At 67.8% G+C, this 115,343-nt stretch carries 107 protein-coding genes and 4 pseudogenes (2 of these 111 cut by a window edge); 67 read left to right on the plus strand and 44 right to left on the minus strand.

What is annotated here, in order from left to right; translation table 11 throughout:
- A protein-coding gene (gene coaA / locus FND50_RS11605; protein WP_144285867.1) for a type I pantothenate kinase crosses the window boundary here: on the minus strand, nt 1-819 show its 5' portion. The gene continues 114 nt to the left of window position 1, outside the view; 819 of the gene's 933 nt are visible here — the first part of the coding sequence; its start codon is at nt 817-819; the stop codon falls past the left edge of the window.
- 169 nt (nt 820-988) lie between these two features.
- Between coaA and FND50_RS11610 the strand changes: the two genes are divergently transcribed.
- From FND50_RS11610 to FND50_RS11620, 3 genes are all read left to right on the plus strand, one after another.
- A complete protein-coding gene (locus tag FND50_RS11610; protein ID WP_144285868.1) occupies nt 989-2,209 on the plus strand; it encodes a DUF885 domain-containing protein in 1,221 nt (406 codons plus the stop codon).
- Between the two features lie 66 nt (nt 2,210-2,275).
- A complete protein-coding gene (gene glyA, locus FND50_RS11615) occupies nt 2,276-3,571 on the plus strand; it encodes a serine hydroxymethyltransferase (RefSeq protein ID WP_005253714.1) in 1,296 nt (431 codons plus the stop codon).
- A gap of 308 nt (nt 3,572-3,879) precedes the next feature.
- Nucleotides 3,880-5,247, plus strand: coding sequence for a PhoH family protein (locus tag FND50_RS11620; protein WP_144285869.1), 1,368 nt, complete (start codon nt 3,880-3,882; stop codon nt 5,245-5,247).
- Between the two features lie 74 nt (nt 5,248-5,321).
- Here FND50_RS11620 and FND50_RS11625 read toward each other — a convergent pair whose 3' ends face one another.
- Together FND50_RS11625 and FND50_RS11630 are read right to left on the minus strand one after the other, a co-directional pair.
- On the minus strand, nt 5,322-5,753 hold the full coding sequence (locus FND50_RS11625; RefSeq protein ID WP_144285870.1) for a limonene-1,2-epoxide hydrolase family protein: 432 nt from the start codon (nt 5,751-5,753) through the stop codon (nt 5,322-5,324).
- A 26-nt stretch (nt 5,754-5,779) separates the two neighbouring features.
- A complete protein-coding gene (locus FND50_RS11630) occupies nt 5,780-7,390 on the minus strand; it encodes a serine hydrolase (RefSeq protein ID WP_144285871.1) in 1,611 nt (536 codons plus the stop codon).
- 156 nt (nt 7,391-7,546) lie between these two features.
- On the opposite strand from FND50_RS11630, the gene FND50_RS11635 reads away from it, so the two are divergent.
- Nucleotides 7,547-8,404 (plus strand): acyl-ACP desaturase, encoded by an 858-nt coding sequence (locus FND50_RS11635; protein WP_144285872.1) that lies wholly within the window; start codon nt 7,547-7,549, stop codon nt 8,402-8,404.
- 59 nt (nt 8,405-8,463) lie between these two features.
- On the opposite strand, the gene FND50_RS11640 is transcribed toward FND50_RS11635, so the two are convergent.
- Together FND50_RS11640 and glpX are read right to left on the minus strand one after the other, a co-directional pair.
- The gene (locus FND50_RS11640) at nt 8,464-9,867 is read right to left on the minus strand and encodes a class II fumarate hydratase (RefSeq protein ID WP_005238997.1); all 1,404 of its coding nucleotides are present in this window, start codon (nt 9,865-9,867) and stop codon (nt 8,464-8,466) included.
- A gap of 99 nt (nt 9,868-9,966) precedes the next feature.
- Nucleotides 9,967-11,007: a class II fructose-bisphosphatase gene (gene glpX / locus FND50_RS11645; protein WP_039952719.1), complete on the minus strand. Its 1,041-nt coding sequence runs from the start codon at nt 11,005-11,007 to the stop codon at nt 9,967-9,969.
- Nucleotides 11,008-11,196: 189 nt separating this feature from the next.
- On the opposite strand from glpX, the gene FND50_RS11650 reads away from it, so the two are divergent.
- A complete protein-coding gene (locus FND50_RS11650; protein WP_039952749.1) occupies nt 11,197-11,766 on the plus strand; it encodes a DUF4245 domain-containing protein in 570 nt (189 codons plus the stop codon).
- 14 nt (nt 11,767-11,780) lie between these two features.
- Here the strand turns inward: FND50_RS11650 and FND50_RS11655 are convergent, their stop codons facing one another.
- Genes FND50_RS11655 through FND50_RS11665 form a run of 3 tightly spaced genes read right to left on the minus strand, consistent with a single transcriptional unit; the run spans nt 11,781 to nt 13,906 of the window.
- Complete coding sequence (locus FND50_RS11655) at nt 11,781-12,017, minus strand: exodeoxyribonuclease VII small subunit (protein ID WP_054248320.1); 237 nt, start codon at nt 12,015-12,017, stop codon at nt 11,781-11,783.
- A 3-nt stretch (nt 12,018-12,020) separates the two neighbouring features.
- The gene (xseA, locus tag FND50_RS11660) at nt 12,021-13,277 is read right to left on the minus strand and encodes an exodeoxyribonuclease VII large subunit (RefSeq protein ID WP_144285873.1); all 1,257 of its coding nucleotides are present in this window, start codon (nt 13,275-13,277) and stop codon (nt 12,021-12,023) included.
- Complete coding sequence (locus FND50_RS11665) at nt 13,274-13,906, minus strand: lipid droplet-associated protein (protein WP_186301270.1); 633 nt, start codon at nt 13,904-13,906, stop codon at nt 13,274-13,276. The genes xseA and FND50_RS11665 overlap by 4 nt, the downstream gene beginning before the upstream one ends.
- A 142-nt stretch (nt 13,907-14,048) precedes the next feature.
- Between FND50_RS11665 and FND50_RS11670 the strand changes: the two genes are divergently transcribed.
- Complete coding sequence (locus FND50_RS11670) at nt 14,049-15,059, plus strand: 4-hydroxy-3-methylbut-2-enyl diphosphate reductase (protein WP_144285875.1); 1,011 nt, start codon at nt 14,049-14,051, stop codon at nt 15,057-15,059.
- 28 nt (nt 15,060-15,087) lie between these two features.
- Here the strand turns inward: FND50_RS11670 and FND50_RS11675 are convergent, their stop codons facing one another.
- The 5 genes and pseudogenes from FND50_RS11675 to FND50_RS11690 form a co-directional block, all read right to left on the minus strand.
- Nucleotides 15,088-15,930, minus strand: coding sequence for a DUF6542 domain-containing protein (locus FND50_RS11675; protein ID WP_186301271.1), 843 nt, complete (start codon nt 15,928-15,930; stop codon nt 15,088-15,090).
- 23 nt (nt 15,931-15,953) lie between these two features.
- Nucleotides 15,954-16,704, minus strand: a pseudogene (locus FND50_RS11680) (DNA recombination protein RmuC); the annotation flags it as partial.
- Nucleotides 16,705-16,706: 2 nt separating this feature from the next.
- A complete protein-coding gene (locus FND50_RS36730) occupies nt 16,707-17,000 on the minus strand; it encodes a zinc ribbon domain-containing protein (RefSeq protein WP_313905312.1) in 294 nt (97 codons plus the stop codon).
- A gap of 12 nt (nt 17,001-17,012) precedes the next feature.
- Nucleotides 17,013-18,230, minus strand: coding sequence for an IS607 family element RNA-guided endonuclease TnpB (tnpB, locus tag FND50_RS11685; RefSeq protein WP_260850967.1), 1,218 nt, complete (start codon nt 18,228-18,230; stop codon nt 17,013-17,015).
- 110 nt (nt 18,231-18,340) lie between these two features.
- Nucleotides 18,341-18,607, minus strand: a pseudogene (locus FND50_RS11690) (DNA recombination protein RmuC); the annotation flags it as partial.
- Nucleotides 18,608-18,777: 170 nt separating this feature from the next.
- On the opposite strand from FND50_RS11690, the gene FND50_RS11695 reads away from it, so the two are divergent.
- Together FND50_RS11695 and FND50_RS11700 are read left to right on the plus strand one after the other, a co-directional pair.
- A complete protein-coding gene (locus FND50_RS11695) occupies nt 18,778-19,962 on the plus strand; it encodes an exonuclease SbcCD subunit D (protein ID WP_144285876.1) in 1,185 nt (394 codons plus the stop codon).
- Nucleotides 19,959-22,940, plus strand: a complete 2,982-nt coding sequence (locus FND50_RS11700) for an AAA family ATPase (RefSeq protein ID WP_144285877.1) — start codon at nt 19,959-19,961, stop codon at nt 22,938-22,940. Before FND50_RS11695 ends, FND50_RS11700 begins: the two co-directional genes overlap by 4 nt.
- A 7-nt stretch (nt 22,941-22,947) precedes the next feature.
- On the opposite strand, the gene FND50_RS11705 is transcribed toward FND50_RS11700, so the two are convergent.
- The 4 genes from FND50_RS11705 to FND50_RS11720 all read right to left on the minus strand — a co-directional run bounded on the left by FND50_RS11705 (nt 22,948) and on the right by FND50_RS11720 (nt 28,428).
- Nucleotides 22,948-24,159 (minus strand): AI-2E family transporter, encoded by a 1,212-nt coding sequence (locus FND50_RS11705; RefSeq protein ID WP_144285878.1) that lies wholly within the window; start codon nt 24,157-24,159, stop codon nt 22,948-22,950.
- A gap of 77 nt (nt 24,160-24,236) precedes the next feature.
- Entirely contained in the window at nt 24,237-24,428 is a 192-nt protein-coding gene (locus FND50_RS11710) for a YbdD/YjiX family protein (RefSeq protein ID WP_037202947.1), read from the minus strand.
- The gene (locus FND50_RS11715; RefSeq protein ID WP_144285879.1) at nt 24,421-26,724 is read right to left on the minus strand and encodes a carbon starvation CstA family protein; all 2,304 of its coding nucleotides are present in this window, start codon (nt 26,722-26,724) and stop codon (nt 24,421-24,423) included. Before FND50_RS11715 ends, FND50_RS11710 begins: the two co-directional genes overlap by 8 nt.
- Before the next feature lie 126 nt (nt 26,725-26,850).
- Entirely contained in the window at nt 26,851-28,428 is a 1,578-nt protein-coding gene (locus FND50_RS11720; RefSeq protein WP_144285880.1) for an FMN-binding glutamate synthase family protein, read from the minus strand.
- Nucleotides 28,429-28,547: 119 nt separating this feature from the next.
- On the opposite strand from FND50_RS11720, the gene FND50_RS11725 reads away from it, so the two are divergent.
- Nucleotides 28,548-28,958, plus strand: coding sequence for a CD225/dispanin family protein (locus FND50_RS11725; RefSeq protein WP_144285881.1), 411 nt, complete (start codon nt 28,548-28,550; stop codon nt 28,956-28,958).
- 47 nt (nt 28,959-29,005) lie between these two features.
- Nucleotides 29,006-30,085 carry a redox-regulated ATPase YchF gene (gene ychF, locus FND50_RS11730; protein WP_144285882.1) on the plus strand — a complete coding sequence of 360 codons (1,080 nt, stop codon included), beginning with the start codon at nt 29,006-29,008 and terminating at the stop codon, nt 30,083-30,085.
- Here ychF and FND50_RS11735 read toward each other — a convergent pair.
- On the minus strand, nt 30,075-31,475 hold the full coding sequence (locus FND50_RS11735; RefSeq protein ID WP_144285883.1) for an MFS transporter: 1,401 nt from the start codon (nt 31,473-31,475) through the stop codon (nt 30,075-30,077). The two genes, ychF and FND50_RS11735, sit on opposite strands and share 11 nt — an antisense overlap.
- A gap of 55 nt (nt 31,476-31,530) precedes the next feature.
- Between FND50_RS11735 and FND50_RS11740 the strand changes: the two genes are divergently transcribed.
- Nucleotides 31,531-32,067, plus strand: a complete 537-nt coding sequence (locus FND50_RS11740; protein WP_144285884.1) for a helix-turn-helix domain-containing protein — start codon at nt 31,531-31,533, stop codon at nt 32,065-32,067.
- 12 nt (nt 32,068-32,079) lie between these two features.
- Here FND50_RS11740 and FND50_RS11745 read toward each other — a convergent pair whose 3' ends face one another.
- The 3 genes from FND50_RS11745 to FND50_RS11755 form a co-directional block, all read right to left on the minus strand.
- A complete protein-coding gene (locus tag FND50_RS11745; protein ID WP_144285885.1) occupies nt 32,080-32,949 on the minus strand; it encodes a cutinase family protein in 870 nt (289 codons plus the stop codon).
- A 68-nt stretch (nt 32,950-33,017) separates the two neighbouring features.
- Complete coding sequence (locus FND50_RS11750) at nt 33,018-33,422, minus strand: DUF1304 domain-containing protein (RefSeq protein WP_144285886.1); 405 nt, start codon at nt 33,420-33,422, stop codon at nt 33,018-33,020.
- Nucleotides 33,419-33,886 (minus strand): hypothetical protein, encoded by a 468-nt coding sequence (locus tag FND50_RS11755; protein WP_144285887.1) that lies wholly within the window; start codon nt 33,884-33,886, stop codon nt 33,419-33,421. Before FND50_RS11755 ends, FND50_RS11750 begins: the two co-directional genes overlap by 4 nt.
- Before the next feature lie 86 nt (nt 33,887-33,972).
- Here FND50_RS11755 and FND50_RS11760 point away from each other — a divergent pair, with 86 nt between their 5' ends.
- Nucleotides 33,973-35,016: a helix-turn-helix transcriptional regulator gene (locus tag FND50_RS11760; RefSeq protein ID WP_186301272.1), complete on the plus strand. Its 1,044-nt coding sequence runs from the start codon at nt 33,973-33,975 to the stop codon at nt 35,014-35,016.
- 7 nt (nt 35,017-35,023) lie between these two features.
- On the opposite strand, the gene FND50_RS11765 is transcribed toward FND50_RS11760, so the two are convergent.
- Together FND50_RS11765 and FND50_RS11770 are read right to left on the minus strand one after the other, a co-directional pair.
- Complete coding sequence (locus FND50_RS11765; RefSeq protein WP_260850968.1) at nt 35,024-35,422, minus strand: hypothetical protein; 399 nt, start codon at nt 35,420-35,422, stop codon at nt 35,024-35,026.
- A gap of 88 nt (nt 35,423-35,510) precedes the next feature.
- Entirely contained in the window at nt 35,511-37,538 is a 2,028-nt protein-coding gene (locus FND50_RS11770) for an elongation factor G (protein ID WP_144285889.1), read from the minus strand.
- A 138-nt stretch (nt 37,539-37,676) separates the two neighbouring features.
- On the opposite strand from FND50_RS11770, the gene FND50_RS11775 reads away from it, so the two are divergent.
- Nucleotides 37,677-38,144 carry an SRPBCC family protein gene (locus FND50_RS11775; RefSeq protein ID WP_144285890.1) on the plus strand — a complete coding sequence of 156 codons (468 nt, stop codon included), beginning with the start codon at nt 37,677-37,679 and terminating at the stop codon, nt 38,142-38,144.
- On the opposite strand, the gene FND50_RS11780 is transcribed toward FND50_RS11775, so the two are convergent.
- Nucleotides 38,141-39,796, minus strand: a complete 1,656-nt coding sequence (locus FND50_RS11780; protein ID WP_144285891.1) for an alkaline phosphatase D family protein — start codon at nt 39,794-39,796, stop codon at nt 38,141-38,143. The two genes, FND50_RS11775 and FND50_RS11780, sit on opposite strands and share 4 nt — an antisense overlap.
- Before the next feature lie 124 nt (nt 39,797-39,920).
- On the opposite strand from FND50_RS11780, the gene FND50_RS11785 reads away from it, so the two are divergent.
- The 5 genes from FND50_RS11785 (at nt 39,921) to FND50_RS11805 (ending at nt 44,173) form a co-directional block, all read left to right on the plus strand.
- Entirely contained in the window at nt 39,921-40,133 is a 213-nt protein-coding gene (locus FND50_RS11785; protein WP_144285892.1) for a DUF4287 domain-containing protein, read from the plus strand.
- A gap of 210 nt (nt 40,134-40,343) precedes the next feature.
- Nucleotides 40,344-42,212, plus strand: coding sequence for a molecular chaperone HtpG (gene htpG / locus FND50_RS11790; RefSeq protein WP_397494169.1), 1,869 nt, complete (start codon nt 40,344-40,346; stop codon nt 42,210-42,212).
- Between the two features lie 6 nt (nt 42,213-42,218).
- The gene (locus FND50_RS11795) at nt 42,219-43,208 is read left to right on the plus strand and encodes an SDR family NAD(P)-dependent oxidoreductase (protein WP_144285894.1); all 990 of its coding nucleotides are present in this window, start codon (nt 42,219-42,221) and stop codon (nt 43,206-43,208) included.
- A gap of 19 nt (nt 43,209-43,227) precedes the next feature.
- Nucleotides 43,228-43,797 carry a mismatch-specific DNA-glycosylase gene (locus FND50_RS11800; protein WP_144285895.1) on the plus strand — a complete coding sequence of 190 codons (570 nt, stop codon included), beginning with the start codon at nt 43,228-43,230 and terminating at the stop codon, nt 43,795-43,797.
- Nucleotides 43,798-43,822: 25 nt separating this feature from the next.
- Nucleotides 43,823-44,173, plus strand: coding sequence for a hypothetical protein (locus tag FND50_RS11805; protein ID WP_007300231.1), 351 nt, complete (start codon nt 43,823-43,825; stop codon nt 44,171-44,173).
- A gap of 13 nt (nt 44,174-44,186) precedes the next feature.
- Here the strand turns inward: FND50_RS11805 and FND50_RS11810 are convergent, their stop codons facing one another.
- Nucleotides 44,187-45,581 carry an acyl-CoA dehydrogenase family protein gene (locus FND50_RS11810; RefSeq protein ID WP_144285896.1) on the minus strand — a complete coding sequence of 465 codons (1,395 nt, stop codon included), beginning with the start codon at nt 45,579-45,581 and terminating at the stop codon, nt 44,187-44,189.
- Nucleotides 45,582-45,712: 131 nt separating this feature from the next.
- Here FND50_RS11810 and FND50_RS11815 point away from each other — a divergent pair, with 131 nt between their 5' ends.
- Nucleotides 45,713-46,522, plus strand: a complete 810-nt coding sequence (locus tag FND50_RS11815) for a methyltransferase domain-containing protein (RefSeq protein WP_144285897.1) — start codon at nt 45,713-45,715, stop codon at nt 46,520-46,522.
- A gap of 52 nt (nt 46,523-46,574) precedes the next feature.
- The gene (locus FND50_RS11820; protein WP_144285898.1) at nt 46,575-47,243 is read left to right on the plus strand and encodes a L,D-transpeptidase; all 669 of its coding nucleotides are present in this window, start codon (nt 46,575-46,577) and stop codon (nt 47,241-47,243) included.
- A gap of 60 nt (nt 47,244-47,303) precedes the next feature.
- Here the strand turns inward: FND50_RS11820 and FND50_RS11825 are convergent, their stop codons facing one another.
- Entirely contained in the window at nt 47,304-49,001 is a 1,698-nt protein-coding gene (locus tag FND50_RS11825) for a fumarate hydratase (protein ID WP_054246711.1), read from the minus strand.
- 177 nt (nt 49,002-49,178) lie between these two features.
- On the opposite strand from FND50_RS11825, the gene FND50_RS11830 reads away from it, so the two are divergent.
- Nucleotides 49,179-49,949 carry a CPBP family intramembrane glutamic endopeptidase gene (locus tag FND50_RS11830; protein WP_144285899.1) on the plus strand — a complete coding sequence of 257 codons (771 nt, stop codon included), beginning with the start codon at nt 49,179-49,181 and terminating at the stop codon, nt 49,947-49,949.
- Between the two features lie 10 nt (nt 49,950-49,959).
- Here FND50_RS11830 and FND50_RS11835 read toward each other — a convergent pair whose 3' ends face one another.
- Entirely contained in the window at nt 49,960-51,204 is a 1,245-nt protein-coding gene (locus tag FND50_RS11835; RefSeq protein ID WP_144285900.1) for a triacylglycerol lipase, read from the minus strand.
- A gap of 325 nt (nt 51,205-51,529) precedes the next feature.
- A complete protein-coding gene (locus FND50_RS36070; RefSeq protein ID WP_009479155.1) occupies nt 51,530-51,667 on the minus strand; it encodes a hypothetical protein in 138 nt (45 codons plus the stop codon).
- 304 nt (nt 51,668-51,971) lie between these two features.
- Between FND50_RS36070 and FND50_RS11840 the strand changes: the two genes are divergently transcribed.
- Nucleotides 51,972-52,493, plus strand: coding sequence for an OmpA family protein (locus tag FND50_RS11840; protein ID WP_005567011.1), 522 nt, complete (start codon nt 51,972-51,974; stop codon nt 52,491-52,493).
- Between the two features lie 9 nt (nt 52,494-52,502).
- Here the strand turns inward: FND50_RS11840 and FND50_RS11845 are convergent, their stop codons facing one another.
- On the minus strand, nt 52,503-53,633 hold the full coding sequence (locus tag FND50_RS11845) for an NADH:flavin oxidoreductase (protein ID WP_144285901.1): 1,131 nt from the start codon (nt 53,631-53,633) through the stop codon (nt 52,503-52,505).
- A 138-nt stretch (nt 53,634-53,771) separates the two neighbouring features.
- Between FND50_RS11845 and FND50_RS11850 the strand changes: the two genes are divergently transcribed.
- The 20 genes from FND50_RS11850 to FND50_RS11945 all read left to right on the plus strand — a co-directional run bounded on the left by FND50_RS11850 (nt 53,772) and on the right by FND50_RS11945 (nt 77,094).
- On the plus strand, nt 53,772-55,403 hold the full coding sequence (locus FND50_RS11850) for an amidohydrolase (protein WP_144285902.1): 1,632 nt from the start codon (nt 53,772-53,774) through the stop codon (nt 55,401-55,403).
- Nucleotides 55,400-56,803, plus strand: a complete 1,404-nt coding sequence (locus tag FND50_RS11855; protein ID WP_144285903.1) for a chloride channel protein — start codon at nt 55,400-55,402, stop codon at nt 56,801-56,803. The genes FND50_RS11850 and FND50_RS11855 overlap by 4 nt, the downstream gene beginning before the upstream one ends.
- A 42-nt stretch (nt 56,804-56,845) precedes the next feature.
- Nucleotides 56,846-57,745 carry a restriction endonuclease gene (locus tag FND50_RS11860; RefSeq protein ID WP_005253670.1) on the plus strand — a complete coding sequence of 300 codons (900 nt, stop codon included), beginning with the start codon at nt 56,846-56,848 and terminating at the stop codon, nt 57,743-57,745.
- 165 nt (nt 57,746-57,910) lie between these two features.
- On the plus strand, nt 57,911-59,119 hold the full coding sequence (locus tag FND50_RS11865) for a serine hydrolase domain-containing protein (protein WP_144285904.1): 1,209 nt from the start codon (nt 57,911-57,913) through the stop codon (nt 59,117-59,119).
- 105 nt (nt 59,120-59,224) lie between these two features.
- Nucleotides 59,225-59,647: a response regulator transcription factor gene (locus FND50_RS11870; RefSeq protein WP_037202955.1), complete on the plus strand. Its 423-nt coding sequence runs from the start codon at nt 59,225-59,227 to the stop codon at nt 59,645-59,647.
- A gap of 217 nt (nt 59,648-59,864) precedes the next feature.
- A complete protein-coding gene (locus FND50_RS11875) occupies nt 59,865-60,224 on the plus strand; it encodes an NADH-quinone oxidoreductase subunit A (RefSeq protein ID WP_005239104.1) in 360 nt (119 codons plus the stop codon).
- 49 nt (nt 60,225-60,273) lie between these two features.
- The gene (locus FND50_RS11880; protein ID WP_005239105.1) at nt 60,274-60,828 is read left to right on the plus strand and encodes an NADH-quinone oxidoreductase subunit B family protein; all 555 of its coding nucleotides are present in this window, start codon (nt 60,274-60,276) and stop codon (nt 60,826-60,828) included.
- A gap of 205 nt (nt 60,829-61,033) precedes the next feature.
- A complete protein-coding gene (locus FND50_RS11885; RefSeq protein WP_144285905.1) occupies nt 61,034-61,771 on the plus strand; it encodes an NADH-quinone oxidoreductase subunit C in 738 nt (245 codons plus the stop codon).
- Nucleotides 61,771-63,087, plus strand: coding sequence for an NADH dehydrogenase (quinone) subunit D (gene nuoD, locus FND50_RS11890; protein WP_005239107.1), 1,317 nt, complete (start codon nt 61,771-61,773; stop codon nt 63,085-63,087). The genes FND50_RS11885 and nuoD overlap by 1 nt, the downstream gene beginning before the upstream one ends.
- Nucleotides 63,088-63,154: 67 nt before the next feature.
- Nucleotides 63,155-64,114, plus strand: coding sequence for an NADH-quinone oxidoreductase subunit NuoE (nuoE, locus tag FND50_RS11895; protein WP_144285906.1), 960 nt, complete (start codon nt 63,155-63,157; stop codon nt 64,112-64,114).
- A gap of 1 nt (nt 64,115) precedes the next feature.
- Nucleotides 64,116-65,414, plus strand: a complete 1,299-nt coding sequence (gene nuoF / locus FND50_RS11900) for an NADH-quinone oxidoreductase subunit NuoF (RefSeq protein ID WP_007300243.1) — start codon at nt 64,116-64,118, stop codon at nt 65,412-65,414.
- Between the two features lie 154 nt (nt 65,415-65,568).
- Nucleotides 65,569-67,968, plus strand: coding sequence for an NADH-quinone oxidoreductase subunit G (locus FND50_RS11905; RefSeq protein ID WP_260850969.1), 2,400 nt, complete (start codon nt 65,569-65,571; stop codon nt 67,966-67,968).
- Nucleotides 67,965-69,317 carry an NADH-quinone oxidoreductase subunit NuoH gene (gene nuoH, locus FND50_RS11910; RefSeq protein ID WP_144285907.1) on the plus strand — a complete coding sequence of 451 codons (1,353 nt, stop codon included), beginning with the start codon at nt 67,965-67,967 and terminating at the stop codon, nt 69,315-69,317. Before FND50_RS11905 ends, nuoH begins: the two co-directional genes overlap by 4 nt.
- Entirely contained in the window at nt 69,310-69,876 is a 567-nt protein-coding gene (gene nuoI, locus FND50_RS11915) for an NADH-quinone oxidoreductase subunit NuoI (protein ID WP_007300246.1), read from the plus strand. The genes nuoH and nuoI overlap by 8 nt, the downstream gene beginning before the upstream one ends.
- A 31-nt stretch (nt 69,877-69,907) precedes the next feature.
- Nucleotides 69,908-70,717, plus strand: coding sequence for an NADH-quinone oxidoreductase subunit J (locus tag FND50_RS11920; protein WP_166680703.1), 810 nt, complete (start codon nt 69,908-69,910; stop codon nt 70,715-70,717).
- On the plus strand, nt 70,714-71,013 hold the full coding sequence (gene nuoK, locus FND50_RS11925; protein ID WP_005239116.1) for an NADH-quinone oxidoreductase subunit NuoK: 300 nt from the start codon (nt 70,714-70,716) through the stop codon (nt 71,011-71,013). Before FND50_RS11920 ends, nuoK begins: the two co-directional genes overlap by 4 nt.
- 72 nt (nt 71,014-71,085) lie before the next feature.
- Nucleotides 71,086-73,008: an NADH-quinone oxidoreductase subunit L gene (gene nuoL / locus FND50_RS11930; RefSeq protein WP_144285908.1), complete on the plus strand. Its 1,923-nt coding sequence runs from the start codon at nt 71,086-71,088 to the stop codon at nt 73,006-73,008.
- Nucleotides 73,005-74,576 (plus strand): NADH-quinone oxidoreductase subunit M, encoded by a 1,572-nt coding sequence (locus FND50_RS11935; protein WP_186301273.1) that lies wholly within the window; start codon nt 73,005-73,007, stop codon nt 74,574-74,576. Before nuoL ends, FND50_RS11935 begins: the two co-directional genes overlap by 4 nt.
- Nucleotides 74,573-76,195 (plus strand): NADH-quinone oxidoreductase subunit NuoN, encoded by a 1,623-nt coding sequence (gene nuoN / locus FND50_RS11940; protein WP_144285910.1) that lies wholly within the window; start codon nt 74,573-74,575, stop codon nt 76,193-76,195. The genes FND50_RS11935 and nuoN overlap by 4 nt, the downstream gene beginning before the upstream one ends.
- A 164-nt stretch (nt 76,196-76,359) precedes the next feature.
- Nucleotides 76,360-77,094 carry a DUF1906 domain-containing protein gene (locus tag FND50_RS11945; protein ID WP_144285911.1) on the plus strand — a complete coding sequence of 245 codons (735 nt, stop codon included), beginning with the start codon at nt 76,360-76,362 and terminating at the stop codon, nt 77,092-77,094.
- 5 nt (nt 77,095-77,099) lie between these two features.
- Here FND50_RS11945 and FND50_RS11950 read toward each other — a convergent pair whose 3' ends face one another.
- Nucleotides 77,100-77,603: a nuclear transport factor 2 family protein gene (locus FND50_RS11950; RefSeq protein ID WP_144285912.1), complete on the minus strand. Its 504-nt coding sequence runs from the start codon at nt 77,601-77,603 to the stop codon at nt 77,100-77,102.
- 323 nt (nt 77,604-77,926) lie between these two features.
- Here FND50_RS11950 and FND50_RS11955 point away from each other — a divergent pair, with 323 nt between their 5' ends.
- Nucleotides 77,927-78,397 (plus strand): MarR family winged helix-turn-helix transcriptional regulator, encoded by a 471-nt coding sequence (locus tag FND50_RS11955; RefSeq protein ID WP_005253654.1) that lies wholly within the window; start codon nt 77,927-77,929, stop codon nt 78,395-78,397.
- 10 nt (nt 78,398-78,407) lie between these two features.
- On the opposite strand, the gene FND50_RS11960 is transcribed toward FND50_RS11955, so the two are convergent.
- Together FND50_RS11960 and FND50_RS11965 are read right to left on the minus strand one after the other, a co-directional pair.
- A complete protein-coding gene (locus tag FND50_RS11960) occupies nt 78,408-78,758 on the minus strand; it encodes a hypothetical protein (RefSeq protein WP_005566831.1) in 351 nt (116 codons plus the stop codon).
- A gap of 108 nt (nt 78,759-78,866) precedes the next feature.
- The gene (locus FND50_RS11965) at nt 78,867-79,649 is read right to left on the minus strand and encodes a hypothetical protein (protein WP_183102194.1); all 783 of its coding nucleotides are present in this window, start codon (nt 79,647-79,649) and stop codon (nt 78,867-78,869) included.
- Nucleotides 79,650-79,967: 318 nt separating this feature from the next.
- Here FND50_RS11965 and FND50_RS11970 point away from each other — a divergent pair, with 318 nt between their 5' ends.
- Entirely contained in the window at nt 79,968-81,299 is a 1,332-nt protein-coding gene (locus tag FND50_RS11970) for a mannosyltransferase (RefSeq protein WP_144285913.1), read from the plus strand.
- Here the strand turns inward: FND50_RS11970 and FND50_RS11975 are convergent.
- The gene (locus FND50_RS11975) at nt 81,247-81,531 is read right to left on the minus strand and encodes a 4a-hydroxytetrahydrobiopterin dehydratase (RefSeq protein WP_005239148.1); all 285 of its coding nucleotides are present in this window, start codon (nt 81,529-81,531) and stop codon (nt 81,247-81,249) included. The two genes, FND50_RS11970 and FND50_RS11975, sit on opposite strands and share 53 nt — an antisense overlap.
- Before the next feature lie 58 nt (nt 81,532-81,589).
- Between FND50_RS11975 and FND50_RS11980 the strand changes: the two genes are divergently transcribed.
- Complete coding sequence (locus FND50_RS11980) at nt 81,590-81,970, plus strand: (deoxy)nucleoside triphosphate pyrophosphohydrolase (RefSeq protein WP_005566834.1); 381 nt, start codon at nt 81,590-81,592, stop codon at nt 81,968-81,970.
- Between the two features lie 2 nt (nt 81,971-81,972).
- Here FND50_RS11980 and FND50_RS36075 read toward each other — a convergent pair whose 3' ends face one another.
- Entirely contained in the window at nt 81,973-82,140 is a 168-nt protein-coding gene (locus FND50_RS36075; RefSeq protein WP_162130660.1) for a hypothetical protein, read from the minus strand.
- 343 nt (nt 82,141-82,483) lie between these two features.
- On the opposite strand from FND50_RS36075, the gene typA reads away from it, so the two are divergent.
- From typA to FND50_RS12005, 6 genes are all read left to right on the plus strand, one after another.
- On the plus strand, nt 82,484-84,391 hold the full coding sequence (gene typA, locus FND50_RS11985) for a translational GTPase TypA (protein ID WP_005239154.1): 1,908 nt from the start codon (nt 82,484-82,486) through the stop codon (nt 84,389-84,391).
- A gap of 122 nt (nt 84,392-84,513) precedes the next feature.
- On the plus strand, nt 84,514-86,334 hold the full coding sequence (locus tag FND50_RS11990) for an ABC transporter family substrate-binding protein (RefSeq protein ID WP_313905313.1): 1,821 nt from the start codon (nt 84,514-84,516) through the stop codon (nt 86,332-86,334).
- Nucleotides 86,331-87,209, plus strand: coding sequence for an N-acetyl-1-D-myo-inositol-2-amino-2-deoxy-alpha-D-glucopyranoside deacetylase (mshB, locus tag FND50_RS11995; RefSeq protein WP_007300257.1), 879 nt, complete (start codon nt 86,331-86,333; stop codon nt 87,207-87,209). Before FND50_RS11990 ends, mshB begins: the two co-directional genes overlap by 4 nt.
- Nucleotides 87,210-87,308: 99 nt before the next feature.
- Nucleotides 87,309-87,467 carry a hypothetical protein gene (locus tag FND50_RS36080; protein ID WP_005239161.1) on the plus strand — a complete coding sequence of 53 codons (159 nt, stop codon included), beginning with the start codon at nt 87,309-87,311 and terminating at the stop codon, nt 87,465-87,467.
- A gap of 14 nt (nt 87,468-87,481) precedes the next feature.
- Nucleotides 87,482-87,910 (plus strand): hypothetical protein, encoded by a 429-nt coding sequence (locus FND50_RS12000; RefSeq protein ID WP_005253646.1) that lies wholly within the window; start codon nt 87,482-87,484, stop codon nt 87,908-87,910.
- A 30-nt stretch (nt 87,911-87,940) separates the two neighbouring features.
- Complete coding sequence (locus tag FND50_RS12005; protein WP_144285915.1) at nt 87,941-89,458, plus strand: catalase; 1,518 nt, start codon at nt 87,941-87,943, stop codon at nt 89,456-89,458.
- On the opposite strand, the gene FND50_RS12010 is transcribed toward FND50_RS12005, so the two are convergent.
- Nucleotides 89,455-89,832, minus strand: coding sequence for a VOC family protein (locus tag FND50_RS12010; RefSeq protein WP_005253644.1), 378 nt, complete (start codon nt 89,830-89,832; stop codon nt 89,455-89,457). The two genes, FND50_RS12005 and FND50_RS12010, sit on opposite strands and share 4 nt — an antisense overlap.
- Before the next feature lie 39 nt (nt 89,833-89,871).
- Between FND50_RS12010 and FND50_RS12015 the strand changes: the two genes are divergently transcribed.
- Complete coding sequence (locus FND50_RS12015) at nt 89,872-90,714, plus strand: uroporphyrinogen-III synthase (protein WP_144285916.1); 843 nt, start codon at nt 89,872-89,874, stop codon at nt 90,712-90,714.
- A 56-nt stretch (nt 90,715-90,770) separates the two neighbouring features.
- Here the strand turns inward: FND50_RS12015 and FND50_RS12020 are convergent, their stop codons facing one another.
- Genes FND50_RS12020 through FND50_RS12030 form a run of 3 tightly spaced genes read right to left on the minus strand, consistent with a single transcriptional unit; the run spans nt 90,771 to nt 93,507 of the window.
- Complete coding sequence (locus FND50_RS12020) at nt 90,771-91,484, minus strand: uracil-DNA glycosylase (RefSeq protein WP_144285917.1); 714 nt, start codon at nt 91,482-91,484, stop codon at nt 90,771-90,773.
- Nucleotides 91,469-93,010 (minus strand): PH domain-containing protein, encoded by a 1,542-nt coding sequence (locus tag FND50_RS12025; RefSeq protein ID WP_144285918.1) that lies wholly within the window; start codon nt 93,008-93,010, stop codon nt 91,469-91,471. The genes FND50_RS12020 and FND50_RS12025 overlap by 16 nt, the downstream gene beginning before the upstream one ends.
- A complete protein-coding gene (locus FND50_RS12030) occupies nt 93,007-93,507 on the minus strand; it encodes a PH domain-containing protein (RefSeq protein WP_005566846.1) in 501 nt (166 codons plus the stop codon). The genes FND50_RS12025 and FND50_RS12030 overlap by 4 nt, the downstream gene beginning before the upstream one ends.
- 84 nt (nt 93,508-93,591) lie before the next feature.
- On the opposite strand from FND50_RS12030, the gene FND50_RS12035 reads away from it, so the two are divergent.
- From FND50_RS12035 to FND50_RS12070, 8 genes are all read left to right on the plus strand, one after another.
- Nucleotides 93,592-93,777 (plus strand): hypothetical protein, encoded by a 186-nt coding sequence (locus tag FND50_RS12035; protein ID WP_005566848.1) that lies wholly within the window; start codon nt 93,592-93,594, stop codon nt 93,775-93,777.
- 45 nt (nt 93,778-93,822) lie between these two features.
- The gene (locus FND50_RS12040; RefSeq protein WP_144285919.1) at nt 93,823-96,450 is read left to right on the plus strand and encodes a bifunctional FO biosynthesis protein CofGH; all 2,628 of its coding nucleotides are present in this window, start codon (nt 93,823-93,825) and stop codon (nt 96,448-96,450) included.
- Nucleotides 96,447-97,214 (plus strand): hypothetical protein, encoded by a 768-nt coding sequence (locus FND50_RS12045; RefSeq protein WP_144285920.1) that lies wholly within the window; start codon nt 96,447-96,449, stop codon nt 97,212-97,214. The genes FND50_RS12040 and FND50_RS12045 overlap by 4 nt, the downstream gene beginning before the upstream one ends.
- Before the next feature lie 108 nt (nt 97,215-97,322).
- Nucleotides 97,323-97,646 (plus strand): ferredoxin, encoded by a 324-nt coding sequence (gene fdxA, locus FND50_RS12050; protein ID WP_005263360.1) that lies wholly within the window; start codon nt 97,323-97,325, stop codon nt 97,644-97,646.
- A gap of 2 nt (nt 97,647-97,648) precedes the next feature.
- Nucleotides 97,649-98,749 carry a succinyldiaminopimelate transaminase gene (gene dapC / locus FND50_RS12055; protein ID WP_144285921.1) on the plus strand — a complete coding sequence of 367 codons (1,101 nt, stop codon included), beginning with the start codon at nt 97,649-97,651 and terminating at the stop codon, nt 98,747-98,749.
- A gap of 45 nt (nt 98,750-98,794) precedes the next feature.
- On the plus strand, nt 98,795-99,688 hold the full coding sequence (locus FND50_RS12060; protein WP_144285922.1) for a hypothetical protein: 894 nt from the start codon (nt 98,795-98,797) through the stop codon (nt 99,686-99,688).
- Between the two features lie 1,170 nt (nt 99,689-100,858).
- Entirely contained in the window at nt 100,859-101,482 is a 624-nt protein-coding gene (locus FND50_RS12065) for a hypothetical protein (RefSeq protein WP_144289036.1), read from the plus strand.
- A 104-nt stretch (nt 101,483-101,586) separates the two neighbouring features.
- A complete protein-coding gene (locus tag FND50_RS12070) occupies nt 101,587-102,033 on the plus strand; it encodes a hypothetical protein (RefSeq protein WP_260850970.1) in 447 nt (148 codons plus the stop codon).
- A gap of 627 nt (nt 102,034-102,660) precedes the next feature.
- Here the strand turns inward: FND50_RS12070 and FND50_RS36085 are convergent.
- From FND50_RS36085 to FND50_RS12090, 5 genes and pseudogenes are all read right to left on the minus strand, one after another.
- On the minus strand, nt 102,661-102,822 hold the full coding sequence (locus tag FND50_RS36085; protein WP_167120753.1) for a hypothetical protein: 162 nt from the start codon (nt 102,820-102,822) through the stop codon (nt 102,661-102,663).
- Nucleotides 102,823-102,859: 37 nt separating this feature from the next.
- A complete protein-coding gene (locus tag FND50_RS12075; RefSeq protein WP_240961044.1) occupies nt 102,860-103,114 on the minus strand; it encodes a WhiB family transcriptional regulator in 255 nt (84 codons plus the stop codon).
- Nucleotides 103,115-103,257: 143 nt separating this feature from the next.
- A pseudogene (locus FND50_RS12080) lies at nt 103,258-104,366 on the minus strand (alcohol dehydrogenase catalytic domain-containing protein).
- Nucleotides 104,367-104,491: 125 nt separating this feature from the next.
- Entirely contained in the window at nt 104,492-105,112 is a 621-nt protein-coding gene (locus tag FND50_RS12085; protein WP_144285924.1) for a cysteine hydrolase family protein, read from the minus strand.
- 29 nt (nt 105,113-105,141) lie between these two features.
- Complete coding sequence (locus tag FND50_RS12090; protein WP_144285925.1) at nt 105,142-106,215, minus strand: LLM class flavin-dependent oxidoreductase; 1,074 nt, start codon at nt 106,213-106,215, stop codon at nt 105,142-105,144.
- 364 nt (nt 106,216-106,579) lie between these two features.
- On the opposite strand from FND50_RS12090, the gene FND50_RS12095 reads away from it, so the two are divergent.
- The 7 genes and pseudogenes from FND50_RS12095 to FND50_RS12130 all read left to right on the plus strand — a co-directional run bounded on the left by FND50_RS12095 (nt 106,580) and on the right by FND50_RS12130 (nt 114,156).
- Nucleotides 106,580-107,305, plus strand: a complete 726-nt coding sequence (locus FND50_RS12095; RefSeq protein ID WP_144285926.1) for a GntR family transcriptional regulator — start codon at nt 106,580-106,582, stop codon at nt 107,303-107,305.
- A 408-nt stretch (nt 107,306-107,713) separates the two neighbouring features.
- Nucleotides 107,714-108,505, plus strand: a complete 792-nt coding sequence (locus FND50_RS12105; protein WP_144285928.1) for an IS5 family transposase — start codon at nt 107,714-107,716, stop codon at nt 108,503-108,505.
- Between the two features lie 170 nt (nt 108,506-108,675).
- The gene (locus FND50_RS12110) at nt 108,676-110,022 is read left to right on the plus strand and encodes an MFS transporter (protein WP_186301326.1); all 1,347 of its coding nucleotides are present in this window, start codon (nt 108,676-108,678) and stop codon (nt 110,020-110,022) included.
- Nucleotides 110,023-110,026: 4 nt separating this feature from the next.
- The gene (locus FND50_RS12115) at nt 110,027-111,937 is read left to right on the plus strand and encodes an FAD-dependent monooxygenase (RefSeq protein ID WP_144285930.1); all 1,911 of its coding nucleotides are present in this window, start codon (nt 110,027-110,029) and stop codon (nt 111,935-111,937) included.
- Nucleotides 111,934-112,803, plus strand: coding sequence for an alpha/beta fold hydrolase (locus tag FND50_RS12120; RefSeq protein ID WP_144285931.1), 870 nt, complete (start codon nt 111,934-111,936; stop codon nt 112,801-112,803). Before FND50_RS12115 ends, FND50_RS12120 begins: the two co-directional genes overlap by 4 nt.
- A 119-nt stretch (nt 112,804-112,922) precedes the next feature.
- Nucleotides 112,923-113,867, plus strand: a pseudogene (locus FND50_RS12125) (3-carboxyethylcatechol 2,3-dioxygenase).
- 43 nt (nt 113,868-113,910) lie between these two features.
- Nucleotides 113,911-114,156, plus strand: a complete 246-nt coding sequence (locus FND50_RS12130) for a hypothetical protein (RefSeq protein ID WP_260850971.1) — start codon at nt 113,911-113,913, stop codon at nt 114,154-114,156.
- Between the two features lie 331 nt (nt 114,157-114,487).
- Here the strand turns inward: FND50_RS12130 and FND50_RS12140 are convergent, their stop codons facing one another.
- Nucleotides 114,488-115,343: the 3' portion of a helix-turn-helix transcriptional regulator gene (locus tag FND50_RS12140; protein ID WP_144285933.1), read on the minus strand. It continues 269 nt past the right edge of the window; 856 of the gene's 1,125 nt are visible here — the last part of the coding sequence; its start codon lies off the right edge, out of view — the gene reads right to left on this strand; it ends in the stop codon at nt 114,488-114,490.

Genomic DNA, 115,343 nt, shown 5'->3' on the forward strand with positions numbered 1-115,343 from the left:
GTTGTGCCAGATCTCCTGGGCGGCAGCCGTCGCGTCCCGGTCGGACAGTCCGGCGTAGTGGTGGAAGTGTGCGTCGGGGTCGGAGAACGACGTCTTCCGCAGCGCGAGAAAACGCTGGATGTACCAGTTCTCGATGTCCTCGATGCGGGCGTCGACGTAGATCGAGAAGTCGAACAGGTCCGACACCATCAGCCGGGGACCGGTCTGCAGCACGTTGAGACCCTCGATGATGAGGATGTCCGGCTGCCGGATCAGGTGGTACTGGCCCGGGATGATGTCGTACGAGATGTGTGAATACACCGGCGCGGCCACTTCTTCGGCCCCCGACTTCACCTCGGTGACGAACCGCAGCAGCTTGCGGCGGTCGTAACTTTCGGGAAAGCCCTTGCGGTGCATGATCCCGCGGCGGTTCAGCTCGGCCGTCTCATACAGGAAGCCGTCCGTCGTCACCAGGTCGACGCGCGGGTGGTGCTCCCACCGCGCGAGGAGGGCCTGGAGGACACGGGCGGTGGTGGACTTGCCGACCGCCACGCTGCCGGCGACGCCGATCACGAACGGCACCTGCTGGTCGGGGTGCTTCTCGCCGAGGAACGTCGCGGTCGCGGCGAACAGTCGCTGACGTGCCGCGACCTGCAGGTGGATGAGACGCGACAGCGGCAGGTACACCTCCGCGACCTCTTCGAGGTCGATCTGCTCGCCGAGGCCCCGCAGTCCGTACAGCTCTTCCTCGGTCAGGACGAGTGGCGTCGACTTACGCAGTGTGCGCCACTGCTTCCGGTCGAATTCGACGTACGGACTGGACTCGCTCGTCCGCGCCATCAGTTCCGCTCACACTCGGGTACACGGGGGAGTGAGCGGTCCATGCCCAGAATCTCTGCCGTCGTCGTTGCGCTGGCGAGTAGCGGTTGCATAGTCGGATTGTGCTTGGTGCCACAGGCTGCGCTGTCGGCGGGTCGGGCAGACGCGTGTGCGACTAAGGTCGGACGGCATGGAATCCGTTTCGTACGTACGCGAATACTTGCTGCTCGGGCTGGGTTTCGACCGGCTGGAGGAAGGATTCGTCGACGCGTATACCGGCGATCCCGCGCTGCGCAGGCAGGTGGAGAACGCGCCGAAGCCCGATCCGCGCGTTCTCGCGCGCACGGCGGCGAACCTCCGCGCGGAATTGCCGTCGGCGGGACTGTCCGAGGAGCGGACCCGGTTCCTCGACGTCCACCTCCGCGCCCTCGAATGCTCGGGGCGCAAGTTCGCGGGCGACGACGTCGGCTTCGTCGACGAGGTCGAGGCGTACTTCGACGTCCGGATCGAACGCGGCGACGAGGAGCAGTACCGGGAGGCGCACCGGAGGATGGACGCCGTGCTGCCCGGAACGGGGCCGCTCGCCGAACGCATCCAGGCCCACCGCGCGAAGGACGAGATCCCCGCGGACCGGTTGCAGGAATGCGTCGACGCCTTCTCGAGCGCTCTGCGCGATCTCGTGCGCGGGCATTACGCACTGCCCGACTCGGAGGTCGTCGAGTACGAGGTGGTGGGCGACAAGCCGTGGTCGGGGTTCAACTACTACCTCGGCGACTACCGTTCCCGGGTCGCGATCAACTCCGACCTCAAGCAGCACATGTCGAACCTGCCGCGGCTGATCGCGCACGAGTCGTACCCCGGCCACCACACCGAGCACTGCCGCAAGGAAGCCGGACTGGTCGGCGCTGGACAGCTCGAGCAGACGTTGTTCGTCGTCAACACCCCGCAGTGCCTGATGGCCGAGGGGCTCGCGGACCTCGCGCTCGAATCGATCGTCGGGTCGGACTGGGGGCTGTGGGCGCAGGAAATCTACGCCGACCTGGGCCTGCGATTCGACGGTGAGCAGGCGCAACGTCTGTCCGGGGCGTCCGGGCAGCTGCTCGGTGTGCGGCAGGATGCGGCGATGATGCTGCACGACGAGGGCCGCAGCCACGACGACGTCGCGGCGTTCCTGCAGCGGTGGAGCCTGTCGACTCCCGAGCGGGCCCGGCAGTCGCTGCGGTTCCTGTCGTCGCCGTTGTGGCGGGCGTACACCAGCACCTACGTGGAGGGGTACCGACTGCTCGGTGGCTGGCTGGGCGAGGTGCCGGTCGGCGCGGAGCGGTCGGAGCGGTTCCGCCGGCTGCTCGACGAGCCGCTCGTGCCCAGCGTCCTGCGCGCCGGTGAGGGGTACCTCACCGCGGGCGGTTAGGAAGTCCTCACGAGTACTTCGTAGACTGGGAGCATTCGTTTCCGCATCCAGCTTGGAGATCCCTCGATGACCGCTGTGCCCGGTACCGACGTCAACACGGCCCCCCTCGCCGAACTCGACCCCGAAGTCGCCCAGGCCATGGCAGGTGAGCTGGCCCGTCAGCGCGACACGCTGGAGATGATCGCCTCGGAGAACTTCGTTCCGCGCGCGGTCCTCCAGGCTCAGGGCAGCGTCCTCACCAACAAGTACGCCGAGGGATACCCGGGACGCCGCTACTACGGCGGCTGCGAGCACGTCGACGTCATCGAGGATCTCGCCCGCACCCGCGCCAAGGAACTGTTCGGCGCCGACTTCGCGAACGTTCAGCCGCACTCCGGCGCACAGGCCAACGCGGCGGTCCTGATGGCCCTGATGAACCCGGGTGAGAAGCTCCTCGGCCTCGACCTGGCGCACGGCGGCCACCTCACGCACGGCATGAAGCTGAACTTCTCCGGCAAGCTGTACGACGTCGAGTCGTACGGGGTCAGCAAGGAGGACCACCGCATCGACATGGACGAGGTCCGCAAGATCGCGGTCGCCGCGCAGCCGAAGGTCATCGTCGCCGGTTGGTCCGCGTACCCGCGCCACGAGGACTTCGCCGCGTTCCGGTCGATCGCCGACGAGGTCGGCGCGTACCTGTGGGTCGACATGGCGCACTTCGCGGGCCTGGTCGCTGCCGGGCTGCACCCGTCGCCCGTGCCGTACGCCGACGTCGTGTCCAGCACGGTCCACAAGACGCTCGGCGGGCCGCGCTCCGGCCTGATCCTCGCCAAGCAGGAGTGGGCGAAGAAGCTCAACTCCGCCGTCTTCCCCGGCCAGCAGGGCGGGCCGCTGATGCACGCCATCGCCGCCAAGGCCGTCTCCCTGAAGATCGCGGGCACCGAGGAGTTCAAGGACCGTCAGCAGCGCACCCTGACCGGTGCGAAGATCCTCGCCGAGCGTCTGACCGGCGCCGATGTCGTCGACAAGGGGGTCAGCGTCCTCACCGGCGGCACCGACGTGCACCTCGTGCTCGTCGACCTGCGCAACTCGCAGCTCGACGGCCAGCAGGGTGAGGACCTTCTCCACGAGGTCGGCATCACCGTCAACCGCAACGCGGTGCCGTTCGACCCGCGCCCGCCGATGGTCACGTCCGGCCTCCGGATCGGCACGGCGGCGCTCGCGTCGCGTGGATTCGGGGACGAGCAGTTCACCGAGGTCGCCGACATCATCGGCACCGCACTCGCCGGATCGTCCGACGTCGAGACGCTGAAGTCCCGCGTGTCGAAGCTCGCCGCCGACTTCCCGCTGTACGAGGGTCTCGAGGACTGGCGCCTGATCTAGGCGGCTCCGCCGCCCGTGCGTGGCCTGCGAGTGCAGGGACTTGTTAACCACGCACGGGCGCCGCGGGCGCCTCCACGTAACGCGATGTTCACCGACACGCCCGCCGCTCGCACGGCCGTCCGGCGTGTTTGGCAGTACCGTCGGGGGTAACAGGCAGCGGGGAAGTTGCTTGTACGGGAGGTCCTGATCGTGGCTGACACACTCAGTGCGAGGGGGCCGGCGCCCGGCCCTCGTGTGGTGACACACCAGGGACGGACCGGTCCAGCGAACCGAGTTTGCGTGGGTGCCACGCAGACCTAGGAGCCAACGTGACTGCTTCACGCTCCGTCTCAGCCCGCGTCGGACGTTCGTCCGCCGCCCCCAGGAAATCGTCGGATTCTGCAGTTCGTACGTTCGTACTCGATACCTCCGTACTGCTGTCCGACCCCTGGGCCGTCACCAGGTTCGCCGAGCACCGTGTGGTGCTTCCCCTCGTCGTGATCAGCGAGCTCGAAGGGAAGCGGCACCACCACGAGTTGGGATGGTTCGCAAGAGAATCGCTGCGCATGCTCGACGACCTCCGTCTGGAATACGGTCGTCTCGACCAGCCGGTGCCGATCGGCACCGAGGGTGGCACCTTGCAGGTCGAGCTGAACCACACCGACCCGTCGGTTCTTCCGGTCGGATTCCGCACGGACAGCAACGATTCGAGGATCCTGGCCTGCGCACTGAACCTCGAGGCCGAGGGCGGTGACGTCGTCCTGGTCAGCAAGGACATCCCGCTGCGAGTGAAGGCCGGTGCGGTGGGTCTTCCCGCCGACGAGTACCACGCCCACGACGTCGTCCCGTCTGGTTGGACGGGTATGACCGAACTGGACGTGGCGTCCTCGTCGATCGACGAACTGTTCTCCGAGGGTGTCGTCGATCTGGAGGAGGCCCGGGAGCTTCCGTGCCACACGGGTATTCGGCTGCTGGGCGGTTCGTCGAGCGCACTGGGCCGTGTGAACGCCGACAAGCAGGTGCAGCTGGTGCGGGGGGAGCGTGAGGCATTCGGTCTGCACGGACGTTCGGCCGAGCAGCGGATCGCCCTGGACATCCTGCTGGACGACAGTGTGGGCATCGTGTCGCTGGGCGGCAAGGCGGGCACCGGCAAGTCGGCGCTTGCGTTGACGGCGGGGCTGGAGGCGGTGCTCGAGCGCCGCACCCAGCGGAAAGTCGTTGTCTTCCGGCCGCTCTACGCGGTGGGCGGGCAGGAGCTCGGCTACCTGCCGGGTAGTGAGAGCGAGAAGATGGGCCCGTGGGCCCAGGCGGTCTTCGACACACTCGACGGCCTCGCCAGCACCGAGGTGATGGACGAGGTGATCAGCCGCGGCATGCTGGAAGTGTTGCCACTCACGCATATTCGCGGACGGTCACTGCACGATTCGTTCGTGATCGTGGACGAGGCGCAGTCGCTGGAACGCAATGTGCTGCTCACGGTGCTTTCCCGGCTCGGCACCGGCTCCCGGGTGATCCTGACTCACGACGTCGCTCAGCGCGACAACCTGAGGGTCGGACGTCACGACGGGGTGGCCGCGGTGATCGAGAAGCTCAAGGGGCATCCGCTGTTCGCGCACATCACGTTGACGCGCAGTGAGCGTTCGCCGATCGCGGCGCTCGTGACGGAGATGCTGGAGGAGTTCGGGCCGACGCCGTAGGCGCCTGCCGCGCAGCGTGATCCGCCCGATGGCACCACGGTCCGACCGGACCGAGGTGGCATCGGGCGGAAATGTCAGAAGGCGCGCAAAATACCTTTGAGCGTGCCCCACAGAAAGTCCCGGCTGCTGAAGTAGTCGCGCCAGACGGCGATCTTGCCGTCCTTCATCTCGAACGTGCCGCACACCCAGAACTCGCTGCGCAGCCGCTTGTAGATCAGGACGTCGGTGCGTTCGGTCAGCACGGCCGTCCCGTCGCCGGCGATGTGGTGCAGGCGTACATCGAATCCGACACCGGGGCGGCTCATTCCGCGCAGTATCCGCATGACGGAGCCGAGGCCGCGGATCTTGGGCAGGGACACGTTGTGCCACACGATGTCCTGGTGCAGATACTGTTGCGCGGCGTCCGGGTCGCCGGCGACGAGCGCGTTCAGGAAGGCCCGGACCACCTGGACGTCTGCCGTGTCCGTTCGAGTGGTTCCCGTCGGTTCGTGCGAGTTCGTGCTCATGGTCTTCTTCCCGTCGAAGTGTCGGCTCAGCGGACGAATGTCCCCCGGCCTTCCGTGTCGTAGTACTCGAGTGTGACGTTGTTGCCGGCGAACGTGGCCTTCGAGATGGTTCCGGGTGGGGCGTTCTCACCGCTGGGTATGAAGGTGAAGGTCTCGCCGTCCCAGTGGGTGAGTGGGAAGGTCTGCCCGGCGGGCCCGAGTTGGAGCGACAACGCGCCGTTGCTCTCCGTGACGACGGCGGGACCCCAATACGGGTTGCCGTAGGTGCCCGCGTAGGTGGGGAGCGGCTGCGGTGGTGCCGGGTTCGCGGGGGCCGTCTGGCCGACGAGACTGCCCTCGGGCTCGTCCATCGGCGCGATGGCCTGCCGGTACAACGACCTCCAGTCCTCGCGGATCTCCCCGAACTGGACGAGGTCGGCGAACTCGGCGGTGAGGGACTCGGGAATGCCGATGGGCGACCCGTTGGTCAGCGCGACGATGGCGACGTCGGCGGATGGTATCGCGACGAAGTTCGTCGCCACCCCGAGCTGGAATCCACCGGAGTGGCTGAGGGAGACCCGCCCTGCCGGGGTGGTCGAGACGTTGAACCCATAACCGTAGGACCCCGGACGGCTGTCCATCGACCGTGGTGGGCTGGACACCATCTGAGGACTGACCGCGGGGAGCAGTGATTCGGGGGACACGATCTCCTTGCCCTCGAACGTGCCGTCGGCCAACAGCATCGCCAGCCATTTGCCCATGTCGTTGACGGACGAGCTCACCCCGCCCGCGGGGGACTGGGCGTCGGGATTGCGTACCGCATCGGCGACGTACTTGCCGTCGACGAGTTGGTGCGCGACGGCGCGGTCGTCGCGGGCCTGATAGTCAGCGAATCGCGAACTCGTGGAGGACATTCCCAGCGGCTGGTAGATCGTCTGCTCGGAGAGCGTCGCCCAATCCGTCCCGGACGCCGCCGCGACGGCCTCCGCCGCCGCGGTGAGGCCGAAGTTGGTGTACTCGTAGGTGATCCGGAACGGGTTCAACGGCTCGAGCCGGAGTTTGTCGAGCACCTGCTGCTGGTTGAAACCCAGGTCCTCGAGCAGATCGCCGGCGTGATCGGGCAACCCCGACCGGTGCGAGTACAGATCGCCCACCGTGACGTGCTCGGTGACCCACGGGTCGGCGAGGGCGAAACCGGGTGACTTGGACACCACGGGAGTGTCCCAGCCGATGACGCCGGCATCGACCTGATGGGCAACCACCGTGGACCCCACCGGTTTCGACATCGACGCCAGCTGGAACACGGTGTCGGCGTCCACCTTCTGATCGGTGCCCGCCTCGCGCACCCCGAATCCCTTCGCGTAGACGGTCTGCCCACCGTGGACGACGGCGACCGCCATACCCGGAAGACCGGAACTGTCCATCAACTCGTTCGCCAGTTCGTCGAGACGGCCCACGGCGTCGTCGATCTGACCGTCCGGGATGTCGACACCCGCGACCGTCCCCGGGTTCGGCGGCCGGGAGGACTCCGAGGTGGGGTTCGCGCCGGACGTGGCGGCGGACCCGGAGTCGTCCGGGTCGGAGCCGCAACCCGTCACGAGTGACCCGCCGAGTGCGAGAGCTGACAGAAGTATCGTCAGGTTCCGATGTCTGCGCATGGGTGATCCTCTGTTCGGTGCAGGGGCACTCGTAAACTGCCAGCCTAACGACCGCAAGCCGATGACCAGGCTGTTTTCGCCACAACGCCGGCGTTGTTCCCGTCGAATTCACCGGTGGTCGACCCGGCGCCCGGACGCGGACGCTACGGTGTGCGGATGCCGATTGAAAAGAATGACTCGCAGCTGCTCAGTGAGCTGGCCCCGGTGGTGGACGAAAACCTCACACGTCACATCGCCGAGGCGGACGGCTGGCAGCCGCACGATCTGGTCCCGTGGGACCAGGGCAAGAACTTCGCGTTCATGGGTGGGACGGATTGGTCGGCAGATCAGTCGACGCTGAGCGACGTCGAGGCGCTCGCACTGACCGTGGGTGTGCTGGTGGCGGACAATGTGCCCGCGTACCACCGGGAGATCGCCAAGCACCTCGCCCAGGTGGGCCCGTGGTGGCGCTGGGTGGGCCGCTGGACAGCGGAGGAGAACCGGCACTCCATCGTCCTTCGGAACTACCTGATGGTGACGCGCGCCGTCGACCCCGTCGCCCTCGAGCGCGCCCGGATGGACGAGATGGTCCGCGGCTACGCGATGCCGCCGATGCATCTGCTCGAGATGCTCGCCAACTCCGCGTTCGAGGAGAAGGCCGCGGCGGTGCGTCATCACAACACGGCGGCACTCGGCGAGGACCCGCTGGTGGCCGTGATCGCCGAGCGGCTGGCCGCGGACGACGAACTGCAGTCGCTGTTCTACCGAAACATCGTCGAGGCCGCGTTCGAGCTGGTACCCGATCAGACGATGCGCGCGATCGCGTCGCGGATCGCCGCATTCGACGTGCCGAGCGTGGCACTGCCCGGTGGAACCGACAGCACCGCCGTGCTCGCCGAGGCCGGTATCTACGACCCCGCACAGCAGGGGGAGAAGGTGTTCGCTCCGCTGCTCCGCTCGTGGCACATCGCCGACCGCACCGATCTCGGCTCGGAGGGCGAGAAGGCCCGCGACGAGCTGTCCGCGCTGCTGTAGGACTTCTGCGCGAGAGGGCCCGCACTCGATCGAGTGCGGGCCCCTCTCCGTCGGAAGGGTCAGTCCTTCACCTTCGCCATCGCCAGCACGTCGAGACGCTTGTCGAGTTCTTCCTCGCTCAGCTTGTCGCCGATCAGACCACGGTCGACGACGGTCTCGCGGATGGTCTTCTTCTCCTTCAGCGCCTGCTTGGCGACAGCCGCGGCCTCCTCGTACCCGATCGCGGAATTCAGTGGCGTCACGATGGACGGCGACGACTCCGCGAGGGTCTTGAGGTGTTCGGTGTTCGCGACGAGCCCCACGACACACCGGTCGGCGAACAGTCGCGTGACGTTGGCCAGCAACGTCAACGACTCGAGCAGGTTCCGCGCCATCATCGGGATGTAGACGTTGAGCTCGAACGCGCCGGCGGCACCGCCCCAGGCGACCGCGGCATCGTTGCCGACCACCTGGGCAGCGACCTGGGTGGCAGCCTCCGGGAGCACCGGATTGACCTTGCCGGGCATGATCGAACTGCCGGGCTGCAGGTCGGGGAGACGGATCTCGCCGAGACCGGTGAGCGGTCCCGATCCCATCCAGCGGATGTCGTTGGCGATCTTGGTCAGGGACACCGCGATGGTGCGCAGCGCGCCGGACGCCTCCACCAGGCCGTCACGCGCCGCCTGCGCCTCGAAACTGTTCTTCGCCGGTGTGAGGGCGTCGACGCCCGTCGCCTTCACCAGTTCGGCGACGACCTTCGGGCCGAATCCGTCGGGGGCATTGAGTCCCGTTCCGACCGCGGTGCCGCCGATGGGCAGCTCACCGAGCCGGGGAAGGCAGGCCACGACCCGCTCCATCCCCGCCTCCATCTGGCGGGCGTAACCGCCGAACTCCTGGCCGAGGGTCACCGGGACGGCGTCCATGAGGTGGGTGCGGCCCGACTTCACGACGTGCTTCCACTCGGTGGACTTGTCGAGCAGGGCCAGGCGCAGGTGGTCGAGGGCGGGGAGGAGGTCCTTCACCGCGGACTCGGTGGCCGCGACATGCGTCGCGGTGGGAAACGTGTCGTTGGACGACTGCGACATGTTGACATCGTCGTTGGGGTGGACGACCACACCGTTCGCCGCGGCGATCGACGCGATCACCTCGTTGGCGTTCATGTTGGAACTGGTGCCCGAGCCCGTCTGGAAGACGTCGATGGGGAACTGATCGTCGTGCTTGCCCTCGGCGATCTCGCCCGCCGCGGCGATAATGGCGTCCGCCTTCTCGGCGTCGAGGAGGCCGAGGTCCTTGTTGACCTGCGCGCAGGCTGCTTTCAGCAGACCCATTGCACGTATCTGGGTGCGCTCGAGACCTCGACCGCTGATCGGGAAGTTCTCGACGGCGCGCTGAGTTTGCGCGCGCCACAGGGCATCCACAGGCACCCGCACCTCGCCCATGGTGTCGTGTTCGATCCGGTACTGCTGCTCGTTGCTCTCGGTCATGCGTCAAACATGCCACTTCTGAGCGCGTCGTGGGGGCGCTCCCCGTGCGCCTTTCCGGTAGCTCTGGCTACCGGAAAGGCGCACGGGCAGCGGAGCTGCCTAGAACGTCGGCGGAATGGCGCCGTCCTCGCCCGTGAAGTCCACGGACGAGTACTCGCGCAGCTTCTCGAGACGGTGGTACGCATCGATCATGCGGACGGTCCCCGACTTCGACCGCATCACGATCGACTGGGTCGAGGCGCCGCCGCCGTAGTAGCGGACACCGCGGAGCAGGTCGCCGTCCGTGACACCGGTGGCGCAGAAGAAGACGTTCTCACCGGACACGAGATCTTCGGTGGTGAGCACACGGTCCAGGTCGTGGCCTGCGTCGATGGCCTTCTGGCGCTCGGCGTCGTCGGTCGGGGCCAGCCGGCCCTGCAGCGAACCACCCATACAGCGCATGGCGGCGGCGGCGATGATGCCCTCGGGCGTTCCACCGGTGCCGATCAGGATATCGGTGCCCGACTCCGGACGCGCGGCGGCGATCGCACCCGCGACGTCGCCGTCGGAGATGAGACGGATCCGGGCGCCGGTGTCCCGGACCTCCTGGATCAGCCTGGCGTGCCGCGGACGGTCGAGGATGCAGACCGTCACGTCGGAGGGGGACGCCTTGCGGACCTTCGCGACGCGCTTGATGTTCTCGGCGACGGGCGCTGTGATGTCGATGACATCGGCGGCGTCGGGGCCGACGGCGATCTTCTCCATGTAGAACACGGCAGACGGGTCGAACATCGCGCCGCGCTCGGCGACCGCGAGCACGGCGATCGCGTTGGGCATGCCCTTCGCCATCAGGGTGGTTCCGTCGACCGGGTCGACGGCGAAGTCGCAGTCGGGTCCGTCGCCGTTGCCGACCTCTTCACCGTTGAACAGCATCGGGGCTTCGTCCTTCTCGCCCTCGCCGATGACGACGACGCCGCGCATCGAGACCGAGCTCACGAGCTGGCGCATGGCGTCGACGGCGGCTCCGTCGCCGCCCTCCTTGTCGCCACGGCCGACCCAGCGACCGGCAGCCATCGCACCAGCCTCGGTGACTCGGACCAATTCCAGAGCAAGATTTCGGTCCGGGGCCTCGCGGCGACTCGAAGTGGTGCTAGCCGTCATGGGCAGTGCCTCCTGGTGCAGTCACGGTCGACGTTGTACGTCGACGCTGTGTCGGTGGCCGTCGGCCGCCGAGTGTCGAGTGGATCTCGCTGCTGATTCTCCCAGAAAGAAGTGTGACGTGCGCTGCTGGGGCGCGAATCGGGGGACCGAGAATCGTTGTTCCGGGACCGACCCTGGATACTGGTGGGCGTGGCATCTGATAAACCCCGCATCCTGCACAACAACCGCGACATGGTGTGGTCGCTCGTACCCCTTGTCCTGTTCTGCGTACTGATCGCGGGTATCGCCAGCCAGTGCACGTTCAGCCCGGGCGGGCCCACCAGTGGTCCGATTCCCAGCTTCGACGTCGATGCGGCGCTGAAGTACGACGCGCAGGACCTTCCGTTCCCGGTGCGTAAGCCGGAGACACCGGAGGGCTGGACGCCCAACTCGGGCAGCCGCAGCATCGTCAGCGGCGACGGCGGCGGCGATTCGAGCACCGTCGGCTTCATCACCGAGGCAGGCCGCTACATCCAGCTGACGCAGAGCAATGCCGTCGAGACGGTGCTCGTGCCGTTCGTCGCGGGTGGTCCGCGTACGGCGACGGGAACCGAGGACGTCGCAGGTCACAGCTGGATCGTGTACGGCGGGGAGGGCGTCGAGCCGATCTGGGTCTCCGACTTCGGCGACGTCCGGCTCCTCGTGACGGGCAGTGCGTCACCCGAGGCGTTCGAGCAACTCACCACCGCCGCGGCCGACGCCCCGGTCCTCGCCGCCTGACGACCGGGGGCGTGTCAGCCCTCGTCGTCGGCGTGGGCGAGCGCCGTCTCGACGCGCTTGCGGGCCCCGGCGAGGTGCTCCTCGCAGCGTTTGGCCAGGGCCTCGCCCCGCTCCCACAGCGCGAGTGACGCGTCGAGGTCGAGGCCGCCCTGTTCGAGCACCTTGACCACGTCGACGAGTTCGTCGCGCGCCGCCTCGTAGCCGAGCTCCGCGATGTCGGTGTCGGTGTCGTTTCCGGTGGGCTTGCTCATGTCCTACTTGTCCTTTCCCATCACCGCGGCACGGACTGCGCCGTCGGCGACTCGAACGCGAATCTGGGTGCCCGGCGGGGCGTCGTCGACCGAACGCAGGACCTCGGGATCGCCGTCGGGCACAATCCGCTGGACCACGGAGTAGCCGCGGGCAAGGGTCGCAGCGGGGCCGAGGGTCGTCAGCCGTGCCCGCAGGTGCTCGATCGTGGTGCTCTCCGCGGCGATCGCCCGGCTGATGTCGCGTCGCCCGGCCTCCCGCAGTCGCTCGACCTCGTCCGACCGGTGGTCGAGTGCGCGCAGCGGATCGGCGAGCACCGGCCGGCTCCGCAGCTGGGAGATCAGGTGGGACTCGCGCTGCACCCAGTTGCGGAGAGCAGCCGCGCTCCGCGACCGCAGTTCGCCGACCAGCGCCTGCTCGGCTACGGCATCCGGTACGACCCGCTTGGCAGCGTCCGTCGGTGTCGCGGCCCGCAGGTCGGCGACGTGATCGCTGAGCGGACTGTCCGGCTCGTGGCCGATGGCGCTGACCACCGGAGTTCGGCAGGCGACGATCGCACGGCACAGCGTCTCGTCGGAGAACGGCAGCAGATCCTCCACGCTGCCGCCGCCGCGCGCGAGGATGATGACGTCGACGTGCGGGTCGGCGTCCAGTTCCTTCAACGCGTCGAGGATCTGCGGAACGGCGGTCGGGCCCTGCACCGGGGTGTTGCGCACCTCGAAGCGCACGGCGGGCCAGCGGCGCTGCGCCACGCTGAGGACGTCGTGCTCGGCGGCGCTGGCGCGGCCGGTGATCAGCCCGATGGTGCCCGGCAGGAACGGCAGCGGACGCTTCAGTCGAGGGTCGAACAGACCCTCCGCTGCCAGCAGCGCGCGCAGCCGCTCGATCCGGGCGAGGAGTTCACCGATCCCGATCGCGCGGATCTCCGTCACCCGCAGCGAGACCGACCCGCGGCCGGTGTAGAACGACAACTTGCCGAACATCACCACCCGGCTGCCCTCGGTGAGCGGGACAGGGGAGTTCTGCAACAGCTGCGGGGAGCAGGTCACCGACAACGACATGTCGACGGACGGATCCCGCAGCACCAGAAACGCGGTCCGGGTTCCCGGACGCGCGTTGATCTGGGTGATCTGTCCCTCGACCCAGACACTCCCGAGCCGGTCGATCCACTGTGCGACCTTGGCCGACACGGTGCGGACCGGCCACGGCTGCTCGGCGGTACTCGGTCCGGTACTGGCTGCGCGGGGCTGTGCGGAGGTCACTTGGCCTTGGCGGAGGTGATGCGGTTGGTCAGCATGGTCTGGAACGGTGCGCGTGCCAGGGTCGCGTTCTCGTAGTCCAGCAGCGTCGTGAGGTCCTCGACGGACAGGCTGCGCAGGCGCGCCCGCAGCTGGGCGAGCGTCAGCGTGCCGTAGTCGAGTACGACGGCGATCTCGGGTTCGGCCACCGTCGGGGCGGAGGTCGCGGCCTTCTTGCTCACCGGCTTCACGGAGGCGGCGCCGTTGGTGGCGGCGGGAGCAGCCTTCGGGGTCGAGACCTTCTCGGGGGTGCTCTCGTCTTGCGGACTCAGCGAGTACAGGGCGAACCGGCCCGGTCCGGCCGACCGCTCGTCGCTCGCGCCGTCGACGGCGGGATCCGGATCGGTGTCCTCGTCGAAGACGGCCCAGGCCGGCTGCTCGTCGTCGTGGGTCCAGTTGATCAGTGCGAAAGCCTGGTCGCCCTTGATGGCCAGCGCCGTCATGGACTGCTGAACACGCATCGTGGTCTGCAGCACCTGACTGACCGCGGTCATGGGCAGGGTCGCCGCGGTGGTCGGCAGTTTCCTGGCCTCTTCGACGGCCGTCACGGCGATTCCAGCGGCGACACGCGCCACGAACGGGGGACGAATCATTCCCACAGCCTGCCTGACAACGGCACGTTTGGGTAGCCGACGTGCCCACAGCGTCGACGACTTCGGTGCGACGATGCGCACACTACCCCGCCGAGGCCCCGCGAAAGTGTCGTCCGTACGGGGCGACCCGTAGTCTGGAGCCATGTCTTCGGCTGTTCCACTCAATGTGGGTATCACACGTTCTGCAGATTCGGGAGCGTCGCGCGCCGACGGCGAGAAGCGCGTACTGCTCGCGGAACCCCGCGGCTATTGCGCCGGCGTGGACCGCGCCGTCGAGACGGTGGAGAAGGCGCTCGAGAAGCACGGCGCCCCGATCTACGTGCGCAAGGAGATCGTCCACAACCGGCACGTCGTCGAGACGCTCACCGATCAGGGTGTCGTCTTCGTCGACGAGACCGACGAGGTTCCGGAGGGTGCGCTGCTGGTGTTCTCCGCCCACGGCGTGTCTCCCGCGGTCCACGAATCGGCCGCGGCGCGCAACCTGCGCACCATCGACGCCACCTGCCCGCTGGTCACGAAGGTCCACCAGGAAGCCAAGCGCTTCGCCCGGGACGACTTCGACATCCTCCTGATCGGCCACGAGGGCCACGAGGAAGTGGAGGGCACCGCCGGCGAGGCACCCGATCACGTGCAGTTGGTCGACGGACCCGACTCCGTCGACGCCGTGACGGTCCGCGACGAATCGAAGGTCATATGGTTGTCGCAGACCACGTTGAGCGTCGACGAGACGATGCAGACGGTCGCCCGGCTGCGGGAGCGTTTCCCGAATCTGCAGGACCCGCCGAGCGACGACATCTGCTACGCCACCCAGAACCGTCAGGTCGCCGTCAAGGCGATGGCACCCGAATGCGACCTCGTCATCGTCGTCGGTTCCCGCAACTCCTCGAACTCGGTTCGTCTCGTCGAGGTGGCACTGGGTGCGGGCGCGAAGGCGTCGTACCTGGTGGACTACGCACGCGAAGTGGATCCGGCCTGGCTCGACGGTGTCCGGACGGTCGGGGTCACCTCGGGTGCGTCCGTGCCGGAGATCCTGGTGCGCGGTGTGATCGATCTGCTCGACGAGCACGGATTCCACGACGTCCAGCCGGTCACGACGGCCAACGAGACGCTGGTCTTCGCACTGCCGCGCGAGCTGCGGGCCGCGCGGACCTGATCGGTTCGCTACGCGCCCCGTCCCTGCTCTAGCGGGGCTGCTCCGTCTCGAACGGCGGCTCGTACCGGTCGCGGTAGCGCACCTGGGGAATGGGGTGGGCCGGCACGTCGGAGTTGGGCCGGGGTCGCGGCGTCGTCCGCTGCGGGACCGAACGCGGCGCCTGAGTGGTGCGCGGAGGCGCCGACCGGGGTGCCTGCGCTGCCCGGTCGACCATCGGCGGTGGGGGCGCGGTGCGTCCGGCTGACGAGGACGAGCGGCGAGGCGGTGGGGTGGCCGCCCGTCGCGCCGATCGGGGGTGCTCCCGTGCCGCGTCCTTGGCACGCGCCCGACGCGGCGGCGGAGACTGTTCCGACTCCTCGGCGGCGCGCCGAGGGCGGGCGGCGCGTGGCGCCCGCTGCGCGCGTCGCCGCTCGGACGTGCGAGCGGGACCGGTCTTGCGTTGCTGCAGCAGGAAGAGGCGGAGTCCACCGATCAGCAGGGTCACCACCGTGGCCGCGAGCATCACCGGAAAGCGGTTGACCAGCGGATACGCGACGTTGATCGCCAGGTCTTTCAGTGCGGTGCTGTTCTCGTCCGCGATGAGACTCTGCCCGAGTGGCACCGCGACGAACAGGATCAGCGGCGGCTGGACGATCGCGGTGAACAGCGCTCGGTTGCCGGCAGCCGCCACGGCGAGGACACAGCCGAGGAAATAGAACGTGGAGAACGCAGCCGTGAGTTCGGTTCCGCGAGCCGCATCGACAGCGAATCCGACAAAGGTGACTCCGACGGCCAGGAGAATGACACCCCACCAGGGGAGACCGGGGACCGTAGGGACAATCGACCGCCTGTCGAGCGGCACCCCAGAGCGAGCACGTTGGGTTGCAGACACACAACGACAGTAGCGGCAACTTGTTAACTAGCCTCGTTGGCGTGACCGGTAGAGCCTGAGAGATCGTCGAGATTTGTGCGTCGCGGCCACGAATCGACGGCGCTGACCTCGGTGACGTCGCCGTCGAACACGTCGAGGTCGTGAAGCTTGCGGGCGGTGACTGTGACCCGGGACTCCATCGACGCGACGGTGAGATTGAACGAGTCGACGGCCTTGCCGAGTTGGGAGCCGAGACGGTCGAGGTGCGCGCCGACCGTCCCCAGCCGCGAATACAGCTCCCGGCCGAGCTGGCGGATCTTCGCGGCGTCCTGAGACAGCGCCTCCTGGCGCCAGGTGTGCGCGATGGTCCGCAGCAATGCGATGAGGGTGGTGGGGGTGGCGAGGATCACGTTCCGTGAGAACGCGTGCTCGAGCAGCCCGGAGTCGGCGGTCAGCGCCGCGTCCAGGAAGGGATCACCGGGCACGAACAGCACCACGAACTCCGGCGTCGGGTCGAACGACTCCCAGTACGTCTTATCGGCCAACTGATCGACGTGCGTGCGCAGCTGCCGGGCGTGCCGGGTGAGGTGCTGTTCGCGGGCGGCCGGGTCTTCCGTCTGCGCGGCGTCCAGGTACGCCGCGAACGGGACCTTCGAGTCGACCACGATCTGCTTGCCGCCCGCGAGGTACACCAGCAGGTCGGGACGGACACCGTCCTTCGACACCTGGGTGTCGAAGTCGCAGTGCCGGACCATCCCGGCCAGTTCGACCACCCCGCTCGAGCTGGATTTCGCCGTTCACGCTGAGTGTTGTTTAGTGCACTCGGCATCAGTGTCCGGGTTACCCCGGTCACGTTCACCACCAGGTGGTGTTCCCGCAGCGATACCGTCAGCCCGCCGAGCGGCGGGTCTTATGGTTGGTTTCTGTCGGGCGTCTTTTACGTCTCGTCCGCAACTCGCCGAAGACGCACCACCGTCAACAATTGCTGCGAGGGCAGCGAGGTTGAGGGCGGCGTTGTGATCACGATCAGCGCGGAATCCGCACGCATCGCAGGTGAACACCCGAACCTTCAGGGGCAGTTTGGCTTTCACTACCTGACAGTTCTAGCAGGTCTTACTCGACGGATACCAACGATCCGCCACGTGCAGTCCGGTGCCGGTCCGCTCGGTCTTGTACATTAGTTGTCGCCGGATCTCGGCGAGCCCCGCATCCTGCAGAGCCCGATTCAGCCCGCGTTTGTAGACGCCACCGGAGCGGGTCATGCCCGCGACATTGAGGTCTTCGACGACGACGGTGTCGAAGTCCCGCACCAACCGGGTGGTGAGTTTGTGCAGGTGATCGCGGCGTGCGGCGGCGATGCGGGTGTGCAGCGCCCGGATCTGTTCCTGTGTGCGCCGCCAACGCCGGGACGGTTGTTGACCGGTGCGGCGATCCGGGCCGACCCGCCGCGATGCGCGGCGGCCCAGACGACGAAGTTGTTTTGCCTGCTTACCTGCGTGCTTCGGGTTCTCGATCATCTCCCCGGTCGAGAGGACCGCGAGGTGCTTCACCCCGACATCGATTCCAACCACCGAACGGCCCACACCGCCATCGCCGACCGTGGCGGCACCGGTGGGTGGGAGTGCCCTGGCGGGGAGCGTGGCCTCGACGGAGAACGACACCTGCCACCGGCCCCGACGAAACGAGAGGGTCGCCGACCGAATCCGAGCCGACCCGGCGATCGTCTTGCGGGCCAGTTTGCGGGTGGATTCACACGTCCGGATCGCCCCGATCCGAGGCAACTGCACATGACGGCGGTCGCCGCCGTCGGTGACCAACCCGAAACTGCCGGTGGTGAATCGGCAGGAGGGCACCGCTCGTTTGCTTTTGAAGCGGGGGAACCCCATCGAGCCTTTCCGTTTCCCGGACCGGGCATCGGACCAGTTCGATAGGGCTACAGCGCAGTTCGCGATTCCGGAACTGTACGCCTCTTTCGAGTTTTCCGGCCACCACGGCTGCCCGGTCTCAGCGTTGACGGCGATGGCGTTTTTGACGGTGTTCCAGTCTTTGCGCAGGCTGTACGCGGACCACGACACCAGCGGCGTCAACTCCGAGTCCGGGATCTCATACGACCGCTCCGCAGCGCGTTGGTCGAGGTTCGCTTTCACCCGCGACAGTGCCCAGTTGTAGGCGAAACGCTGCGCCCCGCAATGCGACCACAACGCCTCGACCTGCCCCGGGGTGGGATCGAGAACATACACGAACGCCCGGATCACCAACCGAGACGGATCCGGTGCATCGACGTCAGCAGTCAGATCAGCAACTACAGCAGCGGCCGTCATGGGCGTTCCGCCGCGGCGGACACAGCAGCGGCGGCACGGCGACGGGCACTGCGCTGCCCGTACAGGCGGGTACACCGCGACGCCATGACCACCTCGTCGTTGTTCAACGCCTGTTCCGCCAGGGCGCCGACGGCCTCACGCAGCGGCCCGACCAGTCGCGAGATCTGCTCGCCGATCGCACCCGAGTGGCGGCGGGCGGAATCCTCGCTGACCGCGCCGAGCGACTGCCGCAGCAGGGCCTCGTTCTCGCGCAGCGCGGCGAGCTGTGCCCCCGCTCGCGCCGCCCGATCACCGCTCCGCGCCGCGTGCAGCAGCCACCCGAGGGCGGTGCCCGCGGCCAGCGCCAGGAGCATTCCGAGTGCAGCGAGTGCATTCATGTGGCTCATGGTGCACCGGCCCACCGACATGTGGGGCACCGACCCAGCGACATGTGGGGCACCGCCCCCCGCGACATGTGGGCCCCGCCCCAGCGACACGTCGAATCGCTCGGACGCCACGCGGCCGAGGTGTTCGAGGTTGTCGGCACGGTGCTCTACGGTCTCGGGACATGAGGATCCTGCACACTTCGGACTGGCACATCGGACGCACGTTCCACGGGGTGGACCTGCTCACCGACCAGACCCGTGTGCTCGACGCGATCGCCGCCCTCGTCGCCGAGCACGGCGTGGACGTCGTCGTCGTTCCCGGAGACGTGTACGACCGGTCGATCCCCAGCGCGGACGCCGTCACCGTGTGCAACCGCGGCTTCGAAGCGATCCGGGACGCCGGCGCGGTCATCGTCGCCACGTCCGGCAACCACGACTCCGCGGCGCGGCTCGGGGCGGGTGCCGCGTTCTCCCGCGCGGGCGGGCTGCACCTCATGACGACGGTCGCCGGGATCGGCTCGCCCGTCGTGCTCGAGGACGCGCACGGTCCCGTCGCGTTCTACGGCATTCCCTATCTCGAGCCCGAGATCACCCGCGCGCAACTGGACGTGCCGACCGCGCGGTCGCACGCCGAGATCCTCGACGCCGCGATGGACCGTGTCCGCATCGACCTCGACAGGCGGAACGACACCACACCGCTCACCAGGTCGGTGGTGCTGGCCCACGCGTTCGTCGTGGGAGCGGAGGCCACCGGGTCGGAGAGGTCCATCTCCGTCGGCGGCGTCGAGACGGTGTCGGCTTCGGCCTTCGGCGGGGTCGACTACGTCGCGCTCGGTCACCTCCACTCGCCGCAGACCCTCGCGGAGAACATCCGGTACTCGGGTTCGCCGCTGCCGTACTCCTTCGGCGAGCGCACCCACAGCAAGGCGGTCTACCTCGTGGATCTCGACGCCGACGGGCTGCGGAACGTCGAGCGGGTCGACCTGCCGGTGGTCCGCGGTCTCCGGCAACTGACCGGGACGGTGCAGGAGTTGCTCGAGGACGACACGTACCGCGACGCCGAGGACTGCTACGTGTCGGCGGTGCTCACCGACCCGGAACGCCCGGTCGACGCCATGCGCTCGCTCCAGGCCCGATTCCCGTTCGCCGTTCACCTCGAGTGGCAACGTCCCGAGGGTGGCGACGATCTGCGCTACCGCGACAAGGTGCACGGGCGCAGCGATCTGCAGATCACGCGCAGCTTCCTCACCGACGTGCGAAGCGAACCGTCGACCGGCGAGATCCGGCTGGTGGAAGCCGCACTCGGCTTCGCCGACCGGGCCGGCGAAGACACCGCCGAGGTCGTCGCGCTGGAACAGACGGCATGAGGCTGCATCGACTCGAGGTCGAAGCCTTCGGGCCGTTCGCAGGATTCGTGGAAGTCGACTTCGATCGGCTCGGCGCGGACGGGCTCTTCCTGCTGCACGGTCATACCGGCGCCGGTAAGACGACAGTCCTCGACGCGGTGGCGTTCGCGCTGTACGGCACGGTGCCCGGGGCGCGGAAGGACGGCAAGCGCCTCCTGTCCGACCACGCGCCCGCCGGTTCCGTTCCCACGGTGACGCTCGAGGCGACGATCGCGGGCCGGCATCTGCGTCTCGTCCGCAGCCCCGAGTTCGAGCGTCCCAAGCGCCGTGGGTCGGGGACCATCAAGGAGAACGCGAAGGCAACGCTCACCTGGCTCGACGGCCGCGGGGAGAACCTGTCACGAATCCCCGACATCGCCGACGAGGTCGGTCGGCTGATGGGTATGAGCGCCGACCAGTTCTTCCAGGTGGTCCTCCTGCCGCAGGGGGAGTTCGCGAAGTTCCTGCGCGCCGACAACGAGGAACGCGGTCAGCTCCTGGAGAGGCTGTTCGACACCACCCGATTCGGGACGGTGGAGGAGTGGTTCCTCGACCGCAGGCGCACCAGCGCCCACGACCTGGACGAGCATCAACGGGCCATCGACGTGCTGCTGGCACGGGTCGCGACGGCCGCGGGCATCGAGGGAGGCGCAGATGCCGATCCGGTGACCTGGGCCCACAAGCTCGAGGACGAGGCCCGCGAGACCCGGGACCTGGCTGCGGACGACCTGCAGAACGCCAAGAGCCGGGCGAAGAGGGCCCGCGACGCGCTCACGGAGGCGCGCCGCGTCCTCGAACTCCAGAACCGCAGGCGGCGAGCCGAGGCGGAACTCGAGGCTCACGCAGCGGGGGCGGCCCGGCGGGCGGTCCTGGTCGCCGAATTGGCGGATGCGCGCCGGGCCGAACCGGTCGCGACCGTCGCGCGCGAGGCCGACGCCGCCCGGGCCAAGGCTGCGGCTGCCGCGCGGAACGTCGAGGCGATCACGGACGGATTGCGCTCGACGGCGGGCGGCGCCGATCTCGTGGCGGAGTTGTCCTGGCCTCCGACCGCTGACGAACGGGAGCACATCCGGTCGAGTATCCGGGCCTGGCGTGACGAGATCGTGCGCCTCGACGGGGCACTCGCCGAATCCGTCGCCGCCGACCGGCTCGCTGGCGAAGTGGAGCGACTGCACGCCCGGCAGGTCGAACTCGCCGAGGCCGGTGACGCGCTGACCCGGGAGCGGGAACAATTGCCGCTCGCTCTGCGGGAAGCGGAGAAGGCGCTCGACTCGGCGCAGAAGGCCCGCGCCGCACTGCCGGCCCTCGTCGATGCCCGGGACCGGGCAGCAGACGCTGCCTCGGCGGCAGCGGATCTCCGTACCCGCCGCACCGAGCGCGATCGGCTCGAGCGCGGCGTGCTCGATGCCCGACGGAAGCATCAGGACGCGCGGGAACACTGGCTCGACCTGCTGCAACGTCGGATCGCGGGCATGGCAGCCGAACTGGCGGGCACGCTCGAAGACGGTGTCCCGTGCCAGGTGTGCGGTTCACCCGAGCACCCGCAGCCTGCCGAACCGTCCGAGCTGTCGGTCACGAAGGCCGACGAGGACAAGGCCCTCGCCGCGGAGCAGAAAGCCGCGGCGGCGCTGACGACCGCGACCGAGAAATTGGGCGCGGTGGAGCGCGCGATCGACGTGCTCGTTCAGCGCGGCGGCGACGGTGACGCGGACGAACTCGCGCAGGCACTCACGGTCGCGGACACGGCGGTGGGGGAGGCCTTCGCGCTCGGCGACGAGGTCGAGCGCCGGTCCGCATCGCTCACCGAACTGCGGGACCACGAGAGTCACCTGCAGGAACGGTCACGGGACGTGGGCGTCGACGCCGCCACCGTGGCCGAGAGGATCACTGCGAGTACGACGCAGCTCGGGGAGATCCGGGCCCGGGTGAGCGAGGCGGCAGGTGACGACCCGAGCGTGGCGGCTCGTCGAGCACGACTCGACGCCCTCGCCGAGTCCGCATCCGAGCTGCTCGACGCGCGGGACGCCGGTGCCGGAGCCGAGTCGGCGGCCCGTGAACTCGCGGCGAAGGCCGAAACACTCGCCGGGGACGCCGGTTTCGACGGCACTGCCGACGCCCTGGCCGCGGTCCGGACGCCCGCCCGCCAGAGTGAGATCGAGGCCGTGCTCACGGCGGCGCGGGACGCCGAGGTCGGGGCGCGCAGCGTGCTCGACGACCCGGAGGTCGTTGCCGTCGCCGAGGCGGAGCCCGTGGAATTGGCGTCCGTCCAGCACGCGCACGACGCGGCCGCGGAGGTCGTGAACGTCGCCGTCGCGGCGGCGTCCGACGCCGAGCGTCGACTGCTCGATCTGGAACGGTTCGTCGGTCAGCTCGACAAGGCCGCCGAGGCGATCGCGCCGATGCAGGCCGCGCACGAGGAGCTGGCCGCGCTCGCCGAGGTGATCGCGGGCCGTGGCCAGAACGCCAGGAAGATGTCGCTGCGGTCGTACGTGCTGGCGGCCCGGCTGGAAGAGGTGGCGGTCTCGGCGTCCGCGCGGCTCGGCCGGATGTCGGCGGGACGTTACGAGTTCGTCCACAGCGACGAGGCCGGTCCGCGAGGCCGCCGCGGTGGTCTGGGTCTGGACATCCGCGACGACTACACCGGGGTGGTGCGGTCGGCCAAGACCCTGTCCGGCGGTGAGTCGTTCCTGGCGTCGCTGTCGCTGGCGCTCGGTCTCGCCGATGTGGTCGCCGCGGAGTCGGGAGGCGTCGTCCTCGACACGATGTTCATCGACGAGGGATTCGGCACCCTCGACGCGGACACCCTCGACTCGGTGATGGGCGTGCTCGACGAGCTTCGTGACGGCGGCCGGGTGGTCGGGATCGTCAGTCACGTCGACGAGATGCGTCAGCGAATCCCGAGCCGGCTGCACGTGATTCGCGGACGCACCGGCTCCACCGTGGAGGTGGTCGCCGGCTGACCGCCGGTCAGTCCGCCTTCGGCGCGACGGCGGCCTGATCGACGGTGACGCCCTCCCGTTCGGCGTCGTCGAGGTCTTCGTCCACGGCGACGGCGTCGGCGATGTTGCTCTCGGCGCTGTGCTCGTCGATCTGCTCACCGATGTAGCGCACCACCACGGCGGCGACAGCGGCAGCGGGCACCGCGAGGAAGGCGCCGACGATCCCGAACACGGAGCCACCTGCGGTGACGGCGAGCAGAACCACCACGGCGTGCAGTTTCATGCTCTTGCTCTGGAGAACCGGCTGCAGCACGTTGCCCTCGATCTGCTGCACCACGATGATGATGATCAGCACGATCACCGCGGTGGTGAGACCGTTGGCTACCAACGCGACGAGCACGGCGAGAGCGCCGGCGACGAATGCACCGACGATCGGGATGAAGCCACCGATGAACGTCAGGATCGCGAGGACCGGTGCGAGTGGCACACCGAGAATCAGCAGTCCGGCGCCGATGAAGACGGCGTCGATGAGGCTGACCAAGGCCTGCGTGCGGATGAACCCGCCGAGCGTGTCCCACATGCGGCCCAGCACCACTTCGAGGTGACGGCCCGCGCGGCCGCCGCCGACGGAGTGCAGCCACGGGATGAACCGGGGACCGTCCTTGATGAAGAAGAACGACAGCACCAGCACGAGGCCCAGTGTGAGCAGCAGGGAGCTGGCGGTGCTGACGCCGGTGAACACGCCGGACGCGATGACCGTCCCACTTTCCTGCACCTTCACGATGATGGTGTGGATGCCCTGGTCGATCTGATCGTCCTGGAGGTTGATCGGCGGACCCTTCAACCAGTCCTGCACCTGGTTGATGCCCTGGGTGGCCTTGTTGGCCAGCTCGGGTGCCTGGTTGACGACGGACGGCACGATGCCCGCGATGATTCCGGCCACGACGGCGATGAACACGATGAGAGATGTCGCGGCGGCCGCCGCAGGGGGGATACGTCGTCGCGTCATCGCCCGGGTCGGCGGCCACAACACCGTGCACACCACGACGGCCAGGAGCACGGGGAGGACGATCACCCACAGCTTTTCGATGATCCACCCGAACAACAACGCACCCAGCGAGATGGCCACGAGGACCAGTGACCACTTGGCCAGCCACATCGCACCCACCCCGATGAGATGCCCGCGGTCCGGTTTCGTGACCGTGCTCCCGGACGGTGCCGGGGCTTCCTTCTCCGTCACAGATGGTCCTCCCTGCCGTGTCTGCTCAGTTGATCAGTACTGACAGTACTGGGGGACGCCGGGACGGCCCGGTGTGGTCAGCAGCAGCGGGCACCCGGGTTCGCGTCGGCGTCCGCATAGCGCGCCTTCCAGTACTCGCGCTCGGTCGGCACCTCGGCGTCCGGATGGTTCCGGCGGAGGTGTTCGACGTACCTGCTGTAGTCGTGGTCGCCCATCAGTGACCCCGTCCACCACCAGGCGGTCCGGACGGCCCGCACGACCCTATTCATCATGGTGATGTGCCCTGTCCGTGTGGGTGTGCGCAGCACCGGGTGCGCGCACCGCTCCCGACGCGATGAGTTCGTTCCATTCCTTGTCGAGTTCCTTCTCGGCGGCTGTGGGGACGAACCCGGCAGGCGCGAAGATCTTCGACGGCTGCTCGGGTGACTCGGTGGTCGGCAGTCCACCCGCCCGGAACGCCTTGATGCACACGAGCACTCCGGCCACCACGACGACGAGGACGAGGCCGGCGAACACGATCGACAGGGTCCCCTGGATGAACGTGTTGCGGATGACGGCGTCGATGGCCTCGGGGGTCTTGGCGGAACCGAAGCTGGTCTTGCCGGCTTCCTTCGCTTCCTTGAACGCGGCGTGCTGGGACCAGTAGCCGACGGCGGTGTTGCCGGAGAAGATCTTCTGCCAGGACGCCGTCATGGTCACGATCAGGTCCCAGACGAGGGGAACGCCGGGAATCCATGCCCACTTGAACAGGCCCCTCTTCATGACGATGGCGAGGACCACGGTCAGCGCGATCGCAGCGAGCAACTGGTTCGCGATGCCGAAGAGCGGGAACAGGGTGTTGATTCCGCCGAGCGGGTCGGTGACGCCCATCAGCAGGATTGCGCCCCACAGGCCGACGACGGCCAGCGAGCACACCCAGGCTCCGACGCGCCACGACGGATCCTTGAACTTGCGGGCGGGTCCGCCGAAGTTGCCGAGCGAGTCGGACAGCATGAACCGGGCGACACGGGTGCCTGCGTCGACGGTGGTGAGGATGAACAACGCCTCGAACATGATCGCGAAGTGATACCAGAACGACTTGAGGGCGGCGCCGCCGAGGAACTGGCTGAGCACTTCCGACATGCCGAACGCGAGCGTCGGGGCACCGCCGGTGCGCGAGATGATCGACTCCTCGCCCACGTTCTCCGCGGCCTGCGCGAGCGTGTCGGGGCTGATGTTCGGGCTGGACAGTCCGAGGCCGTTCACATACGCGGCGGCCGTCTCGGGGGTCCCGCCGGTGAGGGTGGCCGGCGCGTTGAGCGCGAAGTACAGGTGCTGGTCGATGATGCACGCGGTGACGAGCGCCATGATCGCGACGAACGACTCGGTGAGCATGCCCCCGTATCCGATCAGCCGCATCTGCTTTTCCTTCGCCAGCAGCTTGGGTGTGGTGCCGGAGGAGATGAGGGCGTGGAAGCCGGACAGCGCGCCGCACGCGATCGTGATGAACAGGAACGGGAACAGCGAGCCCGCGAACGCGGGGCCGTTGCCCTGGATGGCGAACGTCGTGACGTCGGGCATCTTGATGGTGGGCTGCGCGACCAGGATGCCGATGGCCAGCAGGATGATCGTGCCGATCTTCATGAACGTCGACAGGTAGTCGCGCGGGGCCAGCAGCAGCCAGACGGGCAGGACGGATGCGGCGAAACCGTAGGCGATCATCAGCCAGGCGATGGTCACCTTGGAAAGCGTGAACCAGTCGGCGCCCCAGCCGGTGTCGGCGACCCAGCCGCCGGACACGATGGCGAGGAGCAACAGCACGACGCCGATCAGCGACACCTCCGCGACCTTGCCCGGGCGCAGGTACCGCAGGTAGACGCCCATGAACAGGGCGATCGGGATGGTCATGGCAATGGAGAAGACGCCCCACGGGCTTTCCGCGAGCGCGTTGACGACGACGAGGGCGAGCACCGCGATGAGGATGATCATGATGACGAAGACGCCGATCATGGCGGCGACACCGCCGACGAGGCCGAGTTCGTCGCGGGCCATCTGACCGAGGCTGCGTCCGCGGCGTTTCGTCGAGATCCACAGGACGAGGAAGTCCTGGACGGCCCCGGCGAAGACGACGCCGATGATGATCCACAGCGTGCCGGGCAGGTAGCCCATCTGCGCGGCGAGGACGGGACCGACGAGGGGGCCTGCGCCGGCGATAGCGGCGAAGTGGTGCCCGAACAGCACCCGCCGGTCCGTCGGCATGTAGTCCTTGCCGTTCTCCAGGATCTCGGCGGGCGTGGCCCGGTCGTCACGGGGTTGGACGAGTTTGCGCTCGATCAGCCGCGCGTAGAAGCGGTAAGCGATGAGATAGGTGCAGACGGCGGCCACCACGAACCAGACGGCGTTGATGTTCTCGCCGCGGATGAACGCGATCATCACCCAGGCGATGCCGCCGAGAAGGCCGAGGACGGCGAACGTGATCCGCGCCGCCGGTGAGATGGGGGTGCGGTCCACGACGCCGACCGCTGGTAGATCCGGATCCGTATTCAGGTACTCGATCTCGGATTCGGGTGCGGCTCTCAGGGCCATCGCGAACTCCTTCCCAGCGCCCCCGTCGTCATTGTGTGCCAGGGGTGACGCCGTCGACAGATGCCACATCTCTTGTGGCCCCCGTCACCCTATTGCGCCGACGTTCGGTTCGACGAAAAAACGACGTCAGAAGCGAGACGAATCGGCGTCGATCCAGTCGGTGAGCCAATCCGGCGGCGGATCCTCGAGCAGTTCGCCGGGCATCAGCCATTCGTACAGTTCCGCGTAGGTGCGGGTGGTGACTCCGTCGATCCGCCGGTTGAGGATCGCCGGTGTCAGTTGGTCGAAGCTGTCGAGACCCATCGATGCCACCATCTGCTGGGCGCCCGCCACCGTCGACTTCTGGAACCGGAACACCCTGGCCGCCTTGTCGGGGACGTCGAGTGCGCGGCTCCGCGCCGGGTCCTGGGTCGTCACCCCGACGGGGCAGCGGTTGGTGTGGCACATCTGCGCCTGGATGCACCCGACGGCGAACATCATCGCGCGGGCGGCCAGGGTGAAGTCGGCGCCCTGGATGATCCGTTTGACGATGTCGGATGCGCTGGCGACCTTCCCGGATGCGCCGATCTTGATGCGGTTCCGCAGTCCGGCGCCGGTGAGCGCGTTGTGCACGAGCATCAGCCCCTCGGTGAGGGGCATGCCCATGTTGTCCTCGAATTCCACCGGACCCGCACCGGTTCCGCCCTCGGAACCGTCGACGACGACGAAGTCCGGGGTGACGTCCCGTTCGAGCATCGCCTTGCAGATGCCGAGGAACTCGGTGCGCGATCCGACGCACAATTTGAACCCGACGGGTTTGCCGCCGGACAGCCTGCGCAGGGTGACGATGAAATCGATCAGCTCGTTCGGGGTGGAGAACGCGGTGTGCGCGGGCGGGGAGATCACCGTCTGTCCGACCGGCACCCTGCGCGTCTCGGCGATCTCCCGCGACACCTTCGCCCCGGGCAGCACACCGCCGAGCCCGGGTTTCGCGCCCTGCGACAGCTTGATCGAAATCGCTTTCACCTGCTCGAGTGCCGCGTGTTCGGCGAACTTGCCGGGGTCGAAGTGGCCGTCGTCCGTCCGGCAGCCGAAGTAACCGGACGCGATCTCCCAGATCAGATCGCCGCCGTGCTTGCGGTGGTACGGGCTGATCGCGCCCTCTCCGGTGTCGTGCGCGAACCCGCCGCGCGCGGCCCCGGCGTTGAGGGCTTCGATGGCGTTCGCGGAGAGCGAGCCGAAGCTCATCGCCGACACGTTGAGAAGCGCGATGTCGTAGGGCCGTTCGCAGTGGGGGCCGCCGATGCGCACGGTCGGCGGCTCGGGTGGCGCCATCCGGGCGCGCAGCGAATGGGCCATGAACTCGTAGCCGACGGCGTGCACGTCCCGCTCGGTGCCGAACGGCTCCTCGGCGAGGGTCCCCTTGGCCCGCTCGTAGACGAGGTCGCGGGTCTCGCGGTCGAAGGGCGTTCCATCCGTGGACGATTCGACGAAGTACTGCTGGATCTCGGGGCGGATCTTCTCGAGCAGGAACCGTACGTGCCCGAGCACCGGGTAGTTCCGCAGAATGCTGTGCCGCCGTTGCAGCAGATCCCATGTCCCGACGGCTGCGAGCGCGAGAAGGACGACCGCGGCGAACCACCACCCGGTGGCAACGCCGAGGGCCAGGGCGAGAGCACCCAGTCCGAGGATCCATAACGCGAGGACGATCAACCAGCGGGCCACTCGCTGAGACTAGAACCTCACGTGAGTGCCGACGCGTACTCCGGCGCACTTTCCCACTCACGGGGGAGACAGGTGGGATAGTGGACGCACGAGGTCAGCTGCCACGACAGGGGGATGTCATGACGGAGTCATCGAGCAATCCGGAGGTGTCGAGCAATCCGGTGCCGCCGAAGCCCGGCGACACGGGTGCGTACGGCTACCAGTACCCGACGCAACAGCAGCCGCCGCAGTCGCAGCCGTACCCGGGCCAGTACGGCCCGCCGCCGCTGCCGCCCTCGAACGCCGGCTGGGCGGTGGCCGCCGTCCTCTTCTTCTGGCCGCTCGCGTTCGCCGCGTTCAACCACGTCCACGACGTGTACCCGAAGTGGGCGATGGGCGACTACCAGGGCGCCCAGTACGCGTCCGACCGCGCCAAGGCACTCGGCAAGATCGCCCTGTGGATCTGGGTGGCGCTGATCGTCGTCTTCGTCATCGGGTACGCCATCCTGATCATCGCCCTCGTCGCGAACAGCAATACTTCGAGCTGGTGAGGCCGATGGTCGTTGATACGGCCCCGACGCCGTAGAATCCAACGACCGTGAGCCTTACCCTCGGAATCGTCGGACTGCCCAACGTCGGCAAGTCCACCTTGTTCAACGCGCTGACCAACAACGACGTGCTGGCCGCGAACTACCCGTTCGCGACCATCGAACCCAACGTCGGCCTGGTCGAACTGCCCGATCCACGGCTGTCCGAGCTCGCCCGGATCTTCGGTTCCGAGCGCATCCTGCCCGCCACGGTGTCGTTCGTCGACATCGCCGGCATCGTCAAGGGCGCCTCCGAGGGCGCCGGCCTCGGCAACAAGTTCCTCGCCAACATCCGCGAGGCCGACGCGATCTGCCAGGTGGTTCGCGTCTTCAACGACGATGACGTCGTGCACGTCGACGGCCGCGTCGACCCCGCGTCCGACATCGAGGTGATCGAGACCGAGCTCGTCATCGCCGACATGCAGACGCTGGAGAAGGCCCTGCCGCGCCTGGAGAAGGAAGCGAAGAAGAACAAGGAACTCAAGCCCATCCACGAGGAGGCGCTGAAGGCGCAGGAAGTCCTCGACGAGGGCAAGACCCTGTTCAGCGCGAAGGACAAGCTGGAATTCTCGCTGCTGCGCGAGCTGAGCCTGCTCACCACCAAGCCGTTCCTGTACGTGTTCAACGCCGACGAGGCCGTGCTCACCGACGAAGCGAAGGTCGCCGAACTGCGCGCCTCCGTCGCCCCCGCGGACTCCGTGTTCCTCGACGCCAAGGTCGAGCAGGAGCTGCTCGAGCTGGACGAAGAGGACCGGCAGGAGATGCTCGACTCCATCGGACAGTCCGAGCCCGGCCTGCACGCACTCGCCCGCACCGGCTTCCACACCCTCGGCCTGCAGACCTACCTCACCGCAGGTCCCAAGGAATCCCGCGCCTGGACCATCCACAAGGGCGACACCGCCCCGCAGGCCGCCGGCGTCATCCACACCGACTTCGAGCGCGGCTTCATCAAGGCCGAGATCGTCTCCTTCGACGACCTCGTCGCCGCCGGATCCATGGCCGCCGCCAAGGCCGCAGGCAAGGTCCGCATGGAGGGCAAGGACTACATCATGGCCGACGGCGACGTGGTGGAATTCCGCTTCAACGTCTGACGGCGGTTCCCCGCACGAGCACGCCGATGACTCCTGCGCCGACGAGTGAGATCAGCCCCGTGGTGACGGCGGCGTAGTTCCAGCCCGACACCATGCCGTCGACGGTGCCTGCCGGGTCGAGGGCGATGATGCTGACGATGGTGACGCCGATGGAGGAGCCGAGGTAGCGGGCGGTGTTGTTGGCGCCGCTGCCGAGTCCGCCCTGGTCGGCGGGCACGCTGGCGACGGCTTGGCGGCCGAGGCCGGCGTTGAGGAGCCCGCTGGCGACGCCGGCGAGCAGCAGGCCCGGGACGAGGCGTAGCAGGGACGAGTCGGGGGAGAGGCCCGTCATCGTGAGCATGGCGAGGCCGACGCCGGCGAGTCCGATGACGAGTTGCGGCGACCCGGCGAGTCGAGCCGGGAGTGTGCGGGCGAGCAGTGACGCCACGACGCTCGTGCCCGACCACAGGGCGATCACCCCGGCTGCGGCCAGCGTGCTGACGTGCATCGTCTTGACCAGGAACGTGCACGCGAACGACATCAGGCCGATGATGCCCGCCCCGGTCGCGACGGCCGCGAGGGTGGCAGCGAGGAAGTCGCGTCGACGGAACAACGCGAGGTCGAGCATCGGGAACGGTCGCCGCCGCTCGACCGCGACGAAGGCGAGGGTGAACACGGCCGCGCCGGCGCCGCAGAGCACGGTGGCGGCGATGTTGCCCTGTCTGCCTTCGACGAGTGCGACGAGCACCAGGACCATCGCGGCGCACAGCGTGACCGCGCCCGGGACGTCGATCCGCTTCGGGACGGCGGAGCGTGATTCTGCGAGCGCGCGTGTCGCGACCTGTCCGATCACGAGTGACGCGGCGGCGAGTGCCCAGTACAGGCCACGCCACCACCCGGCGAGGTCGAGGAGGCCCGCGAGGACGGGACCGACGGCGATGCCTGCGCCGACGCTCGCGCCCCAGATTCCGCTCGCGGTTGCCCGCGCCGCCGGCGTGGTGAAGGCGTGTGCGACGGCGCCGAGGCTGGCCGCGATCAGTGCCGCGCCCGCCACTCCCTGGATCAGTCGTCCGACGATGAACAGCACGGGTTCCTGACTGACCGCGCCGACCACGGCGCCCAGCGCGAGAAGCCAGGCACCCCAGTGGAACACCCGGCGCCGGCCGTAGTCGTCGGCAAGTGCGCCCGCTGTGAGCAGGACCGCAGCGAGGCCGACGCTCATCGAACTGAGAATCCATGTCTGCTCTGCGGCGCCCGCCGACAGCGCCGCGGCAACGGTGGGCATGTTGCCCAGCGGTGCGCAGAACGCGACCAGGGCGACGAACGTCCCGAGCGACGCGACGGACAGCGTGGTCGCCGGCCGGGGTGAGCGTGCGCGGATCGATGGGGCAACCGCTGGGGGTCTGTTCACAAGACTGAACATAGAACCAATTTGGTCTGGTGACAAGACTGAGTTGCGATAGCATGTGGGAGTGGCACTGGGAACCGGGTACTCGCAGCAGAACTGCAACCTCGCTCGCGCCCTCGAAGTGGTGGGTGAGCGGTGGACGATGCTCGTGCTGCGCGACTGTTTCTACGGCGTCCGCCGCTTCAGTGACCTGCTCGCCCACCTCGACATCTCGCGCGCCGTCCTGACGGATCGGCTGACCGCTCTCGTCGAGGCCGGAGTGCTCGAACGGGTCGCCGACGGCGGTCATCCCGAGTACGAACTCACCGAGGCCGGAAAAGCTCTGTGGCCGAGCATCTATGCGCTCTCGCAATGGGGTGAGCAGTACGTGTCGCCCGGCAGCTACCCGGGCCGCGTGTTCTCGCACGCGGAGTGCGGAACGCAACTCGATCGTTTCGGGCGGTGCCCCGACTGCGGCACGATCCCGGGACCCGAGGACCTGGTGGTCGCGCCCGGACCGGGGGAGGCCGTCCGTCCCCGCAGCGACGCCGTCGCCGTGGCCCTGCGTGCACCCCGCCGGATGCTCACTCCGCTGCGTCCGCGCAGCGACGCCTGATCGGCGCGACCCTTACGCCGCGATGCGCAGGGGCGGTTCGAACGTCGCCCGCACCTGCAGCCACTGGGCGAGGATCTGGCATCCGGTGAGCCCGCTCGCATCGAGTGGTTCGCTGGCGTACGCGACGTGCCGCCCGCCCCGTGCGTTGACGACGCGCACACCGCGCCAGGCGAGGCGCGGAGGAAGGTAGCCGAGCACCTCGATCGTCGCGGTCCGCAGGCGGCGCAGGTCGGTGCGCCACTGCCGAGGGCTGACACGTGTCTTGGCCGCATTCTGGAAGCTGTTGTGGCGGATCAGTTCCCACGTCTGCGCAAGCCAAGTCCGCATCGCGCGAAACGACATCCACCGGGTGAGGTCCGCGATGTCGCGCACATAGCTGTCTTCGCTGGCATTGCAGATCATGTCGTCCGGGTGAGCGATCCACTGGACCGGTACGGAGTCGGGGATCGGGGCGCCGTCGCCCGCGACACCGCGCCCGCGGCAGCCCGGTACCACCCCCGCGGGTTGCTCGGGGTCGGAGACGAGACCCACCGCGGAGAGGTTGTCGGCGCGCAGGGCGCCGGAGGCTATCTGCCCGAGCACCTCGCGGATCACGGTGCATCCCTGCGAGTACCCGATCATCATGACCGGTCCGGGAGCGTCCTCCATGGCGTCGATCAAGCGGCGGACTCCGACCTCGGTGCTCTGCCGGTAACTCAGTCCGCCCGCGGCGACCGGCCCGTACGACGCCGGATAGCCGACCCACCGCGACGCGAATCGGTCGTCGAGGGCGTCGGTGACGTCACGCAACAGTCCGGTGACGTGGCGTCGGTGGTCATCGGGGTGGGACTCTCCGGTGCCACCGACAGCGAGAACGGTCACCTGGGACATGCCTCCCATCATGCCGACCGCGGGTAAGGATCCGTTCGGTCGACCCTGAGAAGTTCCTGGCAATCGGACGCCGTGGGTTGTCACCCGATCGCCAGCGCGATCAGGGCCACCAGTGGGGGCACGCTCTGCGACAGTGCGCCGGCGACGCCGTCGCCGCGTTGTCGGCTGAGCGCCATGCGGTCCGAGACGGCCAGGGCGAAGCCCGCCAGGAACATGAAGAGGCAGGTATAGACGACGAGCGTGCGTCCCGGAGTGTCGTGACCCGCCCACCACAGGATGACGCCGGCGATGGCGCCGGAACCGAGGAACAGGTTGTAGAAACCGACGTTGAACGCCCACAGATGGGCGGCGGGCACGTCGCCGCTCGGGATGCGGAAGATGCCCTCGTGCACCGACGGCCTGCGGAACAGGAACGATTCCCACACGAACGCCAGCAGGTGGACGCCTGCGGCGAACAGTGTGGCGATCTGCGCGACGATGATCACGGCGCACCCGCCCCGGTCGCGAGTTCGACGCCGTACCGATCGGTGACCTCGTGCAGCAGCCGGTCCATTTCCTCCGGCGAGTGCCCGCCGCGGCCGACCGCGTCGAGATCACCGAAGAAGCCGCTGTTGGATGCCCCGGCGGAGACGAGGAGGAAGTCGGCGGACTCGGAGACGACCGTGAACGTATTCATCGTTCCCGCCTCGACGGCGATGGTTTCCCCCGCCGCGAGCTCGTACCCGGTGTCTCCGGCCTGGACGAGAATCCGGCCGCGCAGCACGTGGTAGGACTTCGGCCACGGTTCGGCGTGCAGTGGGCCGTCCGGCGCATTCCGGGTCGCTTCGACGAGGAAGACTTCGTACGCCCCGCCGGCGTGATCGCCGCCGACCAGGACCGTGATGTCGGCGTCCGGTGCGGTGAGGTGCCTGCCGTCGCCTGCTCTGATTACGTGAACGTGGGTGGACATACTGCGACGGTAGGACCGGCGTACCCCGCTGCCCATCCCAGGAATCTGGGATGGTGGTGTGCCTGTGACCAGCGCATACTGTGTTCATGCTGGAGGTCCGGGCGGAAAAGCTGCGCCGCGAGGTGCTCGCGGTCGCGGGATCGGGCGCCGGAGTCACACAGCTGCACGAGCGCGCCCTGGAACTGGTCGGTGAGACGGTGCGCAGCGACCTGACGTGCTGGGCGATGCTCGACCCGGAGACGCTCGCGATCAGTTCGATGACCAGCGGGCGTAGCCGGATCCCGCAGCAGTACGAGCCGCTGCTCGCCGAATCGGAGTACAACGGCGACGATCCGGGCACGTTCGCCGAACTCGCCCGCAGTGGTCGAACCGTCGCGCGGGCCTCGGACCTCCCCGCGGACGAGGTCGCGCACAGCCTCCGTCACGGCGCGGTGTGGGCGCCGCTGGGGCTCGGCAGCGAGGTCCGCCTCGTGTTCCGCGTCGACGGCATGTGCTGGGGCGCAGCCGGATTCGTGCGGTCCGGACCGGATTTCACCGACCGTGAGCTCGAGTTCCTCACACTCGTCGCCCCCGGCCTGGCGGTCGCGACACGGTCCGCGTCCGTGCACGCCCCGGCGATCTCCGGTGGCGGCGACCAGGGGCCGGCGGTGGTGCTGACCGATGCCGCCGGTGAACCGGTCGCGCTCACGGCCGCTGCCCGCGGTTGGCGGGATCGCTTCGACGAGGTGGCCCCCGGCAGGCTGACCGTGGTGTTGCGGGCGGCGACGTTCGGGGCGCGGTCCAGCGGTTCGGGGATCTTCAAGGCGCGTGTCCGCGATGCGGAGGGTGGCTGGATTCTGGTGCGCGCCACGGCCTTGATCGGCGGCGACGAACCGCAGACGGTGGTCACCCTCGAACCCGCGGTCGGCGGCGAGCTCACGGGACTGCTGCTCGCGGCCTATGCGGTGACCGCACGCGAACGTGATGTGTGCGCCGACGTGATCGCCGGCTATGCGACGTCCGAGATCGCCGACCGCCGCGGCATCACGGTGAACACCGTCCAGGACCACCTGAAATCGGTGTACACGAAGGCCGGGGTCCGCAGCCGCGCGGAACTCGCCGCGCGGCTGCGGACCGGTCGCGAGCACTAGCTGCGGCTCACGAACCCGCCCCGCCGGAACACGTCTCCTGCGCGGCCGCCCACGTCGAACTGTCCACCCCGGGAGGAGCGCTCGACGCGTCCGGAGTTCCGCCCTCAGGCGGGGTCGAACCGTCGCCGCCCTCCGGCGGTGTCATCTCGCCGCTGGGCGGCGCCATTCCGCCCGGTGCGCTGCCGCCGGCCTGGTCGGGCGGTGCGGGTACGCCGTTCTCCTCGAGGCAGGCCTGCAGTTCGTCGCTCATCGCCGCGGGCGGGGCGCCGCCCTCCACGGCGGCGCTGCTGGTGCCGGTCGACGAAGTGCCGGACGACGACTCGCCCGAACTACACGCGACGACGGAACATGCGAGACCGACAGCCATCGCCGCTCCACCGATGCCGCGAACCAATTGTGAACGCATGATCGATGCCGTTCCCTTCTGTGTGAGTGAGACACCACTACACCGCGGGAGGCTGGGAGAACGCTGCGTGCACGCTGGAAGGGCACTGTCAGCGCGGTTCGGGCCGCTCCTGGTAGCACTTGAAACTCAGTGCGAGACGGCCACGTCCGTGTGTCATCGAGCGCAGGGCGACCGGATAGTCGGTGACCTCGCTCGTCGGCACCGACGCGATCACGGTGATCTCGCCGTCCCCTGCCGGTTCGGTGCCCTCGATCTGGCCGCGACGCCGTCCGAGATCCGCCATCACGTCACCCTGAAGCGCCGACGGCACCGTGACCTCGACGTGGTCGACGGGTTCGAGGACGAGGGTGCCCACCTTGTCGATGGCCGCCCGAAGGGCGAGTGCCCCCGCCATCCGGAAGCTGAAGTCGTCGGAGTCGACCGAGTGATGCTTGCCGTCGAGAACGGTGGCTCGCAGGTCGACGAGCGGAAACCCGTGCCGGCCTCCGCGGCCCATCGATTCGGCGATCCCCTTGCCGACCGCGGGAATGAGGGACTTGGGTATCACTCCACCGCGGGTCTCGTCGACGAACTCGTAGCCCTCGTCGCGGGGGAGCGGCTCGAAGCGGACCGTCGCCACCCCGAACTGGCCGTGGCCGCCGCTCTGCTTCTTGTGGCGGCCCTCCGTCTCCACGGTGCCGAGCAGCGTCTCGCGGTAGGCGATCTTGACCGGTTCGGTCTGGAGGGTGACGCCGTACCGCCGCTTCAACCGGGTCAGCGCCACCTGCACGTGAACGTCGCCCGCACCCCGGACCACCGTCTGGTGGGTTTCGCTGTCGCGGGTCACCTCCAGCGTCGGGTCGTCGCTGACGAGCTCCGCCAGGGCGGTCGCCAGTTTGTCCTCGTCGCCCGCGCTCTCGGCAGCCACGGCGATCCCGTAGACGGGACGCCGGTGCACGATCGGAGGCACGGTGAGGGAGGAGCCGATCGGCGCGAGGGTGTCGCCCGTCGACACGTCCGTGAGCTTGATGGCGCCGACGATGTCGCCCGCCTCCGCGGTGTCGATCGCGGTGTGTTTACTGCCGAGGACGCGAAGGAGGTTGTGCAGGCGTTCCTTCGCGCCGGTGCGCTGATTGACGAGGACGTCATCGGCGTGCACGGTGCCGGACAGGATCTTCACCAACGCCACCTGCCCGACGTATTCGTCGGTCTGCGTCTTGAAGACGTACGCGAGCGGGTCCCCCGACGGATCGCACCGCACCTCGGCGACCCCGTCACCGTGCACCTCGATGCCCGGGACCTCCGACGGTGCGGGCGCGATTCGGCACACGAAGTCGAGCAACCGGTCGACGGCGATCGCGTCGACGGCCGACCCGCACAGCACCGGCCACAGCGAGCCCGCCGCGAAACCCGCGCGGAGCGCGTGCTCGAGTTCGGCCACGGAGATGTCCTCCCCGTCGAGATACTTCGACAGCAGGTCGTCCTCGATCTCGACCACGTCCTCCACGAGGTGTTCGTGCTGTTCGTGCTCGCGGTCGGCGATGTCGGCGGGCAGTTCGTCGCTCGTGTTCGCGGACCCGCTGTCGTAGAGGATGACGTGCTCGGTGAGGAGATCGGCGACCCCGGTGAACGCCGACGCTTCGCCGACGGGCAGGTCGACCGGCTCGACTCCCCACCCGAAATGGTCGCGGATCCCGGCCAGGACGACATCGAACGACGCTCGCTCCTTGTCCATCTTGTTCACGAACAGGATGCGCGGGATGGATCGCTCGCCGGCGACCTGCCACAGCAACTCGTCGTTCACCTGCAGACCGCTGACTCCGTCGATCACGAACACGGCGACGTCCGCGACCCGGAGCGCGGTCGTCGCGTCGCCGACGAAATCGGCGTAGCCCGGCGGGTCGAGGAGGTTGATCCGGTAGTCGCCCCACGAGAAGGAGGCCAGGCCGAGCGTCAGCGACTGCGTGCGGTCGTGCTCCTCCGGCTGGGTGTCGAGCACGGTGTTACCGCTCTCGACGCGTCCGGGCCGGGTGACGACACCGGCGCGGAAGAGCATCGCCTCCGCGAGCGTCGTCTTCCCATTACCCTGATGTCCCACCAGAGCGATATTGCGGATCAGATCCGTCTCGGTCGTCACTGCTACCCCCACCACAGCACTGTCGTTGGGTCGCTCCCGACGATACCGCGCGCGCGACCGCCGGTGAGGCGTTATCTTCCACCTGGACAGGTGGGCGCGACGTCGGTCCATCACACCCGACACCGAATGGAGATCGGCATGGCTTCGGACGAGTTCCTCGTCGAACGTTCCACCGTCATCGATGCGAGCCCCGACGTCGTTCAGCCGCTTCTCGACAACTTCCGGCAGTGGCAGTCGTGGTCGCCGTGGGAGAACGTCGATCCCGACCTGAAGCGCACGTACTCCGGCCCGGAGTCGGGCGTCGGCGCCGCCTACGCCTGGGAGGGCAATCGCAAGGCGGGTGCGGGGTCGATGGTGATCACCGAGTCGGTGCCCGGCTCGAAGGTCGTGCTCGACCTGAAGTTCCTCAAACCGTTCAAGGCCGGCAATGTCACGACGTTCCTCCTCGAGCCGAACAGCGCCGGGACCACCGTCCGCTGGCAGATGACCGGCAAGACCAACCGCTTCTTCAAGATCGTGGGGGTCCTCTTCCCGATGGACAAGATGGTGGGCAAGGACTTCGAGAAGGGGCTCGCACAGCTGAAGGCGACGGCCGAGCAGCGTTAGGCGTCGCTTTCGGTCGTCAACTCGAGGTCGGTCATGGTCTTGAATCGGGGCGTGCCGTCGCTGCCGTTGCGTGCCTGTTCCATCACGAGGCGGGCGGCCCGTCCGTTCAGGTGGAGCGTCGCGACCTGATCGCCGAAGAACGGTCCGGCGACCTTCGACCAGTCGATGGGGACGGGTGGCACCCGCGACACCCGGCCGAGGATGAAACGCACGGTCCGCTCGGTGGTGCGCCGCCATGAGATCCGGAATGCCACTTTCATGGCGGCCGGAACGTAGTTGTGCAGGGGAGAGCACGTCAGCTGATACACCAGGGACTGCAGCTTCTCGGCGTAGTGCGCCTGCGCGACGTAGGCGTGGTGGACGTCCCCGGACAGCACCGAAATGGTGGACGGCGCCCGGCCGGCCGGGCCGGCCTTGCGTCCTGCGCCGACCTCGGCGAAGAGGCGGGCCAACCGGTCGAACGAGTCGCGGAACGCCGCCCAATGCTCGAGGTCCGCCCCCCGCCGGATCTTCTCCGCCACGGCCGCCACCCGCGGGCCGCGGGATCCGGCGGCGAGCCGTTCGTCCCAGGACTCCAGGTCGTGAAGGGCGCGGGGCAGCAACCACGGCAGAGACGTCCCGACGAGCAGGTGGTCGTAGTCGCCCTCGGTCTGACGTTCGATCCAGGAGAATTCGGGGTCGGACACCATCTCGCGGCGACCGCCGGCGAGGACACGCCCGCACCGCGAGTCGATGACGAGCAGCCGCGCGACCCCGAGGTCCCGGCGATACGACCATTGCATGCCTTTGGCCCCGTCCGCTTCCTCGTCGGCGGCAGACGCGAATTCGCGGAGCATCGGCTCGACGTCGCCGCCGTGCTTCCGAACGCGTTGGTACAGTTCGTTTTCGGCTAGGTGGCTCGGCGCCAGGTTCCCGAGGTGCTGATACACCCAGTACGACGACAACGCGCCGACGATGCGCTCCTCCCACCACGACGTGGCCTCGAGTTCGTCGCGCCAGGATTCCGAGGTGTTCCAGTCGTCCCGGACGTCGTGATCGTCGAAGATCATCGATGTCGGCACGGTGGACATCAGCCAGCGCACCTGAGGGTCCGTCCACGACTCGGCGTAGAGCCAGGTGTACTCCTCGAAATTGCGCACCTGCGGCCCCGGTGGCTCGTTCACGTCGTGGATCTCGGCGACCCGGGCCTCGGTCTCGGGGGAGAGTTCGTCGGCGTACACCTGATCCCCGAGCAGCAGCAGGGCGTCGGGCCACTGGTCCGGCGACTGTTCGGCCATCCGCACCGCATACGCGTCCAGGGCGTCGGCGCCGAGGTGCCGGTTGCCCTCTGTCGTGGACATCGTGGCGAACCGGCACGACCCGAACGTGAGGACGAGCGTGTCGTCGTCCTCCCGGAGCGTCCGGATCATCGACGGGACGGCACTCGGCAACGGCCACACCGGGCGGCCGTCGAGGGTCACCTCGTACGGGGTGGTCGACCCGGGCTCCAGACCCTCCACGACGACGAGCGCATAGTGGTGACCCGACACGTTCCATGTGCGTTCCTCGTGGCCGAGGACTCGGACGGTGCACGCCTCCGACGTCTCGACCCACACCGTCGCATCGCACGTGCCGACATGTCTCAGCAGTGGTCCCAGAATCAGCTCCGCCACGACGTCACCTTGCCGATGTTCGTTCCATGCAGTCAGCTTACGGACGTCGGCGTCGGCGAGGGCGCTACATCCGAAGATGCCTGTCGGACAGTATGTGTCGGCGGGTGCCGGTAGCCTGTCGCGCATGGCTGAACCAGTGAAGGGGCCCGCGTCCTATTTCCCGTCGATCGAGGAGAAGTACGGTCGGCCGATCAGTGAATGGCAGACGCTCATCCGGTCGTCCGAGCTGACCAAGCACATGGAGTTGGTGAGCTGGCTGAAGTCCGAGCACGGCCTCGGTCACGGCCACGCCAACGCGCTGGTCGCGTACACCCTGAAGGAGGCCGCCGCCGACTGAGGGACCCGGGCAGATCGGCGCCGGAGGTCCTCGCCTCCCTGGCGCGGCCGGATCCGGACCTCTCGCCACGATGAATCCGGTATTCGGCCGCGGGATATCATTCCGACGACGAATCTGGTGTCGAGGGTTCTGCTGTCGAAGGGAATCGAAGTGAGCACGAAAATCGAACAACTGGAGTTCCAGGCGGAGACCCGCCAGCTCCTGGACCTCATGATCCACTCGGTGTACTCCAACAAGGACTCGTTCCTGCGGGAGCTCATCTCCAACGCGTCGGATGCGCTGGACAAGTTGCGGCTCGAAGCCTTCCGCAACAAGGAGCTCCACGTCGACACGTCGGATCTGCACATCGAGATCGAGGTGGACGCGGAGCAGCGCACGCTCACCGTCCGCGACAACGGCATCGGCATGTCCCACGAGGAGGTCGTCGACCTCATCGGCACGCTGGCCAAGTCCGGCACCGCAGACCTGCGCCGCAAGTTGAAGGAAGCGAAGGACGCCGCCGCCTCCGAGGAACTGATCGGGCAGTTCGGCATCGGCTTCTACTCGACGTTCATGGTCGCCGACAAGGTCACCCTGCTGACGCGGAAGGCAGGCGAGAGCGAGGCCACGCGCTGGGAGTCGAGCGGCGAGGCCACGTACACGATCGAAGCGGTCGACGACGCCCCGCAAGGCAGCTCCGTCACCCTGCACCTCAAGCCCGAGGACGCCGAGGATCACCTGCACGACTACACGTCGGAACGGAAGATCAGGGAGCTCGTCAAGCGCTACTCCGACTTCATCGCGTGGCCGATCCGGATGAACGTGGAGCGCACGGTCCCCGCGGAGGGCGACGGCGAGGACGAGGTCACCACGACGTCCGAGACGATCAACTCGATGAAGGCGCTGTGGGCGCGCTCGAAGGACGACGTCTCCGAGGACGAGTACAAGGAGTTCTACAAGCACATCGCCCACGCCTGGGACGATCCGCTCGAGGTCATCCCGATGAAGGCGGAGGGCACGTTCGAGTTCCAGGCTCTGCTGTTCATCCCGTCCCACGCGCCGTTCGACCTGTTCATGCGGGACGGGAAGACGGGTGTGCAGCTGTACGTCAAGCGCGTCTTCATCATGGACGACTGCGACCAGCTGATGCCGGAGTACCTCCGCTTCGTCAAGGGTGTGGTCGACGCTCAGGACCTGTCCCTCAACGTGTCACGTGAGATTCTTCAGCAGGACCGGCAGATTCGTGCCATCCGGCGCAGGCTCACCAAGAAGGTCCTCACCACGATCAAGGACCTGAAGGCCGAGCGGCCCGACGACTACCGCACGTTCTGGGCGGAGTTCGGCCGCGCGGTCAAGGAAGGCCTGATGTCGGACACCGACAATCGGGATGTGCTGCTGGGTATCTCGTCGTTCGCGTCCACCCACAGCGAGGAGGAGCTGACCTCGCTCGAAGGCTACGTGGCGCGGATGAAGGACGGTCAGGAGCAGATCTTCTACGCAACCGGCGAATCCCGGCAGCTGCTCGAGAGCTCACCGCACATGGAGGCCTTCCGCGCGAAGGGCTTCGAGGTGCTGCTGCTCACCGATCCGGTGGACGAGATGTGGGTCGGTGCCGTGCCGGAATTCGACGGCAAGTCGTTCCAATCGATCGCCAAGGGCGAGGTCGATCTCGACACCGAGGAAGACAAGAAGGCGCACGAATCGGAGCGGGAGGAGCAGGAGAAGGACTTCGCCGGCCTGCTCTCCTGGATGGCCGACGCGCTGAGCGAGCAGGTCAAGGAGGTGCGGCTGTCGACGCGGCTGACCACGTCGCCGGCCTGCATCGTCGGCGACGCGTTCAGCATGTCGCCGGCACTCGAGCGGATGTACCGGGCGTCCGGACAGCCCGTCCCCACCACGAAGCGCATCCTCGAGCTGAACCCGACTCACCCGCTCGTCACCGGGCTGCGGGAGGCGCACGGCGAACGCAACGAGGATCCGGCGCTGGGGGAGACCGCGGAGCTGCTCTACGGGATGGCGTTGCTGGCCGAGGGCGGCGAGCTGGAGGATCCCGCCCGGTTCACCACCATGCTCGCCAACCGTCTCGCCAGGACGGTGTAGTTCACCTTGCTCGTATTGGTCACGGGGGGAACAGGTTTCGTCGGTGCGTGGAGTGCGAAGGCTGCGGTGGACGCCGGTCACCGGGTGCGCCTCCTCGTGCGGGATCCTGCTCGCCTCGTGACCAGTGCCGCGGCACTCGGACTGGACACGTCCGATCACGTGGTCGGTGACATCACGGACGCCGAGTCCGTGCGCCGCGCTCTGGACGGCTGCGACGCCGTCATCCACGCCGCGGCCGTGGTCGCGGTCGACCCGCGGCGCGCGGAGGAGATGTTGCAGACCAACCTGGCCGGCGCGCAGAACGTGCTGGGAACCGCAGTCGAGCTGGGCCTCGACCCGATCGTCTACGTCTCGAGTATCGCCGCGCTGTTCCAGCCGGGGGCCCGGCTGCTCACTCCCGAACTGCCGGTGTGCGGGCCTCCCGACGCCTACGGCCGGAGCAAGGCACGTGTGGAGCAGTACGCTCGCGACCTTCAGACCGACGGCGCACCGATCGCGATCACCTATCCGGGCATGATCATCGGCCCGCCCGCGGGGAACCAGTTCGGCGAGGCGGCTCAGGCAGTCGAGGCCGCCGTTCACCTGCGGGGTCTGCCCGGGCGGAGCGCGGCGTGGACGATGGTCGACGTCCGGGAGGTGGCGAGCGCGCACGCCGCGCTCCTCGAGTCGGGACGCGGCGCCCGCCGGTACATGCTCGGTGGTCCCCGGATTCCGATCGCGGGGATCGCGGAGATGCTGGGCGTGATCACCGGCAAGTGGATGGGGGTGTTCCCGGTTCCGGACGCCGCGTTGCGCCTGGTGGGCAGACTGGTCGACGCCGTCGACCGGTTCGTGCCCATCGACACCCCGATTTCGGAGGCGGCGATGGAGTACTACACGCGGATGCCGGACACGGACGACCGCCCGAGCGAGAGCGAACTGGGTGTGAAGTACCGGGATTCGGCGGAGACCCTGGCCGACACCGTTGCGGGGCTGACGGAGGCGGGCCGACTGTGAGTGCGCAGGCGGGCAGGCTGTGAGCTTCACTCGTGCGGAGTTGGAGTCGTTCCGGGACGCCGAGGTTGCGGACCTCATCGGCCCGGGCTGCCGACTGCTGTTCGTCGGTATCAACCCGGGTCTGTGGACGGCCGCGACCGGGGCGCATTTCGCGCGCCCGGGCAACCGTTTCTATCCGGCCCTGCTGGCCGCGGGGATCATCGAGCGTCCGATCGATCCGACGGCAGGGATGTCGGACGCGGATCGCGATCACCTGATCGAGCGGGGTGTCGGCATCACCAACCTTGCCCCGCGTGCCACGGCGAAGGCGGACGAGTTGACCGGTGAGGAACTGGCCGTCGGCGCCGAGCGCTTGCGCAGCGTTGTCCGCGACACTGCTCCCCGGGTGGTCGCCGTCGCCGGAATCACCGCCTACCGCACGGCTTTCGGGGAGCGTGCCGCGAAGAAGGGCAAGCAGCCGCGCGACCTCGAGGGTGCGGAGTTGTGGCTGGTCCCGAACCCCAGCGGGCTCAACGCCCACGAAACCGTCGCCACGCTGGCCGCGTCGTACCGGGAGGCGGCGATCGAGGCGGGAATCGTATCCGGCTGACCGGGCAGGTCGCTAGGCTGCGGAGATGACCGTCGTCTACAACCTCTTCTTCGTCTGCCACCTGCTCGGCATGGCCGCCCTCGTCGGCGGCTATTTCGCGGTGCTCGGGGCGCCGCGGATCTCCGAGGTCATGGTGTGGGGTGCGCGGCTCCAGTTCGTGACAGGACTGATCCTGGTCGGGCTCGGCGAGGCCGCACTGGACAAGGATTACAACCACGTCAAGATCGGCGTGAAGCTTCTGCTCTCATTGGTGGTGGTCGCGCTCGCCGAGATCGTCCGGGGCAAGCAGAAGAAGGGGCACGATAACCCGAACCTGGTCCACGTGACCGGTGGGCTCGGCATCGTCACCGTGCTCGTGGCCGCCCTCTGGACCTGATCTCCAGCCCGTTTCACTTCTTCGGTGGGGCAAGGATTTTCATCGCCAGTCGCTGCGCGGACTCGGGCATCCGGTCCTTCATCGACATCGCGAACTCGCCTGCCTTCGTGCGCACGGACGTGCCCCTGCCGAACCGCCGGTTGAAGGCGGATCCCTCGGTCGGCTGATCGAAGTGGAGGGGCGGGGCGCCGTCCGCGGCGCCGAGAGCGCGCCCGATCACCATCCGCTGAATCTCACTGGTTCCCTCGAAGATGGTGTACAGCTTGGCGTCCCGGTACCACTTCTCGACGGGGTGGTCGCTGATGTACCCCCACCCGCCCATCGTCTGCAGTGCGCGTTCGGTGGTCTTCACCGCGGCCTCCGACGCCGCGAGTTTCGCCATCGAGCCCTCGCCGTGGCGGAACTCCACTCCCGCCGCCGCCATCCACGACGCCCGCCAGGTGAGCAGCCGCGCGGCGTCGATCTGGGTCGCGAGGTCGGCCAGCGGAAATGCGATGCCCTGGTTGTCGATGATCGGGCCGCCGAATGCCTCGCGGCGGTTCGCGTACTCGGTGGCGTATTCGAGCGCGGCGCGGGCGATGCCCAATGCCTGAGCGGCGACCATGGGGCGTGTCTGCTCGAACGTGCCGAGGGTGGCCGATTTGCGCCGGGGCGCGCCGGTGGCCACCTCTTCCTGCACCTCACGGGCCTTCCGCATGCGGTTCTGCAACTTGTCGTCGCCGCCGAGCAGATGATCGGCGGGAACCCGCACCTGATGGAACTTCAGCTCCGCCGTGTGCGACGCGCGGCAGCCCAGCTTGTCGAGCTTGCGGACGAGTTCGATACCCGGACTTCCGCCGGGCACCACGAAGAGCGCCTGACCGCGATGGCCCAGGTCCGGGTCGACGGTCGCGTTCACGACGTGCACGTCGGCGATACCGCCGTTGCCGATCCACATCTTGTGCCCCTCGATCACCCACTCGTCGCCGTCGCGCGTCGCGGTGGTCCGCAGATTGCGGACGTCGCTGCCGCCCTCGGGTTCGGAGATGCACAGTGCGGCGAGTTTCACGTTGCCGGGCTCGCCGAAGCACTCGGGCGCCCAGCGCAGCATCTGCTCCGGCGTCGCGGCCTGCCCGATCGACGACAGCGCCAGCGCGGGCATCACGACGGCCAGCCCGATTCCGGCGCAACCCCAGAACAACTCCTCCATGAAAAGGGGGAGGGACAGGCCGGTCGGGTCGCCGATGAGGTCGCGGTAGAACAGCGGACTGTAGAAGCCCTCCTGCGCGGCCTTCTCGAGAACGTCCCAGGGGAACTCCTGCGCGCGGTCGTGCTCGGCCGCCACCGGCCGGATCACGTTCTCCGCGAAGGCGTGCGTCCGCTCGACGAGGTCTTTCTGCGCCGGAGTGAGAGCGAGGCTGAAAGTCATGGCAGTCCCTCGGTTGCCGCGTTGGTGTGCAACAACGTAACACTCACGGCCTGTCGCGGGCGAGGTTCGCGTGATCCTGGATGGTGAGAAGGTGATCCCATTATCTGGTCGGAGTTGCTAGCGTCGGAGACATGAACGGCGACGAGACGGTCTACACCCACGGTCACGACGAATCGGTGCTGCGAAACCACCGATGGCGCACCGCCGAGAACTCCGCCGGTTATCTGCTCCCGCACCTGCGCGCAGGCATGGCGTTGCTCGACGTCGGGTGCGGGCCGGGCACGATCACCGCCGACCTCGCGGGACTCGTCACACCCGGAGTCGTCACCGCCGTCGAGATGAACGACGAGGCGCTCTCTCTCGCCCGGAACGAGTTCGCGAAGCGGGGAGTCCCGAACGTCCTGACCGTGCTGTCGGACGTCCACGCCCTCGACTTTCCCGACGACAGCTTCGACGTCGTGCACGCGCATCAGGTATTGCAACACGTCGGAGATCCGGTGCAGGCGCTGCGCGAGATGAAGCGGGTGTGCAGGCCCGGCGGAATCGTCGCCGCCCGCGACGCCGACTACGGCACCTTCACATGGTTCCCGCCGACACCGGAACTCGACGAATGGCTGACGCTGTACAACTCCATCGCGCGGGCGAACGGTGGTGAACCGGACGCCGGCCGTCGCCTGCGGGCGTGGGCGCACGAGGCGGGTCTCGCCGACGTAGTGAACACCGCGAGCACGTGGTGCTTCTCCTCCGACGAGGATCGCGAGTGGTGGGGAGGGTCCTGGGCCGATCGCTCGGTGCAGTCGAACTACGCGGACCGGGCGCTCGAGCTGGGGCTCGCCACCGAGGCGGACCTGGAACGCATCGCTGCGGGCTGGCGTTCGTGGGTGCGGGAGGACGACGGCTGGTTCGCGCTGCTGCACAGCGAGATCCTCTGCCGGGTGTAGCAGCGCGGAGGGAAATCTCGCAACGAGTGCCCGAGGATGGAACACTCGCCCCATGACGACGTTACGGGTGGGTCGACTGTGGTTGGCGGGACTGATGGTGGCTCTGATCGGGCTGGTGCTCGCACCCGGCGCCTCCGCGGCCCCGGGCAGAGCAGTCTTCTCCGGCGACTCGGACCAGGTGATCACCGTCTACGCCCCGTCCGCGGGGGCAGTGGTCGCCGAACTGACCGCCTGGGAACGGACTGCGGACGGCACGTGGCAGGTGTTCGCGGGCCCCGTCCCCGCCGACGTCGGCGCGGAGGGAATCGGCGCGGCGAACGAATTCTCCACCCGCACGCCGGCCGGTGTCTTTCCGCTGTCGCAGGCGTTCGGCCGGCAGCCCCCACCGGAGACGGCGATGCCGTATTTCCAGTCCGATCGACGGGACTGGTGGGATGCGAATCCGCTCTCGCCCACGTACAACACGCACGTCCGGCAGGACGAGAGCCCCGGTGGTAACAGCGAGAACCTCTACGCGGCTGGACCGCTGTACGACTACGCGGTCGCGATCGGCTACAACGCCGCCCGCATTCCCGGCCTCGGTTCGGCGATGTTCCTGCACGTCACGGACGGCACCACCACCGAAGGGTGCGTCGCCATCGACCGCGACACGCTGACCTCACTCCTCGGCCGGCTCGACCCGGCGAAGAACCCCGTCATCGAGATCGCCGTAGGCGCGTAGCGCCCGTGCGCCTTTCTGGTTGCTCCAGCTACCAAAAAGGCGCACGGGCGGCGGAGCCGCCTACAGGCCGGGGCGCTTGCCGATGGTGAGGGTGGGGGTGGAGACACCGGCGAAGAAGTCCTCGCCCTTGTCGTCGACCACGATGAACGCGGGGAAGTCCTCGACCTCGATCTTCCAGACCGCTTCCATGCCGAGCTCTTCGTACTCGACGATCTCGACCTTCTTGATGCAGTCGAGGGCGAGACGCGCCGCGGGACCGCCGATGGACCCGAGATAGAAGCCGCCGTACGACTTGCATGCGTCGGTGACCTGCTTGGAGCGGTTGCCCTTCGCGAGCATCACCATCGAACCGCCCGCGGCCTGGAACTGCTCCACGTAGGAGTCCATGCGACCGGCGGTGGTGGGGCCGAAGGAACCGGACGCCATGCCGTCGGGGGTCTTGGCCGGGCCGGCGTAGTACACCGGGTGGTCCTTGAGGTACTGCGGCATGTCCTCGCCGGCGTCGAGCCGTTCCTTGATCTTGGCGTGGGCGATGTCGCGTGCGACGACGAGCGGGCCGGTGAGCGACAGCCGCGTCTTCACCGGGTGCTTGGACAGCTCGGCGAGGATTTCGGGCATCGGCTTGGTGAGGTCGATCTTCACGGCGGCGCCCTTGCCGGTGCCGGAGACGCCGTCGGTCTCGGCGTCGAGCTGGGCGTCGGTGACCTCGGGGAGGAACTTCCCCGGGTTGAATTCGAGCTGCTCGAGGAAGACGCCCTCGGGGGTGATCTTCGCCTTGGCCTGGCGGTCCGCCGAGCAGGACACGGCGAGAGCGACGGGCAGCGACGCGCCGTGACGGGGGAGGCGGATGACGCGGACGTCGTGGCAGAAGTACTTGCCGCCGAACTGTGCGCCGATGCCGATCTGACGGGTCAGCTCGAGCACCTTCTCCTCGAGTTCCAGGTCGCGGAATCCGCGGCCGGTGATCGCACCCTCGTTGGGGAGTTCGTCCAGGTAGTGCGCCGACGCGTACTTGGCCGTCTTGAGCGCGAACTCCGCGGACGTGCCGCCGACGACGATCGCGAGGTGGTACGGCGGGCAGGCTGCGGTGCCGAGGGCGCGGATCTTCTCCTCGAGGAACCGCATCATGCCGTCCGGGTTCAGGATCGCCTTGGTCTCCTGGAACAGGTAGGACTTGTTGGCGCTGCCGCCGCCCTTGGCCATGTACAGGAACTTGTAGGCGTTCTCGTGGCCGGTCGCCGTGTCGGCGTAGAGCTCGATCTGGGCGGGGAGGTTGCTCCCGGTGTTCTTCTCGTCCCACATGGTGATCGGCGCGTTCTGCGAGTACCGCAGGTTGAGCCGGGTGTAGGCGTCGTAGACGCCCCGGGCGATGGCCTTCTCGTCGTCGCCGGGGGTGAGGACGTGCTGGCCGCGCTTGCCCATGACGATCGCGGTGCCGGTGTCCTGACACATCGGCAGCACGCCGGCGGCGGAGATGTTGGCGTTCTTGAGCAGATCGAGTGCCACGAACTTGTCGTTGCCCGACGCCTCGGGATCGTCGAGGATGCTCGCGAGCTGCGTCAGATGGTCGCTGCGCAGGTAGTGCGAGATGTCGTGGAGCGCGGTCTCGGTGAGCAGGCGCAGCGCCTCGGGCTCGACGGACAGGAAGGTGCGGCCGTCGGGTCCTTCGACAGTCGACACCCCCTCGGTGGTCAGCAGCCGATACTCGGTGGGGTCCTCACCGATCGGCAGCAAGTCCTCGTAGAGGAAGTCGGCCATTCTATCTCCTGGACAGCGGGTTGTGTGAAGTTCGTATCCAGGCTAGACGCGGGCTCCGGCAGCCCTGTGACGCGGGGGCATGCTTCGACCTGCGCAGTGGCGTGGCTCACAGAGGTTTCACAGACGAATCCGTACACTTGACTTGATGCGTGTACACGAAGCAGATCGGCCGGCCGAATGACTCTTGAAGTCCAGTGCGCCGGAGCTGTCGACGGCGAGAAGTCCGGTGCACGCGCCAAGCGGCCCGTGCTGCACGCCTACCTCGACATCGCGATTGTGGTGGTCGTCCTCGCGGCCACGAATCTGATCGCGCACTTCACCACCGCGTGGGCGAGCATCGCCACCGTTCCCATCGCCGCTGTCGTGCTGCTCGTGCTCATCCGCCGCCGCGGGCTCGGCTGGGCAGAACTGGGGCTCTCGCCCCGGCACTGGCGAAAAGGTTCGTTGTACGCGCTGGCGGCGATGGGACTCGTGATCGGCGTCGTGGCGATCGGCGCAGCCCTGCCGATCACCCGCCCCTTCTTCATGGCCGACCGGTACGCCACCCTGTCCGGTGCGCTCATCGCGTCGATGATCGTCATCCCGTTGCAGACCGTCATCCCCGAGGAGCTCGCGTTCCGCGGCGTGCTGCACGGCACCCTCGACCGGGTGTACGGCGCACGTGGTGTCTTCGCGGCGGGATCGCTGATGTTCGGTCTCTGGCACATCGCGTCTTCGCTGGGGCTGACGTCGGGCAACAAGGGACTGTCCAGCTTCCTCGGTGGCGGCGTCCTCGGTCAGGTGCTCGGCATCCTCGCGGCGGTGGTCGCGACGGCGGCCGCGGGCGTCGTGTTCACGTGGCTCCGTCGTCGCAGCGGCAGTCTGATCGCGCCCATCGCGCTGCACTGGTCGCTGAACGGCGCGGGTGCGCTCGCCGCCGCCATCGTGTGGCACACGACCATGGCCTGAGTCCGCAAAGTCAGTCGGCTTCCGGCGTTCCGAGCCATTCGAGCAGCTTCTCGTACACCGACTCATGGTTGAGCATCGTGAAATGGTTCGCGGGCGCGAGGTGCATGCCGTCCTCTTCGCGGAAGCCGATCATCCGCGTCCGGTTCCGGCCGGACGCACTCGGCACGAGCACCATGCCGTCGCCGAGCAGGCGTCCCATCGGGTGTCTCGGGCTGCGCGTGATGGTCGCGGAGACGAAGCAGTACGTCACGCCGTCGAGGAGCGGGACCTCACTGCACGCCGCGGCGCGGAGCGCGTCGGGATCGCGATCGCGCCAGTCCTCGTCAACGAGCGAACCCTGGTTCAGATCGCGGATGCCGGCGCTCCTTCTGCGCAGGAGCCCGGAGATCGCCCGCGTCTCGGGCAGTGCGGCCAGGCCGGCGCTCGCGTAGTGGACGGCCTGCTCCAACGGTGCTCCGAGGTGGGGTGAGCCGAGACTCACGACATGGTGAACCTGCCTCACCCACGGGCGGTCGTCGAGGAAGGCGATCCGGCAGGCGCTGCGGGCGACGAGGCCACCCATGGAATGCCCGACGAGGGCGATCGACTCGACCTGGACCGGCCAGTGCTCGGTGACCGCGTCCAGAAGTTCGGACAGGCTCCTGCCGTTGTCCGAGATGTGCCTGCCGGAGTTGTACCGGATCTGCAACGCCGTGTACCCCAGGTCCGTCCCGAGCCGTTCACCGTAGGTGGGACGGCGACCCAGTGCCCACGCGTCCTCGGTCTCGACGAGTCCGTGCAGGAAGACGACGATGCGGCCACCGGCGCGCGGGAAGGCGTCGGCGAGCGTGCCCGCGTCCGGTGCGAGCGCGACACCGTTCACCCGTATCGACAGGGGTTCGGCGAGCGGCGACCCCTCCGACTCCAGTATGTCGCCGATCAGACCCTGGATCGCGGCGATGGCCTGGGCTCCGCGGCGTGTCTGGGACGGGGCGACGTTCTCCGACGACGGGAGATCGAGGAACCGTCCTGCGAGGGAACCACCGAGACGTGCGGCGTCGGCGACGAGTGTGTACGCGGCGCCCGAGATCTCGTCGTGGAGCAGTTTGGCGGGGACGGCGTGGGAGCCGACACCGAGCCGGATCCCGGCGAAGACACGATCCGAGATGGCGCGGTGGATGCTGCCGATGCCGGTGGCGGCGGCCCCGATTTCCTCGAGGGCCAGCCGGGCGAGGGCCCGCACCTCGGAGCGGCGTCTGATCTGCGGGTCGGTCACGAGATTTGAGTGTACGCATGTGCACTGAGATGCGCGCGTGTTACGGAAGTACCGAACATGTGCGCCGTAGTCGATTATTTCGAGAATAAATCAACGGTGAAGCGGAAATGTTGATCTTCGGAAGGTCGACTCAATTGGTCGATCGACCAATTCCGGGAAACTCGCTGGTGACGTGGATAATGAACATGTTCACGTCACGCATTAATCGCCGTGATAGGTACGTGATTGAGCCGAACGAAGTGTGCCGACAACGCCGTGACGGGGCTCGCGCGCCTGAGCGTGCGAACCCCGTCGCGGGTGTTCAAGTCTTGTGCCAGCGGAAATGCTAGCCAATCGTGGCCGCGGCCGCGGTTGCGGCGTCTGCGCCACCGCCCAATGCGTCGGCGGAACCCGAGAAGAAGTCCAGGGCACCGGCGAGGTCGGAGAAGGCGGAGAAGAATTCGGACAGGAAGGCGAGATCCATGCTTTTAACTCCTTGCTCGGTTGTGGGCATTTATGTCGGCGCTGTGCGGGCGCCGGATTCATTCCTACCGTTATTGAAATGAGATCGCAATCCGAAGGTTTAACCGAAATGAAACGCGGGACGAATTACCGGGTTCCGACCAGGTGAGAAGCCCGTGTCCGGATTCACATCCGTCGGGCCTGATCCCACGATGTGGGAGCCGCGGCGCTGCCTGAATACCGCCGTCGCCGGGCGTCGGCGGGGCTATCCTCGTCCCACGACGTGTAGCGCCTTCCGGACATACCGACGTATAGGGGAATCCATCATGCGCAAGACCATCGTCACCGGTATCGCGGTCGCGGCCATCGCTCTGCTCGGCGCGGCCGGCTGTTCCGACGACAGTTCGAACGAGGCTCCGATCGCGACCACGACGACCTCCTCGGCGTCCGACCGGGTGGAAGGCGCGATCAGCAGTGTCCAAGCCACGGCGTCGTCCGCTGTGAACACCGCGCGCGAGGCCACGCAGAACGCGATCAACTCGGCCATCTCGGCGGTCCCGATCGGATTCGAGTCGGGAACCGCCGAGCTCAACGCGATCTCCGACGTCACCGTCAGCGCAGTGGCCGCAGCGCTGAACGCCAGCGACAACAACATCCGGATCGAGGCGTACGCCACCAACTCGGACGAGTCCGCCGCCGAACTGCTGGCCGATCAGCGCGCCCAGGCCGTCGCAAACGCACTCGAGGCCAAGGGCGTCGACAAGAGCCGTATTTCCGTCGAAGGAACGGCGAACCCGCCCGAAGGCGTGAACGCCGATCAGGTGGAGATCACCGTCGAGGACAGCTGACCGGCACGGTCAGTGCAGGACCGCCCGGTGCTCGTTCGTGAACGGGACGTGCTCGGCGGTTCTGCCGTCGCGGAGTTTGAGCACCCACTCGGGATCGGACAGCAGCGCGCGACCCACCGCGACGAGATCGAATTCGCCGTTCTCGTACTGTCGGAGCAGGCGGTCGATACCGGCGGTGTTCGACGCGCCGTCCGAGGTGAAGGCCGTCGTGAACACGTCGTCGAGGCCCACCGAACCGACCGTGATGGTGGGTAGTCCGGTCAGCCGTTTGGTCCAGCCGGCCAGGCCCAGTTCCCCGTCCTCACCGGGCAGCTCGGCGAACGCCGGTTCCCAGTGCCTGCGGGTGGAGGGGTGCAGCACGTCGACACCGGCGGCGACGAGGGGTGCGAGCACGGCCGCGAGTTCGTCGGGGGATTGTGCTATCCGGGAGTCGTAGTGGTTCGACTTCCACTGGCTGAAGCGGTAGACGATCGCGAAGTCCTCGCCGACGGCCTCGCGGATCGCTGCGACCACCTCGGCGGGGAACCGGGTGCGGTCCTCGAGGGATCCGCCGTAGCCGTCGGACCGGACATTCGTGCGGTCCCACAGGAACTGGTCGAGCAGATAGCCGTGGGCACCGTGGAGTTCGATGCCGTCGAAGCCCACGTCGCGTGCGTTGACGGCGGCCGCCACCCACGACTCGCGCAGCGCGTCGAGATCGGATTCGGTGAATTCGCGTCCCAGGCGGGTCCCGCCCAGAGCGATTCCGGACGGGCTGGCGGTGGTCACGTCGGGATTCAGGCGGGGCTGCGGGCCGCGTTCGACACCCAGGTGCCAGAGCTGCGGGATGATCTGCCCGCCCTCGTCGTGGACCGCGTCCACCACCGATTTCCAGCCCGCGAGGCTGTCCGGTCCGTAGAGCCGCGGCACCCGGGTGTGAGATCCGGCCGCCGGGTCGGGAATGTACGTCCCCTCGGTGATGACGAGTCCGACGCCGCCGGCCGCACGCCGCCGGTAGTAGGCCGCGACATCGTCCCCGGGAATACCGCCGGGGGAGAAAGCCCTGGTCATGGGCGCCATCGCGAAGCGGTTCCGTAGCTGGAGAGATTTGACGGCGAACGACTCGAAGAGGCCGTCAACGGGCAGCGGTGTTTCGGTCATGCCTGTCTGCAACTGATCTTGGTTACGCACTATTCCTGCATATGGCCTGCTGTGTAGTTGTAATCTGAAGTCACAGTCGACACTCGCTGCCGGCGCGCGGGCCCTCGCCCGCGCCCGGTCTGACGGGAGGGTGCACTGATGGGCACGAACGACGCACAAGCTGCCGATCTGGTGCTTTTCGGTGACGTGGTCACCATGAACGACGCCGCGCCACGCGCTCGGGCGGTGGCGGTGCGAGACGGGCGGATCGCCGCTGTCGGCAGCGACGCCGCGGTGTTTCCGCTGATCGGACCGGCAACGATCACGGTCGACGTGCACCGCGCATGCATACTCCCGGGATTCATCGAGGCGCACGGCCACCCGCTGAACTCCGCGGTGTTGCTCGGTGAACCGGTCGTGGACATCAGGCCGGTGACCATCGCCGACGCGGGGGAGGTGGTCGACGCCGTCCGTCGCGCCGTCGACGAACACCCCGACGGCGCCGTGCTCAACGGCTGGGACCCACTGCTGCAGAAAGGGCTGCCCGAGCCGACCCGTGACTGGCTCAATTCCGTCGCTCCCGATACGTCCCTGGTGATCCTGCACAACACCGGCCACGTGGCCTACTTCAACGACGTCGCCGCGCGGGAATCCGGGTTGACCAAGGACACACCGGACCCGGAGGGCGGCAGTTTCGGTCGTGACAAGTCGGGTGAACTGGACGGTTCGGCGTTCGAGGCGCCCGCGGTGATGGCGGTGGCAGCCTCGATCCTCGCGGGCGCGACCACCCGGCTCCCGGAGCTCCTCGCTGCGGAATGCGCGCGGATGAACGCGGCGGGCATCACCACCGCCAGTGAGATGGCATTCGACCCACGGTTCCGGAGCGCCCTGACGGCGTTCGCCCGGTCCGGCGCTCTCACCACCCGACTGCGGTTGTACGAGATGTCCAACCCGGAGCGCACCTCCGAAGTCTCACCCGGAGTCGGCAACGACCTGCTGCGCCAGGTGGGCATCAAGATCTGGTCGGACGGGTCGCCCTGGGTGGGCAATGCGGCCACCAGCTTTCCGTACCTCGACACCGACGTCACCCGGTCGCTCGGCCTCGCCGGAACGCGTGGCGAGGCCAATTACACCGAGGACGAGATTCTCGAGATCAGCAAGCCGTATTTCGAGAACGGCTGGCAGATCTCCTGCCATGCCAACGGTGACGCCGCGGTCGCCCTGGTCCTCGACGCGTGGGAGCGGATGCTCGCCGACTCGCCACGCGAAGACCACCGACTCCGGCTCGAGCACGTCGGGGCGATGACCCCGGACCAGTTCCGCCGAGCGACCGAACTCGGCGTCACGTGCAGCCTTTTCGTCGACCACCTCTACTACTGGGGCGACGTGCTCGTCGACGACCTGTTCGGTCCCGAGCGCGGAGCACGCTGGGCGGCTGCCGGTTCCGCGATCAAAGCGGGCCAGCGGATCTCGTTCCACAACGACGGCCCGGTAACCCCGACCAACCCGCTGCGCAACATCGCCGACGCCGTCACCCGCCGCACCCGATCGGGACGTGTGCTCGCTCCCGAGGAACGTATCTCCGTCCCGGATGCTCTGCGGGCGGAGACGATCAACTCGGCGTGGCACCTGCGGAGCGAGGACGCCATCGGGGCGATCGTCCCCGGTATGCACGCCGATCTCGTCGTGTTGTCGGCCAACCCGCTTCTGGTGGATCCCGACGACATCGCAGGTCTCGAGGTGCTCGCCACGATCCTGGAGGGTCGGACGGTCTTCGGAAAGCTGGAGTGATCCGGGTGGCGCCCGGGTCGAGGGCTCTGCGGTCGATCGGGACGTCAGCCGGAAACTGGATCCGGACTTCGGGTTACACCCGCAAATGGCTGGTTCTCGGCGTCGTGATCGGGATCGTCGCCGGGCTCGGAGCGGTCGTGTTCTACGTCGCGCTGTCGGAGGCGACGCAACTGCTGATCGTCGGCATCGGGGGTTACCACCCGCCGACCGCGGCGGGTGACGGTGGGGCGGTCGGCAGCCGGGAGTTCACGAGACCATGGGCAATCCCGCTCGTGGTGTGCCTGGGTGGTCTGGTGTCGGGCATCATCGTGTTCACGCTGGCACCGGAGGCCGAGGGGCACGGCACCGACGCGGCGATCGACGCCGTTCACCGGGACCCCCGCATGATCCGCGTCCGCGTCGTCCTCGTGAAGCTGGTCGCGTCCGCCATCACGATCGGGTCCGGCGGATCCGGCGGTCGCGAGGGACCCACCGCGCAGATCTCGGCGGGTTTCGGATCGCTGCTCGCCCGCAGGCTGGACCTGTCCCCGCGGGACGGCCGAATCGCGGTGGCGATCGGGATCGGCTCCGGTATCGGCGCGATCTTCGGCGCCCCGCTCGGCGGCGCGGTGTTGTGCTGCACGATTCCCTACAAGGAAGACTTCGATTTCGAGGTGCTCGTGCCGGCGCTGGTCACGTCGATCGTCAGCTACACGGTGTTCGGCAGCTTCCTCGGATTCGGGCCGCTGTTCGGGTACGCCGCTCAGGACTACGTCTTCGACACCCCGGTCCAGCTGGTGTGGTTCGCGCTCATCGGTGTGCTTGGCGGCCTGATCGGATTGCTGTACAGCGGGACGTTCTACACGGCCGTCGATCTCACCCACCGTCTGCCCGGCAGCCGGATCGTCAAACCGGCGGTCGGCGGGCTGCTCGTCGGACTGATGGCGCTCGTGTTGCCGGAGGTGCTGGGCAGCGGTTACGGCTGGATCCAGCAGTCGATGGCCCGCGCCGACCTCACGGCGATCCCGCTGTGGGTGGTGCTGCTGTTGCCGTTCGCGAAGATCCTCGCGACGTCGCTGTCCATCGGCTCGGGGGGATCCGGCGGCATCTTCGGCCCGGGAATGGTGATCGGGGCGTTCACCGGCGCAGCGGTGTGGCGACTGCTGGAACCGTTTGCCCCGGGCGTCCCCGACAATCCGGCGCCCTTCGTCATCGTCGGCATGATGGCCTGCTTCGGGAGCATCGCCCGCGCTCCTCTCGCGGTCATGCTGATGGTCGCGGAGATGACGGGCAGCGTCGGTGTGCTGGTGCCGGGAATGATCGCCGTCGGGCTCGCCTATCTCCTCGTGCGCCGATCGGGGAAGACGATCTACCGGGCGCAGCTCGAGAACCGTGCGGAAGCTCGGCTCGCCCCGGGATGATCGGATCGGGGTCCGTGTGCGGAGTGCCGGGTGGATTCCGGCATGCTTGTGGCCATGACTGTTCACGTTCCTCAGTACGTCGACCTCCTCTGGCCAGCGCTTCAGGCTGCCATTGCTCTCGGTGGGTCGGCGTCCAACGAGGAGCTCGACAGTGCAGTCGTTGAGCGAGAAGGGCTTTCGTCCGACGTGCAGGGTGTGCTGCACGGTGACGGTCCCAGCACCGAGATCGAGTACCGGTTGGCGTGGGCCCGCACCTACCTCAAGGGGATGGGTCTGCTCACGAACAGCCGGCGCGGGGTGTGGAGTGTGACGGAGAAGGGCCGCGAGGTCGCCGAGAGCGAGATCCGCCCCCTGCACGCCGAGTTCTCCGCCGAGAACCGCAAGAAGAATGCCGCCCGCAAATCGGCGAAGGCCGCGTCCCGCCGCAACGACGAACCGGATGCCAACATTGCCGAGGCCGAGAACGACGCGGACTGGAAGGACCTCCTGCTCGACACGGTCCTGAAGATGTCGCCGCCCGCGTTCGAGCGGCTGACCCAGCGGTTGCTGCGGGAGGCCGGATTCTCGAGCGCGTCCGTCACCGGTCGCGGCGGTGACGGGGACATCGAGGGGCTCGGGGTGTATCAGTTGTCGTTGCTCAGTTTCCCCGTGTTCTTCCAGTGCAAGCGCTACAGCGGCAGCGTCGGGGCCGGCGCGGTGCGTGATTTCCGCGGCGCGATGGCGGGCCGCGGCGAGAAGGGCCTGCTCATCACCACCGGAACGTTCACCGGTGACGCCCGCACGGAGTCCAAGAGGGACGGGGCGCCGCCGATCGACCTGATCGACGGCGACCGGCTGTGCGACCTGTTGAAGGAGCATTCGCTGGGTGTCCAGACCACCACGCGTCTCGTCGAGGACGTCGAGGTCAGGTCGGATTACTTCCACTCGCTGGAGCCGAAATGATCAGCGCCGGGTCACCTGCCCGGCGCCCGGACACTCTTTCCCGTTGCGGTATGGCCACGAAGCGATCACGCAGGCCCTGAAGCGGTGCCGACAGTGTCCTTCCGTGTGTAAAGAGGAAGTTAAATACACATGTCGATGACGTGAAGACGATCGAGGGAAGTCGTTATGACGACCACGACGCCGTGGCCGTTGACGGGCCACAGGGCACGGCCGCCCGCCGGAATGCTCGCGGACCGTCGCTTCGGGATGCTCGTCGACCAGTTCTTCCGACTCTTCCACGACAGCAGCCAGGGCGGCGGCGCGCTGGCCGTCTATCTCCACGGTGAACCGGTCGTCGACGTGTGGGCGGGATGGGCCAGCCGCGACACGTTCTGGCAGGACGACACCGTCACCCTCACGTTTTCCACGGGCAAGGGCGTCGCGTCCACCGTGCTGCACCGGCTCGCGGGACGCGGGATCATCGACTACGACACGCCGGTGGCGCAGTACTGGCCCGAGTTCGCCGCCGAGGGCAAGGACGAGATCACGGTGCGCGAACTGCTGTCGCACCGCGCCGGACTGCACCGGGTTCGTGGGCTCGTGCCCGGACCGCTGAGTCTGATGGACCATTCGCTGGTCAGTGCCGCACTGGCGGCGGCGACCCCGGATCAGCGGCGGCTGAAGGTCCCCGGATATCACGCGGTGACGTTCGGTTCGCTCGTCGCCGAACTTACGTCCCGCGCGGCCGGGAAACCCTTCACCGAGCTGGTGCGCACCGAGGTCGCCGAACCGCTCGGGGTGAAGGAGTTCTGGTACGAGGTGCCGCCGGCCGAGCGTGCCCGGATCGCGAGGACCTTCCCGCACATCAACCCGTTCGGCGTTCCGTGGGGAGCCACGTCGTTCGCGATGTCGCGGCTGCCCGGTCTGCGCAACGTCGCCGACGCGGGCATGCCCGCGGGTTTCGATGCCCTCGTCCGCAACCCCGCGATCCACGACAGCGTGATGCCGGGATGGAACGGCGTGTTCAGTGCCCGCGCGCTGGCGCGGATGTATGGGGCGCTGGCGAACGGCGGAACCGTCGGCGGCGTGGAGTTCCTCCCGCCGGACGTCGTGGCGCAACTGAGCCAGGTGCAGACGACGGCCCGCGACTACGTCCTGGGCATACCGATGAACTGGCGGCTCGGCTACCACGCGGGAATGGTGGCACGCCGCAGGCAGCCGTCGAATACCTTCGGGCACTACGGCTTGGGTGGGTCGGGCGCGTTCGCCGACGCCGACAGCGGGCTGTCGATCGCCTTCGTCACCAACCGGCTCGGCAACATGCTGACCCCCATCGCCGACCTCCGCCTGCCGAAGCTCGGCTCGACGGCGCTCGCCATCGCCGAGCGGCTGTAGCCGAGCAGTTCCGGCCGCCGGCGAACCAATTCGATTTCGACGCGCCGTTTTTCGATCGTCGCGAGCCGCAGGTCTGGAGAGCGGGGGACCGGTAGCATCGTGTCCGTGACCGACGCGACCGCCCACACCAGCCGTCCTGATCGGTTGCGTGTCCTCGTCTACAGCGACGATGCGAACACCCGCCAGAAGGTTGTGCTGGCGCTGGGGACGCGTCCGCACCCCGACCTTCCGGAGTTGGAGTACGTCGAGGTGGCGACCGCGCCCGTGGTGATCCGGCAGATGGATGCCGGCGGTGTCGACCTGGCCGTTCTGGACGGGGAGGCGGTGCCCGCGGGCGGGATGGGGATCGCGAAGCAGTTGAAGGACGAGATCGACGACTGCCCCCCGATCCTGGTTCTGACCGGGCGCCCCGACGACGCCTGGCTGGCCACCTGGTCGCGGGCCGAGGCCGCGGTGCCGCATCCGCTCGACCCGATCCGGTTGTCCGAAGCGGTCATAGCGCTGCTGCGCACCCGCCGCTCAGCTTAGGCTCTCCTGACTCCGATTTCCGCCGCGTGAAGGTGCATCGAGCGCCTGTGCCGCAGGGTTTTCCGTACTTCGAGATCGCCTGGAACTCGCACGGTCAAATCGACCGGGCTCGACGACTTCCCTTGTACGCTGTGGCATAACTCACAAGAGCGTAGCTTCGGAAACGACCGTCCGGGAATCGGGCGGACAGGCTCGGGAAGAGGGGAGCTGAGACGGATTGAATGTCTACGTGCCGATCCTCGTGCTCGGGGCGATTGCGGTCGCGTTCGCGGTCTTCTCCGTGATCGTGGCGAGGATCGTCGGTCCGAGGCGCTACAACCGTGCCAAGCTCGACGCCTACGAGTGCGGCATCGAGCCGACACTCTCGCCTCTGGGTGCGGGCCGCATCCCGGTGAAGTACTACCTGACGGCCATGCTCTTCATCATCTTCGACATCGAGATCGTCTTCCTCTATCCGTGGGCTGTTCATTTCGATGCTCTCGGTTTCTTCGGTCTCGGGGCCATGGCCCTGTTCATCTTCAACGTCTCCGTCGCCTACGCGTACGAGTGGCGGCGTGGCGGTCTCAGTTGGGACTGATCGGTCCCGCCAGCGATCCAAAAGCTAAGTCGGAAGAGAAGAGTCGGATATGGGCATCGAGGAGAAGCTGCCGAGCGGCTTCCTGCTGACCACGGTCGAAGGGCTCGCGGGTTACGTCCGCAAGGGCTCGCTGTGGCCGGCGAGTTTCGGGCTCGCCTGTTGCGCGATCGAGATGATGGCGACCGCAGGGGGACGCTTCGACATCGCCCGTTTCGGCATGGAGGCGTTCCGGGCGTCGCCGCGGCAGGCGGACCTGATGATCGTGGCCGGCCGGGTGAGCCAGAAGATGGCGCCGGTGCTGCGGCAGATCTACGACCAGATGGTCGAGCCGAAGTGGGTGCTGGCGATGGGCGTCTGCGCGTCGTCGGGCGGCATGTTCAACAACTACGCGATCGTGCAGGGCGTCGACCACATCGTGCCGGTGGACATCTATCTGCCGGGGTGCCCGCCGAGGCCCGAGATGCTGCTGAACGCGATCCTCACCCTGCACGAGAAGATCCAGCAGATGCCGCTCGGCGTTCATCGCGAGGAGGTGGCGCGGGCGGCGGAGCAGGCGGCGCTGGCCGCCACCCCCACCATCCAGATGAAGGGCCTTCTGAGATGAGTGGCGTGGATCGGTGGGCTGAGCCAGGTCGAGGAACCGAGATCCGGCGTCTGGGCCGTGCGGTCTGGACTGAGGAGCGAGGGAGCGTAGCGAGTGAGTGACGAGGGAAGGCCGGGCGTAAAGCCCAGACGCCCGCGAGCGAAGCGAACCGAGCGGTGGTGCCGGGGCCGTGCGGTCTGGACTGAGGAGCGAGGGAGCGTAGCGAGTGAGTGACGAGGGAAGGCCGGACGTAGAAGCCCAGACGCCCGCGAGCGAAGCGAGCCATGTCCCCGCGAGCCATGTCCCAGAACAGATCGGTGTGCGCAAGGGGCTGTTCGGGGTGCGGGGTAGTGGGGATACGTCGGGGTATGGGCGGTTGGTGCGTCCGGTGTTGTTGCCGGGGAGTACGCCGCGGCCGTATGGCGGGTATTTCGACGAGGTCGCGGATGGGCTGGGGGCGGCGTTGGCGGACTCGGGTGTGGGTTTCGAGGTGGCGATCGAGTCGGTTGTGGTGTTTCGGGGTGAGGTGACGTTCGGTGTGCGGCGCGAGTTTTTGCCGTTGGTGGCGCGGGCGTTGCGTGATGAGCCGGATCTGCGGTTCGAGATGTGTCTGGGTGTGAATGGTGTGCATTTCCCGCAGGATGCGGGCCGGGAGTTGCATGCGGTGTATCCGTTGTTGTCGATCACGCACAATCGTCGGATTCGTCTGGAGGTTGCGGCACCGGATGCGGATCCGCACATCCCGTCGTTGTACGAGGTGTATCCGACGAACGATTGGCACGAGCGGGAGACGTACGACTTCTTCGGGATCGTGTTCGATGGCCATCCGTCGTTGACCCGGATCGAGATGCCGGATGACTGGCCGGGTCATCCGCAGCGGAAGGACTATCCGCTCGGCGGCATTCCCGTCGAGTACAAGGGCGCGGAGATCGCGCCGCCCGACGAGCGGCGGGGGTACAACTGATGAGCGAGGACACGGTTTTCACCGTCGCCGGTCAGGACTGGGACGAGGTCGTCGATGCGGTGAAGGCGTCGTCTGGTGATGCGGGTTCGGAGGGCGCCGAAGAGCGGATCGTCGTCAATATGGGTCCGCAGCATCCGTCGACGCACGGGGTGTTGCGGCTCATCTTGGAGATCGAGGGTGAGACGGTCACGGAGGCCCGGTGCGGTATCGGTTATCTGCATACGGGGATCGAGAAGAACCTCGAGTACCGGACGTGGACGCAGGGCGTGACGTTCGTGACGCGGATGGATTACCTGTCGCCATTCTTCAACGAGACGGCGTATTGCCTCGGAGTGGAGAAGTTGCTCGACATCACGGATCAGGTGCCGGAGCGGGCGAGCGTCATCCGGGTCATGTTGATGGAGCTCAACCGCATCTCCTCGCATCTGGTGGCGTTGGCCACGGGTGGTATGGAGCTGGGGGCGGTCACGGCGATGCTGTTCGGTTTCCGGGAACGCGAGCTGGTTCTGGACGTGTTCGAGATGATCACGGGACTGCGCATGAATCACGCGTACATCCGGCCGGGCGGTTTGTCGCAGGACCTGCCGGAGGGTGCCGTGGAGAAGGTGCGCGAGTTGCTCACGTTGATGCCGGAACGGCTGCGGGACATGGAGAATCTTCTCAACGACAACCGCATCTGGAAGGGGCGTACGCAGGGCATCGGGTATCTCGACCTCACGGGGTGCATGGCGCTCGGCATCACCGGTCCGATGCTGCGTGCGACGGGTCTGCCGCACGATCTGCGCAAGTCGCAGCCGTATTGCGGTTACGAGAATTACGAGTTCGACGTCAGCACCGACACGGGGTGTGACGCGTATGGCCGCTACCTGATCCGGGTCGACGAGATGAAGGAGTCGCTGAAGATCGTCGAGCAGTGCCTCGACAAGTTGCGGCCGGGCCCGATCATGGCGGAGGACAAGAAGATCGCGTGGCCGGCGGATCTGACATTGGGCCCCGACGGTCTGGGCAATTCGCCCGGGCACGTCCGCGAGATCATGGATTCGTCGATGGAGTCGCTGATCCATCACTTCAAGTTGGTGACGGAGGGTTTCCGGGTGCCGCCGGGTCAGGTGTATGTGGCGGTGGAGTCGCCGCGGGGTGAGCTCGGTGTGCACATGGTGAGCGACGGCGGCACCCGCCCGTACCGGGTGCATTTCCGGGATCCGTCGTTCACGAACCTGCAGTCGGTGGCGGCCACGTGTGAGGGCGGCATGGTTGCGGATGTCATTGCGGCGGTCGCGAGCATCGATCCGGTGATGGGGGGCGTGGACCGATGAGGCCCCTGCCAAGGAGCTCGGTGTCTGGGCCGTGTGGTCTGGACCGAGGAGCGAGGGAGCGCAGCGAGTGAGTATCGAGGGAAGAGCGCACGACCAAGCCCAGGCACCCGCGAGCGCAGCGAGCCAAAGCGCGCAAGTCTTCATCGAGTTCGGGCCCCGGCCGGAGGAGCACGGGCTGCTGGTGCGGCCGGGTGCGCGTGAGGAGTATCCGCCGGAGGTCCGTGCGCGGCTGGACGCCGATGCCGACGTCGTCGTCGCGCGGTACCCGAATTCGCGTTCCGCGCTGCTACCGCTGCTGCATCTGGTGCAGGCGGAGGACGGGTGCATCACGCCGGCGGGGATCGAGTTCTGTGCCGGCCGACTCGGATTGACCGGCGCAGAGGTGGCCGCGGTGGCCACCTTCTACTCGATGTACCGGCGCGACCCGACGGGCGACTACTACGTCGGAGTGTGCACCAACACGTTGTGCGCGATCATGGGCGGCGACGCGATCCTCGCCGCCCTGGAGGAGCACCTCGACCTGCCGCACGGGGGCACGTCCGCGGACGGCAAGGTCACGCTGGAGCACATCGAATGCAATGCGGCGTGCGATTACGCCCCGGTGATGATGGTCAACTGGGAGTTCTTCGACAACCAGACCCCGGAGTCGGCTCGCTCACTCGTCGATTCCCTGCGTTCTGGTGAGCGGGTGTCGCCGAGTCGCGGCGCGACGCTGTGCACGTTCCGGGAGACCGCCCGCATTCTCGCCGGGTTCCCCGACGAGCGTCCCGGTGCGCTGGCGGAATGCGGTACCGCGGGTGACGCCACACTGGCCGGCCTGCGCGTGGCGCACGAACGGGGCATGGCGGCGCCGGATCCCGCGGAGACGTCGCTGATCCCGGAGCCGCCGTCGCGAGACACCGAGCCGGTCGCGGAGGAATCGGTGAAGGACCAGCCGTCACCTGCCCCGTCCGCGACGGTCCCTCCGGATCGGTCCACCTCAGAGACGGATCCGGCGGCCACCGACCCGGGTCGAAAGGGAGACTGACATGCCGCTGACCCCTGTCCTCAGCCGCTACTGGGACGAGCCCGAGTCCTGGACCCTCGACACGTACCGTCGCCACGACGGGTACGAGGGCCTGCAGAAGGCGCTGCGCATGGAGCCGGACGAGGTCATTTCGACGGTCAAGGAGGCCGGACTGCGCGGTCGCGGTGGTGCCGGGTTCCCGACCGGGATGAAGTGGTCGTTCATCCCGCAGGGCGACGACAAGCCGCACTACCTCGTGGTCAACGCGGACGAGTCCGAACCGGGCACGTGCAAGGACATGCCGCTCCTGCTGGCCACGCCGCACGCGCTGGTCGAGGGCGTCATCATCGCGGCGTACGCGATCCGCGCCGGGCACGCCTTCATCTATGTGCGCGGCGAGGTGGTGCCGGTGCTGCGCCGGCTGCACGCCGCGGTCGCGGAGGCGTATGCGGCGGGTTACCTCGGCAAGAACATCCTGGGCACCGGTTTCGACCTCGAACTAGTCGTGCATGCGGGTGCAGGGGCGTACATCTGCGGCGAGGAGACGGCGCTGCTCGATTCGCTGGAGGGTCGCCGCGGTCAGCCTCGGTTGCGTCCGCCGTTCCCCGCGGTGGCCGGTCTCTACGCGTCACCGACTGTCGTCAACAACGTCGAGTCGATTGCGAGCGTCCCGCCGATCATCGTGAACGGCATCGAGTGGTTCCGGTCGATGGGCAGCGAGAAGTCGCCCGGCTTCACCCTGTACTCCCTGTCCGGGCACGTGACGAAGCCCGGACAGTACGAGGCCCCGCTCGGAATCTCCCTGCGCGAGTTGCTCGAGTACGCGGGTGGAGTCCGCGCAGGGCACCGATTGAAGTTCTGGACCCCGGGCGGTTCCTCGACACCGATCTTCACCGACGAGCATCTCGACGTCGCCCTCGACTACGAGGGTGTCGGCGCCGCCGGATCGATGCTGGGCACCAAGGCCTTGCAGATCTTCGACGAGACCACGTGCGTGGTGCGTGCCGTGCTCCGCTGGACCGAGTTCTATGCGCACGAGTCGTGCGGCAAGTGCACGCCCTGCCGGGAAGGCACCTATTGGCTGGTGCAGATCCTGGAGCGGCTCGAGCGAGGGGAGGGGACCGACGCCGATCTGGAGAAGCTGCTCGACATCGCCGACAACATCCTCGGCAAGTCGTTCTGCGCTCTCGGTGACGGTGCGGCCAGTCCGATCATGTCCTCCATCAAGTACTTCCGCGACGAATACCTCGCACACTTCGAGCAGGGTGGCTGTCCGTTCGACCCGCATCAGTCGACGCTCATGGCGGGAGTGCATGCATGAAGCCTGCGAGTGTAGCGAGCGATGTTTCGGCGCGGAGGCCGCGCGTTCTGGACCGAGGAGCGAGGGAGCGCAGCGAGTGAGCGATGAGGGAAGGGCGCGCGTGAAGGGCTCCGCGCCTGCGAGTGTAGCGAGCCATGATACGAGCCCTGACGCAGTGAGCGTCGTCATCGACGGTGTCGGGGTCAGTGTCCCCAAGGGCACGTTGGTGATTCGTGCCGCGGAGATGATCGGCATCCAGATCCCGCGGTTCTGCGATCACCCGCTGCTCGATCCGGTCGGTGCCTGCCGCCAGTGCCTCGTCGACGTGGAGGGGCAGCGCAAGCCGCTCGCCTCCTGCACCACGACTGTCACCGACGGCATGGTCGTCCACACCCAGCTCACGTCGCCCGTCGCCGACAAGGCGCAGAAGGGTGTTATGGAGTTGCTGCTGATCAACCATCCCCTGGACTGCCCGGTGTGCGACAAGGGCGGCGAGTGCCCCCTGCAGAACCAGGCGATGTCGAACGGGCGCGCGGAGTCGCGTTTCGGTGAGGTCAAGCGCACGTTCCCCAAACCGATTCCGCTGTCCACGGAGGTCCTGCTGGACCGTGAGCGGTGCGTGTTGTGCGCGCGGTGTACCCGGTTCTCCCAGCAGGTCGCCGGCGACCCGTTCATCGAACTCATGGAACGCGGCGCGCTGCAGCAGGTCGGGATCTACGCGAAGGAACCGTTCGAGTCGTACTTCTCCGGCAACACCGTCCAGATCTGCCCGGTGGGTGCGCTGACGGGTTCCGCGTACCGTTTCCGGGCCCGCCCGTTCGACCTGGTTTCCAGCCCCAGTGTGTGCGAGCACTGTGCGAGCGGGTGCGCCCAGCGCACCGACCACCGGCGGGGCAAAGTGCTGCGCCGGCTGGCGGGCGACGATCCGGAGGTCAACGAGGAGTGGAATTGCGACAAGGGGCGGTGGGCGTTCGCCTACGCCACCGAGCGTGACCGGATCACCGCCCCGTTGGTCCGCGGCGACGACGGAATTCTGGCGCCCGCGTCCTGGTCCGAGGCCCTGGCCGTCGCGGCGCGGGGATTGGCCGCCGCGCGGGGGAACGCGGGTGTTCTCGTCGGGGGCCGGTCCACGTGGGAGGACGCCTACGCCTACGCAAAGTTCGCGCGAACAGCGCTCGGCACCAACGACATCGACTTCCGCAGTCGCACGCACTCCGGCGAGGAGGCCGAGTTCCTGGCCGCCCGGGTGGCGGGGCAGCGACTCGCGGTCACGTACGAGGACCTCGACGCCGCGCCGGTCGTCCTTCTCGCCGCGTTCGAGCCGGAGGAGGAATCGCCGATCGTCTTCCTCCGGCTGCGCAAGGCCGCGCGCGCGAAGGCCGTTCCGGTCTACTCGATCGCCCCGTACGCGTCCCGTGGCCTGGAGAAGATGTCCGGCCGGTTGCTGCGGTCCGCGCCGAATGCGGAGGCGGAGGTCCTCGACGGACTCCGCACGGGTGATCTGGACCCAGGCGTCACCGAACTGCTGCGCCGGCCGGGTGCGGTCATCGTGGTCGGGGAGAGACTCGCCGGGGTGCCGGGGGCGTTGTCCGCGGCGGTCCGGCTGGCCGACGAGACGGGGGCCCGGCTGGCCTGGGTGCCGCGACGGGCCGGCGAACGTGGCGCACTCGAGGCGGGCGCGCTGCCCGGACTGCTCCCGGGTGGCAGACCGGTGGACGATCCGGAGGCGCGGCGGCAGGTCGCGTCGGTGTGGAACGCCGCGGATCTGCCGGACACCGCAGGCCGGGACACCGCGGGCATCCTCGCCGCAGCCGAGGCGAAGACGCTCGGGGCGCTGGTGATCGGCGGTGTCGAGGCCGACGACCTCCCCGACCCGCAGGCCGCGCTGGCCGCGGTCGAGGCGGCAGGGTTCGTCGTGAGTCTGGAACTGCGCCACAGTGCGATCAGCGAGCGCGCGGACGTGGTGTTCCCCGTCGCACCGGTCATGGAGAAGCCGGGCACCTTCCTCGACTGGGAAGGGCGCACACGCGATTTCGACGCCGCCCTCCGCGCCACCGGGTCGATGCCCGATCAGCGGGTACTCCACGCGATCGCCGGCGAAATGGGGGTCCCGCTGGGTCTTCCGGACGCCGCCACCGCACGGCGCGAACTCGAGAGGCTCGGCGCCTGGGACGGTGACTTCCCGGATCCGCCCGACCATCCGCAACCGCCACGGCGGGAACCCGGGCCGGGGGAGGCGGTGCTCGCCACCTGGCGGATGCTGCTCGACTCGGGACGGCTGCAGGACGGGGAGCCGCACCTGGCAGGCACTGCCCGCACTCCGGTCGTGCGGATGTCCGCGGCCTCGGCTGCAGAGTCGGGTGCCGGTGACGGAGATCCGGTCACCGTGACGACGGAACGGGGCGCGGTCACCCTGCCGTTGGTGATCACCGACATGCCGGATCGAGTGGTGTGGCTGCCCCTCAACTCGCCCGGATCCGCCGTCTACCAGCAACTGGCCGCCCGGGCGGGGAGCGTCGTGAACGTCCGCCGCGCGGCCGGCACCAACGGGATGGTCGCGGGAGGTGCGCTGTGACGATCGAGGCCGTCTACCCCGACCCGGCGCTGTTCGGCCACGACCCGTGGTGGCTGGTGCTCGGCAAGGCCCTGGCCATCTTCGTGTTCCTCGTCCTCACCCCGCTTCTGACGATCCTGGCCGAACGCAAGGTCATGGCCTGGATGCAGATGCGCGTCGGCCCGAACCGGGTGGGCCCGCGGGGCATGCTGCAGAGCCTCGCCGACGGCATCAAGCTCGCACTGAAGGAGGGGATCGTCCCGAAGGGTGTGGACAAGCCGATCTACATCCTGGCGCCGATCATCGCCGCGGTACCTGCGTTCATGGCGTTCGCCGTGATCCCGTTCGGCCCGGCGGTGTCGATCTTCGGGCACTACACGCCATTGCAGCTGACGGACCTGCCGGTGGCAGTCCTCTACGTCCTCGCGGCCACGTCGATCGGCGTCTACGGCATCGTGCTCGCCGGCTGGGCGTCCGGCTCCACGTACCCGTTGCTGGGCGGGCTGCGCTCGACTGCGCAGGTGATCTCGTACGAGATCGCGATGGCGTTGTCGTTCGCGGCCGTCTTCCTGGACGCCGGAACGATGTCCACGTCGGGCATCGTCGCCGCCCAAGAACACACCTGGTACGTCTTCCTGCTGCTGCCGTCGTTCCTCATCTACGTCACGTCGATGGTCGGCGAGACCAACCGGGCGCCCTTCGACCTGCCCGAGGCCGAAGGCGAACTGGTCGGCGGATTCCACACCGAGTACTCCTCGCTGAGCTTCGCGATGTTCATGCTCGCCGAGTACGTGAACATGGTGACGGTCTCGGCGCTCGCCACCACACTGTTCCTCGGCGGCTGGCACGCCCCGTTCCCGCTCAGCCTGTGGGACGGCGCGAATTCCGGCTGGTGGCCGGTGCTGTGGTTCACGCTGAAGGTCTGGGGCTTCCTGTTCGTGTTCGTCTGGCTGCGCGCCACGCTGCCCCGGCTGCGGTACGACCAGTTCATGGGTCTCGGCTGGAAGATCCTGATCCCGATCTCGCTGGTGTGGGTCATGATCGTCGCCACCGTCCGGGCCTTCCGCAACGAGGGCTACGACGCCCGGACGATCGCGCTCGTCGTCGCGGGCCTCGTCGTCGCCCTCGTCGTGGTGGTGCTCCTGTGGAAGCGCCTGCGCCCGGGCGGCGTTCGCGCACCCGAGAAGCCGGTCGAGCCGCGGGGACGTGCCGAACCGGCCCCCGAGACACTCGAACCGTTCGACCCCATGGCCGGTGGATACCCGGTTCCGCCGATGCCGGGTCAGACGCTGCCTGCGTTCCGGCGTACGCCCGTCTCCGTCACCGGCGCACACTCCACCGGTCCCACCCAGGAGGACAGCGATGACTAAATTCCTCGGCCCCATAGCGGGTTTCGGCGTGACCTTCTCGACGATGTTCAAGAAATCGAACACCGAGTTCTACCCCGAGGAGAAGGTGCCGACGGCGGCCCGCTACCACGGCAGGCACCAGCTCAACCGTTACGCGGACGGGTTGGAGAAGTGCATCGGGTGCGAACTGTGTGCCTGGGCGTGCCCCGCCGACGCCATCTACGTGGAGGGCGCCGACAACACCGACGAGGAACGCTTCTCGCCCGGCGAGCGGTACGGCCAGGTGTATCAGATCAACTACCTGCGCTGCATCGGGTGCGGGCTGTGTATCGAGGCGTGCCCGACGCGGGCGCTGACCATGACCAACGAGTACGAGATGGCCGACGACAACCGGGCCGGTCTGATCTACGAGAAGGACCGGCTGCTGGCCCCGCTCGAGTCCGGCATGGTCGCGTCGCCGCACCCGATGGCCCCGGGCACCACCGCTGAGGACTACTACCGCGGCACAGTGACCGGGGGAGCGGCGGCCGCGGCGCAGGACGAGTCCGAGGTCGAGGACACGGCGGGGGACAGGCCGTGATCGAGGGAGGAGAGCCGACGTGGTGAACACGATGCCGTCCGCGGTCCAGCTGGTCGCGGAACCCTTCACCCAGACCTCGACGGGCGAGGGTGTGCAGTTCTGGGTCCTCGCGACCGTGGCCGTGATCGGCGCGCTCGGAGTGGTCAGCGCAACCAAGGCCGTGTACTCGGCGATCTTCCTCGCGACGACCATGATCATCCTGGCCGTCTTCTACATCGCCCAGGGCGCACTCTTCCTCGGCGTCGTGCAGATCGTGGTGTACACCGGCGCGGTCATGATGCTGTTCCTGTTCGTGCTCATGCTCATCGGCGTCGACTCCTCCGAATCCCTCGTCGAGAACCTCCGCGGTCAGCGGGTGGCCGCGATCGCGGCGGGACTGGGATTCGGCCTCCTGCTGATCGGCGGCATCGGGAGTGCGTCCGTCTCCGCGTTCACCGGTCTCGACCAGGCCAACGCGGGCGGCAACGTCGAGGGACTGGCCGAACTCGTGTTCCTCCGGTACGTGTGGGCTTTCGAACTGACCGGTGCGTTGCTGATCACCGCAACCATCGGTGCGATGGTGCTCGCCCACCGGGAGCGTTTCGAGCGGCGGAAGGACCAGCGCGAGCTGTCCCAGGACCGCGTCCGCGAGGGTGCCCGTGTCACACCGCTGCCCAGTCCGGGTGTCTACGCGCGACACAACGCCGTCGACATACCGGCGTTGCTGCCCGACGGCACGTTCTCCGAGCTGTCCGTCAGCCGGTCGCTCGAACGGCGGCCGAGCCTGCCCGCCCGGGCGCTGGGCACCGCGGACGTCGCGACCCCCGAACCTGGTGCCACCGACGAGGGGAGTCGGCGATGAACCCCGAGAATTACCTCTACCTGTCGGCGCTGCTGTTCACGATCGGCGCGGCCGGCGTGCTGATCCGCCGCAACGCGATTATCGTGTTCATGTGCATCGAACTGATGCTCAACGCCTCGAATCTGGCGTTCGTGACGTTCGCCCGAATGCATGGCAACCTCGACGGCCAGGTCTTCGCGTTCTTCACCATGGTCGTCGCGGCCGCCGAGGTCGTTGTCGGTCTGGCGATCATCATGACCATCTTCCGTTCCCGCCGTTCGGCTTCCGTCGACGACGCCAACCTCCTCAAGAACTGACGGGTCCCCGATGACGCACATCCTCGAGAAGGTGACTTTGCCCGACGACGACTCCCCGATCGGCGGTGCGGCATGAGCGGAACGCTCTCGTCGACCGTGTGGCTGCTGCCGGTTCTGCCGCTCCTCGGAGCCGCCGTGCTCCTGCTGGCGGGCCGGCGCAGCGATGCGTGGGGCCACCTCCTCGGCTGCGCGACGGCACTGGTCTCCTTCGCGCTCGGCGTCGTCTTCTTCGTCGACATGCTGGGCCGGGACGCCGCCGAGCGGGTCGTGCACCAGACCCTGTTCAGCTGGGTGCCCGTCGGCGAACTCCAGGTGGATTTCGGTCTCCAACTCGACCAGCTGTCCGTGTGCTTCGTGCTGCTGATCACCGGGGTGGGTTCGCTGATCCACATCTATTCGGTCGGCTACATGGCGCACGACCCGGAGCGCAGGCGTTTCTTCGCCTACCTCAATCTGTTCCTCGCGGCGATGCTGCTGCTGGTGCTGGCCGACAACTTCCTCGGCCTGTACGTCGGCTGGGAGGGTGTCGGTCTCGCCTCGTACCTGCTCATCGGGTTCTGGCAGTACAAGCCGTCCGCGGCGGCGGCCGCGAAGAAGGCGTTCGTGGTCAACCGCGTCGGTGACATGGGTCTGATTCTCGCGATCATGATCATGTTCTCGACTTTCGGCTCGATCGAGTTCGCCGACGTGTTCACTCGTGCCGACGCCGCCAGCGAGGGGGTGCTGACCGCGATCGGGCTCGCGCTGCTGCTCGCCGCGTGCGGCAAATCGGCGCAGGTCCCGTTGCAGTCCTGGCTCGGTGACGCCATGGAAGGCCCGACACCGGTGTCGGCGCTCATCCACGCCGCGACCATGGTCACGGCGGGTGTGTATCTGATCGTCCGGTCCAACGCGATCTTCGACCTGGCCCCGAATGCCCAGCTCGCCGTCGTGATCGTCGGCGCGGTGACCCTGCTGTTCGGCGCGATCATCGGCTGCGCGAAGGACGACATCAAGAAGGCGCTGGCGGCATCCACGATGAGCCAGATCGGGTACATGGTGCTGGCCGCCGGTCTGGGACCGGCCGGGTACGCGTTCGCCATCATGCTGCTGCTCACGCACGGCTTCTTCAAGGCCGGCCTGTTCCTCGGCGCAGGCTCGGTGATGCACGGCATGAACGACGAGGTGAACATGCGCCGCTACGGCGGTCTGCGCACCGTCATGCCGATCACGTTCGTCACGTTCGGGCTGGGATACCTGGCCATCATCGGGATTCCGCCGTTCTCCGGCTTCTTCTCCAAGGACAAGATCATCGAAGCGGCGTTCGCCGCCGAGGGCGTCCAGGGCGTCGTCCTCGGAACGGTCACGCTGCTCGGTGCGGGACTCACCGCCTTCTACATGACCAGGGTGATGCTGATGACCTTCTTCGGACAACCACGCTGGGCTTCCGGGGCGAGCGACGCGAGGGGGGATGTTCCCGTCGCCGACCCACACGAATCGCCAGGGGTGATGACGGTGCCGATGATTCTGCTCGCGGTCGGTTCGGTCGCTGCCGGCGCCCTACTCGCGGTCGGCTCCTCCCTGCAGCACTGGCTGGAACCGGTCGTCGGCGCCCACCACGGCGAGCCCGCCCTGCCCGTGTGGGCGATCACCGCACTCACACTGGTGGTGGTGCTGGCAGGAGTCGCGGTGGCCTACCGGCAGTACGCCCGGCAGCCGATCCCCGAGGTCGCGCCGGCGAAGGTCACCGCATTCACCGCCGCGGCCAGGAAGGACCTGTACGGCGACGCGTTCAACGAGGCCGCACTGATGCGTCCCGGGCAGGAACTGACGCGAACACTCGTGACCGTCGACGGCAGGGGAGTCGACGGTGCCGTCAATGGGTTCGCCGCGCTCGTCGGCGGAACGTCGATGCGGGTGCGGCGTCTGCAGACGGGGTTCGTCCGGTCGTACGCGCTGTTCATGTTCGCCGGTGCGGCACTTCTGGTCGCCACGATGCTGGTGAGGCTGTGGTGAGCGGCTTCCCGTGGCTGACCGCCCTCTGGGTGCTGCCACTCGTCGGTGCCGGGGTGGTCCTGGCTCTGCCCGTCCACAAGCGCGCGCTCGCGAAATCCGTTGCCGTGGGCGTGTCCGTGGTGGTGCTGTGCCTGGCGGTCGTGCTGGCGATCCGCTTCGATCCGACCGGCGAGCAGTACCAGTTCGTGGAATCGCACGCCTGGATCCCGGCCTTCGGCACCCGGTACATCCTCGGCCTCGACGGCATCGCGCTCGTCCTGGTGCTCCTCACCGCCGTTCTGGTGCCGCTGCTGTTGCTGGCGGGGTGGAACGACGGTGACACCGCGCCCGACTACGGGCACCGGCGAATGGCCCACACGTACGTGGCGCTGACGTTGATGGTCGAGGCGATGGTGATCGTGTCGTTCACCGCCCTCGACGTCCTGCTCTTCTACATCTTCTTCGAGGCCATGCTCATCCCGATGTACTTCCTGATCGGAGGATTCGGCGGGGTGGGGAGAACGTACGCCGCGGTGAAGTTCCTGCTCTACAACCTGTTCGGCGGCCTGATCATGCTGGCCGCGGTCATCGGGGTATACGTGGTGACGGCGCGTCAGGACGTCTTCGGCGGCGGCACTTTCGACTTCCGGGTGATCGTCGCCGAAGGGCTGGACGCCGACCCCGGCGTGCTGAAGGCGCTGTTCCTCGGTTTCATGTTCGCGTTCGCGGTCAAGGCGCCGTTGTGGCCGTTCCACACGTGGCTGCCGGGCGCCGCGGTGGAAGCCACCCCGGCCAGCGCGGTGCTCATGATGGCCGTCGTCGACAAAGTCGGGACGTTCGGCATGCTGCGCTACTGCCTGCAGATGTTCCCCGAGGCGTCCGCGTACTTCGCACCGTTCGTCACGGTGCTGGCGGTGATCGGCATCATCTACGGCGCGGTGCTGGCCATCGGCCAGACCGACGTGATGCGCTTGATCGCCTACACGTCGATCTCGCACTTCGGGTTCATCATTCTCGGCATCTTCGCCATGACGAGCCAGGGACAGGCCGGATCGACGCTGTACATGGTCAACCACGGCATCTCGACCGCGGCGCTGTTCCTGATCGCGGGGTTCCTGGTGTCCCGGCGCGGCACCCGCCTCATCGCCGACTACGGCGGCGTGCAGAAGGTCGCGCCGGTGATGGCAGGGACGTTCCTCGTGGCGGGGCTGGCCACGCTGTCGCTGCCCGGCCTGGCGCCGTTCATCAGCGAGTTCCTCGTCCTGGTCGGCACGTTCTCGCGCTACCAGATCGCAGCCGTGGTGGCGACTTTCGCGCTCGTCCTCGCCGCGATCTACGTGCTGTGGCTCTACCAGCGGATGATGACCGGGCCGCTGAAGGAGGGCAACGAGACCGTCCGCGATCTCGTGCGCCGTGAGATCGCGGTCGTGGCGCCGCTGATCGCCCTGCTGCTCGTCCTCGGCGTCTACCCCAAGCCCGTGCTGGACGTCATCACCCCCGCGGTGAGCCACGTCCTCGTCACCGTCGGTCAGCACGATCCAGCACCCACCGTCGCCGGACCGGACCCAGAGGGAGGCACACACCGATGAGTACCTCCGAACTCGTACTCGCCCAGTCCTCGACGTTGCGCGCGCCGGACATCGAATACGGTCAGCTGGCACCCATGTTGATCGTGTTCGGTGTGGCTGTCGCCGGTGTGCTCGTCGAGGCGTTCCTGCCCCGGCGCGGCCGCTACTCGAGCCATCTCGTCCTCGCGCTCGGCGGACTCACCGCCGCGTTCGTGGCCGTCGTCATGCTCGCCGGAACCCGTGACTCCGCCGTCGGGGGCGCGGTCGCCGTCGACGGTCCGACGCTGTTCCTCCAGGGAACGATCCTGCTGATCTCGATCCCCGCGATCCTGCTCATCGCCGAGCGGAGCGTCGACAGCGGGGTCGCCGCCGCGACCGCGGAGGTCACGGCCGCGAGTGCAGCCGAGCCGGAAGGCGGAACCGATGCCTTCACCCCGCAGGCATTCGCCGTCCCCGGCAGCGTCGCCGAACGGGAGGCCACCACGAACGCCCCGGGGCACACCGAGGTCTTTCCCCTCACCCTGTTCGCGGTCGGCGGGATGCTCCTGTTCCCGGCGTCCAACGACCTCCTCACCATGTTCGTGGCGCTCGAGGTCCTCTCGCTGCCCCTGTACCTGTTGTGCGGGCTGGCGCGCCGTCGCCGTCTCCTGTCGCAGGAGGCGGCCCTCAAATACTTTCTGCTGGGGGCGTTCTCGTCGGCGTTCTTCCTGTTCGGGGTGGCCTTGCTGTACGGCTACGCCGGCACCGTCGAGTTGCCGAGGATCGCCGACGCGCTCGCCCGGGGCACCGACGACAAGACGCTGGCGCTGATCGGTATCGCGCTGCTGTCGGTGGGCCTGTTGTTCAAGATCGGTGCCGTCCCGTTCCACTCCTGGATCCCCGACGTCTATCAGGGTGCACCGACCCCGATCACCGCCTTCATGGCGGCGGCCACCAAGGTCGCGGCCGTCGGCGCGATGCTGCGCATCTTCTACGTGGCACTGCCCGACCTGCGGTCGGACTGGCGGCCCGTGATGTGGGGCGTCGCCATCCTCACCATGGTGGTCGGTGCGGTCATGGCGGTCACGCAGAACGATGTCAAGCGGATGCTCGCGTATTCGTCGGTCGCGCACGCCGGATTCATCCTCACCGGTCTGGTCGCGGCAAACCGGGCCGGTCTGTCGTCCACGATGTTCTATCTCCTGGCCTACGGATTCAGCACGCTCGGCGCGTTCGCCGTCGTCACCCTGGTGCGGGACAGTCGGGGCGAGGCGACGGACCTGTCCCGCTGGGCGGGGCTGGGCCGGCGCTCGCCCCTGGTCGGCGGGGTCTTCGCGCTGTTCCTGCTGGCGTTCGCCGGAATTCCCTTGACGAGTGGGTTCGTCAGCAAGTTCGCGGTCTTCCAGGCCGCCATCGAGGGCGGCGCCGTTCCGCTCGTTCTCGTCGGTGTCGTCAGCAGCGCGATCGCGGCGTTCTTCTACGTCCGGGTCATCGTCCTGATGTTCTTCTCGGAGCCGCAGAGCGACGCCCCGACGATCGTGGTGCCCAGCATGTTCACCGCCGCGGCCATCGCGGTCGGAGTGGTGGTGACGGTCGTGCTCGGAATCCTGCCGCAGGGGGCACTCGATCTGGCCGACCAGGCTGCGGTGTTCTTCCGCTGACTCGGGGCGCTGCCGGTTCGGCGCGGGTCGCGAGTGTCCGATGTGACGGATGTAGTCCAAGTGGCTGGCGGGACCCGTGTGAGTGTGGTGGAATGCAAACCGGACAAGATACCGACTGAGCGAGAGTGAATGTCGGAGACACGCCGGAGCGCGACCGATCGGATATGGGGGCCACAGTGCAGATTTCTCGGAGAGACCTGTTCCGGTACGCGGCAGCGGGATCCGCCGTGGCCGGGATCGCGGCGCTCACGTCCGCCACGTCCTCGGTCGCCGTCGCGAAGGCGGACAGTCTCGGCATCCTGATCGACTACGCGGGTGGCGTGCCGTCGGCGGACGCCATCCTCGAGGCAGGCTATGCCGGCGCCATCCGCTACGTGTCCGACCGCCGTCCCGGCGCCGAATGGATGGAAGGCAAGCCGATGCTCGCCGACGAGGCGCAGGCGTTGCTCGACGCCGGATTGTCGGTCGTCTCGTGCTACCAGTTCGGCAAGGGGCCGACGGCCGATTGGCGCGGCGGTCTCGAGGCGGGCAAGCGGCACGCGGAGCGCGGACTCGAATTGCATCTCGCAGCAGGCGGTTCCGAGGACCGGCCCATCTACGCGTCCATCGACGACAATCCCACGCCCGCCGATTTCCTCACCATGATCGCCCCGTATCTCGCCGGGTGGGAGTCGGTGGTCGGCAAGGCCAACACCGGCATCTACGCCAACTCCACGACGCTGGATCTGGCGGTCCTTGCCGGACTCGGATCGTGGTACTGGCAGCACGACTGGGGCACACCCGAGGGGTACGTCCACCCGTCGGCGCACCTGCACCAGTACGAGATCGACGCGAGCAACGTGGACGGGGTCGGCATCGACCTCAATGACATTCTCAAGCCCGACTACGGGCAGTGGTGACCGGGCTAGGCCGCCGGTTGCCCGCCCATCCGGGCAAGCCACTCCCGGGCGTCGTCGGGTAGCTTGCCTGCGGCTTCCGCTGCGCGGCACCACTTCTTGGCCGTGGCGAGAAAATTCATCGGGTTGTACGCGTCTTCCTCGCGTGACCACAGGTTGTCGCCGGCGTAGTGCAGGATCGTGATGTTCGCGGCGGCGTGCTCCGAGCCGTCGCCGGGATCCTCCATCGGGTTGTCGATCTCGCAGATGACCCATCCGCGGTCTTCGTCGATCACGTACCAGTTTGCCGGGAACGCGGTCATCCGGCTTCCGGGGAAGGCCGACATGGTGCGCGTGACCCATTGCCGAATGGGCTCGCGTCCATCGAAGTGTCCGAAGGCGTGCTCGACGTACGTGGCGTCCTCCGTGAAGAGGTCGGCGAAGCCGTTCCAGTCTCCGAGTTCGACGCAGCGGCTGACGGTTCGCTGGTAGTGCGCGAAGGCCTCTTCCAGCTCGGCACGACTCCACGGCATGTGTGCATCCCCTTCTCGTTCGGCACCCGAATGTGAGCGCCCCCGGAAGATGAGAACACGTTTCAGTTCTCGTGTGGGGTGTTTTCCGGTGGATGGGAGGGCATGAAACGCTCCTCGGGGGAACTCCGATTACCTGGTGTCACTCTTTTCACTCTGGAACCCGGAGGTTCTCCATGGAGCTGCTTCTCAATTTCGTATACACCGTCGCCTCGGTTCTCTACACCGCGCTGTTCGTCAACGGATCCTGATGAAGCTGTGCACACTACACACAGTGTGTAGGGTGCACAATAATGCCTCGGGCAGAATGACGGTAACTACTGGAGGTGTCGGTGTCCGATCGTGACGAGGTGGCGGCAGATGTCGAGAACGAATTGACATTGCTGTCGCGCTATCACGCGCATGCACAACGGGCGGGATTCCAACTCGACCGCTCCGCCTACCTGCTCCTCGGACGCCTGGAACTGGAACATCCGCTAAGCCTGAAACAGCTCGCCGAGGCATTCCGGCTCGACATCTCGACGATCAACCGGCAGATCGGCGCGTTGCTGAGGCGCGGCCTCGTCGAACGCGTTCCCGACCCGGACGGCGGAATGGCCCGCAAGGTCGAGGCCACCGCGCTGGGGCTCGAACAACTTCACGCCGACCGCGCGCTGGGCCGAAATGGTGTCGAGCGCATCATCGCCGAGTGGAGCGACCACGACCGGGGCGAGCTGCGCCGGCTGCTGACGAAGTTCAACGGCGAGATCGAGAAGTACGACGGCAACTCCTGGCCGCGCGCCGGACGGACGCCCTGACCGGACCGCGTCAGGACTGGACGTGCGCGGTCGCGTCCCGGGCGAGGTCCGGTTCCTCCGCGATGACCGTGAGGTGGGGGTGTTCCGGCGGGGAGGCGTGCCACCCCTTCCACGACATCAGAGACCACCGCGAGAGCCCCGACAGCGCAGACCCGAGGCTGGCGAACGAGGCGGTGCTCAGTGCCGAGCCGGCCGACCCGACCGACCCGATGGAGAGCACCGAGCCGACACTCCCGATGGACAGGATGGAGTAGGCGGAACCGATCGAGAGGATCGACCCCTCCGAACGGATCGACAGTATGGACCGCCGGGCGTGTCGCGATCGCAGTGAGTGGTGTGGGGTGTGATGCGTCGAGGGCATTCCTCGGTCTACCACGGTGGTGACGTCGGCAACAGTGAAGCGGTGCAGACATGAGCGAAGGGCCCTCCGGAAGATCCGGAGGGCCCTTCGCTCGTCAGCTGTGAAGAGTTACGCGACCTGGAACATGCCGACGGTCGGGAGGAAGCTGCACGTGATCGGCGCGGCGCCCTCTTTCTGCGTGGTCAGTCCGCCCGACACGACCGCGAGGACGCGGCCCGGGCCGGTGTCCGCGATCGCCGACAGGGTTGCCGGTCCATCGGGGTTGATCTTGGCCTCGTCGGTGAGGTTCTGGGTGGCGCGCCGCTGGTTGTCCAGGTTGATCCACGTCACGGTCAGCGGATTGGGCTGTTCGGCGGCAACGGAACTGGTTCCGAGGGCGGTGAACACGAAACCGGCCTGACCTGCCTTGGGTCCGGGCGGGGGCAGCTGGGCCGGACCGGGAACCGCGAGTGCGGTGCCCACGGAGTCGGCGCCCTCTCCGATGCAGCCCTTGCCGATGGTCGGGTAGAGGAACTGCGCGATGACCGGTGCGTTCTCCTGCGGGATCTCGGGACCGCCGCCGCCGCTGCCGTCGAGGAACGTGATGACGCGCTCGAGGGTGGACTTGAGTTCCGGCGGGATGCCGGGGGACTCGAGAAGGATGCGGGCCTGGTCCAGGATCGCGTCCTGAGGTCCTGCGGCGACGTCTTCGGTACCAGCTGCTGCGCCGATGATCGCGGGTGCGAACGAGGCGAGCATCTCCACGGGGATGCCTTCGGGCACGGGCGGCGGCGTCGGCTGCGCATTCGCCTGGGCCGGCACTGCCATAGCGGCTGCTGCGGCAACAGCGAGAGCAGTCACTGCTCTGCGCATACCTCGGGTTCGAAGCACAGTCTCCCCATCCTTAGTCATAACAGCGTGGACGACAACTCAATCCACGTCTGACGGCTCGGGGGGTCACTCTATGTACAGCGCCCCCGGGTTGTACAGCTCACGAGTTCGTTCACCGATAGCTGTGGCATCCCGGTGGGAGTGTATGGCATACAGACCCCGACGGTGATCTTCCGGTGACCATAGCTTGTGGCACGTGTGGTTCGTGTGATTGGTGATGCAACTGTTACGCGCGGCTACGGACACCTCGGGGCCCGCGGAGGCCGCCGTCTACGCTGTGCGGGACCGTTTCGGGATCGGCTGAGACATCTACACACCTCACGGGGAGAGCACCACACTGTGTCCGACCATGCAGCGTCCGACGACGGAGCAGCCTCCGACGACCCGTCATCCGAGCGTTCTCCCACGTCGTCCCCGGGAGCGTCCGCCCTGCACGGCCTGTTGCGGTGCGCGCCCGTGCTTCTCGTGCTGTCGGTGCTCGGGCGCATGGCGTGGACGCTGTTGAGTCCCAACGGGATGAACCTCGTCGACCTGCACGTTTACGTCGACGGTTCCGAGGCCCTCCGCGGTGGCAGTCTCTACGACTTCACCTATTCGGAAGTGACACCGGACTTTCCGCTGCCGTTCACCTACCCGCCGTTCGCCGCGCTGGTCTTCTTTCCCCTGCATTTCCTGCCGTTCCCCCTGGTCGGGGTCGGCTGGCAACTGCTCACCATCCTCGCCCTGTACGCGCTGGCGCGAATGAGCCTCGGGCTCGTGCTCGGTGAGGCCGCGCGCAGCACGCACTGGCGGGCGGTCGCGGTGCTCTGGACCACCGTGGGGGTGTGGGTGGAACCGGTGCGCACCACGCTGGACTACGGCCAGATCAACGTCTTCCTCGCGCTGCTCGTGATGACCGCGGTCCGCAGCTCCCGGTGGTGGCTGTCCGGCGCGCTCGTCGGTTTCGCCGCCGGAATCAAACTGACCCCGGCGATCACCGGCCTCTACTTCCTGATGCAGCGCCGGTGGAAGGCCGCGGTCTTCTCGGGCGTCGCGTTCGCCGCGACCGTCGGAGTCAGCTATCTCCTGATCGGCTCGGAGGCTCGGGAGTACTTCACCCACCTGCTCGGTGACGCCGATCGCATCGGCCCGGTCGGCTCGGTGTGGAATCAGTCCCTGCGCGGCGCGTTGTCGCGGCTGCTCGGGTACGACGTCGGGACGGGCGCCCTCTGGTTGCTGGCCGTGGCGGTCACGGCGGTCCTCGCCGTCCTGGCCTGGCGGGCGATCGCCCGGGACGATCGGCTCGGCACCCTCGTCATCGTCGAGTTGCTGGGGCTGCTCGTCTCACCGATCTCGTGGTCACACCACTGGGTGTGGGTCATCCCGATGCTGATCTGGCTGCTGCACGGCCCCTACGGATCGATGCTGGGCACCCGGATCCTCGCCGGGTACTGGCTCGTCACCACCCTCATCGGCGTGCCGTGGGTGCTCAGCTTCTTCCAGGACTCGATCTGGCTGATCTCCCGGCCCGCGGTGCTCGCGTGGCTGGGCACGGTCGACGTCGTCGGCGCCTTCGGTGTCTACGCCTGGGTCGCCTACGCCGGCCGCCGCACGAAGCGCGCCGCGGCCGCCGCCACGGTCAGCCCGCCAGTGAGTCGATCTGCGCAGCAAGATCCAGATCCAGCTGCGTGAGCCCGCCGGCGGAATGCGTCGACAGTGTGTACGTGACCTTGCGCCACCTGATGTCGATGTCCGGATGGTGGTTCGCCGCCTCCGCCGCCTCCGCGACCTTCCGGACCAGCTCCACGGCTTCGGGGAAACTCGGCGACTCGACGGTGCGGACGAGGGAATCACCGGCCCGCCGCCACCCGGGCAGTTCTGCGAGCGCGGTGTCGATCTCTCCGTCTGACAGCAACTCGGCCATACCCCATGATGGTGCGGTGCCAGTGGAACGTGCAAGGCCTGTCGACCACGCCGGAGAGGTGGTGGCGGCCGCGATCATCGTCGACGGCCGGCTGTTGCTCGCCCAGCGGACCCGGCCTCCGGAACTCGCGGGACTGTGGGAGCTGCCCGGCGGCAAGGCGGAGGCCGGGGAGACCGCCGAGGACGCGCTGCGCCGCGAACTGCGGGAAGAACTCGGGGTCGAGGTGTCGGGCGGCGACCGGATCGGTGACGACGTGCCGCTGCCCGACGGCCGGGTGCTCCGCGCGTACCGGGTCGAACTGGTGTCGGGAACACCCGTCGCGCTCGACCACGCGGAACTGAGGTGGGTGGACGGACGGGAACTGGGGGACATCGACCTCGTCGGCAACGACCGCGGGTGGGTGCCGGACCTGCGAGTGCACCTGAACGGGTGGGGTTGACCTCAGGCCGCGCGGGCCTTCTTGAGACCCTTCTTCAGTTCCTTCTTGGAAGCGCCCTCGTTCTCGAGCTTCTTCATGCGCATGATGACCACCGGGCACTTGATGCAGCGCGTCTTGCTGCGGCAGCACTTCTTCTTCGGTTTGAGACCCGAGACCTTGCTGGCCTTCACCTTGCCCATACTCGGCTCGGCCTTCCTACTTCGGTGAACACCGGTATCCGCCGGCTACACCCAGGTTAGCGTCCCCTCAGCTTTCGGCCCCGATCCACACCCGAGACAGGCCGAATTCGACGTGGCGCAGATCACTTTACGCTGGTCGGGCAGGCCCCGGGCAGTCGGCGATGCGCGAAGTAGCCGCTCGGGCGGGTAGTATTCACGTGGCCGCGATGCCTGCACTGGGCGATTTACCATCGCCTCGACGAGGATTCTGAATCGAGATGACAAGGCGGCCGCCAGAAAGCCGTGCGAGGGAACTTTCGCGTGGCCGAATCAACTCAGCCAGGAGAGCCACCGCGTGACCATCACCAGCTTCCGTAACGTTGCCATCGTCGCACACGTCGACCACGGCAAGACCACTCTCGTCGACGCCATGTTGCGCCAGTCGGGGGCATTCGAGGAGCGCGCCGAACTGGTCGATCGCGTCATGGACTCCGGCGACCTCGAACGCGAGAAGGGCATCACCATCCTCGCGAAGAACACCGCCGTCCACAAGCATCACGGCGACGGCAGTGTCACGGTCATCAACGTCATCGACACCCCCGGTCACGCCGACTTCGGTGGCGAGGTCGAGCGCGGCCTGTCCATGGTCGACGGTGTCGTCCTGCTCGTCGACGCGTCCGAGGGCCCGCTGCCGCAGACCCGCTTCGTGCTGCGCAAGGCGCTCGCCGCGTCGCTGCCCGTCATCCTCGTGGTCAACAAGACCGACCGTCCCGACGCCCGCATCGAAGAGGTCGTCTCCGAGAGCCACGACCTGCTGCTCGACCTGGCCTCCGACCTCGACGACGAGGCCGCCGAAGCCGCCGAGCTCGCCCTCGACCTCCCCGTTCTGTACGCCTCCGGCCGCGAGGGCAAGGCGTCCAAGGTTCAGCCCGAGAACGGTCACGCACCGGACGCCGAGAACCTCGACGCCCTGTTCGAGGTGCTCCTCAACTACGTGCCCGCGCCCAAGGGCAACGTCGACGCACCGCTGCAGGCTCACGTCACCAACCTCGACGCGTCCGCGTTCCTCGGCCGCCTCGCGCTGGTCCGTATCCACAACGGCGAGCTGACCAAGGGGCAGACCGTCTCCTGGTGCCGCGAGGTGGACGGCGAGCCCGTCGTCACCAAGGCCAAGATCACCGAATTGCTCGCCACCAAGGGTGTCGAGCGTCAGCCCGCCGAGAAGGCCGTCGCCGGTGACATCGTCGCCGTCGCCGGTTTCCCCGACATCATGATCGGCGACACCCTCGCCGACCTGGAGAACCCGGTCCCGCTGCCGCGGATCACCGTCGACCAGCCGGCCATCTCGGTGACCATCGGCACCAACACCTCGCCGCTCGTCGGCCGGGTCAGCGGACACAAGCTGACCGCCCGCATGGTGAAGTCGCGCCTGGACCAGGAACTCGTCGGCAACGTCTCGCTCAAGGTCCTCGACATCGGTCGCCCCGACGCCTGGGAGGTCCAGGGCCGTGGTGAGCTCGCGCTCGCCATCCTGGTCGAGCAGATGCGCCGCGAGGGCTTCGAGCTGACCGTCGGCAAGCCGCAGGTGGTCACCCGTCAGGTCGACGGCAAGGTGCACGAGCCGTTCGAGGAGCTCACCATCGACAGCCCCGAGGAGTACCTCGGCGCGATCACCCAGCTCCTCGCCAACCGCAAGGGCAAGATGGTGCAGATGGCCAACCACGGCGCGGGCTGGGTCCGGATGGAGTTCATCGTTCCCTCGCGCGGCCTGATCGGCTTCCGCACCGACTTCCTCACCGAGACCCGCGGCACCGGCATCGCGAACGCCGTGTTCCACGGCTACGCGCCGTGGGCCGGCGAGATCCGCGCCCGCCACACCGGTTCGCTCGTCTCGGACCGCACCGGTTCGGTCACCCCGTTCGCGATGATCCAGCTCGCCGATCGCGGAACGTTCTTCGTCGAGCCCGGCGCCGACACCTACGAGGGCATGGTCGTGGGCATCAACCCGCGCCAGGAGGACCTCGACATCAACGTCACCCGCGAGAAGAAGCTGACCAACATGCGTCAGTCCTCCGCCGACGTGATGGAGACCCTCGCCAAGCCCATCAAGCTCGAGCTCGAAGGCGCGATGGAGTTCTGCGCCGGCGACGAGTGCGTCGAGGTCACCCCGGAGGTCGTGCGCGTGCGCAAGGTGCACCTGTCGGCCACCGACCGTGCCCGTGAGCGTTCGCGTTCCAAGGCCCGCGACAAGGCGGCCCTGTAGTCGGCACGTCCGACCACATCAGACACAACCGGGCGGATGTACCTTCGGTCGATCGGCGACCGAAGGTACATTCGCTCGAGGGTTTCCGGAGCCTTCCGGTATCTCTGAGGAAAGGCGGCGCGGTGGTTGCTGGGGGTCGACTCGAAAGAGTTCGAGGAGTGCGGGGCCGAAGGCGTGGGAACGGTGTGGCAGTGACCGCGCTCCTGCTGGCAGTGTCGACGGCGATACTCACGTCGTGCACCGCGAATCCGCCCCCGCCGGTCGAGAGCACCGACAGCCCCAAGCCGACGGCGTCGCCGACCGAGAAGCAGCCCGTCGTCGTGGCCATCGACGACGTGGGCAGCGGGTTCAACCCGCACCTCCTGTCGGACCAGTCGCCGGCGAATTCCGCGGTCAGCGCCCTCGTGCTGCCGAGCCCGTTCCGGCCGGTGCCCGATCCCGCCCACCCGGGCGGCAGCAACTGGATTCCCGACTCCTCGCTCGTGATCTCCGCGGACGTCACGTCGCAGGAACCGTTCACCGTCACCTACCAGCTGCGGAACGAGGCGCAGTGGTCCGACGGTGCGCCCATCGCCGCCGAGGACTTCCGCTACCTGTGGCAGCAGATGATCAGTGCCCCCGGCGTGGTCGACCCCGCCGGCTACGAACTGATCGAGGACGTCAGGTCGTCCGGTGGCGGCAAGACGGTCAGCGTCGTCATGAAGGCCGCCTACCCGGCGTGGCGTGAACTCTTCACCGACCTGCTGCCGTCGCATCTCATCAAGGATTCCCCCGGTGGCTTCGCGACCGGACTGTCCGAGAACATCCCGGTGTCGGGCGGGCACTTCCACATCAAGTCGATCGACCGCGGACGTGACGAGATCCTGCTCGAACGCAACGACCGGTTCTGGGACAAGCCGGCGACGCCCGACCAGATCCTGATGCGCCGCGACGGCACCCCGTCGCAGCTCGCCGACTCGATGCGCAACAACGACACGCAGGTCGTCCAGATTCACGGGGGCACAGCCACTTCCGCTCAGCTCGCGGCGATCCCCACGGTGCGGACGGGTTCGTCGTTCCAGCCGCGCGGACTCGACCTCACGCTGAACGGCCGGGTTCCCGAACTCGTGGACGTCCGGGTGCGGAAGAGCCTTCTGGAGTTGCTGGACACCGAACTGCTCGCCGTCGTCGGCGCCGGCAGCGAGGCGTCGGCGGTCCCGGCGCGCTCGCAGGTCTACGCCCCCTCCGATCCCGGTTACACCGCGACCGCACCCGCGCGGCCGAGCCGCGAACAGGTGCTGGCGAAGCTGGCGGAGTACGGATATGTCGCCGAAACACCGACGGACACCGTCGTTCCCGCAGGGGCGGCGCCGTCGACCCAGCTCGTCCGCGACGGCGTCCCGCTGACGCTCGTCATCGGGACACCCGAGGGTGACGACACCGCGAGCGCGGTCGCCAACACGGCCGCCGACCAGTTGCGCGGCGCCGGCGTCGACGCCACCGTGACGTCCCTGCCTGCCGAGGAGTTGTACGGGGAGTCGCTCGGCAAGGGCGACATCGGAGCGGTCGTCGGATGGTCGCGCGCCGGGTCCGACCCGGCAACGGCCCTGGCCTCCCGTCACAGCTGCCCGCCCGCGGTGGTCGCGGCGACCCAGCCGAACACCGAAACCACCGGCCCCGAACGTGATTCGGTCGCGGAGGCCGAGGCCCCGTCGAACCTGTCGGGAGTCTGCGACCCCACCCTGCAGCCGTCCATCGACGCCGCGCTGCGGGGGGTCGGTGATGTGCCGCAGGCTCTCGCCGACGCCGACCGCGCACTCTGGGATCTGGCTGCGGTGCTGCCGATCATGCAGGACCGCACACTGGTCGCGGCGGGCCCCGGCGTCGACGGGGTGTCGCTGTCGGGCGCCGTGCCGGTCGGAATATTCAGCGACGCAGCGGACTGGAGCAGGATCAAGGAATGAGTGAGCGGCGGCTTCTACTGGTCCACGCCCATCCCGACGACGAGACCCTCACCACCGGCGGCACCATCGCGCGCTACGCCGCCGAGGGTGCCGACGTTCACGTCCTGACGTGCACGCTCGGCGAGGAAGGCGAGGTCATCGGCGAGGAGTGGGCGCAGCTGATCGCCGACGCCGCCGATCAGCTCGGTGGGTTCCGGATCGGCGAACTGACGTCCGCGCTGTCGTGTCTCGGTGCGGGAAGGCCGCGGTTCCTCCTGGGGGCGGGGCATTTCCGTGATTCCGGCATGGCGGGCACGGCGTCGGCGGCCGATCCCCGCGCCTTCGTCAACGCCGACCGCGACTCCGTGACCGCCGCGATGGTGGCGGTCATCCGGGAGCTGCGGCCGCACGTCGTGGTCACCTACGACCCGGACGGCGGGTACGGGCACCCCGACCACATCCAGGTGCACACGATCACCACCGCGGCCGTCGAGGCGGCGGGTTCGGCGAAGTACCCGGACTGCGGCGAACCGTGGGAGGTCGCGAAGCTGTACTGGACGGTGACCGAGGCGAGCGCGCTCGAGTCGGGAATCTGCCGTATCGGCGACATCCCCGACGGCTGGCGGCTGCCGGAGCCCGGCGAATTGCCGAGTGTCCCGGACGCCGACGTGACGACGGTGATCGACGTGCGGAGCGTGCTCGCCGCGAAGGGGGAAGCGCTGTCGGCGCACGCCACCCAGGTGACGGTGGCGCCGAGCGGGACCGAGTACGCGCTCTCCAACGACATCGCGCAGCCGATTCTGGCGGAGGAACATTTCGTGCTGGTCCGCGGCGCCGTCGGGGATCGGGACGCCGACGGCAGGGAACGGGACCTCTTCGGTGGTGTGGGTCACTGACCCCCGGTATCTGTGACGAGGGTTACGTATTACACTGTGGCCCAGGTCACGCAGCGGCCTGTGTCGAGTCCGCGTGACCCCCGTCAGGAGAGGCGATAGATGTACAACTGGGATGTTCAGAACGCCATCGTCGCGTTCGTCGATACGCTTCGGCCTTCGTGGCCGGCCCAGCACGACCTGTACTACAGCGTGCTGTACGGATTCGCCGACATGCAGAGTCATTTGCTGACCCTGCTGGGCTACCCGCCCGTCGCCTGATCCACTATTGACCCATGACCGTCGGCACCGCAGCGAAACCCGGACACCTCGATGTTCTGGGGAGGGTCACCCTCGCGCTGCTGGTGTTCGATGGTTTTCTGTGCGCCGTCCTCTCGGTGCTCTTCCTGCCCACCTACCTCGGGGCCACACCGTTCCCGATCAGCATCCTCGCCGCCGCGGTCGCCAACCTGGCGCTGGTGATCGCAGCGCGGTCCACGACCGGCCGGGTGGGGACGGGAATGCTGCCGCTCGCGGGATGGGGATTCGGATTCCTGCTCTGCATGTTCGGCGGTCCGGGCGGCGACGTGCTCATGCTCGCGTCGGTCTGGACGCTCCTGCTCCTGATCGGTTCACTGGTTCCCGCGGCGGTCTACCTGTGGAAAGTGAGCGCGAAGGCGGCGTTCGGATCTGTTTCACCGACAGTGGGCGAGGGTACGCGGTAGCGACCAGCAGTCTGCTGAAGGAGCACCGCGATGACAGATCAGAACTTCACGACCGACGACGCCGGCATCCCGGTGTCGAGTGACGAGCACTCGCTCACGATCGGGACGGACGGGCCGATCCTGCTCCAGGATCACTATCTGATCGAGAAGATGGCCCAGTTCAACCGCGAACGCGTTGCGGAGCGCCAACCGCACGCCAAGGGGGGCGGGGCGTTCGGACGGTTCGAAGTTACCGAAGACGTCTCCGCCTACACGAAAGCCGATCTATTCCAACCCGGCAAGAAGACGGACCTGCTGATCAGGTTCTCGTCCGTGGCCGGAGAGCGCGGCAGCCCGGACACGTGGCGCGACCCACGCGGATTCGCCGTCAAGTTCTACACCGACCAGGGCAACTACGACATGGTCGGGAACAACACACCCGTCTTCTTCATGCGCGACCCGATGAAGTTCCAGGACTTCATCCGCTCGCAGAAGCGACGTGCCGACAACAACCTCCGCGACCACGACATGCAGTGGGACTTCTGGACGTTGTCTCCGGAGTCGGCGCACCAGGTCACGTGGCTCATGGGCGACCGCGGCATCCCGCGCACCTGGCGGCACATGAACGGGTACTCCAGCCACACGTACATGTGGGTGAACGCCGCCGGCGACAAGTTCTGGGTGAAGTACCACTTCAAGACCGACCAGGGCATCGAGTTCTTCACACAGCACGAGGGCGACCAGATGGCGTCCATGGACACCGATTACCACACGCGAGACCTGTGGGAGCACATCGAAGGCGGCGAGTACCCGAGCTGGACCTTGAACATGCAGATCATGCCGTTCGAGGATGCCGACGACTACCGGTTCAACCCGTTCGACCTCACCAAGGTGTGGCCGCACAGCGACTACCCGCTGATCCCCGTCGGCAGGATGACGCTCGACCGCAACCCCACGGACTACCACTGCGAGATCGAACAGGCCGCGTTCGAGCCCAGCAACCTGGTCCCCGGCATCGGCCCGAGCCCGGACAAGATGCTGATCGGCCGGCTGTTCTCCTACCCGGACGCCCACCGCTACCGGATCGGCGCCAACTACAAGGAGTTGCCCGTCAACAGGCCGCACGTGCCCGTCCGCTCGTACTCGAAGGACGGCAACATGCGCCACCACAACCCCGGGGATCCGGTCTACGTGCCGAATTCCAAGGGCGGCCCGCACGCCGACCCGTCGCAGGTGGGGGCGACCGCCACCTGGTACAGCGCCGGCGACATGGTCCGCTCGCCGTACGCGCTGCACAGTGACGACGACGACTGGGGTCAGGCCGGGACGATGGTCCGTGAAGTGCTCGACGACGCCGCCCGGGACCGCCTGGTGGACAACATCGTCGGCCATCTGCTGAACGGTGTCAGCGAACCGGTTCTGGCGAAGGCGTTCGAATACTGGCGCAACGTCGACAAGACCCTCGGCGATCGGATCGCCGACGGTGTCGGGAAGAAACAGTCGGAGACCGACCCGAAGGCGGGCGAACAGGCCAATGCGGCGCGGAGCAGCGCGCAGGCGAAGGCCTAACGCTCGAACGCCACCGGGTGCCGAGGCTGGTACAGCATCATCTCGCCCGCACCGGGAATCTTCAGGGACGTGGTGAGACCGTACCCGTCGTCGCGGATTCCGCGGGTGAACTCGGCGCCCTTGGCCTCGAGTTCCGCGACGGTCGACTCGATGTCGTCGCACATCAGGGAGATCTCGTGATGCGGCCGAGTCGACCACGGCTCACCGCCCCGATCGTCCGAGGTGGGGTGCACACCCATCTCGGACGGTCCGGTGCGGAAAATCAGCCACCCGCCGCCCGCGTCGACGTGTGACCAGCCGAGCACGTCCCGGAAGAAGTCGCGGGCCGCCTCGGCGTCGTCGGCGTAGACCAGTGTGTGCACGGCAGTGATCATGTGGGCAGCTTAGTGCGGTTCGTCCGTCACACTGGGAGAATGTCGAACGACGAACTTTCCGGACTGACCATCGCCGTCACCGCCGAACGCCGGGCCGCCGAGTTCATCACGCTCCTCGAACGGCACGGGGCCGCCATCGTGCACACACCGGCCATCCACGTGCTGCCGCTCGTCGACGACTCCGATCTGCGGTCCCGCACGGCCGACATCATCGCGTCGCCGCCGGACCTCCTCGTCGTCAGCACCGCCGTCGGCTTCCGGGGATGGCTGGATGCGGCCCGGGCCTGGGACGAGGAAGACGCACTGCTCGCCGCCCTGCAATCGGCGCGGATCATCACCCGCGGTCCCAAGGCGAAGGGCGCCGTCCGCGGCGCCGGCCTGCGCGAGGAGTGGTCGCCGGAGACGGAATCGTCCGAGGAGGTGCACGAACACCTCGTCGCCGAGGGTGTGCGCGGTCTGCGCGTCGCGGTCCAGTTGCACGGCACCATCACCGAATGGGAGCCGATGACCGACCTGAGCGTCTCCCTCGCCGGCGCCGGGGCCGAGACGACGGCCGTGTCGGTCTACCGGTGGATCAGACCCGAGAACCAGCAGCCGCTGCTGACACTGCTCGACCAGATCATCCGAGCCGAGGTCGACGCCGTGACCTTCACCAGCGCACCCGCCGTCTCGTCCCTCCTCAGCACCGCGAAGGACACCGACCGTGTCGAGGCCCTCCTGCACGCGTTCCACGGTCCGGTCGCACCCGTCTGCGTGGGATCGGTGACGGCCTCACCCCTCACCGCCCTCGGCGTCGACACCATGCAACCAGCCCGTCCCCGGCTCGGCAGCATGGCCAAATACATCATCGAGGAACTCCCGAACCGGCGGCATGTGGGGTGAACGGCACTGTCGGCGCTTCTGACAGGTCGGATGTACCGTTCGCCCCGCGAGGGTGGTCACCCGATCAAGCCGGCCACGTGGGCGGCGTCGGACAGCACCGACTCGAGCATGGCGGGGGTGAGCCGGCCGGTGAAGGTGTTCTGCTGGCTGACGTGGTAGCAGCCGAACAGGTGCAGGGGACGTTCGGCGCCGGGGAGTTCGACGTGCGCGCCGTGCCCGAACTTGGGTCGCGGCCGGGGGACGGCCCACCCGGCGTCGTCGAGGACGGGAAGCAGCGACTGCCAGCCGAATCCGCCGAGCACGATCACCGACCGCAGGTGGGGTTGCAGGATGCGCAGTTCGGCGTCGAGCCAGTGGCGGCAGTTGTCGCGTTCGTCCGGGGTGGGCTTGTTCGCGGGCGGCGCGCAGTGCACCGGGGACGTGATGCGGACGCCGAACAGTTCGAGGCCGTCGCCGATGTGGGTGGCGGTGGGCTGGCTCGCGAGTCCCACAGCGTGGAGTGCGGCGTAGAGGAAGTCGCCGCTGCGGTCGCCGGTGAACATACGCCCGGTCCGGTTCGCGCCGTGGGCGGCGGGGGCGAGACCGACGATCAGCAGGGACGCATCGGGCGGACCGAATCCGGGGACCGGGCGACCCCAATAGGTTTCGTCACGGAACGACGCGCGCTTCTCGCGTGCGACCTTCTCCCGCCACTCGACGAGGCGGGGGCAGGCTCGGCATTCGATCAGCTGGGCGTCGAGACCGGCGATGTCGGTCAGCGCCGCGCCCACACGTCACCTCCGCCGGGTGTCACCGACTCGACGAGCGACCACGCCTGATCGGCAGGCAGATCGATCACCAGGTACTTCCCGGTGCCTGCGGGTGTGGCGGCGATGACGGTCGCCACACCCGCCCGCCGTTGGAAGAACGTTTGACGGACGGTCCACCCGATGATCCCGTCGGCCTCGAGGCTGTCCCGGGCGCGGTCGAGGGAGCCGCTGCGGGTGATCAGCCACCCGGGGAGCACCGCATGGCCGAGGCCGCGGTACCGATCCCACGCCAGGACCACGCCGCCGACGGCGAGCGCGACGATGGCGGCCCACGCTGCCCAGAACACCGGCCGGTCGAGGATCACGAAGACCAGGGCGACCGCGAGCGCGATCTCGGCGGGGATCAGGGCCCGCGTGTAGCGCCGCCGCTGGGCGACCGGGCCGTGCGGGGTGAGCGGGACCGCGGCCTGACGGTGGTCGCTGATGACGGTGGCCATCACCCGCTCCGCTTCCGCACGCGGCGCCTGGGGGAGCAGGAGCGAGGACTCCCGCCTCTCGGCGCTGACGCCGGTCATGACGGCATCCAGTCGGGCACCGCCGGCGAGACGGAGGAGGAGCGGTTCCTTGAGGGTCGTCCCGCGGAGGCGGGCGCGATCAAGGGTGGTCTGGCGGGTCTTCAGCAGCCCGTGGCTGACGTGCAGGGTGCGGCCGTTGTCCGTCAGCGTCATGTTGCCGTACGTGAGGAGGTACCGGATGCAGGCCAGGGCGCTGGCGGCGATCAGGAGGATGAGGATCCCGACGACGACGGCGATGGCGATCCCGACGCGCTCGGCGGATTCGATGCCCTCGGCCACCGTCGACGAGCGGGCGATCTTCGCGCCGATTCCGTACTGGAACGCGAGACCGACGATCGCCGCGATGGTCACCACGCCGGTCACCGAGAACGGGGCGTAGCGGACCCAGGCCGGTGTCCAGTGGCCGATCTCGGTCACTGCGGGCTCCTGTGTGACCGCGGTCTTTTCGACGTCGGGCAAGGGCTGCCGGGCGAGCAGTGCGGTCCGCAGGCCGGGAACCAGCCCGGTGGAGAGGGCGTTGAGTTCGAACTTCGCCGCGTCGGGTTTGGAACCGACCTGCTGGCCGGTGCCGATGCGCACGATCGACAGCCCGAGCAGGCGATGCAGGACCCCCGCCTCGACGTCGACGGATCGGATGCGGTTGCGTGGTACCGACAGCAGGCGTTTGCGGAACAGGCCCTGCCGCAGTTGCACGTGGACCGGACCGATGCGGTAGCTCGTCGTGAACCAGCGCGAGACGCCGAACACCACGAACACGACGATGGCGACGAGACTCCACACGTGGTTGCCGCTCTGGGTGCCGATCACCAGCGAAATCAGCAACACGGGCAGAAGTTTGACGATCTCGTCGACCGGGTGGACGAGCAGCATCCGGCGGTCCAGGCGCAACCAGGGCTGTTCCTCCTCGGCGGCGGCCGCGGCCTCGCCGTGCGCGATGGGGGGAGCGATTCCCGGTTCCGGTGCCGCACTCATGTGGCGTCACCGACATTGGTGCCCGCGATCTCGGTGAGCCGGGCGACGGTGCGATCGGCGGTGTCCTGATCGAGGGCGGAGATCTTGACGGCACCGGCGGACGACGCCGTCGTGACGGTGACGGTCGCCAGCCCCAGCATGCGGTCGATGGGTCCGCGTTCAGTGTCGACGGTCTGGATACGGGAGATGGGCGCGATGCGTCGTTCCTGAGTGAACCAGCCGCTGCGGGTGTAGACCGCGGTGTCGCTGATCTCCCAGCGGTGCACCCGGTACCGCCAGAGCGGTACGACGGCGACGTGGAGGATCGCGAGCACGACGGTGATCGCGAGGACCGTGACGTGCACCCACACGGGCCACCAGTGGAAGACGAGAGCGACCGCTTGCGCGACGAAGAGCGGAAGCCAGAGAAGGGCGGCGTTGATCGCCCACAGTTGCTTGGCCCTGGGGCTGGGCCGCCACAGCGGGTCCGCCATCGTGACGGTGGTGGGCACACTCATGCCCCTACTTTGGCCGTGCCCCGGCATTCTGTCGAGAACCGACCTATCGTAAGAGAACCCCCCCGAAGTGAAAGGAGCGCAGACATGACGTCATTCGATGCGGCCGATTCTCCGGAGGTTCCCGAGGCAGACCGGCTCGAGCAGGAACTCGCCGTGGACGACGACAGTTCCGACGAGGTCGAAGAAGTGTCGTCACTGGAGGTGAACGAGGCGGACGTGGCCGAGCAGAGCCGGGCGGTTCCGGTCGACGAGGACTACCCCCGCGAATAGCGATTCGCGCGTTCGCGGGAGTCTGGGTGGCAGTGGTCGTCGTCGATGGCGCATGATCGCTGGGTGACCCATTCAGGTGAAGAATCCGGCCGGCCCACGATGCTTCCCATGCCCGGTGTTCCGGCACCGGCTCCGTCCGGCGCATCCGCGCAGGAAGTGGCCCCCACCGCCTCCGCCATGCGGCGGGTGCTGCGACGTGCCCGCGACGGCGCCACTCTGAACGTGGACGAGGCGACGACCCTGCTGCAGGCCCGCGGCGACGACCTGACCGACCTGTGTTCGTCGGCGGCGAAGGTCCGGGACGCCGGGTTGCTGGCGGCGGGCAGACCCAAGGCTGTCACGTATTCGCGTAAGGTGTTCATTCCCCTGACGCGGTTGTGCCGGGACAAGTGCCACTACTGCACGTTCGTCACCGTGCCCGGCAAGCTGCGGGCCGAGGGGCGCGGCGCGTATCTGGAACCGGACGAGGTGCTGGAGATCGCCCGGCAGGGCGCCGAATTGGGCTGCAAGGAAGCCCTCTTCACCCTGGGCGACCGTCCCGAGGATCGGTGGCCGGAGGCCAAGCAGTGGTTGGACGAGCGCGGCTACGATTCGACACTCGACTACCTGCGTGCGATGTCGATCCGGGTCCTCGAGGAGACCGGGCTGCTGCCGCACCTGAACCCGGGTGTGATGAGCTGGGAGGAGATCTCCCGCCTCAAGCCGGTGGCTCCCTCGATGGGCATGATGCTCGAGACGACGTCCACCCGGTTGTTCACCGACAAGGGCGAGTGCCACTACGGCAGCCCCGACAAGGATCCGGCGGTGCGGTTGCGCACACTCACCGACGCCGGCAGGTTGAGTGTGCCGTTCACGACGGGCATTCTGGTGGGCATCGGCGAGACCGTCCGGGAACGGGCGGAATCGATCATGGCGATCCGTAAGTCGCACAAGGCGTTCGGGCACGTTCAGGAAGTGATCGTCCAGAACTTCCTCGCCAAGCCCGACACCGCGATGCGCGACACCCCGGACGCGGGCCTCGAGGAATTCCTGGCGACGATCGCGGTGTCCCGGTTGCTGCTCGGTCCGGGGATGCGCATCCAGTCGCCGCCCAACCTGGTGTCGAACACCGAGTGCCTGGCGCTGCTGGGTGCGGGTGTCGACGACTGGGGCGGCGTGTCGCCGCTGACCCCGGACCATGTGAACCCGGAGCGGCCGTGGCCGAACCTGGACACCCTGGCCGCGATCACCGCCGAGGCCGGGTTCGAGCTCACCGAGCGCACGGCGGCGCAGCCGCAGTTCGTGCTGGCCGGTTCGCCCTGGATCGATCCGCGGATCACCGGGCACGTGCAGGCCCTCGCGGACCCGCACACCGGGCTGGCGAAGCGCGACACCGCGCCGGTCGGGTTGCCGTGGCAGGAGCCGGACGAGTCCTGGGAGTCGGCGGGCCGGGTGGATCTGAATACCGAGATCGACACCGAGGGCCGCAACACCGAGACACGCAGCGACCTCGGCAGCGCGTTCGGGGACTGGGAGACCGTCCGCGAGCAGGTGCTGGAGTTGAGTGGCCCGGTGCGGGTGGACACGGACGTTCTCGCGGCGCTGCGCAGCGCCGAGCGTGATCCGGCGGGCTGCACCGACGACGAATACCTGGCGTTGGCGACGGCCGAGGGGTCGGGGCTCGAGGCGATGGTGGCGCTGGCGGATGCGCTCCGCAAGGACGCCGTCGGCGACGAGGTGACGTATGTGGTGAACCGGAACATCAACTTCACCAACATCTGCTACACCGGGTGCCGGTTCTGCGCGTTCGCGCAGCGCAAGGGTGATGCGGATGCGTTCACGCTGTCCACCGGCGAGGTCGCGGACCGGGCCTGGGAGGCGCACGTCGCGGGCGCGACCGAGGTCTGCATGCAGGGCGGCATCGACCCGGAGCTCCCGGTCACCGGGTACGCCGATCTGGTGCGTGCGGTGAAGGCGCGGGTGCCGTCGATGCACGTGCACGCGTTCAGCCCGATGGAGATCGTCAACGGCGCCTCCCGCGGCGGGCAGAGCATCCGGGACTGGTTGACGGAACTGCGCGAGGCCGGCCTCGACACCATTCCCGGCACGGCCGCGGAAATTCTCGACGACGAGGTGCGCTGGGTGCTCACCAAGGGCAAGCTGCCCACCGCCACCTGGATCGAGGTGGTGACCACCGCACACGAGCTGGGTCTGCGGTCGAGTTCGACGATGATGTACGGCCACGTCGACAACCCGAAGCACTGGGTCGGGCATCTGCGGGTGTTGCGCGGAATCCAGGACCGGACAGGCGGATTCACCGAATTCGTCCCCCTGCCCTTCGTGCATCAGAGTGCGCCGCTGTATCTGGCGGGCGCGTCGCGTCCCGGCCCGACCAACCGTGACAACCGGGCCGTCCACGCCCTGGCCCGGATCATGCTGCACGGGCGGATCCCGAACATTCAGACCAGCTGGGTCAAGCTGGGTGTCACCGGTACCCAGGTGATGTTGCAGGGCGGCGCCAACGACCTCGGCGGCACCTTGATGGAGGAGACCATCTCCCGGATGGCGGGTTCGGAGCACGGATCCGAGAAGACCGTCGAGGAACTGCGGGCCATCGCCGAGGGAATCGGCCGCCCGGCCCGCGAACGCACCACGACACACGCCCGGCGCGAGGGAAGGACACCGGCCGCATGAGCGAGACGGACCGGCTGGGCGACGACCAGGTCGTCACCATCCTGGATCGTGCCGCACGGGGTATCAACCCCGTGCTCGATCTGGCTCTCACGGATCCGTTCGGCATCAAGAGCCGGACGTTCACCCCGACAGCGGAGGACCGGAGCGCCGCGGAGGCGCTGCTCGACGGCATCGCCCGGGTTCTCGACACCGTCCAGTTCCCGGGGACGGTGTCGTGGGAGAAGGCGAGCGACGACGAGCGGGCCCAGTGGTGGGTGACGCGGATCGGTGCGCTGAACACGATCGCGGTCGCGTTCCCGGGCATCTTCGGTGTGCTGCTCAATCGGCTCCCGATCCAGGACGTGCTCGGGTTCGCGAATCAGGCCGTCGTTCTCGTCGCCGTCGCCCGGGAACACGGCGTGACGAACCGGTTCGACCAGGTGGACCTGCTGGCGTCCGTACTCTGCCGGCGTGAGACGGATGCGCCGGCGGTGCTCGCCGGCACGGCGCGATCCGATTCCGCGGACGGCGAGTCGGTGTGGCTCCCGTTCGCGCTGATCGGCGCGCTGTGGCGCACCGCCCGCACCGTGCGCGCGCTCAGCGACGAACTCGACAAGCGTCCTGGGCCGGGCTCGACCTACTCGTTGCTGGGGAACATCCCGGTGGTCGGTGTGGTGGCCGGGTACCTCGGAGAACGGGGCGCGCTGGTGAGAGCTGCGAAAGCGGGCGAGCAGTGGATCGCGTCCCGGGCACGGCTGACCGCGGCGGTGCGCCGGGTCAGGTAACCCTCACCGCAGAGAGGCCCGCCGGGCAGGCGATAATAGTTTCTTCCGCGGGGTACAAGCGGCCCGTACCTCGTGCTTACTCGTGTCAGAAAGGCAGGGAGAGCGGCAGTGCCCTACACGATTGCTGAACCGTGCGTGGATGTGTTGGACAAGGCGTGTATCGAGGAATGCCCTGTCGACTGCATCTACGAGGGCGGACGGATGCTCTACATCCATCCGGACGAATGCGTGGACTGCGGCGCCTGTGAACCCGTCTGCCCCGTCGAGGCCATCTTCTACGAAGACGACGTCCCGGACCAGTGGAACGGCTACATCGCCGCGAACGTCGACTTCTTCGACGACCTCGGTTCCCCCGGTGGCGCGGCGAAGCTGGGCAAGGTCGACTACGACCCGCCGTTCGTCAAGGCTCTGCCCCCCATGGGCGAGGACTAGATGTGCCTCGAATCCCGGTAGCACAAGCACTTCCCGACTTTCCGTGGGACTCGCTCGAGTCGGCGAAGGCGAAAGCCTTCGCCCACCCGGGTGGCATCGTCAACCTCTCGGTGGGGACCCCGGTCGATCCGGTCGCCCCGATCATCCAGGACGCGCTGACCGCGGTCGCCGCGGTTCCGGGATATCCGACGACGCACGGCACCGAAGAGCTGCGGAGCGCCGCGGTGGAGGCGCTGCGTCGCCGCTACGGAATCACCGGCATCGATCCGGCTGCGGTGCTGCCCGCGATCGGCACGAAGGAGCTCATCGCCTGGCTGCCACGCCTTCTCGGGCTCGGCGCCGACGACCTCGTCGTCATTCCGGAGCTGGCGTACCCGACCTACGAGGTCGGTGCGCTCCTCGCCGGTGCGCGGGTGATCCGGGCCGATGGTCTCAACCGGCTCGGCCCGGAGGGCGCGTCGCTGATCTTCGTGAACTCGCCGTCCAACCCCACCGGCAAGGTGCTCGGTCTCGAGCATCTGCGCAAGGTGGTCGACTGGGCGCGTCGCCGCGGCGCGATCGTGGCGTCCGACGAGTGCTACCTGGGATTGAGCTGGGAGGGCGAAGCCCTCTCGATCCTCGATGAGCGGGTGAACGACGGCGATCTCACCGGGCTCCTCGCGGTGCACTCTCTGTCGAAGACGTCCAACCTCGCGAGTTACCGCGCGGGGTTCGTCACCGGTGACCCGGCGTTGGTGGCCGAACTTCTCGAGGTCCGCAAGCACGCTGGCATGATGGTGCCGTTGCCGATCCAGTCGGCGATGACCGCTGCACTCAGCGACGACGACCACGAGAACGAGCAGCGTGAGCGGTACCGCCGTCGCCGCGAGATCCTTCTCGCAGCGGTGCGCGGCGCCGGATTCACCGTCGACAACTCCGAAGCCGGGCTGTACCTGTGGGCGACCCGCGGCGAAGCCTGCCGGGACACCGTCGAGTGGTTCGCCGAGCGGGGCATTCTCGTGGCACCGGGCGAGTTCTACGGTCCCGGCGGCGGCACCCACGTGCGCATCGCCCTCACGGCCAGCGATGAACGAATCGCGGCCGCGGCCGAACGACTGGTCTGACCCGAGTCGGCCCGAGCGGCGCGGTCACGGTGAAAGTATTGGGCCGTGACCCTCGACGACGTCGCCGACGAACTGTACGGCCTGGACCCCGGTGAGTTCGTCGAGGCGCGCACCGCGCAGGTGACCGCGGCGCGGCAGAACAAGGACCGCGCATTGGCAGCCGAGATCGGGAAGCTGCGGAAGCCGACGGTCGTCGGCTGGCTCGTCAACCTGCTCGCCCGCGAGCTGCCCGACGAGGTCGACGCGCTCCTCACCCTCGGTGACGCTCTCCGCGACGCGCAGCGACACCTGTCCGGCTCGGACCTTCGGCGACTGAACACGCAACGGCAGCAAGTAGTGCGCGCGTTGGCGCGCAAGGCCGGTGAACTCGCTGCCGAGCGGGGCCGGACAGTCGGGGAGGACGCGCTGCGGGATGTCGGTCAGACGCTGCACGCCGCTCTCGCCGACGCCGAGACCGCCGAACAGGTGCGGCGCGGCCGGGTGGTGACGGCGGCGAGCTACAGCGGTTTCGGTCCGGCCGGACTCACCGTCGTCCAGGGAAAGACCGCGAAGAAAGGCGGGAAGCCCGAACCCACCCCCACGCCTCCGGCCGAGAAGTCGGGGAAGACGTCGAAGAAGAAGTTGCCGGAGCGCGACCGCGCCGCCGAACGGGCGGCGGCCGGGGCCGAACTGGCGGACGCCACGTCCCGGGCCGACGAGGTCCGCGGCGAACTGAACGACGCGAGAACGGAACTGGAGAAGGCGCGGTCGACGCTGACGGAGATCGACCACCGGATCGAGGAACTGCGCGCCGAACTCGAACACGCCGAGCAGGAGCGGCAGTTCACGCGGAACGCGGAGAAGGCTTCGGCGGAGGCGGTGCACCGGGGGGAACGAGACCTCGACGCGGCGGAGCGGCGCGTCGAGGAAGCCCGGCGCGCGGTCGACTATCTCGGCTGAGGACGTCCCGGATCCTTGACCTGCAGCTCACTCGAGGTCTACAACGTCGCCGCCGGTGCCCCGATCACCCACGCCGTGCTCGACCACCACGGCACCGACATCCCGGTCGAGCATCTGCGCAGCATCCTCCTCCACACCGGTGCCCTCCAACCTCGGGGCAACGCCGTCGATTCGGTTGCGCCCTGGCTCGACACCCTTGTCGCCGACCTGCCCACCGATCTCGCGGCCACGGTGCGCGCGTACGCGTCCTGGTCGGTGCTGCGCCGGGCGCGCGGGTGCGCCGCACGCGGGCACCTCAGCGTCAGCGCATCCAAGTACACGCGTGTCCGCCCTCAGGTCGCCGTTCAGTTCCTGACGTGGCTCACCGACAACCACCACGCACTGGCCGAGGCGACCCAGGCCGACGTCGACCGCTGGCTGGGGGAGGGGGCCAGCACCCGCCACCGACTGCGGGATTTTCTGCGCTGGGCGCACCAACACGATCGTGCCGCCGACCTGCACGTGTCCGGGCTCGGCCGCGACGGTCTTCCCTCCCAGCTTCTCGCCGACGACGAACGCTGGTCCGCGCTACGCCGGTGCCTGACCGACGACGGCTTCGATCTGCGGGTGCGGGTAGCCGGTGTCCTAGTCCTGCTCTACGGTCAGATCCCCACCCGCATCGTCAAACTCACCGCCAGCGATCTCGGCATCGACAGCCGAGGTGACAGCACCCTACGGTTGCGCGATCGTCCCGTCCTGCTGCCGCCGGCACTCGCCGCGCTGACCACCGAACTCGCCAGCAGACCGGATCGCCGCCGTCGCGGGGCGCCTTCGTCAACGACACCGGATTGGTTGTTCCCGGCCGCCGCCCCGGCGCACACCTCGATTCCGGTCGGCTCGCCCTCCTTCTGCGCAACGCCGGGATTCCGGTACGGCCGGCCCGCGGGGCAGCGCTGGTGGCACTCGCCGCCGATCTGCCCGCACCCGTACTCGCCGACCTTCTCGGCATCTCCGTCGGCGCCGCGACCCGGTAGAGTGCACTCGCCGCCCGCGACCACGCCGTCTACCTCGCCGCACGCACCGCACAGCCGCCCCGGTGACACCACCGCGGCTCAGGGTCTTCACCAAAGTTGGTGTCGGGACCGCCCATTAGCCTCACCGGGTAACAGCACTAGGGAGCGGAGGGAAACCATGGTCACCGCCGCCGCCAGCGCACCGATGCTGCCGGGGATGCCCGCCTCCCCGGCGGTCTCTGAGATCGAGCAACTCGCCCTGATCGGCCAGCAGCAACCGATCCGGGTCCCCGCACGGCTGTGGCGGTCCTGGCTAACCGATCCCACCGTCGTGGCGCGATTCGAGGCGAAGACCTACCGACGCCCGGGTGGCCGGTGCACGGTGTGGTTCGGCAGTGTCTCGTCCACCGGGCACGGATCCTTCCGGGCGAGCCTGCCCGGCCCCTCTCGTCGTGGCACGGTTCCCGCGCATCTGTTCGCCTATCAGCTCGAATACGGCGTCATTCCGCGGCTGGGGTGGTCCGGCGCCGACGACGCGGTGCTGTGTCACCAATGCGACTCCGCCGGCTGCGTCAACCCCGCGCACATGCGGTTGGGGACCAACGCCGTCAACCGCACCGAGTACCACCTGCGGCGGCGCAACCTCGCCAGCCCGCTTTCCGACGTCCGCGGTCCTGCCGGGCGTACCCGTGCCATCGCCGCCGCAATCCGAACCGGCCTTACCTCCGGCGAGGATCCGAACAGCATCGAACAGCGGATCAGATGCGCCGAAGCGGCCGGGTTACCCCTCACCCTCTGGTAGCTCGTCGTCGGCACAGCGAATCTCTGTGCCTGACTGGCAGAGCCGGAACTGACCCTGCCGTATGGCCTGCAGAGGTTGCCCGAGCTGGTGAGAGACTGCTCCGCGTGCATGCGTTCATCGACGAATCCAAACGGGGCGAGTACGCCCTGTGTGTGGTGACCGTGGCGACCGGCGATCTGACGGCCCTGCGGAAGCAGACGAACGCGCTCCGATCGCCCGGGCACACCCGCATCCATATGACCGGTGTGGGGAAGAAGCTGGCACCGAAGATCGTCGCCGAGGTCGCCCGGCTGGAGGCAAACAGCCGGATCTATGTGATGAGCTCACGAAAGGTCAACGAACGCCAGGCCCGCGACGCCACCCTGGCCGCCGCGGTGCGGGACCTGGCGCAGATGTCAGTGACGAACCTGGTCATCGAGTCATGCGATCAGGACCACGAGGACAACCGCATCATCCGGGACGAACTCGGCGCCGCCACCCCGTTCCGGTACACCCACGACCGACCCTCGAACTCCCTCTTGTGGATCCCCGACGTCCATGCCTGGGCCTGAGGCCGCGGCGGCAGCATGCGCGCGAAGATCTCCCACCGCATCACCGTCGTCAGGGTCTGAAACACGAGAACGCCCCTCATCACTGAGGGGCGTTCATCGTATGTGGGTGGGCGCGCAAGGCTGGAAACCGCTAGGTGGGGCTGCCTACAGGGGTACTTACGCCCCGGAGACCTCCTACACGAACCACTTCCCTCGGCTACTGCCTCGGGCACTCACGTTATGTGGGTGCGGTTGCGTCGACGCAACCGCGAAGCCCATGGCCTGCACACAAGCGCAACCCCGGTGCCCGCCGGAGAGTGTTTGTTTGCTGCACCTACGCCACCGAGATCGGCCGACTACCCGGCTTGTCGAGCCGAGGACGTGTTTCGCCGCCGGCTGTCAGCATGAGCAGCAATTCTATCCAGTGGGCGCGACACCCATTCGCAGGCACGGACAGCAACATCCGCGCGGCAGATACAGTTCCCTGTGGGTTGCGAGTCGGACCATGCGACATCGGCCGCGATCTCGGGTAGAGCAAGTGACTCTTAATCACTGGGTTCGCGGAGTTCTGCCGCCCTGTCCGTCGCATCAGCGTCTTGTCCGACAGCGACGCTGGAGTGCTGAGACTGCTACCGCAAGTCTGCCCGGTCAGCGGTGCTCGGCAGCGTCCTCGACTGCAATCAGAGCCGACCATCGCATGACCGCGTACGAGTGCGCGAGCGCGGCCACGGGCCTCTTCAGCGGTGCCGAAAGCCACCCGCTGACGACGCTGAATCCGGCGATCACGGCGTGGAGGAGGAGGATCGGCATGGGTATTCTCCCTTTTCATCCGGGGATCGGCCTGTCCTCACGCGCTGCGCTCGGTGGTGTCTTCGGCACGGCCTCGGCCTCGGCCGAGGCCGAGGATGCGGTCGCGGTCCTCTTCGGACATCCCGCCCCAAATCCCGAAGGGTTCTCGCACGGCGAGTGCGTAGTCCCGGCATGGCCTTTGGACGGGGCACTGGGAGCAGATCTTTTTGGCCTCGTGGATGCGCTTCTGCCTCTTGGGTCCGCGTTCGTTGGTGGGGTGGAAGAACAGGGCAGGACTGACCAGTCGGCACATCGCGGCGAGTCGCCAGTTCAGTTCCTCGGGCTCGGGTAGGTCGCTTTGTCTCACGGTTCGAAAGGCCCGCACAACGATGCTCCCTTCTTGCCGGAGGGCGGTCGAGCGCCCCGCACCGGTGGGTGATGCGGGGCGCAGGCGGATCAGGGGACGCTGATGAAGTTGGTGAAGCCGCCGTGCCGGGCCGGGAGGTCGGCGAGAGCTTCGTTGATCTTCTCGAGCGGGAAGCTGTGATGCTCGAAGACCGACAGGTCGAGGACCCCGGCACCCGCGAGGTCCGCCATGTCCTGGGCCTCGGCGGTGGAGAACCACAGGCTCCCGAGGACACTGATCTGGCTGCACATCAGCGAGAACATGTCCAGCGGTGGGCGTTCCATCATGCCGCCGATGTCGACGGCCACACCGCCGCGACGCAGCGCCGTGACGGCGTCGAGGAACGATTCTGCCGGTGCGCCGGGGCCGAGTGAGTCGATGACGATGTCGACGCCCTCCCCGTTGTTGTGCTCGCGCACCCAGCTGCGCAGGTCGCCCTCGCCGGCAGGCAGAACGTGGATGCGATCGGGGGCGATGGATCGGACATCCTCGAGGAGATCGGCGTTACGGCCGGTGCCGAAGATGCGGCTCGCACCGAGCGCGAGGGCGCTCAGGCAGGTGCCCAGACCCAGGGTTCCGGAGATGCCATCGATCAGGACGGTGGAGCCGGGGCCGGCGCCGGCTTTGCGCAGTGCCGAGTATCCGGTGCCGAGGTATCCGAATCGGGCGCCTTCCTCGAAACTGACGGAGTCGGGCAGCTTCACCAGGTTGCGCTGCGGCGCAGTCAGACACTCACCGAGCCCGCCGTAGGGGTAGGCGTCGAAGATCTCCTGGCCGTCTGCGCCGAAGGAGAAGTAGCCCATGAAGGTGTACTTGTCGCAGTTCTGATCGTGCCCCTGCCGGCAGGCGCGGCAGCCGCCGCAGGAGATTCCGGGGTTGACGTAGACGCGGTCGCCGACGGCGACGTCGGTGACGTGGCTGCCGACGGCGGCGACGACGCCGGCGGAGTCGAGGCCGAAGATGGCGGGGAGCTTCGGAAGCGGCAGGTAGGGGAACCATTCGCTGTAGGTGGCGAGCACGTTGGACAGGTCGGTACGACGTTGCAGGCCTTGACCTGCACCAGCACGTCGGTCGCCCGCGGTTCGGGGATCGGGAGTTCCTCGATCTGCATCGGCTGGTTGATCTCGTGGAGGCGGGCAACGCGCATGGTCGACTTCATGAAAGGAAACTCCTGAGTGGTGTGTTCTTCGGACTGGGAATGGGGTTGGCAGGCGCACAGAGTGCTGGTGTGGGCGCCGCGGGGCGCCCACACCAGTGCAACCGGGGTTTCGAGTGGTGGTGTGCTCAGGCGGTGGTGCCGGTGACCGATGCGGTCAGGGCGGTCCGGATGTCGTCGACGGTGGCGATCTCGGCGAGCAGTCCGAGCGAGTTGATGCTCGCCTCGTGCGCTTCGGGGTTGGCCGCCGAGCACGCGTCCTCAACGATCACGACGTGGTAGCCGAGATCGCTTGCAACGCGGGCTGTTCCCTCGACAGAGGCGTTGGTGGCCACACCGGCGAACAGCAGTGTGGTGATGCCCTTGCCCCGAAGGATGGTGTCGAGGTCGGTCCCGGCGAAGGCGCCGATCCGCTGGTGCGTGAGCACGATGTCGTCGCCGTGCGGCTTCAGCGGTTCGACGATCCCGGCGAGTTCGCTGCCCTCTTTGAGGCAGCCGGACTGGGCGACGATGCCCAGCAGCGGTGAATTGACCTCGAGGTCGGAGAAGTCGGGTTTCCAGGCGACCCGGGTGTAGACCACGGGGGCGCCGGCTTCGCGGGCCGCGGCGATGAGCGCGGCGATCTGGTCGATGACGCGGCGTTCGCTCACCTGCTGGTGGAAGAAGTCGGCGAAAGCGCCGGTGGGGCCGACGACGTCGCCCTGGCAGTGAACGGCCACGACGGCGGTGGTGCGGGGGTCGAGTTCCATCAATAGCTCCTGGTTCGGGGGGTGCGGGTTTACGCGTGAGCGAGGATCGAGTGCCCGATGTTGTCGATGTCACGGGCCGCGGTGAAGGGGTTGGACAGAAAGACCTGGAGGATGTCGACACCGGCCTCGCGCATCAGGGCGGCCTTGTCCCGCAGCTCGGCGGGTGATCCGTAGAGGCACCAGTAGTCGACGAGATCCTTGGTGATGATCGGCCGGTGTGCAGGATCGAGTCCGCGCAGGTACTTCGCCCAGACGTCGAGGTAGTGCGGCTGGTCCGGGGCCTTCGGGTCGCCCAAATACTGCTGCGCGGCGGTGATGGAGGCATCGACGATGGAATCGCCCAGCTGGTCGCGGTGCTGGTCCATCAGGCCGGCGTTGGTGATGCACGAGCTGATCGGTCCGGAACCGAAACCGTTGGTGACACCGTCTTCCCAGGTCTCACCGCTGCCGAGTTGGTAGAACCAGGACAGGGAGACGAGTTTGACCGAGCCCGGCGCCCGGCCGGCGTCGGCGACCGCCTTGTCGAGGCGACTGCGGATCAGCTTGATCATCTCGACGTTCGGTCCGAGGCAGTAGACGACGGCGTCGGCGTACTTGGCTGCTTCGGCGAGCCCGCGCGGTCCGCCGGCGGCCACCCAGATCGGGATGTGGTCGGTGACGTTGTAGAAACCGCTGTCCTTGTCGAGGAACTCCACCTCCCGGGACTGTCCGAGCCAGTTGTGGGTGACGCGGCGTCCGGCCATCAGCTCCCTCGAGACTTCGATGGCGTGCGAGAGTTCGGAGATCTTCGCGGTGCGATTACCCATTGAGCGCAGCGCGTTGTTGGCGGTCCCGATACCGAGGAAGGTACGCCCCGGTGCCAGGGCGTTGAGGGTGGCCATGGAGTTCGCGGTGACCGGGGCGATCCGGGTCAGCGGATTGGTGACCATGGTGCCCAGATTGATCGAGCTGGTCTGCGTCGCTGCGAGCGCCAGGTACTGGTACGGGTCGGAAAACAGCAAGGGTCCTTCGCCGACACCGAAGTGCGAGAACCCGAGGTCTTCGGCCTGCTTCACCATCGCGACCTGGTCGATCTTCGCGCAGGTGCCGATACAGAATTCCATCTTCTTCTCCTTGCATTGACCCGCTGGTGTGGTTCGACTCCATGAACGAGGGCGACTGGCTCGCGGGATGGGCGATCCGGGACTGTGTGTTCGGTCCCGGGCCGGGGCGCGCAAGCGCCGGAACGGTGAGCAATTCCGTTGAAAGGGAACGGCATTGAGCGGAGCAATCCCGTTCTGGAAGAGTTGCCGCCGACCCGTTGCGCTGGCAAAACAAGCCGTGCACCTCAAAACTGGAATTCTAGCGTTCCAGATGACCGTAGCTGACAGTGACGCGGACCACAAGTACTAGAATGCAAGTTACTGTGGTGAGCGCCGCAGACGAGGGGGACACCATGATCAGCGCGCCCGACGAAAGCGTGTACGTATGAGCACCACCAGCACCGATCCGGAGGCTGCCGCCCTTCTCGCGAATGTCCGGACCTCGGGCGCGCGGCTCTCCGCCGCCATGTACGACATCCTCAAGACCAGACTGCTCGAGGGACGCTACGCGGCCGGGGAGAAGATCGTCGTCGAGTCCATCCGCCAGGAGTTCGGGGTCAGCAAGCAGCCCGTCATGGACGCCCTGCGCCGACTCTCCAGCGACAAGCTCGTCTACATCTTCCCGCAGAGCGGGTGCGAGGTCGTCTCCTACACCCAGCGTGAGGTCGAGGACTTCTTCACTCTGTTCGGTGGCTTCGAGGGCACGATCGCGGCGGTCGCCGCCGCCCGCCGGACTGACGCCCAGCTCATCGAGCTGGGCCTGATCTCGTCGCGGATCGATGCGCTGCTCACCTCCGACGACCCCGAGGTGCGCGCGCACGGATACCGCATCCACAATCGCGAATTCCACGCCGCCATCCACACAATGGCGCATTCGCGGATCATGGCCGAGACCAGCCAGCGGATGTGGGACATGTCCGACTTCCTGATCAACACCACCGGGATCACCAACCCGCTGTCGAGCGCCCTCCCCGAACGCCAGGATGATCACCACGCGATCATCGAGGCGATTCGGCAACAGGACGAGGCGGGAGCCCGCGAGGCCATGGAACGGCACATCGTGGGAACCATTTCGGTCATCCGCGACGAAGCCGACGACTTGGCCGGCTGAGACGCCCCACCGGCGGCCCGCCCCCGTAACCACACGTTGCACGGGGCGGGCCTTTTCTATGCCCACTGCCGGGCGAAACACCCTTTGACGATGACTGGCGTCCCGTGCCGGTGAGTACTGCGGGTCGCATCTCGCACACCGGAGAGACTTGCGTCACCTTCCACGGCGACGTAGCTTCACTTCTAGACGTCTAGCATTCCAGTTGCGAATGTTTCTCTCACATCCCTCAGAGGGTGATTGAGAACTCGACGAGGTGCGTCTGCTGTGGTCAGTGCATGGAAGTGGGCTCCTGGTTGGGTTGGTGAGGTCGATGTCACAGCCGAACCGAGGAGCCCACCCATGCCATCATTGTCCATCTCACCGTGCCCGTCCTGTCCGCCCGACGCGATCGGCGGGCACCGTTGCGCGGTGTACCCGTCGTCGGTCACCGACGCCCAGTGGGAGATCCTGCAACCGCTGCTGCCGCCGCCGGGCAACACGACAGGTCGCGGCGGCAGACCCGAGAAGCATTGCCGCCGGATCGTATTGGACGCGATCCTGTACCTGGTTCGGGGTGGCATCGCGTGGCGGCAGCTGCCGGCGGAGTTTCCGCCGGTCGGCACGGTGTACGCGATCTTCGTGCGCTGGACCCGTGGCGGGGTCTGGCAGCGCATCCTCGACACGCTGCGCGACCGGCTGCGGGTGCGGGCCGGAAGGGATCGCTGTCCGACCGCGGCGATCATCGATTCACAGACTGTCCCGGTCGCCGATACGGTGCCCCGATCCCGTACCGGATGGGACGGCGGCAAACGAACGAACGGCGTGAAACGCCACATCGCGGTGGACGTGACCGGGCTGTTGTTGGCAGTCGTGGTGACCGCCGCTTCAATTCAGGACCGCGACGCCGCGCACCGGCTGCTCGCCATGCTACGCGGCGCGTTTTCAACGATCCGGCTGGTGTGGGCCGACGGCGGCTACCCCGGACGCCTGCTCGGCTGGGCGAAAGGTGTTCTGGCCCTGCGGGTCGACATCATCAAACGCAAGCCTGGTAGTAGCGGATTTCATGTCCGGCCCCGGGTTTGGGTGGTAGAACGGACCTTCGCTTGGCTCAACAAGTATCGCCGCTGCGTCCGCGACTACGAGGCCAAGCCCGAACACCACGAAGCGATGGTTCTCATCGCCGCCATCGCGACCATGACCAGGCGACTCGCCCGAACCTGACTGTTCTCAATCACGCTCTCAGAGAAAGGAGCGGCCATGACGACCGCTTCGCGCAGGTTGGTCCACGCGGCGCCGGCATGTTTCGGCCCGCGGATCGGAGAAGCCCGACCGTGAGCAACACCTCCGCTTCCTCGACGAAGCCCGCAGCCACCACACCACTACGGGTGGCGATGGCCAGCTTCATCGGTACCACGGTCGAGTACTACGACTTCTTCATCTACGGCACCGCCGCCGCCCTGGTGTTCCCCACGCTGTTCTTCCCCGATGTGTCCCCGGCAATCGGAATCCTGCTGTCCTTCGCGACGTTCGGGGTCGGCTTCCTCGCCCGCCCGCTCGGCGGCATCGTCTTCGGTCACTTCGGTGACCGGGTCGGTCGCAAGCAGATGCTGGTGATCTCGCTGGTCGGAATGGGCTCGGCCACCGTCCTGATGGGACTGTTGCCCGGTTACGCCCAGATCGGGATCGCCGCCCCGATCCTGCTGACCCTGCTGCGCCTGGTGCAGGGCTTCGCGGTCGGCGGCGAGTGGGGTGGGGCCACACTGATGGCCGTCGAGCACGCTCCGACCGCGAAGAAGGGCTTCTTCGGATCCTTCTCCCAGATGGGCGCCCCGGCCGGGACCAGCGTCGCGACCCTGGCATTCTTCGCGGTCTCCCAATTGCCCGACGAGCAGTTCCTCAGCTGGGGCTGGCGACTGCCGTTCCTGTTCAGTGCGGTACTGATCGTGATCGGGCTGTTCATCCGCCTGTCTTTGACCGAGAGCCCCGACTTCGCCGAGGTGAAGGCGCAGAGCGCGGTGGTGCGGATGCCGATCGCCGAAGCATTCCGCAAACACTGGAAGGAAATCCTGCTCATCGCGGGGACCTACCTGTCCCAGGGCGTGTTCGCCTACATCTGCATGGCCTACCTCGTCTCCTACGGCACCACCGTCGCGGGGATCAGCCGCACCTTCGCCCTCGCCGGGGTGTTCGTCGCCGGCATCGTCGCCGTCATCCTCTACCCGGTCTTCGGGGCCCTCTCCGACACCTTCGGCCGCAAGACGATGTATCTGCTCGGGGCCGTGGCCATGGGGGTGGTGATCGCCCCGGCGTTCGCGCTGATCAACACCGGCAACCCCTGGCTGTTCATGGCCGCACAGGTGCTGGTCTTCGGGATCGCGATGGCACCCGCCGCCGGAGTCACCGGATCCCTGTTCACCATGGTGTTCGACGCGGACGTGCGCTACAGCGGCGTCTCGATCGGCTACACCCTTTCCCAGGTCGTGGGCTCGGCGTTCGCGCCGACGATCGCCACCGCCCTGTATGCCTCCACCGAGTCCAGCACCTCGATCGTCGCCTACCTGCTGGTGGTCTCGGCGATCTCGGTGGTCTCGGTGATCCTGCTGCCCGGCGGCTGGGGCCGCAAAGGCGCAGCGAGCCAACTCGTTCGAGACGAAGCCGGCTCCGCCCAGCCCACCCCCGCGGTGACCACATTCTCAACCCAGGACACGGCCACGGACCTGCGTGTCCTCGACAAGTGAAGTGATGACAGACATGAGTGACCACGACCGAACCTCCTACGACACCGACGTCGTGATCGTCGGACTCGGGCCCGCCGGTGGCACGGCGGCGCTCGCCCTGGCAACCTACGGCCTGCGCGTCCACGCCCTCTCGATGTTCCCCTGGGTGGCGAACTCGCCGCGCGCGCACATCACCAACCAGCGCGCCGTCGAGGTGCTCCGCGACCTGGGCGTCGAAGACGAGGCACGCAAATACGCGACACCGTGGGACCAGATGGGTGACACGTTGTTCACCACGAGCCTGGCCGGCGAAGAAATCGTCCGGATGCAGACCTGGGGAACGGGCGATACCCGCTACGGGGACTACCTGTCCGGCAGCCCGTGCACGATGCTCGACATCCCCCAACCGCTGATGGAGCCGGTGCTGATCAAGAACGCCGCCGAACGCGGCGCGATCATCAGCTTCCACACCGAATACCTCGACCACACCCAGGACGCGGACGGGGTGACCGTCCGGTTCCGCGACGTCCGCTCGGGCACCGAATTCACCCAGCGAGCCCGCTTCCTGCTCGGTTTCGACGGCGCTCGCTCGAAGATCGCCGAGAAGATCGACCTTCCCTTCCAAGGCGAACTGGCCCGTGCCGGCACCGCCTACGTGCTCTTCAACGCGGACCTGAGCAAGTACGTCGCTCACCGGCCGTCCATCCTGCACTGGATCGTCAACTCGAAGGCCGGGTTCGGTGAGATCGGCATGGGCCTGCTGCGGGCGATCAAGCCGTGGAACCAGTGGATCGCCGGCTGGGGATTCGACATGGCCAAGGGCCAGCCCGACGTCTCCGACGACGTTGTCCTCGAACAGATCCGGACCCTCGTCGGCGACCCGCACCTGGACGTCGAGATCGTGTCGCGGTCCTTCTGGTACGTCAACCAGCAGTACGCCGAGCATTACCAGTCCGGGCGGGTGCTGTGCGGCGGTGACGCCGTGCACCGGCACCCACCGAGCAGCGGGCTGGGATCGAATACCTCCATCCAGGACGCGTTCAACCTGGCGTGGAAGGTCGCGTTCGTCGTCAAGGGCTACGCCGGGCAGGGCCTGCTCGAGTCCTATTCGCCCGAGCGGGTCCCGGTCGGCAAGCAGATCGTCGCTCGCGCCAACCAGTCCCGCAAGGACTACGCCGGGCTGCGCGAGTGGTTCGACCCCGGCAGCGACGATCCGGTCGCCGCCGGTCTGGCGAAGCTGAAGGAACCCACGCCCGAGGGGGTCGCGCTGCGCGAGCAGCTGTACGAGGCGCTGGAGGTGAAGAACACCGAATTCAACGCCCACGGAGTCGAACTCAACCAGCGCTACGCCTCCTCCGCGGTCGTCCCCGAGCCCGATGCGGGCGACGAGGTGTGGGCACGAGACCGGCAGTTGTACCTGCAGGCCACCACCCGGCCCGGCGCGAAGCTGCCGCACGCGTGGCTGGTCGGCGAGGGCGGCACCCGCATCTCCACTCTCGATGTCACCGGGAAGGGAATGATGACCCTGCTCACCGGAATCGGCGGCCAGGCGTGGAAGCGTGCCGCCGCCAAACTCGACGTGCCGTTCCTGCGGACCGTGGTCGTCGGTGAACCCGGCACCATCGACCCCTACGGCTACTGGCGGCAGGTCCGCGACATCGACGAGGCCGGTGCCCTCCTCGTCCGACCCGACGGGTACATCGCGTGGCGGCACAGCGCCCCGGTCTGGGACGACAGCGAAGCATTGACCAGCCTCGAGGACGCGCTCACCGCAGTCCTCGACCGCCCGTCGGGCAGCAGCGAACCGGCCCCGGGCGCCACGCACGAGCCGCAGTACAACACCCGGGCCGTGCCGATCACCGTCCCGCACACCACCCCCGCGGACGCAGCACCCGCCTCCGCCACCAGCACCACAACCGAGGGAGTAAACCGATGACCCGCCCGTACACCAGCGTCTGGAACGATCTGAACCAGGTCGAATTCAGCCAGGGCTTCATCCAAGCGGGCCCCTACCGGACCCGGTACCTGCACGCCGGCGCCACCTCCAAGCCGGCACTGATCCTGCTGCACGGCATCACCGGCCACGCCGAAGCATACGTCCGCAACCTGGCCGCACACGCCGAGCACTTCAACGTGTGGGCGATCGACTTCATCGGCCACGGCTACAGCAGCAAGCCCGATCACCCGCTCGAGATCAAGCACTACATCGACCACGTCCTGCAGTTCATGGACGCGATCGGCGTGGAGAAGGCCTCGTTCTCCGGCGAATCGCTCGGCGGCTGGGTCACCGCCCAGTTCGCGCACGATCACCCGGAGAAGGTCGAGCGGATCGTGCTCAACACCATGGGCGGCACCATGGCCAACCCGAAGGTGATGGAACGTCTCTACACCCTGTCCATGGAGGCGGCGAAGGACCCGAGCTGGGAACGCGTCCAGGCCCGGCTCGAGTGGCTGATGGCCAGCCCGGCGATGGTCACCGACGACCTGATCCGCACCCGGCAGGCGATCTTCCAACAGCCGGACTGGCTCAAGGCCTGCGAGGCGAACATGGCCCTGCAGGACCCGGAAACCCGCAAACGCAACATGATCACCGACGCCACCCTCGAGGGCATCACCGCGCCCGCGCTGGTGCTGTGGACCACCAAAGACCCTTCCGGTCCCGTCGACGAAGCCAAGCGGATCGCCTCCCACATTCCCGGCGCAAAGCTCGCGATCATGGAGAACTGCGGGCACTGGCCGCAGTACGAGGACGCGGACACGTTCAACCAGCTGCACCTGGATTTCCTGCTCGACCGCGACTGATCGCCCGTGGGTGTCTGCCACCGCGAGCAGGCACCCGCGATCGGCGCCCCTTACACAGCCACCCCGACCCCTCGCACTCCCGGTCGACGAACCGCGCGAGAACCAGAAGGAAACAGACGATGCCCGTAGCGCTGTGCACGATGTCGCATTCCCCCCTCATGGGACGAAACGACCCGGCCCAAACCGTGATCGACGACGTCGACGCCGCGTTCGAGAATGCGCGCACGTTCATCGCCGACTTCTCCCCCGACCTGATCGTGATCTTCGCCCCGGATCACTACAACGGGGTCTACTACGATCTGATGCCCCCGTTCTGCATCGGTGCCGCGGCCCAGTCGGTCGGCGATTACGGCACCGAATCCGGACCGCTGAGCGTCGACCGCGACGCCGCCTACGCCCTCGCCCGGGAAGTCCTCGCCAGCGGCGTCGACGTCGCGTTCTCCGAACGCATGCACGTCGACCACGGCTTCGCGCAGGCCCTGCAGCTGCTGGTCGGCTCGATCACCGCGGTCCCGACCGTCCCGATCTTCATCAACTCCGTCGCCGAACCGCTCGGCCCGGTCAGCCGGGTCCGGCTACTCGGCGAGTCAGTCGGGCGGGCCGCGGCGAACCTGGACAAGCGGGTGTTGTTCGTCGGATCCGGTGGGCTGTCCCACGATCCGCCGGTACCGCAGTTCGCCACCGCCCCGTGGAGGTGAAGGAGAAGCTCATCGACGGGCGGAACCCCACCGAGGACGAGCGCAACGCCCGCGAACAGCGGGTCATCGACGCCGGTCGCGACTTCGCTGCCGGGGTGGCCACCATTGCGCCGCTCAACCCGCAATGGGATCGCCACCTGCTCGACGTTCTCGCCTCCGGCGAGATCGAGCAGATCGACTCCTGGACCAATGAATGGTTCGTCGAAGCAGGCCGGGCACTCCTCCCACGAAGTGCGCACCTGGATCGCCGCGTACGCGGCGATGAGCGCCGCCGGAAAGTACCGAGTCACCTCGACCTTCTACCGCGAAATCCCGGAGTGGATCGCCGGATTCGGCATCAACACCGCCGTCGCCGTCGACGAATAGACCCCGCCGCTCCCATCACGCCGACCAACGAAAGGGACCCCGGATGACCTCCGTCCGCCCAGTAGACAATCACCTGATCGAGGACGCCGCCGCACGGCTGGCCGACGCCGAACGTGCCGGTGCCCCATGCACCCCGGTACGGGATCTGATCGGGCGGACCGACATCGACACCGCCTACCGCGTACAAACCCGCAACGTCGATGCGGCGGTAGCCGCCGGTCTGATCGGCGGATTCGGCACGTCGGAGGCGTCGAAAACCTGTGTCGAGAACCTATGTCGAAAACCCTAGTCCACTGCACTTTTCGACAAGCTGATGGCTGTGACTCACGGCGATATGTGGCATTGATTTCGCAGCTTTATATGGCGTTGCCTGCCGGACTCGGGGAGCCGCCGTGGGTCGTGTGAATTGGGATTGGGCTTGCAGGACGAACGGAGGGAATCGGGGCCACCTCCGTTCGCTGCGGCGGCGACAGAATGTGCGAGGGGCATCTTCCTGGTCGACGGCAATCTGTCGGTGAGCGCCGGCGTCGTGGAAGGAGAGATGGTTCGGGCGGTGAACCTTCTTGGTTGGCGCGCCATTGGCCGTGAAGCAGATACGGACAGCTGAGAGTTCGGCGAATTCAGTTGATGCCCTTCGCCCACCATCCGGATGGCGGGGAGGAGGCAAGCTCCCAGCGTGGCGCGTAGTGCTCGAGGAATATCTGCCCCACCAGTTCCCCGCGGCTGCGCACCCCGGTCTTGTCGAAGATCGACTTCATGTGGTCTTGAATTGTGTAGACGGATAACGACATTGCGTGCGCCATCTCCTTGGTCGATCGCCCTTGGATGCACAGCGCAGTGAGATGGCATTCGCGTTGGGACAGTCCGTAGGCCATGGCAATGACGGGCGCGATCTCATGCGGCGTCGCGGGTTGGATGATGACGGCGGTGCGTCCGTCTTCGACGCCGGAAAGCCTGGTCCCGTACAGCAACAGCCAGGCGCCGGATCGCGTGCGTACCCGCGAGCGCGCGGCAAGTTCCAGCGGATCGGTGCCCGGTTCGATCGCCCGCGCCCGGGCCGCGATGGCCTGCACGACCTTCGATTCGAACGGCGTCGACGGCGCCGGGACCTCGACAATTTCGTCGATCCAGCGTTCCGCGGCGGGTGAGACCGATTCCGGGTTGCCCGCGGCGTCGAAGACCACCACGCCGGGGCCGTAGTCCACGGTCGTCACGGCGGCCTCGACCTCGTGGAGCATTGAACGTCGCAGACCGGTCGCGAGCGCGGGCGCCAGCGCGGCGATTGCGCGGACGTGCTCGGCGGTGTACCACGGCGCGCCCGCATCGCGCAGGAATGCCGCTGCACCCCAATAGACCCCGTCCGACACCAGGGAGACCCGCAGCTCGTCGCCGATTCCGTACGCCTCGTGCGAACGGTGCCGTGCACTGCGGGACAAATCTCCGTGGGTATCCAGACTAAGTGCACCCGCCAGGCGG

Origin of the sequence: Rhodococcus sp. WB9 (assembly GCF_007558985.1) — a bacterium.
Classification (GTDB): Bacteria; Actinomycetota; Actinomycetes; order Mycobacteriales; family Mycobacteriaceae; genus Rhodococcus_F; species Rhodococcus_F opacus.

Coding starts and splice junctions, on each gene's coding strand:
- FND50_RS11975 (WP_005239148.1), bottom strand. CDS start 81,531: ATGGCCGAGTTGCTGTCAGACGGAGAGATCGACACCGCGCTCGCAGAA.
- FND50_RS11725 (WP_144285881.1), top strand. CDS start 28,548: ATGACGGAGTCATCGAGCAATCCGGAGGTGTCGAGCAATCCGGTGCCG.
- FND50_RS11625 (WP_144285870.1), bottom strand. CDS start 5,753: ATGAGCACGAACTCGCACGAACCGACGGGAACCACTCGAACGGACACG.
- FND50_RS11710 (WP_037202947.1), bottom strand. CDS start 24,428: ATGAATAGGGTCGTGCGGGCCGTCCGGACCGCCTGGTGGTGGACGGGG.
- FND50_RS12120 (WP_144285931.1), top strand. CDS start 111,934: ATGACCCGCCCGTACACCAGCGTCTGGAACGATCTGAACCAGGTCGAA.
- FND50_RS11825 (WP_054246711.1), bottom strand. CDS start 49,001: ATGGCCGACTTCCTCTACGAGGACTTGCTGCCGATCGGTGAGGACCCC.
- glyA (WP_005253714.1), top strand. CDS start 2,276: ATGACCGCTGTGCCCGGTACCGACGTCAACACGGCCCCCCTCGCCGAA.
- mshB (WP_007300257.1), top strand. CDS start 86,331: ATGAGTGAGCGGCGGCTTCTACTGGTCCACGCCCATCCCGACGACGAG.
- FND50_RS11810 (WP_144285896.1), bottom strand. CDS start 45,581: ATGACTTTCAGCCTCGCTCTCACTCCGGCGCAGAAAGACCTCGTCGAG.
- FND50_RS12010 (WP_005253644.1), bottom strand. CDS start 89,832: ATGATCACTGCCGTGCACACACTGGTCTACGCCGACGACGCCGAGGCG.
- FND50_RS12090 (WP_144285925.1), bottom strand. CDS start 106,215: ATGGAATTCTGTATCGGCACCTGCGCGAAGATCGACCAGGTCGCGATG.
- FND50_RS12130 (WP_260850971.1), top strand. CDS start 113,911: ATGACCTCCGTCCGCCCAGTAGACAATCACCTGATCGAGGACGCCGCC.
- FND50_RS12085 (WP_144285924.1), bottom strand. CDS start 105,112: ATGGAACTCGACCCCCGCACCACCGCCGTCGTGGCCGTTCACTGCCAG.
- nuoI (WP_007300246.1), top strand. CDS start 69,310: ATGACTAAATTCCTCGGCCCCATAGCGGGTTTCGGCGTGACCTTCTCG.
- FND50_RS12035 (WP_005566848.1), top strand. CDS start 93,592: ATGACGTCATTCGATGCGGCCGATTCTCCGGAGGTTCCCGAGGCAGAC.
- nuoL (WP_144285908.1), top strand. CDS start 71,086: ATGAGCGGAACGCTCTCGTCGACCGTGTGGCTGCTGCCGGTTCTGCCG.
- FND50_RS12075 (WP_240961044.1), bottom strand. CDS start 103,114: ATGTGCCGACTGGTCAGTCCTGCCCTGTTCTTCCACCCCACCAACGAA.
- FND50_RS11815 (WP_144285897.1), top strand. CDS start 45,713: ATGAACGGCGACGAGACGGTCTACACCCACGGTCACGACGAATCGGTG.
- FND50_RS12005 (WP_144285915.1), top strand. CDS start 87,941: ATGACAGATCAGAACTTCACGACCGACGACGCCGGCATCCCGGTGTCG.
- FND50_RS11945 (WP_144285911.1), top strand. CDS start 76,360: ATGGGGGCCACAGTGCAGATTTCTCGGAGAGACCTGTTCCGGTACGCG.
- FND50_RS11775 (WP_144285890.1), top strand. CDS start 37,677: ATGGCTTCGGACGAGTTCCTCGTCGAACGTTCCACCGTCATCGATGCG.
- FND50_RS11760 (WP_186301272.1), top strand. CDS start 33,973: ATGCTGGAGGTCCGGGCGGAAAAGCTGCGCCGCGAGGTGCTCGCGGTC.
- FND50_RS12025 (WP_144285918.1), bottom strand. CDS start 93,010: ATGAGTGCGGCACCGGAACCGGGAATCGCTCCCCCCATCGCGCACGGC.
- FND50_RS11860 (WP_005253670.1), top strand. CDS start 56,846: ATGCTTGTGGCCATGACTGTTCACGTTCCTCAGTACGTCGACCTCCTC.
- FND50_RS11630 (WP_144285871.1), bottom strand. CDS start 7,390: ATGCGCAGACATCGGAACCTGACGATACTTCTGTCAGCTCTCGCACTC.
- FND50_RS12040 (WP_144285919.1), top strand. CDS start 93,823: ATGGCGCATGATCGCTGGGTGACCCATTCAGGTGAAGAATCCGGCCGG.
- FND50_RS12045 (WP_144285920.1), top strand. CDS start 96,447: ATGAGCGAGACGGACCGGCTGGGCGACGACCAGGTCGTCACCATCCTG.
- FND50_RS11850 (WP_144285902.1), top strand. CDS start 53,772: ATGGGCACGAACGACGCACAAGCTGCCGATCTGGTGCTTTTCGGTGAC.
- nuoK (WP_005239116.1), top strand. CDS start 70,714: ATGAACCCCGAGAATTACCTCTACCTGTCGGCGCTGCTGTTCACGATC.
- FND50_RS11785 (WP_144285892.1), top strand. CDS start 39,921: ATGGCTGAACCAGTGAAGGGGCCCGCGTCCTATTTCCCGTCGATCGAG.
- FND50_RS36085 (WP_167120753.1), bottom strand. CDS start 102,822: ATGCCGATCCTCCTCCTCCACGCCGTGATCGCCGGATTCAGCGTCGTC.
- FND50_RS11695 (WP_144285876.1), top strand. CDS start 18,778: ATGAGGATCCTGCACACTTCGGACTGGCACATCGGACGCACGTTCCAC.
- FND50_RS11960 (WP_005566831.1), bottom strand. CDS start 78,758: ATGCCCTCGACGCATCACACCCCACACCACTCACTGCGATCGCGACAC.
- FND50_RS12115 (WP_144285930.1), top strand. CDS start 110,027: ATGACAGACATGAGTGACCACGACCGAACCTCCTACGACACCGACGTC.
- FND50_RS11880 (WP_005239105.1), top strand. CDS start 60,274: ATGGGCATCGAGGAGAAGCTGCCGAGCGGCTTCCTGCTGACCACGGTC.
- FND50_RS11670 (WP_144285875.1), top strand. CDS start 14,049: ATGTCTTCGGCTGTTCCACTCAATGTGGGTATCACACGTTCTGCAGAT.
- FND50_RS11840 (WP_005567011.1), top strand. CDS start 51,972: ATGCGCAAGACCATCGTCACCGGTATCGCGGTCGCGGCCATCGCTCTG.
- FND50_RS12110 (WP_186301326.1), top strand. CDS start 108,676: ATGGCCAGCTTCATCGGTACCACGGTCGAGTACTACGACTTCTTCATC.
- nuoN (WP_144285910.1), top strand. CDS start 74,573: ATGAGTACCTCCGAACTCGTACTCGCCCAGTCCTCGACGTTGCGCGCG.
- FND50_RS36070 (WP_009479155.1), bottom strand. CDS start 51,667: ATGGATCTCGCCTTCCTGTCCGAATTCTTCTCCGCCTTCTCCGACCTC.
- FND50_RS12030 (WP_005566846.1), bottom strand. CDS start 93,507: ATGAGTGTGCCCACCACCGTCACGATGGCGGACCCGCTGTGGCGGCCC.
- FND50_RS11965 (WP_183102194.1), bottom strand. CDS start 79,649: ATGACTAAGGATGGGGAGACTGTGCTTCGAACCCGAGGTATGCGCAGA.
- FND50_RS11950 (WP_144285912.1), bottom strand. CDS start 77,603: ATGCCGTGGAGTCGTGCCGAGCTGGAAGAGGCCTTCGCGCACTACCAG.
- FND50_RS11755 (WP_144285887.1), bottom strand. CDS start 33,886: ATGTCCACCCACGTTCACGTAATCAGAGCAGGCGACGGCAGGCACCTC.
- nuoF (WP_007300243.1), top strand. CDS start 64,116: ATGCCGCTGACCCCTGTCCTCAGCCGCTACTGGGACGAGCCCGAGTCC.
- FND50_RS11805 (WP_007300231.1), top strand. CDS start 43,823: ATGACCGTCGTCTACAACCTCTTCTTCGTCTGCCACCTGCTCGGCATG.
- FND50_RS11700 (WP_144285877.1), top strand. CDS start 19,959: ATGAGGCTGCATCGACTCGAGGTCGAAGCCTTCGGGCCGTTCGCAGGA.
- FND50_RS11655 (WP_054248320.1), bottom strand. CDS start 12,017: ATGAGCAAGCCCACCGGAAACGACACCGACACCGACATCGCGGAGCTC.
- FND50_RS11610 (WP_144285868.1), top strand. CDS start 989: ATGGAATCCGTTTCGTACGTACGCGAATACTTGCTGCTCGGGCTGGGT.
- FND50_RS36080 (WP_005239161.1), top strand. CDS start 87,309: ATGTACAACTGGGATGTTCAGAACGCCATCGTCGCGTTCGTCGATACG.
- FND50_RS11765 (WP_260850968.1), bottom strand. CDS start 35,422: ATGCGTTCACAATTGGTTCGCGGCATCGGTGGAGCGGCGATGGCTGTC.
- FND50_RS11665 (WP_186301270.1), bottom strand. CDS start 13,906: ATGATTCGTCCCCCGTTCGTGGCGCGTGTCGCCGCTGGAATCGCCGTG.
- FND50_RS11640 (WP_005238997.1), bottom strand. CDS start 9,867: ATGACCGAGAGCAACGAGCAGCAGTACCGGATCGAACACGACACCATG.
- FND50_RS11715 (WP_144285879.1), bottom strand. CDS start 26,724: ATGGCCCTGAGAGCCGCACCCGAATCCGAGATCGAGTACCTGAATACG.
- FND50_RS11745 (WP_144285885.1), bottom strand. CDS start 32,949: ATGATGGGAGGCATGTCCCAGGTGACCGTTCTCGCTGTCGGTGGCACC.
- FND50_RS11845 (WP_144285901.1), bottom strand. CDS start 53,633: ATGACCGAAACACCGCTGCCCGTTGACGGCCTCTTCGAGTCGTTCGCC.
- tnpB (WP_260850967.1), bottom strand. CDS start 18,230: ATGACGGCCGCTGCTGTAGTTGCTGATCTGACTGCTGACGTCGATGCA.
- FND50_RS11820 (WP_144285898.1), top strand. CDS start 46,575: ATGACGACGTTACGGGTGGGTCGACTGTGGTTGGCGGGACTGATGGTG.
- FND50_RS12015 (WP_144285916.1), top strand. CDS start 89,872: ATGTCGAACGACGAACTTTCCGGACTGACCATCGCCGTCACCGCCGAA.
- FND50_RS12095 (WP_144285926.1), top strand. CDS start 106,580: ATGAGCACCACCAGCACCGATCCGGAGGCTGCCGCCCTTCTCGCGAAT.
- htpG (WP_397494169.1), top strand. CDS start 40,344: ATGATCCACTCGGTGTACTCCAACAAGGACTCGTTCCTGCGGGAGCTC.
- FND50_RS11865 (WP_144285904.1), top strand. CDS start 57,911: ATGACGACCACGACGCCGTGGCCGTTGACGGGCCACAGGGCACGGCCG.
- glpX (WP_039952719.1), bottom strand. CDS start 11,007: ATGACGGCTAGCACCACTTCGAGTCGCCGCGAGGCCCCGGACCGAAAT.
- FND50_RS12000 (WP_005253646.1), top strand. CDS start 87,482: ATGACCGTCGGCACCGCAGCGAAACCCGGACACCTCGATGTTCTGGGG.
- nuoD (WP_005239107.1), top strand. CDS start 61,771: ATGAGCGAGGACACGGTTTTCACCGTCGCCGGTCAGGACTGGGACGAG.
- FND50_RS11920 (WP_166680703.1), top strand. CDS start 69,908: ATGCCGTCCGCGGTCCAGCTGGTCGCGGAACCCTTCACCCAGACCTCG.
- FND50_RS11830 (WP_144285899.1), top strand. CDS start 49,179: ATGACTCTTGAAGTCCAGTGCGCCGGAGCTGTCGACGGCGAGAAGTCC.
- FND50_RS12065 (WP_144289036.1), top strand. CDS start 100,859: ATGGTCACCGCCGCCGCCAGCGCACCGATGCTGCCGGGGATGCCCGCC.
- FND50_RS11635 (WP_144285872.1), top strand. CDS start 7,547: ATGCCGATTGAAAAGAATGACTCGCAGCTGCTCAGTGAGCTGGCCCCG.